Genomic DNA, 113,149 nt, shown 5'->3' with positions numbered 1-113,149 from the left:
CACGGGCAGAAGGTGCGCGGCCACACGCTGGTGTGGCACAGCCAGCTGCCGTCCTGGCTGACGGGCGGATCGTTTCCGCCCGGCGAGCTGCGGACCCTGATGACCGACCACATCGCCGTCGAGGCGGGGCGCTACAAGGGCCGCGTGGATCACTGGGACGTGGTCAACGAGCCGATGAACGAAGACGGTTCGCTGCGCAGATCCCTCTGGTACGAGCAGCTCGGCGAGTCGTACCTCGCCGACGCCTTCCGCGCCGCCCGGGCCGCCGACCCGGACGCGAAGCTGTACGTCAACGACTACAACACCGACGGCCTGGGCGCGAAGAGCGACGGCCTGTACAACCTGGTCAAGCGGCTGCTCGCGCAGGGCGTACCGATCGACGGCGTCGGCTTCCAGGCCCATCTGATCGTGGGCCAGGTGCCTTCGACCCTGGAGGCGAATCTGAAGCGGTTCGCGGACCTCGGCGTGGACGTGGCGATCACCGAGCTGGACATCCGGATGGCGCTGCCCGCCACGGACGCGAAACTCGCCCAGCAGAAGTCCGACTTCACGAAGGTCACCACGGCCTGCCTGGCCGTGGCGCGCTGCGTGGGCGTGACGGTCTGGGGCTTCACCGACTCCGACTCCTGGATCCCGAGCACCTTCCCTGGCCAGGGGGCGGCGACCCCGTACGACGAGAACTTCGTCCCGAAGCCGGCGCACACGGGCATCGCGGAGGCGCTGGGGTGGACAGGGGGCGGCGATCCGCCGCCCGGCTCGTCCTGCTCGGTGACGTACACCGTGCAGAACGAGTGGGGGAACGGCTTCACCGCCGCACTCACCGTCCGCAACACCGGTACGGTGCCGCTCGACGGCTGGACGGCGACGTGGAGCTACGGGGCGGGCCAGCAGGTCACCCAGGCCTGGAACGCCACGGTCACCCAGGCCGCCACCCGGGTCACGGCGGTGAACCTCGCGTACAACGGAACGATCCCCGCGGGCGGTTCGGTGAACTTCGGCCTCAACGGAAGCCGGTCGGGGACGAACCCGCCCCCGACCGGCCTGCTCTGTACTACGGGGTCGTGATCAGCGGCCGCGGCGCGGTCCGCATGCCGCTGCCGATGTGGAAGCTCGGGTGCGGGGGCTGGTTGTAGGCGGTGTTCTGCCAGGCGAGCCCCGTGCGGTACATGGTGTCGTGCAACAGGGTCGTGATCCGCGTCCCCGTCTCGTACGGCGTGGAGTAGATCCGCAGCGCGGTGTTGTCGCTCGTGCGCCACACCACCTCCTCGCGCCAGTCGCCGAGGATGTCCCCGGAGAGCGCGGGCGTGGCCTTCGTCCCGTTGGCGGAGGCCACGCCGGCGCCGGTGAGCAGCCGGGTCTCGCCGGCCGTCCCGTACTTGTCGATGCGGGTGCCGTCGAGGAGTTCGCGCGTGGTGTCGCCGTCCCACCAGCTCAGGAAGTTCGCGGACGAGGGCTCGCGGCCCTTGGCGGCCCCGGCCTCGTCCCGTATCGAGGTGTCGGAGGAGGACCACACCTCGGCGCCGTCGTTGCCGGCGTGGATGTCGCCGGCGACCCCGCGCCCGTTGTCGCAGCAGGCCCCCAGCTGCCAGCGCACGGTGCCCTTCGCGGGGTCGATATAGAGCTCGGCGGGCTGCGAGGCGGACTCGGACACCTTGAAGTACTCGAGTCCCGCCGTGCCCGGGTCGAGGTCGCCGAGGTGCTGGGCGTCGCCGTGCCCGGTCCTCGTCGTCCACAGGCCGTTGCCGTTGTCGTCCACGGCCATCGACCCGTACACGATCTCGTCCCTGCCGTCGGCGTCCACATCACCGACGGACAGACTGTGCGAGCCCTGTCCGTCGTACCCCTTGCCGGCGTTGGTGGAGCTCGACGAGTCGAAGGTCCAGCGGCGGGTGAACTGCCCGCCGCGCCAGTCCCAGGCGGCGATCACGGACCGCGTGTAGTACCCGCGCGCCATGATCAGCGAGGGCCGGGAGCCGTCCAGGTAGGCGGTCCCGGCGAGGAAGCGGTCGACCCGGTTGCCGTAGCCGTCGCCCCAGGAGGAGACCGTGCCGCGCGCCGGGACGTAGCCGGTGGTGCCCAGCGCGGCCCCGGTGCGCCCGTCGAACATGGTCAGGTACTCGGGCCCGGTCAGGATGTATCCGCCGCTGTTGCGGTGGTCCGCGGAGGCGCTGCCGATGACCGTGCCGCGCCCGTCGACGGTCCCGTCGGCGGTCTTCATCGCGACCTCGGCCCGGCCGTCGCCGTCGTAGTCGTACACCTGGAACTGGGTGTAGTGCGCGCCGGAGCGGATGTTGCGGCCGAGGTCGATCCGCCACAGCCGCGTCCCGTCGAGTCTGATGCCGTCGACGATCGTGTTGCCGGTGTATCCGGACTGCGCGTTGTCCTTGGCGTTGGTCGGCTGCCACTTCAGGACGAAGTCCAGCGCGCCGTCCCCGTCGAGGTCGCCGACGGACGCGTCGTTGGCCTCGTACGTGTACGCCACGCCGTCGGGCGTCGTCCCGCCGGCCGGGGCGCTGATCGGCACGTCCTTGTAGCCGGTGCGGAACTGGACGGCGTGCACCGAGTCGGCCTGCTCGACGCCGCCGACGACGGCGCGGACGGTGTAGTCGGCGTGGCTGGGCGCACCGGCGTGGAAGTAGTTGGTGGACGCGGTCAGGGGCGTGGCGTTCACCTTCGTACCGGCCCGGTACACGTTGAAGGCGACGCCGTCCGGATCGGTGCCCAGCCAGCGCCAGCTCACCAGGTTGCCGGTCCCGGTGTGGACGCTGACCACGCCCCGGTCGAGCCGCTCCGCCTGCCGGGCGGTGGCGGCGGACGCGCTCCCGGCGGTGGCGGTGAGCCCGGCGACGGCGACGACCCCGGCGCACAGGGCGGCGAGCAGGGCGCGGGACCGGTACGGGTGGGGGTGCGGGTACTGCACGATTCCTCCTGGGGGGAAGAGAGCGTTGCGTACCTCACAGTGGCCACCGGGCCGGGTTTGGTTGCCCGAAACGAACGAGGCCCCGGTTCGCGTGAACCGGGGCCTCGATCTTCAGGGTGAGTAACGGGACTCGAACCCGCGACATCCTGGACCACAACCAGGTGCTCTACCAGCTGAGCTATACCCACCACGACCGGCGGTTTTCCCGAAGGTTTCCCCGACCGGCCGAGAAGAAGTCTACAGGGTCCGAGCGGATGCTCGCGCCCGCATTGCGCGGGGCGCGAGCCGGAGGTCATTCCCCGGGCAGGACGTGCCGCGCGGCGATCTGCTTCGCGGTGTCCGAGTCCGGTCCGGGCTGCGGGACGAAGATCGCCTCGCGGTAGTAGCGCAGCTCGGCGATGGACTCGCGGATGTCGGCGAGCGCCCGGTGGTTGCCGCTCTTCTCCGGACTGTTGAAGTACGCCCTCGGGTACCAGCGGCGGGCCAGCTCCTTGACCGAGGAGACATCGACGATCCGGTAGTGCAGGTGGTTCTCCAGAGCCGGCATGTCACGGGCGAGGAAGCCGCGGTCGGTGGAGACCGAGTTCCCGCACAGCGGGGCCTTGCGGGGCTCCTTGACGTGTTCGCGTACGTACGCGAGTACCTGGGCTTCGGCGTCGGCGAGGGTCGTCCCGCCGGACAGCGCGTCGAGGAGGCCCGAGGCCGTGTGCATCTGGCGCACGATCTCCGGCATGGTCTCCAGCGCCGCGTCCGGCGGGCGGATCACGATGTCCACCCCTTCGCCGAGCACGTTCAGTTCCGAGTCGGTGACCAGTGCGGCCACCTCGATGAGTGCGTCGTCCGTCAGCGAGAGCCCGGTCATCTCGCAGTCGATCCACACCATGCGATCGTTCATGCGCCCTACCTTAGGGGGTGCCCGGTCGGCCTGGCTCGGGGCGCGAGACGCCGAAGGGCGCCGCGGGGAGGTGTCCCACGGCGCCCGTCGGTTTCCACGGTGCGCGGCTTGTGGCGCGCGGTCCGGCTCAGGGTCCGGCCCTTGGGGCCGGTCCGTCCCTAGGGGGCGCTGCGCTGGCCCGGGAGGGTCGAGCGGCCGGAGGCGTACAGCTCGGACGGCGGTCTGCCCGGCTCCAGCGGTCCACCGGGACGCCGGGGGACCGAGACCTGCGGCGGCACGACCGGGTCGAGCACCGTCGTCGCCGTCTCGGCCTGTGGCCGCCGGGCCCGGTAGGCCGCCCGGTAGGCGGCCGGCGAGGAGCCGAGCTGCCGCCGGAAATGGCCCCGCAGCGCCACCGGGGAGCGGAAGCCGCAACGGCCCGCGACCTCGTCGACCGAGTAGTCGGAGGTCTCGAGCAGCCGCTGCGCCTGCAGCACCCGCTGGGTGATCAGCCACTGGAGCGGGGCGGACCCCGTCAGCGAGCGGAACCGGCGGTCGAACGTCCGGCGTGACATGTACGCGCGGGCGGCGAGCGTCTCCACGTCGAACTGCTCGTGGAGGTGCTCCAGCGCCCAGGCGACGACCTCCGCGAGCGGGTCGGCGCCGATCTCCTCCGGTAAAGACCTGTCGAGATAGCGCTCCTGGCCGCCCGTGCGCCGCGGCGGGACGACCAGCCGGCGCGCCAGGGCGCCCGCGGCCTCCGTGCCGTGGTCGGTCCGCACGATGTGCAGACACAGATCGATGCCGGCAGCGGTGCCGGCCGAGGTCAGCACGTCCCCGTCGTCGACGAAGAGCTCCCGCGGGTCCACGTGGACCGACGGATAGCGCTTGGCGAGCGTCGGCGCGTACATCCAGTGCGTGGTCGCCGGCCGGCCGTCCAGGAGTCCGGCGGCGGCCAGGACGAACGCCCCGGTGCACAGCCCGACGATCCTGGCCCCTTCCTCGTGTGCCCTGCGCAGCGCGTCGAGCGCCTCCGGCGGCGGCGGCGAGGTGATCGACCGCCAGGCCGGTACGACGACGGTGCCGGCCCGGCTGATCGCGTCCAGGCCGTACGGCGCGGTCAGTTCGAGGCCCCCTGTGGTCCGCAGCGGGCCCTCCTCGCCGGCGCACACGAGCAGCCGGTAGCGGGGCACTCCGGCGTCCTGCCGGTCGATTCCGAACACGGAGAGCGGGATGGAGCTCTCGAAGATGGGGCCGCCGCTGAACAGCAGCACCGCGACGACTTCGCGACGGCGGCGCCCGGAAAGCTTCCGTGCGGCCTCCGGTGCGGCGGAGTCCTGGCTCATGACGCTAAGCCCCCCTCGGTGTTCGCGTCTCCCTGGTCCTGTCGCTCCTGCACGTTTCCCCTCGGTTTTGCACGAGACCCCAGTCTTCGATACCCATGATCGAATCTACTGTGTTCCGTGGCGCCGGCGTGACAAGTTCTCCATCCGGCACATTGTCGACAAGGCAACTTGGCGCGAAGCATTCGATCAGGAAGCGTTCCACTCGCGGGCCGCGCAGGGAAGTGCGCCGTGCGCGCATGGCCCGTCCCCGTAGGGTGCGAGCGCTTGCGGCGGGGCTTTCATGCCTGGTGGCACCGGGGTTGGTGGGGCATTTCGCCAAGGACTCGCCGGTGAGTGGAAGTTGGCTGAAAACCTACGGGTGTGGGTGTGCGAACCTGTCAGCTCTACGGGGGGTTCGTCACCTCCGGCGTTGGTTCCGCCCGCCCGGGGAGCGCCGGGATCGGGGCCGCGCGGCTTCGGCGCGCAGACCGCGCTCCGCCCGGCGCAGCAGCACCTGGCAGGCCGCCGTCACCGCGGCGAGCCCGACCGCCGTCCCGGCCGCCCCGCCGAGCGAGGTGCCGTAGACCACGAGGACGACCGGGACCAGGACGCAGCAGAAGACCGCCCAGCGGACGACGTCACTCGCCGACTCCGCCGCCGCGCCTGCCGCGCTCTCTGTGCCTGCCGCGCTCGCCGCGCTCGCCGCGCTCGCCGCGCCCGCCGCGCCCGAGGGGGCCGGCCCGGGGGTGGAGGAGCGAGCGGGGGAGGGGGTGGCGGCGGAGGTGGCGGTGGAGGTGGCGGCGGCCGATGGTGAGGGCACGGGCGGGCTCCCTGCGACGGTGACTGGACCTGTGGCAACGAGGAGCGGAACGTTCCGGTCACTGCGAGGGGCGTCCGTTCGGCCCCCGTACCGACACCTGTAGGGCACAACCGGCATTGCCATATCGGGACGGGCTCGTGCATGCTCCCTGGAACGCCGCGCGATCGCCACGAGCGGTCACGACGGCTCTGGGCAGGAGAGGAGTGTCGCCGTACCCTTGGGGGTATGGGCTTGGGAAGATGATTCCCGGACACAGCTCCACCGCCGACCGTTGTTCCGTACGACGTTCTTCATCGTTCCCTCCCCACCAGGATCCTCTTCGCCGAGACACCGATGGCCGGTCACGAATACTCCGAACCCGCGGACCGCAAGCGCGTCGCCGACTCCACGGTCGACCCCCTTGCGGTGGAACAGCCACGCCACTCCTGCGATCCCGCCTTCCGGCACGGGGTGGTCGTCGGCTTCGACGGCTCGACCTCCAGTGAGCGGGCCCTCGCGTACGCCATCGGCATGGCCCGCCGCTCCGGCTCCGGCCTGATCATCGTGCATGTCGCCAACCGGCTGCCCACGACCGTCTGGGCGGGCTGCGAGCCGCCGGTCTTCGTCGACGTACCGGACCACCGCACCGAGGTGCTCGGTCTGGAGCTCGCCTGCGCGGACTACCTCGCGGAGGTCCCCTGGATCCTCGTCGAGCGCGGCGGCGACATCTGTCACGAGCTGGAGGAGGTCGGCCGGGAGTACTCGGCCGACGCGATCGTGGTCGGCTCCACGCACGGCATCGTCGGCCGGATCTTCGGCTCGGTGGCCGGACGCCTCGCGAAGCGCGCGCAGCGTCCCGTGATCGTCATCCCCTGATCCTCGCGACGGATCGTCAACTCCCTTGGTACGGCGATAATTTCTTTCTCCGACAGGTGATTTGTGCGCTTGTGAAGGGTAGTTAAAGGTTCACCGGAACAAGCAGCTCACGCAGCACAACTGCCCACTTGAAGGGAGCCCGCCGTGGACAACGACGTCGCCGCGGGAAACACCACTTCCACTCTCGGCCACCTCGCGCTCGGACTGACCCTGCTGGCCTTCGGCATCGGTAGCACCGGCGTGATCGACAACGTCGCGGCCTCCGACGCCGCGGCCCTCGCCACCTGGGTCGGCGGCGTGGCGCTCTTCCTCGTCGGACTGCTCGCCCTGCACGCCGGCAACGGCGGTACGGGCACGGCCCATGCGGCGCTCGGCGCCTTCTGGTTCACCTGGGGGACCGGAGCGGGCGGCAGCGCGTCGGCCGAGGCGGCGGGTCTCTTCCTGCTGCTGTGGGCGCTGCTGGCGCTCACGCTGACGATGGCCGCGAAGGGCAGCGGGCTGTTCGGACAGGGCGTGTACGGCATGCTGTTCGTCGCGCTGCTGCTGCTCGGCACAGGCGCCCTCGCCGACAACGGCGGGCTGGCCAAGGCGGGTGGCTGGATCGCGGCGGTCGCCGGCCTCGCGGCCTGGTACGGCGCGACGGCGGCGGTCGCCCACTGGCCGACCTCCCTGAGCCGCGTCAGGCGAGGCGCCCCCGCCGCCGGATAACACTCCGAGGGAGGGCCAGCGCCCGGCGAGTGAGCCGAAGGGGCGCGCGGGCGTCGAAAGGGAGAGCGCGCGGAGGCTGCGAGGAACGAGCAGTCGAGCACGGTCGACCGTCGACGCACGCAACAGGCGCCCCGGAGGCGAACCGAGCCCTAAAAAGGCGGTCCCTGTGCACACGTCGTGTGCGCAGGGACCGCTTCTTTGTCAGGTCGAGGCTTCGGGGGACAGGCCCGAAGGCGGCGGCTCCGGGGGGACAGGCCCCGGAGGCTGCTACTCGACCGTGACGGACTTGGCCAGGTTGCGCGGCTTGTCGATGTCGCGGCCCATGGCGAGCGCGGTGTGGTACGCGAGGAGCTGGAGCGGGATGCCCATCAGGATCGGGTCCAGCTCGTCCTCGTTCTTCGGCACGACGATGGTGTGGTCGGCCTTCGCCTGCGGCTGGTGCGCGACCGCGAGGATGCGGCCGCTGCGGGCCTTGATCTCCTCCAGGGCGGCGCGGTTCTTCTCCAGGAGGTCGTCGTCGGGGACGATCGCGACCGTCGGCAGGGCCGGCTCGATCAGCGCGAGCGGGCCGTGCTTCAGCTCGGAGGCCGGGTACGCCTCGGCGTGGATGTAGGAGATCTCCTTGAGCTTCAGGGAGGCCTCCAGGGCGACCGGGTAGCCCCGCACGCGGCCGATGAACATCATCGACTGGGCGCCCGCGTACTCCGCGGCGATCTTCTTGATCTCGTCCTCGGTCTCGAGGATCTCGCTGATCTGCGCGGGCAGCTTGCGCAGGCCCTCGATGATCCGCTTGCCGTCGGTCACCGACAGGTCGCGGATGCGGCCCAGGTGCAGGGCGAGCAGCGCGAAGGCGGTCACCGTGTTGGTGAAGCACTTGGTGGAGACGACGCAGACCTCGGGGCCGGCGTGCACGTACACGCCGCCGTCGGCCTCGCGGGCGATCGCCGAGCCGACGACGTTGACCACGCCGAGGACGCGGGCGCCCTTGCGCTTGAGCTCCTGGACGGCGGCCAGTACGTCGTACGTCTCACCCGACTGGGAGACGGCGATGTAGAGGGTGTCGGGGTCCACGACCGGGTTGCGGTAGCGGAACTCCGAGGCCGGCTCGGCGTCGGCGGGGATGCGGGCCATGGACTCGATGAGCCCGGCGCCGATGAGGCCGGCGTGGTACGAGGTGCCGCAGCCGAGGATCTTGATCCGGCGGATGGTGCGGGCCTCGCGGGCGTCGAGGTTCAGGCCGCCCAGGTGGACGGTGGAGAAGCGGTCGTCGATCCGGCCGCGCAGCACGCGGTCGACCGCGTCGGGCTGCTCGGAGATCTCCTTGTGCATGTACGTGTCGTGGCCGCCCATGTCGTAGGAGGCGGCCTCCCACTCCACCGTCTCGGGCGTGGCCGTCGTCGAGGCGCCCGAGGTCGTGTACGTGCGGAAGTCGTCGGCCTTGAGGGTGGCCATCTCGCCGTCGTCGAGGGTGACGACCTGGCGGGTGTGGGCGATCAGGGCGGCGACGTCGGAGGCGACGAACATCTCCTTCTCGCCGATGCCGAGGACGACCGGGGAGCCGTTGCGGGCCACCACGATGCGGTCGTTGAAGTCGGCGTGCATGACGGCGATGCCGTAGGTGCCGTCGATGACCTTGAGCGCCTCGCGGACCTTCTCCTCCAGGGAGGTGGCCTGGGAGCGGGCGATGAGGTGGGTGATGACCTCGGTGTCGGTCTCGGAGGCGAAGACGACGCCGTCCGCCTCCAGCTTCGCGCGCAGCTCCTGGGCGTTGTCGACGATGCCGTTGTGGACGACGGCGACCTTGTTCTCGGGGTCCAGGTGCGGGTGCGAGTTGATGTCGCTCGGGGCGCCGTGCGTGGCCCAGCGGGTGTGCGCGATGCCGGTGGTGCCGGTGAAGCGCTTGGGGACGCGGGCCTCCAGGTCACGGACCCGGCCCTTGGCCTTCACCATCTTCAGGCCGGCGGCCTTCGGGCTGGTGATCACGATGCCGGCGGAGTCGTACCCCCGGTACTCCAGCCGCTGCAGACCTTCCAGCAGCAGCGGGGCCACGTCACGCTTTCCGATGTAACCGACGATTCCGCACATAAAGGTGTAACCCCTCCAAGGTAGTGGGTGTGCTCAGCCGCTCAGCCGTAGACAATGCGGCGCAGCTGCCGGAGCGAGAGCTCCGGTGGCGCCACGGCGCGGTGCGGCAGTTCGGCCGCGATGCGCTCGAAGATCTCGGCGTTCACGGCGCCACCGGACTGCAGCTCGCGGTGGCGGCGGCGGACGAAGTCCTCGGTCGACTCGTCGAAGTACGCCAGCACGTCGAGGATCACCCGGGTGGCCTCACCGCGCTGGAGCGCGGTGCTGCGCACCAGGTGGTCGATGAGGTCGTCATGCGACGGGCGGCGTTCGAGCACCCGTGAATACTGAGGGGTACCCGGGGGTCTTCGCAAGAATCCTGCCCGAAATCGGGCAGGCCCCTTCATGATCACCGCACTGGGGAGTGAAATTGGTCTACACCTTGACCGTTCAAGTGGTCCACGGTACGCATGGTGACTGTTCGGATACGCATATCCACAGCCGTGAAGTCCGTCGAAAGGGACCAAGTCTGTGAGACAGCGCAGAACGCTTCCCCGTGTGCTCGGCGCCCTGCTCCTCCTCGCGGCGGCCGGCGTCACGTGTGTCGGAGCCGCCCCCGTCCCCGTGTCCGCCGCCGAACCCGCGCTCCGCCCGCTCGGCCACATCGTCCCCGCCCCCGCGTCCGTGGTGCCCGGCGGACAGCCGTACACCCTCACCGCCGCCACGCCGATCCGCGTCGACGAGGACTCCCGCGAGTCCCGCGCCGTCGCCGACTACCTCGCCGGGATCCTGCGTCCCTCCACCGGCCATCCGCTGCCCGTCGTCGACGAGCACGCGGCGCGCGGGGGCATCCGGCTCCGCCTCTCCGGGGAGATGGCCCTCGGCGAGGAGGGGTACCGGCTGCAGGCCGGCCGCTCCGGCATCACCCTGACGGCCCATCGGCCCACTGGACTGTTCCGGGGCGTGCAGACGCTGCGCCAGCAGCTCCCGGCGGCCGTCGAGAAGGACACCGTCCAGCCGGGGCCCTGGCAGGTCGCCGGCGGCACCATCACCGACACCCCGCGCTACGCCTACCGCGGGGCGATGCTCGACGTCTCGCGTCACTTCCTCACCGTCGAGCAGGTCAAGCGCTACATCGACCAGCTCGCGCTCTACAAGATCAACAAGCTGCACCTGCACCTCTCCGACGACCAGGGCTGGCGCATCGCGATCGACTCCTGGCCCCGGCTCACCACCTACGGCGGCTCCACCCAGGTCGGCGGCGGCCCCGGCGGCTACTACACCAAGGACGACTACAAGGAGATCGTCCGCTATGCCGCCTCCCGCCACCAGGAGGTCGTCCCCGAGATCGACCTGCCCGGACACACCAACGCCGCCCTCGCCTCGTATGCCGAGCTCAACTGCGACGGCGTCGCCCCGCCGCTCTACACCGGCACCAACGTCGGCTTCAGTTCCCTGTGCGTCCCGAAGGAGATCACGTACGACTTCGTGGACGACGTCATCCGGGAGGTCGCCGCGCTGACCCCCGGCAAGTACCTTCACATCGGCGGCGACGAGGCGCACTCCACCCCCCACGCGGACTACGTCGCCTTCATGGACCGGGTCCAGCCGATCGTCGCGAAGTACGGCAAGACCGTCATCGGCTGGCACCAGCTGACCGCCGCGACGCCGGCGCCCGGCGCCCTCGCGCAGTACTGGGGACTCGACCGCACGAACCCCGCGGAGAAGGAGCAGGTCGCCGCGGCGGCGCGGAACGGCACCGGGCTGATCCTCTCGCCCGCGGACCGGATCTACCTCGACATGAAGTACACCAAGGAGACCAAGCTCGGCCTGGCCTGGGCGGGCTACGTCGAGGTGCAGCGCTCCTACGACTGGAACCCGGCCGCCTATCTGCCCGGCGCGCCCGAGTCGGCCGTGCGGGGCGTCGAGGCGCCGCTGTGGACGGAGACCATCTCCACCAACGCCCACATCGACCAGATGGCCTTCCCGCGCCTCCCCGGCGTCGCCGAGCTCGGCTGGTCCCCGGCGGCCACACACGACTGGGAGCGGTACCGCAAGCGCCTCGCGGAGCAGGGCCCGCGGTTCGAGGCGCTCGGGATCGACTACTACCGCTCGCCGCAGGTCCCGTGGCCCGCGGCTGAGTAGAACGGAGCGCGGGCCCGGCGGAGGACCGTACTCCGCCGGGCCCGCGCCGGTCTCTAACGGGCGAACCGCGCGATCGGGTTCACCAGGTCGCCGACGAGCTGGAGCGCCGCCGACGGGTCCGCCAGATCCACCATCTGCTTGTTGTTCCGCAGCTGGAGGCGGTTGAGGGCGGAGAGCGCGAAGGTCTCCGCGAACATGTCGTACCGCTCGAACTTCTCGGCGAGCTCCGGCTTCGACTCCTGGTAGCCGCGCACGCACTCCGCGACCGTCCGCCAGAAGTCGTCCTCGTCGAGCACGCCCTCCGCCGCCAGCGTCGCCGCGAGGAAGCGGAAGAAGCAGTCGAAGACGTCCGTGAAGATCGACAGCAGCTTCATGTCCTCGGGGACCTCGGCGCGGACCCGCTCCACGGCCGGCGGCAGGACCGCGGCCGCGTCCATCACGCAGATCTCCTCCGCGATGTCCTTGAAGATCGCCCGGGCGACCGCGCCCCGCTCGTCGAGGACCAGGATCACGTTCTCGCCGTGCGGCATGTAGACCAGGTCGTACGCGTAGAAGCTGTGCAGCAGCGGCAGCAGGTACGCGTCCAGGTAGCCGCGCAGCCACTCCGTCGGCGCCAGGCCCGAGTCCTTGATCAGGGCGCCGGCGAACGACGCGCCCGCGTGGTCGACATGGAGCAGCGAGGCCATCGTCGCGAGCCGCTCGCCCTTCGCGAGGGACGGGACCGGCGACTCTCGCCAGAGCGCGGCGAGCATCTTGCGGTAGGGGGAGTAGCGGTCGGTGGCCGCCTCGTACTCCAGATGCCGGTAGCCGACCGCCGCCCGCTCGCGGATGATCGAGAAGCGCGCCGCCGCGAAGACGGAGTCGGACTCGATCAGCCGGGCCAGCCAGTCGTTGATCGCCGGGGTCGCCTCCATGTACGCGGCCGAGAGGCCCCGCATGAAGCCCATGTTGATGACGGACAGCGCCGTCTTCACGTAGTGCTTGGACGGGTCCGAGGCGTTGAAGAAGGTACGGATCGACTGCTGGGCCAGGTACGCGTCCTCGCCCTCGCCCAGATAGACCAGGCGCTCCTGGGCGACCTCGGCGGCGAAGGTGACCGACAGCTTGTTCCACCACTGCCAGGGGTGGGCCGGCATCAGCAGGTAGTCGGCCAGGTCCAGGCCCCGCTCGGCGAGGGTCGCGGCGAAACCGTCGACCGCCTTGTCGCCCAGCTCGGCGCGGATGAAGGTCTCGTAGTCGATGCCCGCACCGGCCGTGAAGGTGGTGCGGTCGCGGCGCGCGGCCAGCCAGATCAGATGGATCTCGCTCGCGGCCTCGGGGGCGTACGCGCGGTACTCGTCCACGCCGAAGCCGAGCCGGCCGTTGTTGGCGACGAAGCAGGGGTGGCCCTCGGTCATCCCGGTCTCGATCGCCTGGAAGTCCGCGCGCGCCAGCTCGGCGGAGGTGACCTGCGGCTTGGTCGACTTGTACGCCGTGCCGGCCAGGGTGGAGGAGATCTCCTCCAGGTAGACCGGCAGGATCTCGTCGCTCAGGCCGAGCGAGCCGCGCAGCTCGGTGATGAACCGCAGGGCGTCGAGCGGGAGCTGCTCCTCCCCGCGGTGGCAGCTGATGGACTCGGGGTAGATCTGCCAGTGGTCCAGCGCGAAGCGGTCGGCGGTGAAGCGGTACTCGGTCGCGCCGTCGTCGCTGAGGACCCGGTAGCGGCTCTCCCCCAGCTCCTGCGGGTTCAGCAGCCGCTCGTGGGCGAACTCGGCGAGACCCTTGCGGATCAGCGCGCGGTTGGCGTCGGCCCAGCGGGCCGGGGTCAGGTGCGCCACGGGGTTCATACGGTGGCTCCCACGGCGGTCTCGAACTGCGCGCGGGTGCAGAAGCTCAGCAGGGCCTTCTTCTCCGGCTTCTGGATCTCGCGCTCGGGCACGAAGCCGACGGCCGCGTTGAGCGCGTGGACGGCGGTGTTGCGGACGTCCGGCTCGACGACGACCCGCTCGGTCGCCGGGTCCGTGAACAGCTCGTGCATCACGGCGGTGATGACCTGGCGGGTGAAGCCGTGCACGGGGGTGTCGGTGGGCGCGACGAGGAAGTGCATGCCGACGTCGCCGGGGAGCGGCTCGTAGAGGCCGACCAGTTCGATCTTCGAGGGGTCGTACCGCTCCATCAGGAAGGCGGGCTCGTCGTCGACCAGTCCGATGAAGGCGTCGTGGTGCGGGTTTGCGCATATCGCCATGTACTCGCGCTCGACGTCCTGGAGTTTCGCGTCCTGCATCATCCAGAAGGCGGCCTTGGGGTGCGTCACCCAGGGGTGGATCAGCTCGGCGTCCTTGAGCGGATCGAGGGGACGGATGTGAACGGTCATACCGCGAACTCCTGGAAAGCGATGGTCTTCTCGACGGGGTAGTACTCGGAGCCCAGCATCTGGCCGATGATGTACGCGTTGCGGTACGCACCCATGCCCAGGTCGGGCGAGGTGATGGAGTGCGTGTGCACGCCGGCGTTCTGCAGGAAGACGCCGCGGCCCGTCGTGTCGATCGAGTAGTTGCGGGCCACGTCGAAGCGGCCCTGTCCGTCCCACATGAGGCGGTCCTTGACCGGCTCGAGGAAGGCGGGGACGGCGTACTTGTAGCCGGTGGCGAGGATCAGGCCCTCGGTCTCCAGCGTGAAGTCCTTCTCCTGCTCCTCCTGGTGGAAACCGAGGGTGTACGTGCCGCTGGTGTCGTCGTACGCGGCGGAGTGCAGCGCCGAGTTGGTGAGCAGCCGGGTGGAGACCGGGCCGGCCAGGTTCTTCTGGTAGAGCAGGTCGAAGATGGCGTCGATCAGCTCGCCGTCGATGCCCTTGAACAGGCCCTTCTGCTGGGTCTCCAGGCGGTAGCGGGTCCGCTCGGGCAGCGCGTGGAAGTAGTCCACGTACTCCGGCGAGGTCATCTCCAGCGTGAGCTTGGTGTACTCCAGCGGGAAGAAGCGCGGGGAGCGGGTGACCCAGTTGAGCTGGTAGCCGTGTACGTCGACCTCGGAGAGGAGGTCGTAGTAGATCTCCGCCGCGCTCTGGCCGCTGCCGACCAGGGTGATCGACTTCTTCTTCTGGAGCGCCTCCTTGTTCTGGAGGTAGCGCGAGTTGTGGATCAGGTCGCCGCCGAGGCCCTGGCAGGACTCGGGGACGTACGGCGGGGTGCCGGTGCCGAGCACGATCCGGCGGGCGCGGAACGTCTCTCCGGCCTCGGTCGCGACGACGTACTGCTCGCTGCCCTCGTCGTAGGAGACGGAGGAGACGGTGGTGGAGAAGCGGATGCTGCTCAGTTTGGCGGCGGCCCAGCGGCAGTAGTCGTTGTACTCGGTCCGCAGCGGATAGAAGTTCTCGCGGATGTAGAACGAGTAGAGCCGGCCCTTCTCCTTCAGGTAGTTGAGGAAGGAGTACGGGGAGGTCGGGTCGGCCATCGTGACCAGGTCCGACATGAACGGGGTCTGGAGGTGGGCGCCCTCCAGGAACATCCCCGAGTGCCACTCGAAGTCCGGCTTGGTCTCCAGGAAGAGGCCGTTCAGCTGGTCGATGGGCTCGGTCAGGCAGGCGAGGCCGAGGTTGAAGGGACCGAGCCCGATGCCGATGAAGTCGTACGTGTCGGTCGTATCAGGCGTGGACAAGGTTCTCTCCCAGGTACTGCTCGGCGTGGCCGGCTATCAGATCGAGGACGGCGGCGATGTCGGCCAGGGTCGTCTCGGGGTTGAGCAGGGTGAACTTCAGGTACTGGCGGCCGTCGACCTTCGTCCCGGCGACGACGGCCTCGCCGGAGGCGAAGAGCGCCTTGCGGGCGTAGAGGTTGGCGCGGTCGATGTCCGCGGGCGAGGTGACGGCCTCGGGGATGTAGCGGTAGACGAGCGTGGACAGCTGGGGCTGGACGACCACGTCGTAGCGGGGGTCGGCGGCGAGCAGCTCGAAGCCGGCCGCGGCCAGGTCGCAGACCTCGTCGAAGAGCTCTCCGACACCGTCGGCGCCCATCACGCGCAGCGTCATCCACAGCTTGAGCGCGTCGAAGCGGCGCGTGGTCTGCAGCGACTTGTCGACCTGGTTGGGGATCTGCTCCGCCACGGTCCGGCGCGGGTTGAGGTAGTCCGCGTGGTACGTCGCGTGGCCCAGGGTGGCCCCGTCCCGGACCAGGACGGCGGAGGAACTCACCGGCTGGAAGAAGGACTTGTGGTAGTCGACGGTGACGGAGTCGGCCCGCTCGATGCCGTCCAGGAGGTGGCGGCGGGTACGCGAGGCGAGGAGTCCGCAGCCGTAGGCCGCGTCGACGTGCATCCAGGCGCCGTACTCGGCGGCCAGGGCGGCGATCTCGGGCAGCGGGTCGATCGAGCCGAAGTCGGTGGTGCCGGCGGTGGCGACGATCGCCATCGGGGTCAGACCCTCGGCGCGGCAGGCCTCCAGCTCGGCGGCGAGGACGACGGACTGCATGCGCTTGGTCCGGTCGACCGGGATGGAGATGACGGAGTCGGCGCCGAGGCCGAGGAGGGTGGCCGACTTCTGGACGCTGAAGTGGCTGCACTCGGAGGAGAAGATGCGGAGCTTCGCCAGGTCCTTCGTCTTGGCCTCCTCACGGGCGAGGAGGAGGGCCTGGAGGTTGGACTGCGTACCCCCGCTGGTGAACACGCCGTCGGCGGCCGGGCCGAGGCCGATGCGGCCGGCGGTCCAGTCGATCAGCTTGCGCTCGATGAGGGTGCCGCCCGCGCTCTGGTCCCAGGTGTCGAGCGAGGAGTTGACCGCCGAGAGGACCGCCTCGCCGACGACGGCGGGGATCACGACCGGGCAGTTGAGGTGGCCCAGGTAGCGGGGGTGGTGGAAGTAGACGGCGTCGCGGAGGTACACGCTCTCCAGCTCGTCGAGAGCGGCGGAGGAGTCGCCGAGCGGCTTGTCGAGGTCGACGGCGTCGACGGTGGGAGCCAGCGCGGCGGGAGTGACACCGGTGAACGGACGTCGCGTCATGGCGAGTTTGTCCGCCACCCGCTCGACTCCTTCGGTGACGGAGCGCCGGTAGCTCTCCGCCGTGGCGTCGTTGAGCAGGTGCGAGCGCATGTGGGGGGTCCTCCCGGGGACGGGGACTCGATCGGTTCGTTAGTGAGGTTAGCCTAACCTAATTTTGAAGCACAACGACCCCCCACCCACGAAGGGATGAGGGGTCGTAGACCGGCACGCGTCCGGACGGTTACGCGTCCTCCTGCGTCTCGTCCGGCACCTCGCGCAGGGCGTCCTCGGACAGCCCCTTGCGCCAGTAGCCGACGAACGTGACGCGGCGCCGGTCGAGTTCACGCTCCCGCACGAAGTGCCGGCGCAGCGCCTTGACCGCACCGGACTCGCCCGCGATCCAGACGTACGGGTCCCGGCCCGGCAGCTCGGCGGTGCGCACCGCGTCCACGGCGGAGGGCGCCCCCTCCTCCCGTACGAGCCAGGTGACGGTGGCGTCGGCCTGCGTCGCGAGCTCCTGGCGGTCGCCGGAGTAGGGGACTTCGAGGTAGACGTGGGCCCGGGTCTCGGCCGGCAGCCACTCCAGGATCGCCGAGGCGGCCGGTAGGGCCGTCTCGTCCGCCCAGATCAGTACGGAGTCGGCGCCGTCCGGCAGCTGGAAGCGGACACCGGTGTTCGCGGCGACCGCGGGGCCGAGCACGACGACCCGGTCACCCGATGCGGCGTGCTGGGCCCAGCGGCAGGCGGGGCCGCCGTCCTCGTGCAGCGCGAAGTCGATGTCGACCTCGGGGCGAGGATCGGTGCGCTGCTCGCGGACGGTGTACGAGCGCATCACGGCCCGCTCGTCGTCCGGCATCGCGCGCCAGGCGCCCAGGATCGCGTACATGTCCGGGTTGTCCAGCGGCGGCAGGACGGGCGCCTCCTGGCCGGGGTGCGGCAGGAAGAGGGAGAGCGACTGGTCGCGTCCGCCGGAGGCGAAGGTCTTCAGGTCCTCTCCGGTGAAGGTGACCCGGACCAGGGACGGCCCGAGCCGCCTCGTCCGGTCGACCTGGAGGGAGAAGAACTGGAACGGGGCGGTCTCGGCGCTCGTCATGGGGTCAGGCCACCTTCTTCGCGTTCTCCAGGGCCTTCGCCAGGTCCTCCAGGAGCGGGGCGCACTTGGCGTAGGAGTAGATGGGCTCGGTCACGCGCGGGAAGACCTGGCCGGCCTTGACGGCGGGCAGGGCGTTCCAGGTCGGCTTGGCCTTCAGCTGCTCCGGCTGGAGGGTGCCGGTGCGGTTGTCGAGCAGGATGACGTCGGCCTTGTACTTGTCGACGTTCTCCCAGCTGAGGCCCTCGAACCAGCCGCCCTCGTCCAGCTTGGTGGGGACGACCAGGGTGACGCCCAGCTCCTTGAAGTAGAGCGTGTCCGTCGGCCGGACGGGGGTGGAGACGTAGAAGAGGTCGGGGGAGCCGGAGCCGATCAGGACCTTGATGTCCTTCTTGCCCTTGGCGGCCTGACGGACGCGCTCGGCGGCGGCCTCGAAGCGGGCCTTGTCGTCCAGGATCTTCTTGGTCTTGACGTCGGCGCCGAGCGAGGCGGCGAGGTCGGCGTGGCGCTGGAGCACGGCCGGCATGGACTTGTCGGAGGCCCACAGGGCGACGCTCGGGGCGATCTTGAGGATCTTGTCCTTCTGCTCGGCCGGGACGTACCAGAGGTCGTTCTTCTCCCACATGTCCGTGATGAGGAGCTCGGGGTTGAGCTTGAGGTACTCCTCGATCTTGAACTCGCCCCAGACGTTGCCGATGACCTTGACCTTGGTGATGTCGAGGTCGCCGGCCTGGACGTCCGGCTTCTTCTCCTTGGTCTTCGGGTCCTCGACGTACGTCGGGCCGAAGACGCCCTTGACCTCGATGCCGAAGTCCTTCAGCGCGGCGGCCATACCGGTGAAGGCGACGATGTTCTTCGGGGTGGACTTCGCCTCGACGGCCGTGCCGCGGTCGTCCGTGAACTTCCACGGGCCGGCCTTCTCGGAGGCGCCGGAGGCGGCACCGCCCTTCGTCTCGCTGCCGCAGGCGGCGAGCGCGGCGCCCAGCCCGAGGGCGCCGCCCGCGGCGAGCAGACCGCGACGGGTGAGATGAGTGGCTCGGGCGTTGCTGGGCATGGCGAGTCGCTTTCGTACGTGCCGGGGTCGGCCTGGGCAAGTCGAGGGAAGGTTAGCCTAACCTCAGGTGGATCAGTAGGGGTGGGCGGGGTGGAGGTGCTGGGGTGTGGGTCACATGCCAGGGGCATTCTGTGAGTTGCACTCGAACCACACCGTCTTTCCGTCGGCGGACGGCTCCACCCCCCACCGATCCGTCACGGCCTCGACGAGCGTGAGCCCCCGACCGGTTTCGGCGAGTGGGTCGGCCGCCTTCGCGTACAGGGGCCCGGGGGTCGTGTCGGTGACCTCTACCCGGAGAGCGTGCGGCTCGCGCAGGATCAACACGGTGCAGCGCCGCCCGGGAACGTGCCGTACGACGTTGGCGACGAGCTCCGTGAGCGCGAGCTCGGCGGCGTCGGTGAGGTGGGCGAGGTCCCAGCGTGTGAGGAACATGCGGAGGATGCGGCGCATGTGACCGGCGGAGTGCTCACCGACAGTGAAGCCCATGCGGTAGCTCGCCTGAAGTTCCGCCGGATAGAGGTCAGTTACGTGATTCATGCCACCAGGATGAGGTGGGTTGATTACGCTCGGCTACGGAACGAAACGAACGCAGTCATGCGTGAGCTTGGGGGTGACCTCCTCGTGGTCAACATCCGCAGTCTGGATCCGAGTGCCTCGCCGCTGGACTATTACGGAGCGGAGCTCCGCCGTCTCAGGGAGGAGGCGGGGCTCAACCAGGCGCAGTTGGGCGACATCGTCTTCTGCACGGCGTCCCTGATCGGCCAGATCGAGACGGCGAAGAAGGTCCCGACGCGGCGGTTCTCGGAGCAGCTGGACGCGGCGCTGATGACGGGCGGGGTGTTCTCGCGGCTGGTGGGGTTGGTGCTGAAGAGCCAGTTGCCGAACTGGTTTCAGCCGTACGCGGAGATGGAAGCGAAGGCGACGTACATCTCGACGTACCAGGCGCAGCTGGTGTACGGCCTGCTCCAGACGCCCGAGTATGCGAGGGCGGTGCTGAGCGTCGACCATTCGGACAAGCTCGACGAGATGGTGGCTGCCCGGATGGAGCGCCAGCGCATCCTGGAGCGCGAGCACCCGCCCGTGCTGTGCGTCGTGCTCGACGAGGCCACACTGCATCTGGAGATCGGCGGCGCCGAGGTGATGCGAAAGCAACTCGCCCACCTGTTGAGCTTCCTGAACCACCCGTGGGTCCAGGTTCAGGTGCTCCCGTTCGCTGTGGGGCAGCACGCGGGCCTGATGGGTTCGTTCACGCTTCTGCGCTTCGAGGACGACCCGGACCTCTTCTACGCGCCGGTCTACGGAGGGGGCCACATGACCGCCAATCCACAAGTGATGAGGGAGCGTTCCGTCGGATACGCTCGGCTGCAAGCCACAGCCCTCTCCCGGGAGGACTCGGCAGCGCTGATCGCACGCGTGATGGAGGAACGGTATGGGCACCAGCCAGGACCTGCGGTGGCGTAAGTCGTCATACAGCGGCTCCGACGGCGGGGAGTGCGTCGAGTGCGCCCCGCTCGGCGCCGCCGCCTGGCGCAAGTCGTCCTTCAGCGGCTCCAGCGGCGGCGAGTGCGTCGAGGTCGCCGACCTCACCGCCCATGTCGCCGTCCGGGACTCCAAGAACCCCGACGGCCCCGCCTTCCTGGCCACGCCGGCCGCGTTCTCCGCGTTCGTGACCGCCACGGCCGAAGGTCTCCTCGGCTGACGTGGCGTCGGGCCCTTGTGAGCTTCTGGGTCGGCCGCCCTCGCTCCGAGTGTGGCGCCCGTCCCCGGCCCCTCAAGGGCGCTCCTTCGTCGCGTCGCTGCGCGATGGGCTTCGCCCACCCTTGACCGCCCGGCTCCGGGCGCCTTTTCACACTCGGAGGGCGGCCGGGGGGCGTGGCCACGCGTCCAGGCCGGGGGCGGTGCGGCTCTGTTCGGCGCCTGCGGGCGCGTGGGTGGTCATGCGCGGCAGTGGAATGGGGCGGCCCGGCGGTGCTCAGCGTGTTCCGGCCGGTGGTGAGTTGGGCTTCATGCCCCGCTGGTCACTCCCGGTGGGGGTGAGGGTCCCGGCGCGACCGTAACTGCGCCATCAACGGCGCCCGGCTAGTAGGTTGCCCTAGTTCACCCCCTTTGCTCCATGGGTTACTGGGAGTAGGGAGGGGTTACGGTCGCTGCGGGCGCGCGGCGGAGGCTTTTCGGTTCCCCGGCGGCCAGGGGGCGTGAATGGTCACCACCCACCGGGAGTGACCAGCGGGGCATGAATCCCAGCCGTCCACCGGCCGCAGGACGCCAAGCGCCGCCGTCACCGCCCCATTCAACCGGTGCGCAATCCCACCCACGGGCCGACGGCCGCCCACGGCGCTGAGCGCCGACGGGCGAGATCGCGTGGCCACGCCCCCGGGCCGCCCTCCGAGTGTGAAAAGGCGGGTGGAGGCGGCGGGTCAAGGGTGGAGCGGAGCGGAATCGGCGAAGCCGACGCGACGGAGGAGCGCCCTTGAGGCGACGGTGGAACCCGCCACACTCGGAGAGAGGGCGGCCACCACCAGAAGCTCACGGGTCCGGCCGCCCCGGCCGCCCCGGCCGCCCCGGCTCCGGAGGAGCCGGAACAACCGGGGAGCCCGAAAAGCCGAGGGGCCGGAACCATCGAGGGACCGGTCAGGCGGAGAGGCCCAACTCCCGGGCGATCAGCATGCGCTGGACCTCGCTCGTGCCCTCGCCGATCTCCAGGATCTTGGAGTCGCGCCACATCCGGGCCACCGGATACTCGTTCATGAAGCCGTAGCCGCCGTGGATCTGCGTCGCCTCGCGGGCGTTGTCGACCGCCACGGTGGACGAGTACAGCTTCGCCAGCGCCGCCTCCTTCTTGAACGGCTCGCCAAGGACCAGCCGGGACGCCGCGTCGCGCCAGCCGATCCGGGCCATGTGCGCCCGCATCTCCATGTCCGCGATCTTGAACTGGATCGCCTGGTTGTCGCCGATCGGCCGGCCGAAGGCGTGCCGTTCCTTCGCGTACTTCACCGACTCGTCGACACAGCCCTGCGCGAGCCCGGTCGCCAGCGCCGAGATCGCGATCCGGCCCTCGTCGAGGATCCGGAGGAACTGGGCGTACCCGCGGCCCTCTTCACCGAGCAGGTTCGCGGCCGGCACGCGCACGTCGTCGAAGGACAGCTCCCGGGTGTCCGAGGCGTTCCAGCCGACCTTGGAGTAGGGGGCGGCGACGGTGAAGCCCGGGGTGCCGGAGGGCACGATGATCGAGGAGATCAGGGGACGGCCGTCCGCCTTGCGGCCGGTCACCGCCGTCACGGTGACCAGGCCCGTGATGTCCGTACCGGAGTTGGTGATGAAGCACTTCGAGCCGTTGATGACCCAGTCGTCGCCGTCGCGGACGGCGGTGGTGCGGGTGCCGCCGGCGTCGCTGCCCGCGCCGGGCTCGGTCAGCCCGAAGGCGCCCAGGATCTCGCCCGAGCACATCCGGGGCAGCCACTCCTGCTTCTGCTCCTCGGTGCCGAAGCGGTAGACCGGCATCGCGCCGAGCGAGACACCCGCCTCCAGGGTGATGGCGACGGAGGAGTCGACGCGGGCGAGTTCTTCGAGGGCGATACCGAGGGCGAGGTAGTCGCCGCCCATCCCGCCGTACTCCTCGGGGAAGGGCAGACCGAACAGGCCCATGCGGCCCATCTCGCGCACGATCTCGTACGGGAACTCATGGCGCTCGTAGTAGTCGCCGATCTTCGGCGCGACGACGTCGTGGGCGAACTCCTCGACGGTGCGGCGCAGTTCCTCGTGTTCCGACGAGAGGCGGTGGTCGAGCGACATGATCAGGACTCCTTGTGGGAGAGGGCGCGAACGGTACGGGAAGGGCTCGGTCGGCCCAGCTGTTCGGCCATCCACACGCTGGTGGCGGTGAGGGCGGCCAGGTCGACCCCGGTGTCGATGCCGAGGCCGTCGAGCATCCACACGAGGTCTTCGGTGGCGAGGTTGCCCGTCGCGCTCTTCGCGTACGGGCAGCCGCCGAGGCCGCCGGCGGAGGCGTCGACGGTGGTCACGCCGTGCCGCAGCGCGGCGAGCGTGTTGGACAGGGCCTGGCCGTAGGTGTCGTGGAAGTGCACGGCCAGACGGGAGGTGGGAACCCCCGCCTCGTTGAGCGCCGTCAGCAGGGCCTCGACATGGCCGGGGGTGGCGACGCCGATGGTGTCGCCGAGGCTCAGCTCGTCACACCCCATGTCGGCGAGCGCCTTGGTGACACGGACGACCTGCTCGACGGGGACGGCGCCCTCCCAGGGGTCGCCGAAGCACATCGAGAGATAGCCCCGGACCTTCAGCCCCTGCTCTATGGCGCGGATGACGACGGGCTCGAACATGGCGAGGGCCTCGTCGACGGTCCGGTTCAGGTTGGCCTTGGCGAAGGACTCGGTGGCGGAGGCGAAGACGGCGATCTCGCGGGCGCCGAGGGCCAGGGCCCGGTCGAGCCCGCGCTCGTTCGGGACGAGGACGGGAAGCCGGGCCGGGATGCCTCGCAGGAGCGGGAACAGCTCCTCGGCGTCGGCGAGCTGGGGCACCCACTTGGGGTGGACGAAGCTGGTCGCCTCGACGGTGGAGAGCCCGGCGCCGGCGAGCCGCCGGACGAACTCGGCCTTGACCGCGGTCGGTACGACGGTCTTCTCGTTCTGCAGTCCGTCGCGCGGTCCGACCTCGTGGATCCGCACCCGGGCGGGGAGCCCGGGGGCGGGCACGGTCATGGGCAGGCCCGTGGTCATGATTCCTCCCTGGGGGTCACCACGGCGAGGATCTGGTCCATGGCGACGGTGGAGCCGGGGGTGGCGTCCAGCTCGGTGACGGTGCCGGCGTGCGGGGCGGAGATGACGTGCTCCATCTTCATCGCCTCGACGACGAGCAGACTCTGCCCGGCCTCGACCTCGTCCCCGACCGCCACCTTCACGACGGTGACGGTCCCGGGCATGGGCGCGGCGAGCGTGTCGGCGCCGCCGTGCCGGGCGCCGGTGAGGGCGGCGGTGACGGGGTCGTGGTCGAGGACGTGCCAGGAGTGCCCGTCGCGGCCGAGCCAGATCCCCTCGGGGGAGGGGGTGACGTGGAAGTGGCGGGTGACGCCGTCGAGGTGGATGGTGAGTCCCCCCACCCCGCCCCTTCCCGAAACCCTGCCGGGGGCGAGGGGAGTGCTGCCCAGGGCAGCGGCCAATACCCCGGCGTCGCCGGGTGCGGACGGCAGCTGCGCGCCGCCGGTGGGTGCCGCGCCGTGCGGGGCTTCGTCCAGCGTGCCTGCTGCCGAGCCCGACGCCGTCGCGTCGCCCGTGGGTGCCGCCAGGGCTTCGCCCGGCGGCGCCGGCTCGTTCGGATGGGCGCCGATGTGGAACTCCGCGGCCTTCTCCGTGCCGCGTACCCAGGTCGGTACCGGGTCGTGGCCCGGGACGCGGAAGTGGCGGGTCGTCCAGGCGGGGACGCCGCCCAGGCGCCAGCCCGTGGGGGCGTCGAAGGGGTCGACCCAGCCGTCGGCGGAGCCGCCACGCTCGGCGCCGCCCTCGCCGCCGCGCCCGGGGAAGCGCCGCAGCAGCGCCGCCGCCGCGTAGACCTCCGGCGGGACCGACCCGTCGACCAGGCCCTCCGCGTCGCGCTCCACCAGGCCCGTGTCCAGGTCGCCCGAGACGACGTCCGGGTGGGACAGCAGGCGGCGCAGGAAGCCCGCGTTCGTCGGGACGCCCAGGGTGACCGTGTCCGCGAGGGCCGCGCGGAGCTTGCGCAGAGCCGTCGGCCGGTCCTTCGCGTGCACGATGACCTTCGACAGCATCGGGTCGTACAGGCTGCCGACCTCCGTGCCCTGCGACAGACCGGAGTCCGTGCGGACACCGTCTCCCTCCGGCTCCCGCAGGCCGAGGACCGTGCCACCCGAGGGCAGGAAGCCCCGGGAGGGGTCCTCGGCGCAGATCCGGGCCTCGATCGCCCAGCCGTCGAGCCGGACGTCCGACTGGGCGAACGCCAGCTCCTCACCCGCCGCCACCCGCAGCTGCCACTCCACCAGGTCGATCCCGGTGATCAGCTCCGTCACCGGGTGCTCCACCTGCAGCCGGGTGTTCATCTCCATGAAGTAGTACGAGGAAGGGTCCACGCCCGGCACGATGAACTCGACCGTTCCCGCGCCGACATACCCGCAGGACCGCGCCGCCTCCACCGCCGCCGCGCCCATCTGCGCCCGGATCTCCGGGGTCAGCAGGACGCTCGGCGCCTCCTCGATGATCTTCTGGTGGCGCCGCTGCAACGAGCACTCGCGCTCACCGAGGTGGAGGACGTTCCCGTGGGTGTCGGCCAGGACCTGGATCTCGATGTGGCGCGGGCGGTCGATCCACCGCTCCACGAGCAGGGTGTCGTCGCCGAAGGAGGAGCGGGCCTCACGGCGGGCCGCCGCGATCTCGTCCTCCAGGACCGTCAGGTCCCGCACGAGCCGCATGCCCTTGCCGCCGCCGCCCGCCGAGGGCTTCAGCAGCACGGGTGCGCCCAGCTCGCGGGCGGCCTCGGCCAGTTCGGGGTCGGCGGCGCCCGGCACCACCGGCACGCCCGCCGCCTTCACGGTCTCCTTCGCCCGGATCTTGTCGCCCATCAGAGAGATCGCGGAGGCCGGCGGGCCGATGAACACCAGGCCCGCCTCGGCGCACGCCCGCGCGAACCCCGCGTTCTCCGCGAGGAAGCCGTAGCCGGGGTGGACCGCCTGGGCCCCCGTCCGCCGCGCCGCGTCGAGGAGCGCGTCCACCGACAGGTACGACTCCGAGGCCGGCGGCGGACCGATCCGTACCGCCGTGTCCGCCTCCCGTACGTGCCGGGCCTCGGCGTCCGCGTCGCTGTACACCGCGACCGAGCGGACACCGAGAGCGCGCAGGGTGCGGATGACCCGGACCGCGATCTCGCCCCGGTTGGCCACAAGGACTGTGTCGAACATCTGCCGCATCGTTTGGTCCCTCACATCCGGAAGACGCCGAACTGGGGATCACCCAGGGGCGCGTTGGCGCAGGCCGTCAGTGCGAGACCCACCACCTGTCGGGTCTCCATCGGGTCGATGACCCCGTCGTCCCAGAGCCGGGCCGTCGCGTAGTAGGCGTTGCCCTGGGTCTCGTACTGCGCGCGGATCGGGGCCTTGAAGTCCTCTTCCTCCTCCGCGCTCCACCCGTCGCCGAGCTGGTCCCGCTTGACCGTCGCGAGGACGGACGCGGCCTGCTCGCCGCCCATGACGGAGATCTTGGCGTTGGGCCACATCCACAGGAAGCGGGGGGAGTACGCCCGGCCGCACATCGAGTAGTTGCCCGCGCCGTACGAGCCGCCGACGACCACCGTCAGCTTCGGTACGCGGGTGCAGGCCACGGCCGTCACCATCTTGGCGCCGTGCTTGGCGATGCCGCCCGCCTCGTAGTCACGGCCGACCATGAAGCCGGAGATGTTCTGCAGGAAGAGCAGCGGGATGCCGCGCTGGTCGCACAGCTCGATGAAGTGCGCGCCCTTCTGGGCGGACTCGGAGAACAGGATGCCGTTGTTGGCGACGATCCCGACCGGGTGTCCGTGGATCCGGGCGAAGCCGGTGACCAGCGTCTGCCCGTACTCCGCCTTGAACTCCTGGAAACGGGAGGCGTCCACGATCCGCGCGATGACCTCGCGCGCGTCGTAGGGCGTACGGGAGTCCACCGGCACCGCGCCGTAGAGCCCCGCCGGGTCGACCTTCGGCTCCTCGACCGGCTCGACCGACCAGGGGAGCGGGCCGCGCGCGGGGAGGGTCGCGACGATGTTGCGGACGATACGGAGGGCGTGGGCGTCGTCCTCGGCGAGGTGGTCGGTGACGCCGGACGTACGGGAGTGGACCTCGCCGCCGCCCAGCTCCTCGGCCGTCACGACCTCGCCGGTCGCGGCCTTCACCAGCGGCGGGCCACCCAGGAAGATCGTGCCCTGGTTCCGTACGATCACGGCCTCGTCGCTCATCGCCGGGACGTACGCGCCACCGGCCGTGCAGGAGCCGAGGACCGCCGCGATCTGCGGGATGCCGGCGCCGGACATCCGGGCCTGGTTGTAGAAGATCCGGCCGAAGTGCTCGCGGTCCGGGAAGACCTCGTCCTGCAGGGGCAGGAAGGCGCCGCCGGAGTCGACGAGGTAGAGGCAGGGGAGACGATTCTCCAGCGCCACCTCCTGGGCCCGCAGGTGCTTCTTCACCGTCATCGGGTAGTACGTGCCGCCCTTGACGGTCGCGTCGTTGGCGACGATCACGCACTCGCGGCCCGAGACCCGGCCGATGCCGGCGATCACACCGGCGGCCGGGGCCTGGTCGCCGTACATGCCGTTCGCGGCGAGCGGGGCGAGCTCCAGGAAGGGCGAACCCGGGTCCAGAAGCGTGTCCACGCGGTCCCGCGGCAGCAGTTTGCCGCGCGCGGTGTGCCGGGCGCGGGCCTTCTCCCCACCGCCGAGGGCGGCCGCCGCGAGCTTGGCGCGCAGGGTCGCCGCCAGCTCTTCGTGGGCCGCCTCGTTGGCCTGCCAGGCCGGCGACGCGGGATCCGCCGCGCTCGTCAGCACAGGTGCCTGCTGCATCCCTCGAGCTCCCTTGCTCGGTTAATGAGCGTTAACGTATGTCCTTCAGGTTAACGACCGCTAACCGCATTGTCTAGAATCGATCGCATGACCACCACCGCCAGGACCGACGCCCCCACGCGACGCGAGCAGATCCTCAAGGAGGCCGCCCGCCTCTTCGCCGAGCGCGGCTTCCACGGCGTCGGCGTCGACGAGATAGGAGCGGCCGTCGGCATCAGCGGACCCGGTCTGTACCGACACTTCCCCGGCAAGGACGCGATGCTCGCGGAGCTGCTCGTCGGGATCAGCGAGCGGCTGCTGACCGGCGGCAAACGCTGCGCCATGGAGCGGGAAAAGGACTCGGCCCCGCCCGAGGCGCTGCTCGACGCGCTCATCGAGGGCCATATCGACTTCGCGCTCGACGACCGTCCGCTCATCACCCTCCACGACCGTGAGCTGGACCGCCTCCGGGAGAGCGACCGGAAGCTGGTGCGCCAGCTGCAGCGGCAGTACGTCGAGCTGTGGGTGGAGACCGTACGGGAGGCCTATCCCGCCCTCGCCGAGTCGGACGCGCGAGCCGCCGTCCACGCGGTCTTCGGCCTGCTGAACTCGACCCCGCACCTCGCCCCCGCGGGCTCACTCCCGGGCCGCACCGCGACGGCGGATCTCCTCCACCGCTTGGCGCGGGGCGCTTTCGCGGCGGCGGCCGACGGGGGCTGACCGGCGGGCGTGCGTGGATTCTGTTGTGGGCCCATGCTGGAGGCATGAGCGACGACGTGCGCAGGACGGTCGTCGTCCTGGGAGTGATACCCGGCGATCCACCCTTCCGTCCGGTGCAGGCCGGCGGGGAAACACTGGGCGTCGCCTACGACATGATGGACGTGATCAGGCTGGCGCGTCAGGTGGGCTGGAAGCACGTCGATCTCGAGGACCCCGCGCAAGTGAGATGGGTCGGCGGCGGCAAATACAAGTGGCGCGTGTGAAGCGTCGGTACCCCCGGCGGCCGTCCAGCCTTCGGGATGAACGGACCCCGGCGGCACGTGACGGCACAATGGGGCCATGCCGATACTCAGTCGCCCCGCCCTCGTCGAGCACCTTGTCCGGACCCGGATCGCGGGAGACGTCGCCACCCCGCGCGACAACAACCTCTCCCACTACCGCAAGCTCGCCAACGGCGACCGGCACTACTGGCTCGGCCTGGAGCTCGGCGACCGGTGGACCGACGAGCAGGACGTCCTCGCCGTCATGGCCGAGCGGTGCGGGGTGAACGACGACCCCTCCCACCGCACCGGGCAGGACACCATCGACCCCGAGCTGACCGTCGACGCCCTCGACCGGATGGCCGCGCGGCTGCGCAAGGCCGCCGCGGGCAAGGAGCGGGTGCTGTTCGCGACCGGGCACCCCGGCGCGCTGATCGACGCCCACAGCCGGGTCGCCGCCGCGCTGCGGGCCAAGGGCTGCGACATCGTACGGATCCCGGGCGGGCTCGTCGCGGACGAGGGGTACGTCGTGCAGTTCGCCGACGTCGCCGTCTTCGAGCGGGGCGCCACGCTCTGGCACACCCATTCGCCCGAACCGATGAACGCGATCCTGGACGCCCTCGGCGAGTCCGGCCGGCCGGACCTCGTCGTCGCCGACCACGGCTGGGCGGGCCGCGCGGGGCAGCGGGGGGTCGACTCGGTCGGCTACGCCGACTGCAACGATCCGGCGCTCTTCATCGGCGAGGCGGAGGGCACGATGCAGGTCACGATCCCCCTGGACGACCACGTCATCGACCCCCGCTCCTACGAGCCCCTGACGGACTACCTGCTGGACGCGTCGGGCCTGCTCTGACCCGGGGCCGAACCGGCATCCGTCCGTGTGGTCGAGTCATCCCTCGGTCGGGGGACTTTCCCCGGCTACCGGCGCGTCATACAGTGGGGGATATATAGCTTCCGCTGTATGAATGACCTCTACGTTGTCGAGATCGAGCCGGAAGTCCGCTTGTGGCTGGCAAACCTGTCGGTGCGCGACTACCTCAATGCCGAGGACATCGTCGACCGTCTCGTGTGCTTCCCCACCACTCTCGGGGAGCCCTACTCGCGCCACCTGGGCGGTCCGGTCCGCGAGTTGCGCTTCAGCCTCGGACATGACCGTGATGCCGTGCGGATTCCGTATTGGCTCGGCCCGGGACGGAGGATCATCCTGCTGACCGTTTTCCGCAAGAGCAGGCAACGCGAGGAGGCGGAAGTCGACCGCGCGCTGCGGGCTCAGGCGCTCTGCGCGACCGAGCACGGACCCGCACACGAGGAATTCGCTCGCATCATCGAGGAGGAGCGGCACTGATGGCAGGCCACATGCGATGGAAGCTCGCCCGTGACAAGCAGGTCGCCGAGGAGATCGGTGAAGGTCCCGAGGTGGCGAGGATGCGCGAGGAGATCCGGCTGGCTCACGATCTCGGGCAGGCCGTCCACGACCGGCGGACCGAGCTGGGGCTGTCCCAGACCGAGCTGGCCAAGCGGGCCGGCATGACCCAGCCGCAGATCTCCAAGCTGGAGCTGGGCGGGACCATGCCGACGCTGCCCCTGCTGGCCCGGCTGGCGCGGGCGATGGACGCGGCCCTCGAACTGGAGCTGGTCGGGGACACCTCACGCGTCGCCTTCACCGCGCGGACCACCGCCGCCTGATCCGCTTGGGTCGCGGTCTCAGGGGCGTCGGGGGACGCGTACGACACCCTCCTGGATGACGGAGATCGCCAGCTTCCCGTCCTGCGTGTAGATCCGGGCCTGGCCCAGGCCCCGCCCGCCCGAGGCGGACGGCGACTCCTGGTCGTACAGCAGCCACTCGTCCGCGCGGAACGGCCGGTGGAACCACATCGCGTGGTCCAGCGAGGCCCCGACGACGTCGCCCACCGCCCAGCCGCCCCGCCCGTGGGCGAGGAGCACCGAGTCGAGCAGCGTCATGTCGGAGACGTACGTCGCCAGACAGACGTGCAGCAGGGGATCGTCGGCCAGCTTGCCGTTCGTACGGAACCACACCTGCGAGCGCGGCTCGCGCGGCTCCCCGACGGAGCCCCACGGCGGCACGTCGGCGTACCGCAGGTCCACCGCCGCCCGCGCCTCGACCAGCCGCGCGGCCACGTCCGCCGGGAGGTGCCGGGGCAGCATCTCGGCCGCCGTCGGCAGGGTCTCCGGGTCCGGCGCGGCCGGCATGTCGTCCTGGTGCTCCAGCCCTTCCTCGTACGTCTGGAAGGACGCGGAGAGGTGGAAGATCGGCTGCCCGTGCTGGACGGCGACGACCCGCCGGGTGGTGAAGGAGCGGCCGTCCCGGATCCGGTCGACCTGGTACACGATCGGCGCGCCCGCGTCCCCCGCACGCAGGAAGTACGCGTGCAGGGAGTGGGCGAGCCGGTCCTCGGGGACGGTCCGGCCCGCCGCCACCAGCGCCTGGGCGGCCACCTGGCCGCCGAAGACGCGGGGGACGAGGGCCGAACGGGACTGCCCCCGGAAGAAGTTCTGCTCGATCTGCTCCAGGTCGAGCAGATCGAGCAGTTCGTCGAGCGCGTCGGGCACCTGGACTACAGGCCCATCGACTTGGCGATGATCGACTTCATGATCTCGCTGGTGCCGCCGTAGATGCGGTTGACGCGGTTGTCGGCGTACAGGCGGGCGATCGGGTACTCGTTCATGTAGCCGTAGCCGCCGTGCAGCTGGAGGCAGCGGTCGATGACGCGGTGGGCGACCTCGGTGCAGAAGAGCTTGGCGCTGGCGGCCTCGGCCGGGGTCAGCTCGCCCGCGTCCAGGGCCTCCAGGGCGCGGTCGGCGACGGCCTCGGCCGCGTCCACCTCGGCCTGGCAGGCGGCCAGTTCGAACTTGGTGTTCTGGAAGTGCGCGACCGGCTTGCCGAAGACGGTGCGCTCCTGCACGTACTGCTGGGCGAAGCGGACGGCGGCCTTGGCCTGCGCGTAGGCGCCGAAGGCGATGCCCCAGCGCTCGGAGGCGAGGTTGTGGCCGAGGTAGGAGAAGCCCTTGTTCTCCTCGCCGAGCAGGTCCTCGACGGGCACCTTCACGTCGACGAACGCCAGCTCGGCGGTGTCGGAGGTGCGCAGGCCGAGCTTGTCCAGCTTGCGGCCGATGGAGTAGCCCTCGGACTTGGTGTCCACGGCGAAGAGGGAGATGCCGTGACGGCGGTCCTCGGCCGTCGGGGCGGACGTACGGGCGCAGACGATCACGCGGTCGGCGTGGACGCCGCCGGTGATGAAGGTCTTGGCGCCGTTGAGGACGTAGTGCGTGCCGTCCTCGGAGAGCTTGGCGGTGGTCTTCATGCCCGCGACGTCGGAGCCGGTGCCCGGCTCGGTCATCGCCAGCGCCCACATCTCGTCGCCGGAGACGAAGTTCGGGAGGTAACGCTTCTTCTGCTCGTCGGTGGCGAGCATCTTGATGTACGGCAGGGCGAGCAGCACGTGCACGCCGGAGCCGCCGAACTGGACACCCGCGCGCGAGGTCTCCTCGTAGAGGACGGCCTCGAACTTGTGGGTGTCCAGGCCCGCGCCGCCGAACTCCTCGGGCACGTTGATGCCGAAGATGCCCAGCTCGCCGAGCTTGCCGTAGAACTCGCGCGGCGCCTGGCCCGCGGCGAACCACTCGTCGTAGACGGGGACGACCTCGGCCTCGATGAAGGCGCGGATGGTCTCCCGGAACGCCTCGTGGTCCTCGTTGAATACCGTACGGCGCACGAGCCGCCTCCTTCGGAGTCCTGTCCTGAGTGCCTGACGCAGTATGCCTAAGCGCTTGCTCAGTCAAGTTACCCATCGGTTCGCGCCGCTGTCCAGATCTGGGGCGCCCAGCGTTGCCCAGATCACGTCCGCTCAGGCCCCGGGCTCCTCGCCGGGGACCCAGCGAAGGCCGGCGGAGTCGTACTCCCACACCGGGCGGCCCCGGAGACCGCTCGTGCGGAACGGCCGGCCGTCGTCGGTGATCCGGACCGTGCCCCGGCGCCCCTCCGAGCTCCACTCCAGCTCCAGATACCAGCGGCAGTCGCACTCCGCCGCCCCCGCCGAGACCAGCAGCTCCTCCGGCTCGGCGGCGTTGACCGCGTACGGGAAGGAGACCGCCGGGAGCGTCCGGCCCTCCTCCCCGGAGGCGTCGTACCCGTCCAGCGCCCGCGCCACCGGCCGCGGCCGGTCCAGGTCCACCTCGAAACGGCGCGGCGTCACCGCCCCGCCGCACCCGCCGTCCATCCGGTACGCCGTCCACGGCAGCGGCGCGCCCCGCTCCACCACCCGCACGTGCAGCGCCTGGAGCACCACCGTCGCCGCGCCCTTCCCCTGCACCGACACCCGCACCAGCGTCTCCCCGCCGTCCACGGCCCCCTGCGCCGCCGCCCAGCTCCGCGCGTCGGCCGACTCCGGCGGGGGAGGGGGTGTCCGCTCCACGAGGTAGGTGTGCCCGCACCCGTTCTTGAAGATGTGCGAGGCGACCGTCCACGTCAGCGGCGCCGGTGGTTCGGCGGCCCGCTCCCGGGTCTTCCCGGGCAGGAGTACGGCTCCGAGCGTCACCGTCCCCACGACCGCCAGCGTCCCGCCGACCAAGCCCGCCCAGCCCCACCGGCGCCTCCGTCGCTCGGACGGGAGGCCCGGCACGCGCGCGTGCACGGGTTCCAGCTCGGGCTCGGGCTCGGGCGCCGCGTCCGGGGCCGGCTCCGGGGCCGGCTCGGGCTCCGGCGCCGGCTTCGGTTCCGGGCCGGGCTCGGACGTCGGCTGCGCGTCGGGTTCCGGCACCGGAGGGCGACGGGTGCGGTCCGCGCGGCTCCAGGCCGCCTCCAGGGCCCGCCGCTCCTCCTCGTCCGCCCCGCACAGCAGGGCGAGGCGGTCGACCACGGCGAACTCCTCCGGGACGGTCGCGCCGGAGCAGTAGCGGTGGAGGGTGGACGCACTGACGCTCAGGCGTCGGCCCAGCGCCTCGTAACTGCGCCCGTCCCGCGCCTTCAGCGCGCGCACGAGCCGCGCGAACTCCTCGACGGCGGCGTCCTTCGGCATTCCATCCCCCTCGACCCTGCGTCCCACCCTTCACGTCCTTGCACGTCAGCGGGGGTGGAATGGTTCCGGGACGGATGGTGGGCGCGTCACCGTTGCAGGCGGCGGGCGCCGGCCCGACGCTGATGGAGCACTGACCGAACGACCCGACGGGGGATCCACCACCATGAACAAGCTCCGTACCGCACTCGCCACCGCCGCCGCTGCCGCCCTGGGCCTCGCGGCCCTCGCCACGGCCCCGGCGCAGGCCGCTGCCCAGCCCGCCTTCCTCGCCGCCTCCCAGATGCCGCCGTCGTCGACGCCGTGGACCGCCACCCAGGTCCTCACCGGCGTCCCGGAGAACGGCGGCGCCCTCTGCGCCCCGTACAAGATCCCGGCGCAGAACACCCGCTACCGCGAGTTCACCACCGAGCTCGACACCAACGGCGTCCAGATCACCACCGTCGCCCGCACCGAGGCCGACGCCGTGAAGCTGGTCGACACCCTCCGCAAGGCCCTCGCCGGCTGCGGCCCCCTGCTGGAGCAGCAGAACCCGGGCCTGCACGCCGTCAGCGCCTACCACGGCAAGCTGGCCGTCGAGGAGGGCGCCTGGGTCTACAGCCTGGACACCGCCGACCCGCAGATCGGCATCACCGACATCCACCTCTTCTCCGTCGGCCGCGACGGCCGCACCGTCACCCTCGTCCGCTGGGGTCAGATGGGCGACTTCAAGGACGCCCCGCTGCCGGACTTCCGGACCACCACCCGTACCGCCGTGAACAAGCTCTGGTCCTAGTCGGTCATCTGACCGAGGGCGAACCACAGCTCCATCCGTACGTCCGCGTCGTCCAGGTCCCTGTCCAGGAGCGCGGCGCAGCGGGCGATGCGCTGGCGGACGGTGTTGCGGTGGATGTCCAGGGCGACGGCCGTGCGGTCCCAGTTGCCGTGGAGGGAGAGCCAGGTCCGCAGGGTCTCGGTCAGCGGTTCGGAGAGGGGTGCGAGGAGCGTTCGGGCGTACGCGGCCGCCTCCTCGCGGTCCATCAGCCCGCCGAAACCGGCGGGCCGGTGGCGTACGAGCGGCGCGCGGGTCGCCTCCGCCCGCCGCAGCGCCCGCGCCGCCTGCGCGTCGGCGGCGGCGAGGTCCCGGGCCTCGGCGGGGGAGCTGATCCCGAGGGTCCACCCGGGCTGTGCGTCGGGGGCGGGGGCCGAGGCGGGCAGCAGGAGCCGTACCGCTCCCTCGGCCGGCGCGTCGACCAGTGGGGTGCCCAGGGCGGACGCCAGCGTGGCCGCGGCGAAGGGGGTGCCGTCGCCGCCGTGGGCGTGGACCACCGTCCAGGGGCCCGGGCCCAGGGCGGGGGCCGCGTCGGCCGGGGGTGTGCCGAGCAGCAGGCGGACCAGGGCCGCGTCCCGGGCCGAGACGTCCGCGCCACGGTGCGGTGCGGTCAGCAGGGAGAGCAGGACGACCGCAACCCCGGCGATGGTGTGGTCCCCGGCCTCCCGCCGCTCGGCCGCCGTGCCCAGCGCGAGCCCGTCGCCGCCGCCCAGGGCGTAGGCCGCCAACCGCATCTCCCCGCCGTCCCCGCTCGCGGACGCCGGGCCTCCGGGGCGCGGGCCCACCACCCCCGCCAGGTCCCGCAGCGCCGCCTCCGCCTCCGCCCCGATCGCCCGGCCCGCCGCCGCGTACTCCGTCCCGTCCGCCGCGTAGAGCACCGCCCGCCCGCCGAGCCGGGACGCCAGCGCGCCGAGGACCGCCGGGACCGGGGCGGGCCGGGCGGCCGCCGTGGCCAGCGACTGCTGCGCCTCGGTCACCCGGCGCAGCTCGCGGTGCCGGGCCTCCGCCATCAGCCGCCACACCGCCCGGGCCACCGCCGTGAACGGGGTGTGCGGGGGCACTTCGAGCAGCGGCAGCCCGTGACGTTCGCAGGCCGCGACGAGCTCCGCCGGAACCGTGTCGTACACCGGCGTCACCCCGAAGCCGAGCGCCGCGGCCCCCGCCTCCACCAGCCGCTCGACGTAGTGCGCCGGGTCGGAGAGCTGCACGCCCGCCGTCATCAGCAGCTCGCCGCCGAGCAGGTACGGATAGGGGTCGGCCATCTCGGAGGTGTGCACCCAGTGCACGGAGGCGTCCTCGGACCCGGCGAGCAGCCGCAGCCCGAGATCGCGCCGCCCGAGCAGCGCCGCCAACGAGACCGGCGGGGCGGGGGGAGCGGGGGTGGGCTCCTGCGCGGGCATGGGGGTGGACCCTTCGTACATCGGGAGCGTGACCAGTAGAGGAAACGTACACTTCAGCGCCGCTTTCCGGCCACCTACTGTCGACCCATCCAGCGGCCGCGGGTACGGGCGGATGTCCCCGCGATCAGTCACTGGAGTCACTCCACCCGCACGACACGCCACCGAAGTGAACGAGGGAGGGCCCCATGGCCGTCGACTACGCAGTGATCGTCGTGTACTTGGCCGGCATGCTCGCGATGGGCTGGTGGGGCATGCGCCGCGCCAAGTCCAAGAGCGAGTTCCTGGTCGCGGGCCGCCGGCTCGGGCCCTGGATGTACTCCGGGACCATGGCCGCCATCGTCCTCGGCGGTGCCTCCACCATCGGCGGCGTGGGCCTCGGCTACAAGTACGGCCTCTCCGGCGCCTGGATGGTCTTCACCATCGGCCTCGGCCTGCTCGCCCTCTCCGTCTTCTTCTCCGCCCGCATCGCCCGGCTGAAGGTCTACACCGTCTCCGAGATGCTCGACCTGCGCTACGGCGGCAGGGCCGGCGTCATCTCGGGCGTGGTCATGTGGGCGTACACACTGATGCTCGCGGTCACCTCGACCATCGCGTACGCCACGATCTTCGACGTCCTCTTCGACCTGCCCCGCACGGTCGCGATCGTCCTCGGCGGCGCCATCGTCGTCGCGTACTCGACGCTCGGCGGCATGTGGTCCATCACGCTCACCGACATGGTGCAGTTCGTGGTGAAGACCATCGGCGTGCTGATCCTGCTGCTGCCCATCGCCGTGATCAAGGCCGGCGGCTTCGCCGAGATGAAGGCCCAGCTGCCCACCGAGTACTTCGCGCCGCTCGGCATCGGCGGCGAGACGATCTTCACGTACGTGCTGATCTACACGTTCGGCATGCTCATCGGTCAGGACATCTGGCAGCGGGTCTTCACCGCGCGCACCGACAAGGTCGCGAAGTGGGGCGGCACCGTCGCCGGTACGTACTGCCTGGTGTACGCGCTCGCCGGCGCCGTCATCGGCACGGCCGCCAAGGTGCTGTACCCGAAGCTGCCCAGCGCCGACGACGCCTTCGCGACCATCGTCAAGGACGAGCTGCCCATGGGCGTGCGGGGCCTGGTGCTCGCCGCGGCCCTGGCCGCCGTCATGTCCACCTCCTCCGGCGCGCTGATCGCCTGCGCCACCGTCGCGAACAACGACATCTGGTCGCGGCTGCGCGGCCTGGCCACCGGCAACGGCGGCGAGGAGCACGACGAGGTGAAGGGCAACCGCCTCTTCATCCTGCTCATGGGCGTCGCCACCATCGTCATCGCCATCGCCCTGAACGACGTGGTGCAGGCCCTGACCGTCGCGTACAACCTGCTGGTCGGCGGACTGCTCGTGCCGATCCTCGGCGGCCTGCTGTGGCGCCGCGGGACCGTGCAGGGCGCGCTGGCCGCGGTCACCGTCGGCGGCCTGTCCGTCATTGGCTTGATGTGGGCTTACGGAATCTTGGCAAATGAGCCTGTTTACTATGGTTTGTTGGCCTCGCTCGCCTCGTATGTGATCGTTTCCCTGGCGACCCGCCCGACGGACGCCGCCGTGCTCGTGAACTGGCGGGCCCGGCTGGCGGGCCAGGACCCCGAAGCCGCCCGAGCCGCCGAAGGCGGCGAAGCCGACGAGACGCCGGAGAAGACCGTGCCGGCCGCCACGACCGGCTGACGCACCGCAGACTCCCGGTCGGGGGCCCCGAGACCCGAGGCCCCCGACCGGACACCACCGATACACCCCAGGAGGACCCGACCATGAGCAGCGACCAGAACGCCTTCCGCGGCCCGACCGACTCGTCCCGCATCCCGCGGTACGCCGGCCCCGCGACGTTCGCCCGGCTGCCGCGACTCGACGAGGTCGGCACCGCCGACGTCGCCGTGGTCGGCGTCCCCTTCGACAGCGGCGTCTCCTACCGCCCCGGCGCGCGCTTCGGCGGCAACGCGATCCGCGAGGCCTCCCGCCTGCTCCGTCCGTACAACCCGGCGCAGGACGCCTCGCCGTTCGCCCTCGCGCAGGTCGCCGACGCCGGTGACATCGCCGCCAACCCGTTCAACATCAACGAGGCCGTCGAGACGGTGGAGGCCGCGGCCGACGAGCTGCTCGGCACCGGCGCGCGGATGATGACCCTCGGCGGCGACCACACCATCGCGCTGCCGCTGCTGCGCTCCGTCGCCAAGAAGCACGGCCCCGTCGCCCTGCTCCACTTCGACGCGCACCTCGACACCTGGGACACGTACTTCGGCGCCGAGTACACCCACGGCACCCCGTTCCGCCGCGCCGTCGAGGAGGGCATCCTCGACACCGAGGCGCTCTCGCACGTCGGCACGCGCGGCCCGCTCTACGGCAAGCAGGACCTCACCGACGACGAGAAGATGGGCTTCGGCATCGTCACCTCGGCGGACATCTACCGCCGCGGCGCCGACGAGGTCGCCGACCAGCTGCGCCAGCGCATCGGCAACCGCCCGCTGTACATCTCCATCGACATCGACTGCCTCGACCCGGCCCACGCGCCCGGCACCGGCACGCCGGAGGCGGGCGGCATGACCTCCCGCGAGCTCCTGGAGATCCTGCGGGGCCTGTCCTCCTGCAACCTGGTCTCGGCCGACGTCGTGGAGGTCGCCCCGGCGTACGACCACGCGGAGATCACCGCCGTCGCCGCCTCGCACACGGCGTACGAGCTGACGACGATCATGTCCCGCCAGATCGCGGCGAACCGCGCCGCCGGCGCGGAGCAGACCGCGAAGTAGGACCCCGCCGGGGGCCGGGGCGGCGAGCGTGCACCGCGCGGGCCCGCCGAGACCGGGCGGTGGGCGGTCGCCGGCCCGGCCCGGCCCGGTGAGCGTGCCCGCGCTGCTCGGGCGGCTGGGCCGGGCGGCCGCCAGCCGTCGGCGGCCCGCAGGGCGGGTTGGGCATCCACCCGCCGCCGGGCCGCAGGGCCGGGTGGGGACCACCGGCCGCCGGGCCGCAGGAGCGGGTGGGATACCACCCGCCGTTCCGCCGAGGGCCGGGTGGCGCCCCCGCCGCCGGGCCGCAGGAGCGGGTGGCCGCCGCCCAGGGTCCGTCCGTAGGGCCGGGTGGCGCCTCCGCCGGGCCGCAGCAGCGGGTGGCCGCCCAGGGTCCGGCCCGCAGAACGAGTCGGGTACCACGACTGTCCGGCCTGCAAGTCGGGTGGCCGCACCCTCCGTCCGGCCGCAGGACCGGGTGGAGTGCCACCACCGTCCGGCCGCAGGACCGGGTGGAGCACCACCACCGTCCGGCCACAGGGCCGGGTGGAGCACCACCACCGTCCGGCCCGTAGGTCCGGTGGTCGCCCATCCTCCGTCCGGCCCGCAGGACGGGGGTGGCCGCACCCGTCCGTCCAGCCCGCAAGGCCGGGTGGCTGCCACCCATCGTTCCGGCCGCACGGCCGGGTGGGGCACCATTCGACTGCCGGGCCGCACCGACAGAACACGCCACTCGCGAGGGGATCCCCATGACCCACGACCACGACCTCGTGCTCCGGCCCACCGCCGCGCAGACCGAGGCCGCCCTCAACCCGCCCGCGGGGCGCAACGGCGGCGACCTCGTCGTCGAGACCCTCTCCGGCCTCGGCGCGACCACCGTCTTCGGGCTGCCCGGCCAGCACGCGCTCGGCATGTTCGACGCCCTGCGCCGGTCCTCCCTCAGGTACGTCGGGCTGCGCGTCGAGAACAACGCGGGCTTCGCCGCCGACGCGTACGGCCGGATGACCGGCGAGGCGGCCCCGCTGCTGCTCTCCACCGGCCCCGGCGCGCTGATGTCGCTCGCCGCGCTCCAGGAGGCGGCCGCCGCGTCCGCCCCGGTCCTCGCGATCGGCAGCCAGGTCCCGGTGGCCGGGCTCGGCGGCGGGCGGCACGGCTACCTCCACGAGCTGCGCGACCAGCAGGCGTCCTTCCGGGACATCGTGAAGTCCGTCCACACCGTCCGTACGCAGTCCCAGATCCCGTCCGCCATCGCGGCGGCCTGGGAGTCGGCACTGACGGCCCCGCACGGGCCGGTGTGGGTCGAGATCCCGCAGGACGTGCTCCTGGCCGAGACGACGCTCCCCGTCGTCACGGCGATGGACGCGACGCCCGAGGAGGTCGTCCCGCGACCCGAGCTGACGGCGGTGGCGGCGCATCTCCTCGCGAACGCCGAACGGCCGGCGATCATCGCGGGCGGCGGAGTGGTCCGCTCCGACGCCTCGGGCAAGCTCCGCGCGCTCGCCGAGCGGATCGCAGCCCCCGTGGTCACGACCTTCGGCGGCAAGGGCGCCTTCCCCTGGGAGCACCCGCTCTCGCTCCAGTCCTGGCTGGAGGACCGGCACACCACCGACTTCCTGGAGGACGCGGACGTCCTGCTGGTGGTGGGCTCCGGGCTCGGCGAGCTGTCCTCGAACTATCACACCTTCGCCCCGCGCGGCCGGGTGATCCAGATCGAGGCGGACGCGGGCAAGCTGGAGTCCAACCACCCGGCGCTCGGCATCCACGCGGACGCCCGCCTGGCGCTGTCCGCGCTGCTCGAAACGGTGGCGGTACGGGAGGACCCGACGGCCCCCGAGCGGGTCGCGGCGGTCCTGACGAAGGTCCGGGACCGGATCGCGGCCCAGGACCTCGGCCTGGAGCAGCGGATCGTGGCCTCGGTCCGCGAGGCGCTGCCGGACACGTCACCGAGCTTCTGGGACATGACGATCCTCGCCTACTGGGCCTGGTCGGCCTTCGACGCCCGCCACCCCAACACCATGCACTCCGCGCAGGGCGCCGGCGGCCTCGGCTACGGCTTCCCCGCGGCGCTCGGCGCGGCGGCGGCGGACCCGACGCGACCGGTCCTCGCGGTCTCCGGCGACGGCGGCGCGATGTACTCGATCGCGGAGCTGGCGACGGCGAAGCAGTACGGCTTCGACGTCACCTGGCTGATCGTCGACGACGGCGGCTACGGGATCCTGCGCGAGTACATGACGGACGCCTTCGGCGAGGCGACGGCCACGGAACTCGCCCGCCCGGACTTCGTGGCCCTCGCCGAATCCTTCGGCGTCCCGGCCACCCTCACCACCCCGGACACCCTGACGGCGGACCTCACGAAGGCCCTGTCGACCCCTGGCCCGTCGGTGGTGGTCCTCCCGGCACTCCTGCGGATGTTCGAACCTACACACCTCTGAGTGACCGATATTGCCCGTCTGACCTGCGCGGCATATCCTCCTTGTGTCAACAGCATAGGGAGGATTTGTCATGTCGAACCTGTATGTGGAAGTCGATGACGACGCCCTCGCCGAGGCCGCCGAAATACTGGGCACGAAGACGAAGAAGGACACGGTCAACGCGGCTCTTCTGGAGGTGGCACAGCGTCACAAGCGACTGAGGGCGCTGGAGGCACTGACCGCGATGGCCGGCCGCGGGGACTTCGACATCCTCATGGACAAGAGGAACTACCGCCGATGAGCCCGGTCACCTACCTCGTCGACACCTCAGCCGCCGTCCGGATCCTGGCTCGCCCCCATGTGCAGGAGGAGTGGCGTCAGCACACCACGGAGGGCGTCGTCGGACTCTGCGACATCAGCGAGCTGGAGATCCTCTACTCCGCGCAGTCGGCGAACGATCGGATTCTCAAAGAGGACCTCCTCGCCCAGCTCTTCAACTGGGTGTCCATCCCGGACGGCGTGTACCAGCGGGCCCGTAAGGTCCAGCAGATGCTGACCAACCGCGGCGAGCACCGCAGCGCCGGACCCGTCGATCTCCTCGTCGCGGCCACCGCCGAACTGTCTGGGCTCACGCTCCTCCACTACGACAAGGACTTCGACACCGTCGCCCGGGTCACCGGTCAACCGGCCCAGTGGGTCGCCCCGCCTGGGACGGCCTGACCCGGTCCTAGGACCTCCGACCGGTCTTTGTGACGGCGGGATGAAATCCCACCTCAGCCGCGTTGGGCCTTCCGGTAGTGCAGGACGAACGGGAGGCACCACGTGGCGGCGGCGGATCCGAAGCAACAGGGCTGGGCCCGCAGGCTGGCCGGCTACGCGTGGCGGTACAAGAAGAACGTCGTGCTCGCGCTCGGGTCCTCCCTGGCCGGGATGGCCGTCCTCGCGCTCGTGCCGCTCATCACCAAGGTGATCATCGACGACGTCATCGGGACGCGGACCCGGTCCCTCGCCGTCTGGACCGGTCTCCTGCTCGGCGCCGCCGTCGTCGTCTACGTCCTCACCTACATCCGCCGCTACTACGGCGGACGCCTCGCCCTCGACGTCCAGCACGACCTCCGTACCGACATGTACGGCACCGTCATCCGGCTCGACGGGCGGCGGCAGGACGAGCTGTCCACCGGGCAGGTCGTCGGGCGGGCGACGAGCGACCTCCAGCTCATCCAGGGTCTGCTCTTCATGCTCCCGATGACCATCGGGAACGTCCTGCTCTTCCTGATCTCGCTCGCCGTCATGGCCTGGCTGTCGATCCCCCTCACCCTCGTCGCCCTCGCCGTCGCCCCCGCCCTCTGGTACATCGCCAAGCGCAGCCGCACCCGCCTCCACCCCGCCACCTGGTACGCCCAGCAGCAGGCCGGCACCGTCGCGGGCGTCGTCGACGGGGCCGTGACCGGCGTCCGGGTCGTCAAGGGCTTCGGGCAGGAGGACCAGGAGACCGGCAAGATCCGGGACGCCAGCCGCAAGCTCTTCGCGGGCCGGCTGCGTACCATCCGGCTCAACTCCCGCTACACCCCCGCCCTCCAGGCCGTCCCCGCCCTCGGCCAGGTCGCCGTCCTCGCGCTCGGCGGCTGGCTCGCCGCCCGCGGACAGATCACGCTCGGCACGTTCGTCGCCTTCTCCGCCTACCTCGCCTCGCTCGTCGGCCCCGTCCGTATGCTCGCCATGGTCCTCACCGTCGGCCAGCAGGCCCGCGCCGGCGTCGACCGGGTCCTGGAGCTCATCGACACCGAGCCGGTCATCGAGGACGGCACGAAGGAGCTGCCGGCGGACGCCGAGGCCACCGTCGAGTTCGACGACGTGGGCTTCGCGTACGAGGGCGCCTCCGGCACCCCACGCCCGGTCCTCGACGGCTTCTCCCTGGAGATCCGCTCCGGCGAGACCGTCGCCGTCGTCGGCGCCTCGGGCTCCGGCAAGTCCACCGTCTCGCTCCTCCTGCCGCGCTTCTACGACGTCACCCACGGCGCCGTCCTCGTCGGCGGCCACGACGTCCGCGAGCTGACCCTCGACTCCCTGCGCGCCGCCATCGGACTCGTCCCCGAGGACAGCTTCCTCTTCTCCGACACCGTCCGCGCCAACATCGCGTACGGCCACCCGGACGCCACCCAGGAGCAGATCGAGACCGCCGCGCGCGCCGCCCAGGCGGACCGTTTCATCGCCGAGCTGCCCGACGGCTACGACACCAAGGTCGGCGAGCACGGCCTCACCCTCTCCGGCGGTCAGCGCCAGCGGATCGCGCTCGCCCGCGCCATCCTCACCGACCCCCGGCTGCTCCTCCTCGACGACGCCACCTCCGCCGTCGACGCGCGCGTGGAGCACGAGATCCACGAGGCCCTCGCCTCCGTGATGGCCGGCCGCACCACCCTCCTCATCGCCCACCGCCGCTCCACCCTCAACCTCGCCGACCGGATAGCCGTACTCGACGGCGGCAGGCTCTCCGACATCGGCACCCACGAGGAGCTGCAGGAGCGCTCCGCCCTCTACCGGCAGCTCCTCACCGACCCCGACGAACTCGGCGGAGTCTCGCCCGGCCACATCGTGACCGGCGCCGGCGCCGACGACGAGGTGCCCGAGGACCGCACCCTGCGCGCGGAACTCGACGCCGAGTTCGACGCCGAGCGCGGCATCACCCCCACCCTCTGGGAGCGGGACGAGACCGGCACCGAGGAGTCCTCGGCCCCCGGGGCCACCCCCGAACTCCTCGCCGCCGTCGAGGCGCTCCCGCCCGCCACCGACACCCCGGACGTCGACGAGGCGCAGGCCGTCACCCCTGAGAAGTCCTACGGACTGCGCCGGCTGCTGCGCGGCTTCGGTCTCCCGCTGCTCCTCAGCCTCGGCCTCGTCGCCGTCGACGCCGGAATGGGCCTGCTCCTGCCCGTACTGATCCGGCACGGCATCGACGAGGGCGTCAACCAGCTCGCCGTCGGCGCCGTCTGGGCCGCCTCCGCCCTCGCGCTGCTGACCGTGGTCGTGCAGTGGGTCGCGCAGACCGCCGAGATCCGGATGACCGGCCGCACCGGCGAACGGGTCCTCTACGCGCTCCGGCTGAAGATCTTCGCGCAGCTCCAGCGGCTCGGCCTCGACTACTACGAGCGCGAGCTGACCGGCCGGATCATGACCCGGATGACGACGGACGTGGACGCCCTGTCCACGTTCCTGCAGACCGGCCTGGTCACCGCGTTCGTCTCCGTCGTGACCTTCTTCGGCATCATGGTCGCGCTGCTCGTGCTCGACCTCCAGCTCGCCCTGGTCGTCTTCGCGACCCTGCCGGTCCTCGCCGTCGCCACGTACTTCTTCCGCCGCTCCAGCGTGAAGGCGTACGAGCTGGCACGGGAGCGGATCAGCGTCGTCAACGCCGACCTCCAGGAGTCGGTCTCCGGCCTCCGGATCGTGCAGGCCTTCCGCCGCGAGCGCTCGGGCGCCGCCGCGTTCGCGGCCCGCAGCGACGAGTACCGCGAGGCCCGCGTCCGCGGCCAGTGGCTGATCTCGATCTACTTCCCCTTCGTCACCATGCTCTCCTCCGTGGCCGCCGCGGCCGTGATGATCGTCGGCGCGAACCGCATCGAGGCGGGCACGCTGACCACCGGCGCGCTCGTGGCCTACCTCCTCTACATCGACCTCTTCTTCGCGCCCGTGCAGCAGCTCTCGCAGGTCTTCGACGGCTACCAGCAGGCCGCCGTCTCGCTGAAGCGGATGCAGGAGCTCCTCCAGGAGCCGACGTCGACGGCCGCCGCCGACGAACCCCAGGACGTGCGGTCGCTGCGCGGCGACATCGCCTTCGAGAACGTCTCCTTCGCCTACAACTCCGAGGAGGCCGCCCTCACCGGGATCGATCTGCGCATCCCCGCCGGGCAGACCGTCGCCTTCGTCGGCGAGACCGGCGCCGGGAAGTCCACGCTGGTCAAGCTGGTCGCGCGGTTCTACGACCCGACGACCGGCCGGGTCACGGCCGACGGCACCGACCTCAGGGACCTGGACCTCACCGCGTACCGCCACCGGCTCGGGGTCGTGCCCCAGGAGGCGTACCTCTTCGCGGGGACGGTCCGTGACGCCATCGCGTACGGGCGGCCGGAAGCGACCGACGCCGAGGTGGAGGCGGCGGCCCGCGCGGTCGGCGCCCACGACATGATCGCGACCCTGGAGGGCGGCTACCTCCACGAGGTCGCCGAGCGCGGCCGCAACCTCTCGGCGGGCCAGCGGCAGCTGATCGCGCTGGCCCGCGCGGAGCTCGTCGACCCGGACGTCCTGCTCCTGGACGAGGCCACGGCCGCCCTCGACCTGGCCACCGAGGCCCAGGTCAACCAGGCCACCGACCGCCTCGCGGGCCGCCGTACGACGCTGGTCGTCGCCCACCGCCTCACCACCGCCGCCCGCGCGGACCGCGTGATCCTCATGGCGCACGGCCGCGTCGCCGAGGACGGCACCCACGACGAACTGCTCGCGCGGGGCGGCTTGTACGCGGAGCTGTGGCGGACGTTCATCGGCGAGGAGGAGCCGGCGACGGCGGTCTGAGTACGATCGCGGATTCCGCCGCCCGCCGGGCCCGGGTTGAATCGGTGCCATGAACGACGAGCACCCCACCCGGGCCCGGGCCGCGTCCGACCCCGACGGCCCCGTCCGTCCGGACCCGGCGGCCCACCGCCTGCGCACCCGCGCCCTGTGGTGGGGCCTGGCCCTGGCGCCCGCGACCGTCCTGGTGGTGTTCCTGAGCCTGACCACGCCCGAGGGCTCCGGCTGCGTCATCAACGGTGACTGCGGAACCACCCCCGGCTGGCTGTATCTCGTCTCCCTCGCCGTCGCGGCCGGCGCCTGGATCCACGCCCTCACGACCCCGGACGGCCCGGCCCCCGCACCCTCCCGCAAGGCCGCGTTCTGGACGATGATCGGCGCCGAATGCGGGTTCCTGCTGCTCGTCGGCACCTACTTCGGCGGCTAGATCCTGCCTCGTGGATCAGGCCGGACCAGGCCGGATCAGGCCGGATCAGGCCGGATCAGCGGGACGGCAACCGAATCCGCTCCTCGTGCGTCGTACGCATGTATGACAGGAGTCGTGGGAGGGGTGCGTGTGTTCGGTGGGGTTCGGGCTGCTCGGCGGCCCTTCGCGTCTCTGCTCGCCCTCCTGCTCGGCGTCGGCGTCCTGACGCTCGGCGGGCCCGGGACCGCGTCCGCCGACGCGGCCTCGCTCTGCAGTGGCCGACCCAGCAAGACCGTCACCTTCGCCACCGGTGAGCTGCGCCTCTACCGCAGCCGTCAGTACGTCTGCGCCCTCACCGTCGCCAAGGTCCCCGGCCCGCGCCGCGCGATGTCCGTCGCCCTCCAGCCCCGCGGCGGGCGGCCCGCCGTCGACAGTGGGCGCTTCACCCGCCAGGCCGGGCCCGTCACCGTGCACGCCCTCAACCGCTGCGTCCGCGCCACCGGTACCGTCGCCGGCCGGAGCGGTGCGACGGGCTGGGTCCTGTGCTGACACCGTACGAAACCTGTGCCCTTGTGAAGGTAAGGGCCAACTGGGTCTGGCGGCACCCACGTTACCCCCGCTAGGTTCGCGACACCGTTGTGAATCAAGGGGAGGGTCAATGCGTAAGTCGCTGAGATGGCTGGCGTCGCTCACGGTGCTCATAGGCACCGTCGGTGCGACCGGTGCGGCTACCGCCGCGGAGCCGGCCACCGGCACCTTCGGCGGTACGGCCGCCGAGGCGTCCGCCACCGCGGACATCAAGGACCGCATCCTGGCGATCCCCGGGATGAGTCTCATCGAGGAGAAGCCGTACGCCGGCTACCGCTTCTTCGTGCTCGACTACGTCCAGCCGATCGACCACCAGCGCCCGTGGAAGGGCACGTTCAAGCAGCGGATCTCCGTCCTCCACAAGGACACCGACCGCCCGACCGTCTTCCACACCAGCGGCTACTCACTGAGCACCAACCCCAGCCGCCGCGAGCCCACCCGGATCATCGACGGCAACCAGGTCTCCATGGAGTACCGGTTCTTCACGCCGTCCCGGCCCCAGCCCGCCGACTGGTCCAAGCTCGACATCTGGCAGGCCGCGAGCGACCAGCACCGCATCTTCACCGCCCTGAAGAAGATCTACGGGCAGAAGTGGCTCTCCACCGGCGCCTCCAAGGGCGGTATGACGGCCACGTACTACGAGCGCTTCTACCCGCGCGACATGGACGGTGTCGTCGCGTACGTCGCGCCCAATGACGTGGTGAACAAGGAGGACTCCGCGTACGACCGGTTCTTCGAGACCGTCGGGACCAAGGAGTGCCGCGACCGCCTCAACGCGATGCAGCGCGAGGCGCTCGTCCGCCGCGAGCCGCTCCAGAAGAAGTACAAGGAGTGGGCCGAGACCGAGGGCGCCACCTTCAACACCGTCGGCTCCCTCGACAAGGCGTACGAGGCCGTCGTCCTCGACTTCGTCTGGGGCTTCTGGCAGTACTCGAACGAGGCCGACTGCGCCTCGATCCCTGAGGCCGGCACGGCGAGCGACGACACGGTCTACGAGACCATCGACGCCATCTCCGGCTGGTCCTTCTACACCGACCAGGGCCTCGAGCCGTACACCCCGTACTACTACCAGGCGGCGACCCAGCTCGGCTCGCCCAGCATCAAGCTGCCGCACCTGGACGGCCTGACCCGCTACGGCTACCAGCCGGCGCGTGACTTCGTGCCGCGCGAGATCCCGACGACGTTCCAGCCGTGGGCCATGCGGGACGTCGACAACTGGGTCCGCAAGAACGCGCACCAGATGCTGTTCGTGTACGGCGCCAACGACCCGTGGGGAGCCGAACCGTTCCGCCTCGGCAAGGGCGCCCGTGACAGCTACGTCTACACGGCCCCGGGCGCCAACCACGGTGCCAACGTCGCGGGTCTCGTCGAGGACGAGCGCGCCAAGGCCACCGCGCGCATCCTCGCCTGGGCCGGGGTCGACGCCCCGACGGCCGCCGCCGCGCAGCCGCTGGCCCGCTACGACGCCCGCCTGGACAAGGCGGGCGACGAGGAGCTGAGCCGGGAGCACGGCGTCCGTCCGTAGATCCGGACGTCCGTGAGTAGCTCCGGGCCCCCCGTTCTCCCCGCCAGGGAGAGCGGGGGGCCCGCGCACTCAGTCGTGTTCCGCGTAGGACAGGCCGTGACCGACCGGGTACAGCACCCGCGCCGGATCGTCCGCCCGCTGGACGGGTACGGGCAGACGCCCCCGCGGCCGGGCGTGACCCGCGATCACCCGGACCGCGGCCCGCAGTTCGACATCGGTCCAGGAGTACGCGGCGACGGTCGCCCGCTGCCCGCCGAGCCTGGCGATGTCGTACGGGTTGCGGATCGCGACCGTCACGACCGGCACGCCGGTGGCGACGAGCCGGGAGACCAGCGTGCGCTGCGGGCTGGTCGCCGAGACGTTGTACGTGCCCACGACGACGACGTCCTTGCCGGCCGCCGCGGCCACCGCCTCGTCGATCCTCGCCGCGGTCGGGGTGATCCCCGTGGACAGCGCCGTGGCGGTGAAGCCGAGTTCGGTGAAGGCGGTGGCGAGGGTGGTCGTCGGGGGGCCGGTGGTGCCGGAGGGCGAGGCGGGGTCGGCGCCGACGACCAGTACCTTGCCGTGGCTGAGCCGGCTGATCGGCAGGAACCCTCCCTCGTTGAGGAGCAGGGTGGTGGTCCCCTCGGCGATCCGGTCGGCCTGGGCCAGGTGATCGGCGGTGCCGACCGTACGGTCCACTCCGGCGGCGGTGACGAACGGTGTGCGGAACAGCCCCAGCCTGGCCTTGAGGCGCAGGATCCGCAGGATCGATTCGTCGAGCCGGGCCTCGGTCAGTTCGCCGTTCCGGACGGCCTGGAGGACCGCGTTCCAGGCGATGTCCAGCTTCGGCGGGTTGAGCAGCTGGTCGACGCCGGCCTTCAGCGCCAGGACCGGCACGCGCTCGTCGCCGTACTTCGTCCGGACGCCCTCCATGCCGAGCGAGTCCGTCACGACCACGCCGTCGTAGCCGAGTTCCTCGCGCAGGATGCCGGTCAGGATCGGGCGGGAGAGGGTCGCCGGGTCCTCGCTCGGGTCGAGCGCGGGCACGACGATGTGCGCGGTCATGATCGAGTCGATGCCGGCGGCGATCGCGGACCGGAACGGCGGGGCGTCCAGCTCGGCCCACTGCTCGCGGGTGTGCGTGATGGTCGGCAGGCCGTAGTGGCTGTCGACGGCGGTGTCGCCGTGCCCTGGGAAGTGCTTGGCGGTCGCCGCGACCCCGGCTCGCTGGTAGCCCCTGACCTGGGCGGCGACCAGATCGGCGACGGCCTGCGGGTCGGAGCCGAAGGAGCGGACCCCGATGACCGGGTTGGCGGGGTTGACGTTGACGTCCGCGACCGGCGCGTAGTTCTGCCGTATCCCGACGGCGGCCAGCTCCGCGCCCGCGATCCGCGCGGCCTTGCGGGCGTCGGCGTGCGAGCCTCCGGCGCCGAGCGCCATGGCACCGGGCAGCAGGGTGGCCGGCTCGCCGACCCGGCAGACGATGCCGTGCTCCTGGTCGGTGGAGATGAGCAGGGGGAGCGGAGTCGGCTGGGCAAGTCCGGCCCGCTGGATGCCGTTGGAGAGCTCGGCGATCTGCCGCGGGTCACGGGTGTTGTGCGCCCAGCTGAAGTAGATGATCCCGCCGACGTGGTAGCGCTCGACGAGCTCGGCGGCCGTGCGGACGCCGATCTCCTTGAGGTTGGCGTCGATGTCGGCCTGGTCGGGGGCGGTGGCGGAGTGGCCGTACACCCGCATGACGAAGAGCTGGCCGACCTTCTCCTCCAGCGACATGCGGGAGATGAGCTGCTGGAGGTCCCGGTCGTCGGACTCGGCATGGGCGAGCGGGGCGGTCACACCGGTGACGGCGGCGGCCGCGGCGGCGGCGGTGACGGTGAGGAGGGTGCGTCTGGAGGTGGCGCGGTGGTGCACTGATGCTCCTTCCGGCCGTGCAAGGTTGAAGGAAACTTCCAAGGAGTCACGGATAGCCCGAAAGTAACTGCCAGGTCAAGGATCTGAGCAGGAATCGACCGCTCGGGTCGGCGAGGCGGTCGGGCGGGTGGCCGGTCGCTCGGGTGGGCCGGTCCGTCGCGCGGGTGGCCGGTCGCTCGGGTGGTTCGCTCGCTCCGGGCGGTCGTTCACGTCGCCGATGACGCGACCCGGGGCCACAGCTCCTGGAGCGTGCGGACCGTCTCCCTGATCGCGGGGCGGCGAGCGGCGCCCGTACGCCACAGGGCACGCAGCCGGCGCATCGGCACCGGGTCCAGACGGACGGGTGTCACCTCGGGCGGCAGCGCCCCGCGGCCGAGGCGCGGCACGAGCGCGATGCCGAGACCGGCCGCGACCAGGGCGACCTGGGTGGGGTTCTCCTCCGCCTGATGGACGATGCGCGGCTCGTACCCGGTGGCCCGCAGGGTCCGTATCAGCCAGTCGTGGCACACCGTGCCCGGCGGCTGCGAGATCCACCGTTCGTCCGCCAGCTCCTCCCGCCGTACCGACGACCGCGCCGACAGCGGGTGTTCGCGCGGGACGAGGATGTCGCACAGGTCGTCGCCGATGACCGCCTGCTCGACCCCCGGCGGGGTCGCCATCGGTGCGATGTCCCAGTCGTGGGCCACGGCGAGGTCGATCACGCCCCGGGCGACGAGGTCGATCGAGACATGAGGGTCCACCTCCGTGAGGCGGGCGTCGAGCGAGGGGTGACGGGCCGCCAGCTCGGCGAGCGCCCCCGGCATCAGGCCGCGCGCGGCGCTCGCGAAGCAGCCGATCGCCAAGCGCCCCGTGGGCAGTCCGCGCCGCTCCTCGAGCCGTACCTCCGCCTCCTCCACGATCGACAGCAACGTCTGTGCTGTGGCGGCCAGTTGATGAGCCTCGTCGGTGAGGCGCACCCCGCGTCCCTGGCGTTCGAGCAGGGTGGTGTGGGTCTCCCGCTCCAGTTTGGCGATCTGCTGGGAGACGGCGGACGGGGTGTAGCCGAGGGCGGCGGCCGCGGCGCCCACGGTTCCGTGGACGGCGACGGCGTGGAGGGCGCGCAGGCGGCCGAGATCCAGCACGGGTGGGCCCCTTCCGGGCTGTGGATGAAGCGTTGCTTCATCCAACCATGAAGAAGATTTCGCTGGTGCTACACGGTTCCGTACGGCGATGCTGCCTCTCATGCGTCCCGCACACATCGCCCTGGCCGCGCTCGTCGCCGCCGTCTGGGGAGTCAACTTCGTCGTCATCGAGATCGGCCTCGACCACTTCCCGCCGCTGCTCTTCTCCGCTCTGCGCTTCCTCGCCGCCGCCCTGCCCGCCGTCTTCCTCGTCGGCCGTCCCAAGGTCGCGTGGAAGTGGATTCTCGGCGTCGGTCTCGTGCTGGGCGTGGTCAAGTTCAGCCTGCTCTTCACCGGCATGGACCTGGGCGCGCCGGCCGGGCTCTCCTCCCTGATCCTGCAGGTCCAAGCGGTCTTCACGGCCCTGTTCGCCTTCGTCGCACTGGGCGAACGGCCCGGCGGGCTGAAGATCGCGGGGATGGCGGTCGCGCTCGTCGGCATCGGTGTCGCGGCCGTCGACGAGGGCGCCTCCGGCCCGCTCGCCGGCTTCGCACTGTGCATCGCGGCGGCGGCCTGCTGGGGCGTCTCCAACGTGCTGACCCGCAAGGCGTCCCCGCCCGACGCCCTCAACTTCATGGTCTGGGTCAGCACCGTGCCGATCCTGCCGCTGCTCGCTCTCTCCCTTCTCCTGGAAGGACCCGAGCGCGACCTGGAGGCGCTGCGCGGACTCGACTGGACCGGCGTGGGCGTCATCGTCTACGTCGCCTGGATCACCACCGTCTTCGGCTTCGGCGCCTGGGGCTGGCTCCTGCGCCGCTACCCGGCCTCCTCGGTGGCCCCGTTCTCCCTCCTGGTCCCGGTCTTCGGGATGTCCTCGGCCGCCCTCTTCCTCGGCGAGGGCGTCAGCGCCCTGCGCTGGTGCGCGGCGGCCCTGTTGGTCGGGGGCGTGGCGCTGACCTCGCTCGCGCCGACGCGGAGCGCGGGCGCGGGGGACGGGACGACGAGGGCCTTCGGGGGCGGGAGGGGGAGCGGATCCCCGGCAGGCCCTCCGGGCCCTGTCGAGCGCTCACCCGGAGAACAGTCGGAGGCGACGCTGTCGAGCGGCAGGTAGCGCGGTGCTGACGGTGGCGGGGCCGCGTACGAGCCCCGCGCCCGCGTCAGCGGTCGTCGCGGGGGAACCCGTCCGTCTTGACGACGATCTCCCGCCCTGAGAGGTGCAGGACCAGGTCCTCGCCGAAGGCGATCTGCTCCTGCTCGGCGTAGGTGCCGGTGCGCGTCGGGCGGCTGTGAATGGTGCAGGTGTTGTCCGAGGGGTCGATGATCACGTAGAGCGGGATGGCGCACTCGGCGTACATCCGGAACTTCTTGGTGAAGTCGTTGTCCTGCGTGCTCTTTGAAGCGACCTCAAGGACCGCCTCCAGGCTGTGCCACTCGAAGCGACCGCGGCCGTTGCGTTCAGATCCTGGGGCGACGATGGCCAGGTCGGGGGCGTATCCGTAGAGGCTGGACGGGAAGTCGATCATGACGTCCGAGAGGATGTCGCCATGGCCGGCGAGCTGCTGTTCGATCTGGGGCGCCGCCTTGAGGATGACTTTCCACTGGCTCTCGCCCTGCGGCGTCATGATGATCTTCCCATCGGTGATCTCCACGCGGTAGCCGCCAGGCAGATTGGCGTTCTCCAGCGCGTCCCAGGCGCTCTGAACGTCCATCTCTCTGGTCGTCATGCGGTCCTCCGTATGCCGTTACTTCCTACGATAGCGGTCACTCACTCCCTCGGGCGGGCCGTCGAGTCGCGTACCAGCAGCTCCGCCGGGATCGTCGCCAGGCCGCCCGGTGGGGGCTCCTCCGCGGCCATCGCGAGTCGTCCCGCCCGCGCGCCCGCCTCCTGGAGCGGCAGCCGTACGGTCGTCAGGGCGGGGACCGCGTCGACCGAGAACGGCAGGTCGTCGAAGCCCGCCACCGAGACGTCCTCCGGGATGCGCAGCCCCCGGTCCCGGAGCGCCGCGCACGCGCCCAGCGCGACCGTGTCGTTCGCCGCCACGACGGCCGTCAACGACGGCTCTCGGCGCAGGAGTTCGAGCGTCGCGTCGTAGCCCGAGCCCCGGTCGTACGAGCCGTGGACGGTCGGCCCCTCCGGCACACCCGCCGCGGCCAGCGCCTCCCGGTGGCCTTCCAGCCGGTGCCGGGTCGTCGTCCGGTCCGCCGGCCCCGCCGCGTAACCGATCCGCCGGTGCCCGAGCGCCAGCAGGTGCTCGGTGAGCCGCCGCGCCCCCGCCCGGTTGTCGAAGCTCAGCGCCGCCACGCTCGCGTCCCCCGCCACCGGCGGCCGCCCGCACAGCACGACCCGCGTGCCCGCGTCCGTCAGCCGTGACAGCTTCGCCGCCACCGCCGCCATGTGCTCCGGGTCCTCCAGCGCGCCGCCGGTGAGGATGACCGCGGCGGCGCGCTGGCGCTGGAGGAGTGTGAGGTACGTGAGCTCGCGCACGGGGGAGCCGCCCGTGTTGCAGACGACGGCCAGCTTCTCGCCGCCCGCCCGCCCCGACGCCCCTTCCCCGATGGCGGTCTGCGCCGCACCGGCCATGATCCCGAAGAAGGGGTCGGCGATGTCGTTGACGAGGATGCCGACCAGGTCGGACGTGGCGGCGGCGAGCGAGCTCGCGGGCCCGTTCAGGACGTAGTCCAGATCGTCCACCGCCCGCAGCACCCGCTCCCGGGTCGACGCGGCGACCGGGTAGTTGCCGTTCAGGACGCGGGAGACGGTGGCGGGGGAGACCCGGGCACGCGCGGCCACATCCGCCAGCGTGACGGTCATCGCGTACCTCCGAGGAGAGTCGGGGAGAGTCGGCCGGACCCCTTGTCCGGTGCGTTGTCGGCAGGCTAGCGTCTCTCGTCGTAGAAAGCGCTTTCTTTCCCGTGAGTGTGGAGGGACCTTCGTGACACGCAGGACAGTCCGAATCGCCATGAACGGCGTCACCGGACGCATGGGCTACCGCCAGCACCTCGTCCGCTCGATCCTCGCCCTGCGCGAGCAGGGCGGCCTCGACCTCGGCAACGGCGAGACCCTCTGGCCCGAGCCCGTCCTCGTCGGCCGCCGCGAGCACGCCCTGCGCGCGCTCGCCGAGCGCCACGGCCTCACCGAATGGTCCACCGACCTCGATGCCGTACTGGCCGACGAATCGGTGGAGATCTACTTCGACGCCCAGGTCACCTCCGCCCGCGCCGAGGCGATCCGCAAGGCCGTCGCCGCCGGCAAGCACATCTACACCGAGAAGCCGACGGCGGGAGACCTGGAGGGCGCCCTGGACCTCGCCCGGCTGGCGGCCGAGAAGGGCGTCAAGCACGGCGTCGTCCAGGACAAGATCTTCCTGCCGGGTCTGCTCAAGCTGAAGCGCCTCATCGACGGCGGCTTCTTCGGCCAGATCCTCTCCGTCCGCGGCGAGTTCGGCTACTGGGTCTTCGAGGGCGACTGGCAGGAAGCCCAGCGCCCCAGCTGGAACTACCGCTCCGAGGACGGCGGCGGCATCGTCGTCGACATGTTCCCGCACTGGGAGTACGTGCTCCACGAGCTCTTCGGCCGGGTCACGAGCGTCACCGCGCACGTCGCCACGCACATCCCGCAGCGCTGGGACGAGCACGGCAAGCCGTACGCCGCGACCGCCGACGACGCCGCGTACGGCATCTTCCAGCTGGAGGGCGGCGCGGTCGCCCAGATCAACTCCTCCTGGGCGGTGCGCGTGAACCGCGACGAGCTCGTCGAGTTCCAGGTCGACGGCACCCACGGCTCGGCCGTCGCCGGTCTCCGCGACTGCCGCGTCCAGCACCGCTCGGCCACCCCCAAGCCGGTCTGGAACCCGGACATCCCGGCGACCGAACCCTTCCGCGAGCAGTGGCAGGAGGTCCCGGACAACGCCGTGTTCGACAACGGCTTCAAGGCCCAGTGGGAGCTCTTCCTCAAGCACGTCGTGCTGGACGAGCCGTACCAGTGGGACCTGCTGGCGGGCGCGCGCGGCGTGCAGCTCGCCGAGCTCGGCCTGAGGTCGTCGGCGGAGGGCCGCCGCCTGGAGGTCCCGGAGATCACGCTGTGATCCGGCTTCCCGACGGTTCCGGCGGTGTACGGGAGTACAGCCCCCGCTCCGAGCCCCTCGTGCTCACCACGACCGGCGCCCTGACCTCCCGTACCGTCTTCTCCGCCGCCCATGTCGTCGCCGACCCGTACGCCGACACCACCCCCGACTCCCCGGCCGCCGTCGACTGGGACGCCACCCTCGCCTTCCGCCGACACCTGTGGGCGCAGGGCCTCGGCGTCGCGGAGGCGATGGACACCGCGCAGCGCGGGATGGGCCTGGACTGGGCGGGCGCGGCCGAGCTGATCCGCCGCTCGGCGGCCGAGGCGAAGGCCGTCGGCGGCCGGATCGCCTGCGGCGTCGGCACCGACCAGCTCACCGGCCCCGCCGACCTGGCGACGGTCCGCGCGGCGTACGAGGAGCAGCTGGCCCTCGTCGAGGAGACCGGCTCCCAGGCCATCCTCATGGCGTCCCGCGCCCTCGCGGCCGCCGCCGAGGGCCCCGAGGAGTACCTGGACACGTACGCCCATCTGCTGCGCCAGTCGTCCGAGCCGGTGATCCTGCACTGGCTGGGCCCGATGTTCGACCCGGCGCTGGAGGGTTACTGGGGCTCCACGGACCTGGACGCGGCCACCTCCGTCTTCCTCGACGTGATCGCGGCCCATCCGGACAAGGTCGACGGCATCAAGGTCTCGCTGCTGGACGCCCAGCGGGAGATCGACCTGCGGCGCCGCCTCCCCGAGGGCGTGCGCTGCTACACGGGCGACGACTTCAACTATCCGGAACTGATCGCGGGGGACGACCAGGGGTTCAGCCACGCCCTGCTCGGTATCTTCGACCCGCTGGGCCCGCTGGCGGCGGAGGCGGTCCGCATCCTCGACACCGGTGACGTCAAGGGTTTCCGGGAGCTGCTCGACCCGACCGTGGAGCTGTCCCGCCACCTCTTCCAGGCCCCGACGCGCTTCTACAAGACGGGTGTCGTCCTCCTCGCCTGGCTGGCCGGCCACCAGGACCACTTCACGATGGTCGGCGGCCTCCAGTCGGCGCGCTCGCTGCCGCACCTGGCGCGGGCGTACGAACTGGCGGACGGGCTCGGCCTGTTCCCCGATCCGGAGCTTGCGGAGTCCCGGATGACGTCCCTGCTCACCGTGTACGGAGTCCCCCAGTGACCGACCTCTCCCGCTTCAGCATCAACCAGATGACCGTGAAGCAGCTCTCGCTGCCGGAGCTGGTGGAGCAGTGTGTACGGCTCTCCGTCCCGGGCGTGGGCCTGTGGCGTGAACCGGTCGCGGAGTACGGGCTGGAGGCCACGGCCAAGCTCGTACGCGACGCCGGCCTGACGGTCACGTCCCTGTGCCGGGGCGGCTTCTTCACGACGGACTCCTGGCTCGACTCCAACCGTGCGGCGATCGACGAGGCGGCGACCCTGGGCACGGACACCCTGGTCCTGGTCTCGGGCGGCCTGGCCCCGGGCAGCCGCGATCTGGCGGCGGCCCGCGCCCGGATCACCGACGCGATCGCCGAACTCGCCCCGTACGCGGGGGAACGGGGCGTCCGCCTGGCGATCGAACCCCTCCACCCGATGTACGCGGCGGACCGCTGCGCGGTCTCCACCCTGGACCAGGCCCTGGAGATCGCGGAGCGCTTCCCGTCCTCGCAGGTCGGCGTGGTCGTCGACACGTACCACCTCTGGTGGGACGACCGGGCCCCGGCGGCGGTGGCCCGGGCGGGCGCGGCGGACCGCATCCACGCCTTCCAGCTGGCCGACTGGACCACCCCTCTGCCGGCCGGAGTCCTCACCGGCCGGGGCCAGTTGGGCGACGGCGCGATCGACCTGCGGGCGTGGTGCGACCTGGTGGACGAGGCCGGGTACAGGGGGCCGATCGAGGTGGAGCTCTTCAACGACGAGCTGTGGGCACGGGACGGTGGGGAGGTCCTGGAGGAGACGGTGGGGAGGTTCTCGGACCACGTCGGCCGGCTCGGCTGAGCTGTTGGGCCTGGCGCCTCAGTCGAGCCAGTCCAGTGGGTCCTCCGAACCGGTGTTGCCCTCCAGGAGCGTCGTGAAGGAGACCGGCAGCCCGAGTGAGGCGAGCCGGTCGGCGGACTCGGCCGAGAGCGTCAGCTCCTCGTTCGCCCGCACCGTTCCCGCGATCGAGACCTGGGCGAAGCAGCCGGCGGTGGACAGCGCCTTGATCCGGTCGAGCAGCGGCCCGACCTGAGCGGTCAGCGCCGCGATCTGCTCGCTCAGGTCGTCCGAGAACCGCTCGTCGAGGGCGTACGCCCACCAGCCCGGTCCGTGGTGGACGGAGGCGCCGGTCTGCCGCTCCGCGACCGGGGCGAGCCCGAGGGAGCGGTCGACGGCCGAGGGGTCCAGGCCGCTCCCGGTCAGGGCCAGGGAGGTGGTGATCGAGGTCCACACAGGAGTCACCGTTCGCTCGTGCTGGGGGCGAGGGCCAGGGGAACACCGAGGCGGGCCACTCGGCGCATCTGCTCGGGGGTGAGGGCGATCTGCGAGTCGTTGTCCACGTATCCCCTGATGGTGAGTGTCACGGAGATGCCGTTCGCCAGGAGGCCGCGCACATCCTCGGCATGCGGTTCGACCGCCGTCAGGATGGTGTCGAGCTGTTCCGGGAACACCCGTGTGGAGCGCTCGTCGCATTGGAGTCGCCATTCTCCGTCGACGTCTCCTGGTGGTCCCCACCGGCTGGGCCCGGGTGGCCGGGTCCCCGTCGGTTCGATGTTCAGCTTCTTGCTGACCTCGTCCGGGTCGAGATCGGGCCCCCTGACGACAAGAGACACATCGGTCAGCACCCAAGCCGCGCCCTGCTGATGATCCGCATTCACCGTTCGGTCCGTTCTGGTTTCATCATCACTTGTATTCGCGACAGGCAGCCCAGTGAACGTTTCCCATGTTTTCCTTCATGAGTTCGTTGAGTGCCGTACGCTGCGCTACCGTCTTTGAATTCTCGTACACCGTGAAGCCGCCGCCCCCGCTGCCCTCCGGAGGGGCCAGCGTGTAATTCGGTATGCGATCGCCCTCTTTGAACGTCTCGTACCACCCTCCGCTCGGGTAGGAGCCACCTTCCACCGCGACTCCGCTGAGTCCTGGGAGTTTCTCGCCGTCCGGGATGTAGAAGGTTACTGTGGTGCCTTTGGGCACGACCACCTCTCCCGCGTTCCGTTCAAGATATCCGTGTCCGGCCAGCACCGTCTCGCCGTCAGCGCGACCGCCGACCAGGACCCGGTCGGCGTAATATCGACCGTCGTCGTCGGACCATTTGCGGTCCTTGATGACTTCCGGCCTGCTGTCCATGACGGCCCGTTTGATGTCGTCGGGTGAGGGTATTTCACCGCCCGACCCCCGGCTCGTCAGGCCGTCCAGCCCGGGATGGCCCGTTCCCTTCCTGATGTCCGGGCGCAGGCCCGCCCGGAGGCCGCCGCGTACGACGCCGGCGCCCTTGGTTCCGAGAACTTCGGGGAGCAGGCGGCCGAGGAATTCCGTCGGGTCGCCCTTCGCGGCGTCCCAGGCGTTCTTCAGTGCCCGGTCCGGGTTGGCCACCGTGGACACCAGGCCGGCGAGCGTCGTGTTGACGCCCTTGTAGTACTCCGCCGGGTGGGTCAGGTTGTACGGGTCCATCGGGTTGACCGAGCGGACGAAGTTGACCAGGCCCGCCGTGCCCTTGATGACACCGCCGCCGAAATGGGCCAGTTCGATGCCCTGGGCCAGGCCGTGATCCATCAGCTCGAACTTGGCCCGCTCGCGGCCCGTCGGCTCCTTGGGCGCGTGTGCCAGCGCGGCGCGCACCGCGGCCTTGGCGGTCTCACCGGCCTCGTTCCGCGCCTTCCGGGCGTCGCTCAGGAACTCCCGGGCGCGTTGCCGCTTGGCCTTACCCGGATCGGAGAAGTCCCCGGGATGGGGCAGCGGACTGTCCCCGTCGCGCGCCGCGTTGTAGGCGTCGACCTTCTTGTTGTACGTGTCGACCGCGGCCTTGGAGTCGTTGTCGCCCTCCTTGTACATCGCGATCGCCTCACGCGCCTTGCCCTGCGCGCTCACGATCGCCTGGGAATACGCCTCCAGCGCCTTGGCCGCGTTCTCCATCGCGTCCGAAGCGTGCAGCCAGTCGGTCGGCAGAGTCTGGAAATTCTCCCGAAAGGAGTTGGCCGCCTCACCCTTCCAGTGATCGGCGTCCAGCTTCTTCATCCCACCGCCGACCAGGTCGAACGCGCGTTGGAAGTCCCGCAGGTTCTTCACCGTCTCGGCGATCTTCTCCGGCCTGCCGTGGACGAGCTCGTTCGCCTCCTCGGTCTGCCCGAGCTGCTGCTCCCCGACCTCCGCGCCGAGGGAGGACGCCGTCTCGTCACCCCAGTCCTCGACCCCTTCGGCAAGAGCGTCGTATCCGTAATGACGCAGGCCCTGGCCCGCTTTGTCGGTCGCGTAATCGACGCCCTCACCGACGAGCTCCTTGCCCTTGTCGATGCCGTCGCCGATCTTGTCGATCCCCTTGTCGACCAGACCGCCCCAGTCCACCATCAGCGGTTCTCCCCCCACCGTGGCTGCTCGGCCTGATCGATGGTCTCCTGGTCGGGATCGAGCATGTCCTTGAGCTCCTCGTCCATCCCGTCACGCAGCTTCGGATCCAGCACACCCGAGCGCTCCATGGAGTCGAGCATCGAGTCCTCGACGTCGTACGCGGTGTTCTTCCAGGTCTGCTTGACCTCCTGATGGGCCTCGGTGAACGACTCCGGGCTGTAGTCCGCGTTGTCCCACATGTGCTGGTCACGGATCGTGTCCCAGCGCATCTGCTTGACCTCGTCCTCGGACAGATGCGGGTTCCCGTTCAGGGAGTTCACCCCGATCTTGAACGAGTCCTTGATGTACTGCTCCTGCTCCGCGAACGAGCCCGCCGACAGACCCACCCCCTGCGCAAAAGCGTTTCCCCGCAGCGTCAGAGCGCGTACGCCCCACTCCCACCGGTTGCAGAAGGTCTCGAACTCCGACGTCAGGCCGCCGTGCCCCAACTCCAGCCCCGACAGGGCCAGATCGGAGAAGCCGCGACCCGTCGACGCCTCTCCGATCATGCCGAGCTCCTTCAGCTCGGTATGCGCCAGATCGATACCGTTCGCGATCTCCACCAGCGCCCATGTCGGCGCCGCGAGCATCGGTTCGTCGCCGCTCATCGCATCCCCCTGAGATCCACTGCCACCGCATCGGGCACGGTGCCTTCGTCCAGCAGCCGTTCACCCCGCACCGTTCGGTACTCCCGCTCGAACGGTACGAGTACGGCAGCGCGCCGGAATTCGTCGAGCAAGCGTGCAAACCGCCGCCGCCCGCGCGCCACCTCGTCGGCCTGGCTGGGAGCGGCCGGCTTGGCCAACTCCGCCGGTCGGGAGACCTGCTGAGGCCTCGGTATGTCATCCCCGTTGTCAGTCACCAGCGGAATGCTGCCACGTGTGCGTTCCCGCCAGCAACGAAGTGCGTTGTCCACAGCCCCCGGCGCACACTCCACCCGATGTCCGAGCCCTTCGGTACCTTCGGGCCATGTCCAACCAGGGTCAGGCACAGGCACCGGCTCAAGCACCGGCACAGGCACCGCGCCTGGCAGTCGTCGAAGGGGTGCTCGAGCGGATCACGTATGCCAATGAGGAGACCGGTTACACGGTGGCCCGCGTCGACACCGGTCGGGGTGCCGGGGATCTGCTCACCGTCGTCGGCTCGTTGCTCGGGGCGCAGCCCGGTGGGTCGCTGCGGTTGGAGGGGCGTTGGGGCTCCCATCCGCAGTACGGCAAGCAGTTCACGGTGGAGAACTACACGACCGTCCTGCCCGCCACCATCCAGGGCATACGCCGCTACCTCGGCTCCGGGCTCATCAAGGGCATCGGTCCGAAGATCGCCGAGCGGATCGTCGAGCACTTCGGCACCGACACCCTCGACGTCATCGAGCGCGAGCCGAAGCGGCTCATCGAGGTCCCGGGGCTCGGGCCCAAGCGGACGAAGCTGATCGGGGCCGCCTGGGAGGAGCAGAAGGCGATCAAGGAGGTGATGGTCTTCCTCCAGGGAGTCGGCGTCTCCACCTCCATCGCCGTGCGCATCTACAAGAAGTACGGCGACGCCTCGATCTCCGTCGTGAAGAACCAGCCCTACCGGCTGGCCGCCGACGTCTGGGGCATCGGCTTCCTCACCGCCGACCGGATCGCCCAGGCCGTCGGCATCCCGCACGACAGCCCCGACCGGGTCATGGCGGGCCTGCAGTACGCCCTGTCGCAGTCCACCGACCAGGGCCACTGCTTCCTGCCCGAGGAGCGGCTGATCGCCGACGCCGTGAAGCTGCTCCAGGTCGACACCGGCCTGGTCATCGAGTGCCTCGCCGAGCTGGCGGGAGATCCGGAAGGGGTCGTACGGGAGTCGGTGCCCGGCCCCGAGGGGCAGCCGGTCACGGCCGTATACCTGGTGCCGTTCCACCGCGCCGAGCTCTCCCTCGCCGGGCAGACGAAGCGCCTGCTGCACGCACCCGAGGACCGCATGGCGGGCTTCCAGGACGTCGCCTGGGACAAGGCCCTGGCCTGGCTCGCCGAGCGGACCGGGGCCTCCCTCGCGCCCGAGCAGGAGGAGGCCGTGCGGCTCGCCCTGACCCGTAAGGTCGCCGTGCTGACCGGCGGGCCGGGGTGCGGGAAGTCGTTCACCGTGCGCTCGATCGTGGAGCTGGCCCGGGCCAAGCGCGCCAAGGTCGTCCTGGCCGCCCCCACAGGCCGCGCCGCCAAGCGCCTCGCCGAGCTGACCGGCGCCGAGGCGTCGACCGTCCACCGGCTCCTGGAGCTCAAGCCGGGCGGCGACGCGGCCTACGACCGGGACCGGCCGCTCGACGCCGATCTCGTCGTGGTGGACGAGGCCTCGATGCTCGATCTGCTCCTCGCCAACAAGCTGGTGAAGGCGGTGGCACCCGGTGCCCACCTCCTGCTCGTCGGTGACGTGGACCAGCTGCCCTCGGTCGGCGCGGGCGAGGTGCTCGGGGACCTGCTCGCGCCCGGCAGCCCGGTGCCGGCCGTGCGGCTGACCCGGATCTTCCGTCAGGCGCAGCAGTCGGGGGTGGTCACCAACGCCCACCGCATCAACGCGGGGCTCCCGCCCGTCACCACCGGCCTGCCGGACTTCTTCCTCTTCGTGGAGGAGGAGACGGAGGACGCCGCCCGGGTCGCCGTCGAGGTCGCGGCACGACGCATTCCCGCCAAGTTCGGTCTCGACCCGCGCCGGGACGTACAGGTCCTGGCGCCCATGCACCGCGGTCCCGCGGGCGCCGGAGCGCTCAACGGGCTGCTCCAGCAGGCCGTCACCCCGGCCCGCCCCGACCTGCCCGAGAAGCGGTTCGGCGGCCGGGTCTTCCGCGTCGGCGACAAGGTCACCCAGATCCGCAACAACTACGAGAAGGGGGCCAACGGCGTCTTCAACGGCACGGTCGGCGTCGTGACCTCGCTCGACACCGTCGAGCAGCGGCTGACCGTGCGGACCGACGAGGACGAGGAGGTGCCGTACGACTTCGACGAACTGGACGAGCTGGCCCACGCCTATGCCGTCACCATCCACCGCTCGCAGGGCAGCGAGTACCCGGCGGTCGTGATCCCCGTCACCACCAGCGCCTGGATGATGCTCCAGCGGAATCTGCTCTACACGGCCGTCACCCGGGCGAAGAAGCTGGTCGTCCTGGTCGGTTCGCGAAGGGCGATCGGCCAGGCCGTCCGTACGGTTTCCGCAGGCAGACGCTTCACCGCGCTGGCCCACCGGCTGTCGGCAGCCGTGTGAAAGACCACCCCCGACTTCCCCAAGCGGGGCGAAGGGGGCAAGATGAGCAGGTTGGCGGCACTGAGTGCCGCCGAATGGCCCAATGGTCGACCCCGAGTGCACTCTCCTGAGCCAAATGGGGGATGGTAGAGACAGTCAGGGCACCTCGAAGAAGAGGCACTACGTCGGTGAGGGATGACGTGAGCGACAACTCTGTAGTACTGCGGTACGCGGACGGTGAATACACCTACCCGGTGGTCGAGAGCACCGTCGGCGACAAGGGCTTCGACATCGGGAAGCTCCGAGCCCAGACCGGTCTGGTCACCCTGGACAGCGGATACGGCAACACCGCCGCCTATAAATCCGCCATCACCTACCTCGATGGCGAGCAGGGCATTCTGCGGTACCGCGGTTACCCCATCGAGCAGCTGGCGGAGCGCTCCACCTTCCTCGAGGTGGCGTACCTGCTGATCAACGGTGAGCTTCCCAAGGTCGATGAGCTCGCGACCTTCAAGAACGAGATCACCCAGCACACGCTGCTGCACGAAGACGTCAAGCGCTTCTTCGACGGCTTCCCGCGGGACGCCCACCCGATGGCGATGCTCTCCTCGGTGGTCTCCGCGCTGTCGACGTTCTACCAGGACAGCCACAACCCGTTCGACGAGACGCAGCGTCACCTCTCCACGATCCGGCTGCTCGCCAAGCTGCCGACGATCGCGGCGTACGCCTACAAGAAGTCGATCGGCCACCCCTTCGTCTACCCGCGCAACGACCTCGGGTACGTCGAGAACTTCCTGCGCATGACCTTCTCGGTCCCGGCCCAGGAGTACGAGCTGGACCCGGTCGTGGTCTCCGCGCTCGACAAGCTGCTGATCCTGCACGCGGACCACGAGCAGAACTGTTCGACGTCCACCGTCCGTCTGGTGGGTTCGAGCCAGGCGAACATGTTCGCGTCGATCTCCGCCGGCATCTCGGCCCTGTGGGGTCCTCTGCACGGCGGCGCCAACCAGTCGGTCCTGGAGATGCTCGAGGGCATCCAGGCAAACGGCGGCGATGTCGACTCCTTCATCAACAAGGTGAAGAACAAGGAGGACGGCGTCCGCCTGATGGGCTTCGGCCACCGGGTGTACAAGTCCTTCGACCCGCGAGCCAAGATCATCAAGGCCGCGGCGCACGATGTGCTCTCCGCCCTCGGTAAGTCCGACGAGCTGCTGGACATCGCGCTCAAGCTGGAGGAGCACGCGCTCTCCGACGACTACTTCGTCTCGCGCAACCTCTACCCGAACGTGGACTTCTACACGGGCCTCATCTACCGCGCGATGGGCTTCCCGACCGAGATGTTCACCGTGCTCTTCGCGCTCGGCCGTCTTCCGGGCTGGATCGCCCAGTGGCACGAGATGATCAAGGAGCCGGGTTCCCGCATCGGCCGCCCGCGCCAGATCTACACCGGCGAGGTCCTGCGCGACTTCGTCCCGGTCGAGGGCCGCTGATCCTCGGGCCGTCCGCTCCGGTCGAGGGTCGCTGACGCCACCGTCACCACCTCGCCTCACGGCGCGCGCTCAACGAAAAGCGCCCCGCCGCCGATCCCCCCACGGGTCGGCGAGCGGGGCGCTTTCCATATCCCCGGTGCGGATTCCCCCCACGGGATCCGGGCCGGGCGTCTGCCGGGTTCAGCAGAAGCTGTGCGGGTCTGCGCGGTCTGCCGGGGTACGTACGGGAGGGCCGCTCAAAGCTCCCCGGTGCACGTGCCCCGGCCAACGCTTGCCTGGGACGTCCCCCAAGACATCCCATGAACGTCCCCCAAGACGTTCTTGGCATCGCCCACTTAGACTCGCGAACGGCCCGAATGGTTACCCCTAAATATCTGTGATCTAGGTCTCTTTGTGAAGGTCTTGTGCGTCACGTGTAGGTGAATTCACTTGAACCTCCGAAGTCGCAGGCTGTTTGTCACGACAAAGACGGACGAAAAGGCCATGGCCAGGCCCGCGATCATCGGGTTGAGCAGCCCGAGCGCCGCCAGCGGCAGAGCGGCGCAGTTGTAGCCGAAGGCCCAGCCCAGGTTCCCCTTGATCGTCGCCAGGGTTCGGCGGGAGAGCCGGATCGCGTCCGCCGCCACCCGCAGGTCGCCCCGGACCAGCGTCAGATCGCTCGCCTCGATGGCCGCGTCCGTGCCCGTGCCCATGGCCAGACCCAGGTCCGCCGTGGCGAGCGCGGCCGCGTCGTTCACGCCGTCGCCCACCATCGCCACCGTCCGGCCCTCCGCCTGGAGGCGCCGGACCGTCGCCACCTTCTCCTCCGGCAGGACCTCGGCGAAGACCAGGTCCGCGTCGATCCCCACCTCGGCCGCGACCGTCTCCGCGACGGCCCGCCCGTCGCCGGTCAGCAGGACCGGCGTCAGACCGAGGGCACGCAGCCGGGCGACGGCCTCGGCGCTGGACTCCTTGACCGCGTCGGCGACCATGAGGGCTCCGCGGGCCCGGCCGTCCCAGGCGACCTGGACGGCGCCGGGCTCCGGCACTCCCGGTACGTCGACGCCCTCGGCCTCCAGCAGCGCCGCGCGGCCGGCCAGGACCCGGTGGCCGTCGACCGTGCCGCGCACACCGAGGCCGGGCACGTTCTCGAAGGACGTCGGCACCGGGAGCTCGCCCACGGTCAGCCCGAGCCGCTCCGCCGCGCCCGCCGCCACCGCCCGGGCGACCGGGTGCTCGGAGGCGTGCTCCAGGGCGCCCGCGAGGCGCAGCAGCTCGGTCTCGTCCTCACCCTCGTACGCGTACGCCTTCCGGAGCCCCATCCGGCCGGTCGTGACGGTCCCCGTCTTGTCGAGGACCACGGTGTCGACGCGGCGGGTGGACTCCAGGACCTCCGGACCCTTGATCAGGATGCCGAGCTGGGCGCCCCGGCCGGTGCCGACCATGAGCGCCGTCGGGGTCGCGAGGCCCAGGGCGCAGGGGCAGGCGATGATCAGGACGGCCACGGCGGCGGTGAACGCGGCCGTGGCGTCCTCCGCCACCAACAGCCAGGTGAGCAGGGTGCCGAGCGCGATGAGGAGCACGACCGGCACGAAGACGGCGGAGACCCTGTCGGCGAGGCGCTGGGCGGCGGCCTTGCCGTTCTGGGCGTCCTCGACCAGCTTCGCCATACGGGCCAGCCGGGTGTCCGCGCCGACCCGGGTCGCCTCGACGACCAGCCGGCCGGAGGTGTTCACGAGTCCGCCGCTCACCGCGTCGCCGGCCGTGACGTCGGCCGGGACGGACTCGCCGGTGAGCAGGGACGCGTCGACGGCGGAGGCGCCCTCGGTCACGGTGCCGTCGGTGGCGATCTTCCCCCCGGGACGTACGACGAACCGGTCGCCGACCCGGAGGGCGGCCACCGGAATCCGTACCTCCGTGCCTGCCCGCAGGACGGACACGTCCTTGGCGCCCAGCTCCATCAGCGTGCGGAGCGCGGCGCCGGCCTTCCGCTTGGCGCGGGCCTCCAGATAGCGGCCGAGCAGGATGAAGGTGATGACGCCGGCCGCGACCTCCAGGTAGATGCTGGAGGCGCCGTCGGTGCGACCGGCGGTCAGGTCGAAGCCGTGGCGCATCCCGGTCATGCCGGCGTGGCCGAAGAACAGGGCCCACAGCGACCAGCCGAAGGCGGCCAGCGTGCCGACCGAGACGAGGGTGTCCATGGTCGCGGCGCCGTGCCGCAGGTTCGTCCAGGCCGCGCGGTGGAACGGCAGTCCGCCCCAGACGACGACCGGGGCGGCGAGGGTCAGGGAGAGCCACTGCCAGTTGTCGAACTGGAGGGCCGGGACCATGGCGAGCAGGACGACGGGCGCGGAGAGGACGGCGGAGACGGTGAGCCGCTGACGGAGCGAGGCGAGCTCCGGATCCGCCGCGTGCGCCGCGGCTTCCGGCGCCTCATGGACTGACTCCGGCTCCGGCTCCGGCTCGGGTGCCGGTGGCGGGGGTTCCTCGGCCGTGTACCCCGTCCTGACGACCGTCGCGATCAGATCGGCGACCTCGACCCCGGGCAGGTGCTCGATCCGCGCCTTCTCCGTCGCGTAGTTGACGGTCGCCGTGACGCCGTCCATGCGGTTGAGCTTCTTCTCGACGCGGGCCGCGCAGGAGGCGCAGGTCATCCCGCCGATGGTCAGCTCGGTGGTGAGGACGGACGCGGGGCTGGAGATCATGTGCGTTCGGATTCCGAGAGGGAGCAGGGCCGTACCGTCGTAACGGTACGGCCCTGCCGGGTTATGCCGTGGAGCGGCTCGGGCCTCAGGCCTGGCCGACGAGCTCGTAGCCGGCCTCGTCGACGGCGGCGCGGACGGCGGCCTCGTCGAGCGGGGCCTCGGAGACCACGGTGACCTGGCCGGTGGCGGCCACGGCCGTGACGGAGGAGACCCCGGCGATCTCGGAGATCTCGCTGGAGACCGCGCCCTCGCAGTGCCCGCAGGTCATCCCCTTGACCTGGTAGACGGTGGTGAGTCCGGTCTTCGTCTCGGCGGTCATGACGGTCTCCTCTTCGAGGACGGTGCTGGTTCGGGATTCGTACGCTGGTTCAGGTTCGTACTCAAGCACAGGCTATACCCCCTGGGGGTATAAAGTCCACTCTCCTGTCGCCCGCGCCGTGCCGACTCTTATGGTAGATACCCGATATGTCGCATTCGGGGATCACGCTGATCCTGATCATGTCGATCGCCGTTCTGGCACCGCTGCTGGCCTACGGCGCGACGCGCCGGCTGCCCGTACCGCTCGTGATCTTCGAGATCCTGCTCGGCATCCTGATCGGCCCCGACGCCCTCGGCTGGGCCCATGTGGACGCTCTGATCGACGGCCTCTCGGAACTCGGCCTCGCGATGCTGATCTTCCTCGCGGGGTACGAGATCGAGTTCGGCACGGTCCGCGGCGACACCCTCAGGCGCTCGCTGGGGGCCTGGGTGATCGCCCTGGCACTCGGTCTGGGCGTCGGGATGCTGCTGGGCGGCGGATTCCACAAGGGCGTCTTCATCGGCGTGGCGCTGACCAGTACCGCCCTCGGCACCGTCCTGCCGGTCTTGCGCGACGCGGGCCATCTGCACGGCAGGTTCGGCTCGGTGGTGATGGCCTTCGGGGCGGTGGGGGAGTTCGGGCCGATCATCGCCATGGCGCTGCTCCTGAGCGGACGCAATCCGGCCCGGTCGACGGCGCTGCTCGCGGTCTTCGCGGCCCTGACGGCGGGGGCGGTGTACTGGGCGCTGCGCCCTCGGCCGCCGTGGTTCTCCCGGGTCATCGCCAAGACGCTGCACAGCAGCGGCCAGTTCGCGGTCCGCTTCGTCTTCCTGCTGCTCGCCCTGATGCTGGGGGCCTCGCAGGCCCTCGGCCTCGATGTCCTGCTCGGCGCCTTCGCCGCCGGTCTGATCACCCGGCTCGTCCTGACCGGCGCCGCGCCGCGGTCGGGGCCGGCGATCCTGGAGAAGGTCGAGGCCGTCGGCTTCGGCTTCCTGGTGCCCATCTTCTTCGTCGTGACCGGCATCGAGTTCGATCTGGACTCGCTGCTCCAGAGCGGGCGGACCCTGCTGCTCCTGCCGGTCTTCCTGCTGCTCTTCCTGGTGGTGCGCGGCGGGCCGGTCTGGTTCCTGGCCCCGGACGACCTGGGACGCAGGGGCCGCGGCGCGCTGGTGCTCTACAGCTCCACGGCCCTGCCGCTCGTCGTCGCGATCACCACCATCGGCCTCGACGACAAGGCGCTGACGGCCGGTGAGGCGGCGGCGCTGGTGGGGGCCGCGATGGTGTCCGTCCTCGTCTTCCCGCTCCTCGCGCTGAAGATCGGCGCGGGAGCGGGGGAGAGGACGCGACCGACGGAGTCGGTCACGGGGTCGGAGTCGTGGTGACGCGCGAGGTCAGTCGCGTCGGCTCCGGTTGCCCGGGCGGTTGGCCACCCAGGCGCGGATCGTCTCCGCGTACCAGTAGGGCTTGCCCGACTCGACATGATCGGGCGGGGGCAGGAGACCGTGCTTCCGGTAGGAGCGGACGGTGTCCGGCTGCACCCTGATGTGCGCGGCAATGTCCTTGTACGACCAGAGCCTTCTGTCCGTCATATGGGGCACCTCCCTGCGCGCCTCGCAGCGGCGGCGGGGGTGCCGTTCGGGGGAGCTGCGGGCGGGCGCTGGTGATCACTGAGCCTGTGCCCGTTGAACGACGCTCCGTGACGGGAGGAGAGCGGCTGTCGAACGGCTGTGACGGAAAGCCCGCGTAACGGAGATATGTGTGACGAGGGAGGGACGGATGTGACATAAGTGACGCACGATCAGGGGGGTTCCGATCGGCGGGTCCCGACGCCTACGGGGAATGCTCAGGCCCCGCAGGAGCGCAGGAAGCGGCGGGTGCGGACGGCGATCGGATAGGGCTTGTCGGGATCGCACGGGTACATGTCCTGCTCGACGATGGCGAACAGCTCCACGTCCAGGGCCTGAGCCGCCGTCAGGACCGGCTCCAGGGCGGGCACCCCGGACGGCGGCTCGCACATCACGCCCCGCGCCACGGCCGGACCGAAGGGCACCTCGTCCGCGACCACCCCGGCCAGGACCTCCGGATCGACCTGCTTGAGATGCAGATAGCCGATCCGTTCGCCGTACGTCTCGATCAGCTTGACGCTGTCGCCGCCGCAGTACGCGTAGTGCCCGGTGTCCAGACAGAGCGAGACCAGGTCGGGATCGGTGGCGTCCAGGAAGCGGGCCACGTTCTCCTCGCTGTCGACATGGGTGTCCGCGTGCGGATGGACGACGATCCGCAGGCCGTAGCGCTCCCGGACCTCACGGCCCAACCGCTCGGTCAGACCGGTCAGATCACGCCACTGTGCGGGGCTGAGCGTGCGGTCCTCCAGGACCTCACCGGTCTTGTCGTCCCGCCAGAAGGAGGGGATGACGACCAGGTGTTCCGCGCCCATCGCCTGGGCCAGGGCCGCGTTGTCGGCGACATGGGCCCAGGTCCTGTCCCACACGGCGGGGCCGTGGTGCAGTCCGGTGAAGACCGTCCCGGCCGAGACGCGCAGGCCCCGGCGGCCGGTCTCCTCGGCCAGGACCGCGGGGTCGGTGGGCAGATAGCCGTACGGGCCGAGTTCGATCCACGCGTACCCGGCGCCGGCGACCTCGTCGAGGAAGCGCTGCCAGGGGACCTGCCGGGGATCGTCGGCGAACCAGACGCCCCAGGAGTCCGGGGCGGAGCCGATGCGGATACGGGACAGAGGCGACGGCTGCGTCATGAAGGCCACCTTGGCCGCGCCCCGAAGGACACGTCAAGACGCTCGTCCGAATGTAAGGACATAGCGTTGACAGGGTTCGGCGCCGACGGATAGACCTGGGTGCGGGGCCGAGGTGTGCCGAGGCGAGAGGTGACGCGTATGGAGTCGGAGCCGTACGAGCTGATCACGATGGGGCGTCTCGGCGTGGACCTGTACCCCCTTCAGATCGGCGTCCCGCTCGCCCGGGTGGAGACCTTCGGGAAGTTCCTGGGCGGCTCGCCCGCGAACGTGGCGGTGGCGGCGGCCCGGCTCGGCCGGCGGACGGCGCTCCTGAGCCGCACCGGAGCGGACCCTTTCGGCGCGTATCTGCACGAGGAGCTCCGGGGGTTCGGCGTCGACGACCGGTGGGTGACGCCCGTCGAGGAGTACCCGACACCGGTCACGTTCTGCGAGATCTTTCCGCCGGACGACTTCCCGATCCACTTCTACCGCCGGCCCAAGGCCCCCGACCTGGAGATCCACCCGCACGAGCTGGACCTCGCGGCGATCCGGTCGGCGCGGGCGTTCTGGGTGACGGGGACGGGGCTGAGCGTCGAGCCCAGCCGGACGTCGACGCTGGACGCGCTGCGGGAACGGAGCGAGCGGGAGGAGCGGGGCGGGGGCGGCGTGACCGTCCTGGACCTGGACTGGCGGCCCGCGCTCTGGCCCGCACCGGACGAGGCCGGGCCGCTGTACCGGGAGGCCCTGAGCCGGGTGACGGTCGCCGTCGGCAACCTCGACGAGTGCGAGATCGCGACCGGTGAGCGCGAGCCGTACGCCGCCGCACGCGCCCTGCTCGCCGCCGGGGTCCGGCTCGCGGTCGTCAAGCAGGGGCCCAAGGGCGTCCTCGCGATGACCGCCGACGGCGAGAGCGCGGAGGCGCCGCCGCTGCCCGTCGAGGTGGTCAACGGCCTCGGGGCGGGCGACGCGTTCGGCGGGGCGCTGTGCCACGGGCTGCTCGCCGGCTGGGACCTCGACCGTACGATCCGCTGGGCCAACGCGGCGGGCGCCATCGTCGCGGGCCGCCTCGCCTGCTCCCCGGCGATGCCGTACGCGGACGAGATCGAGCGGGCCCTCATGACCGGCACCGGCTCGATCCCGGAGCGCACCCCATGACCCCCCGCCCCGCCGACACCTGGCGCACCCGCGCGGCCCACCGCCGGGCAGGCGGCCCGCGCCCGCCGGCGCGGCACCTCGCCCCGGAGCCGACTCCGCCGCCATCGGGCGCCGCCACCGAGCCGGCACCCGGCGCCCCGCCCCCGCTCGGGCCGGAACGCTCGGCACCGCCCGCGCGGCCGGGGGGCTCGGCACCGTCCGATCCGGAGCGCCCCACACCGCCCCCCGACCCCGACCCCGACCCGATGCGTCGCGCCGCGCACCCCGCGCCGCCGTGGCCGGGCCGACGGACCGTGGGCGGTGCGGGCGCCAGGGGGGTCGAGGGCGTCGACGTCGAGCGGATCGTCGCTCTTCGGGCGCATCATCCCGAGGCCGTCGCCGAGGCCGCGGCGCGGCGGCGGACGCGGGCGCTGTTCCAGGAGCGGGACCGGCTGCTGATCGTCGCCGCCGACCACCCGGCCCGTGGGGCGCTGGGCGTCGGAGACCGGCCGTACGCCATGGCCGACCGGGGCGATCTGCTCGGGCGGCTCCGTCTCGCGCTCTCGCGGCCCGGGGTCGACGGGGTCCTCGCCTCCGCCGACATCCTCGACGACCTGCTCCTCCTCGGCGCCCTCGACGACCGGCTCGCCGTCGGCTCCATGAACCGCGGCGGGCTCGCCGGCGCGTCGTTCGAGCTCGACGACCGGTTCACCGGCCACCGCCCCCAGGACCTCGCCCGGCTCGGTTTCGACGCCGGCAAGCTCCTCCTGCGGATCGACCCCGACGACCCCGGCTCCCTCTCCACCCTCCACTCCGCCGCCCGCGCCGTCGACGAGATGGGCGGCCTGCGGCTGCCCCTCTTCGTCGAACCCTTCCTCTGCCGCCGCGACCGCGAGGGACGCCTGCACCACGACCTCTCCGCCGAGGCCGTGATCACCTCCCTCGCCGTCGCCTCCGGCCTCGGCGGCACCTCCGCCTACACCTGGCTCAAGGTCCCGGTCACCGACCGCCCCGAGGACATGGCCCGCGTCATGGAGACCACGACCCTCCCCGCCGTCCTGCTCGGCGGCGACCCCGGCCCCGGCCCGGACGCCCAGGAGATCGCGTACGAGAAGTGGCGCGGCGCCCTGCGCCTGCCCACCGTCCGCGGCCTCGTCGTCGGGCGTTCGCTGCTCTATCCGCCCGACGGGGATGTGGCCGGAGCGGTCGATACCGCTGCGAGCCTGCTGCGGGACGCGGTAGGAAGGGGTACGCACCTCCCATGAGCTCTCTCCATCTGCCCGCCGGGACCGCGGCCCGTGGGCCGTACGCCCTCCACATCGACCCCGACCGGGCCGGCTGGAGGTACTCCGCCCTGCGCGTCCTCGCACTCGGCCCGGGAGACACCCACCTCCTGGACACCGGGGACAGCGAGTGGATCGTGCTTCCGCTCACCGGCGGCTGTACGGTGCACGTCGACGGACGGGATCTCCAACTCCTGGGTCGCGAAAGCGTGTTCGGCGGAGTGACCGACTTCGCGTACGTGCCCCGCGACGCCCGGGTCCAGATCGCCTCCGGTGCGGGAGGCCGCTTCGCTTTGGCAGGAGCGAAGTGCGAGCGACGACTCCCCGCTCGCTACGGCCCCGCGCCGGAGGTACCCGTCGAGGCCCGCGGCAGCGGCAACCAGGCCCGGCAGGTGCGCAACTTCGCCTCCGCCGACGCCTTCGACTGCGACCGGCTGATCGCCGTCGAGGTGATCACCCCGGGCGGCAACTGGTCCTCCTACCCGCCCCACAAGCACGACGAGCACCGCCCCGGCGCCGAGTCCGTGCTGGAGGAGATCTACTACTACGAGATCCAGCGGGCCGGTCTCGGCTACCAGCGGATCTCGCCCTCCCGGCCCGGCGGCGCCGATCTCCTCGCGGAGGTCCGCACCGGTGACGCCGTCCTCGTGCCCGACGGCTGGCACGGACCGTCCATCGCCCAGCCGTCCCACGCCATGTACTACCTGAACGTGATGGCGGGACCAGGACCGGAGCGAGAGTGGAAGATCTGCTTCCACCCCGACCACACGGAGGGATACCGATGACCCGGCTGACGGTCGCCCAGGCGCTCGTACGCTTCCTCGCCGTCCAGTACACCGAACGCGACGGCATGCGGCAGCGGCTGGTCTCCGCGACCTGGGGCATCTTCGGCCACGGGAACGTGGCCGGTATCGGCCAGGCGCTCGTCGAGTACGCCGACGACGCCACGCACGCCATGCCGTACCACCAGGGACGCAACGAACAGGCCATGGTGCACGCGGCCGTCGGCTACGCGCGCCAGTCGAACCGGCTCTCCGCCCACGCCGTCACCACCTCCATCGGCCCCGGCGCCACCAACCTGGTCACCGGCGCCGCCCTCGCCACGATCAACCACCTGCCCGTCCTCCTCCTGCCCGGGGACACCTTCGCGACCCGCCCGGCCGACCCCGTGCTCCAGCAGCTCGAAGTCCCGTACGCGGGCGACGTGTCCGTCAACGACTGCCTGCGGCCCGTCTCGCGGTACTTCGACCGGATCACTCGCCCCGAGGCGCTGATCCCCGCCGCCCTCGCCGCCATGCGGGTCCTTGCCGATCCCGTCGAGACCGGGGCGGTCACCCTCGCCCTGCCCCAGGACGTGCAGGCGGAGGCGTACGACTGGCCGGAGGAGTTCTTCGCCGAGCGGACCTGGACGGTCAGACGGCAGCGACCCGACACCGGCGAACTCGACGCGGCGGTCCGGGCGATCAGGGCCTCCGTCCGCCCCCTGATCGTCGCGGGCGGAGGCGTGAAGTACAGCGGGGCCGAGGACGCGCTCCGCACGCTCGCCGAACGGGCCCGCATCCCCGTCGCCTCCACCCAGGCCGGCAAGGGAGTCCTTCCGTACGACCACTCCTGCGACGTCGGCGGCATCGGCCACACGGGCACGGCCACCGCCGACGCGCTCGCCGCCGCCAGCGATCTGGTCATCGGCGTCGGCACCCGCTACACCGACTTCACCACCGCCTCGGGCACCCTCTTCCCCGAGGGCGTCCGGTTCGTGAACCTGAACATCGCCGGGTTCGACGCCCACAAACTGGGCGCGCTTCCGCTCGTCGCCGACGCCCGCGAGGGCCTCACGGCGCTGACGGAGGCGCTGGACGGACACCGCACGGACAACCTGTCCTGGACGTTCTCCAAGGACGCCTGGCAGGAACGGGTCGACGCCGCCTATGCCGTACGCGACGAGGACGCCCGCCCCACCCAGTCGCAACTCCTCGGCGTACTCGACACTCTGGTCGACGAGGACGACATCCTGATCAACGCGGCCGGATCCCTCCCCGGCGACCTCCACAAGCTCTGGCGGCCCCGCTCCTCGGACCAGTACCACGTCGAATACGGGTACTCCTGCATGGGCTACGAGATCCCGGCGGCGATCGGGGTCGCGCTCGCCGCACCCGGGCGGCCGGTCTGGGCGCTCGTCGGAGACGGTACGTATCTGATGAATCCCACCGAGATCGTCACGGCCGTGCAGGAGGGACTGCCCCTGAAGGTGGTCATCCTGCAGAACCACGGATACGCCTCCATCGGCGGGCTCTCCGAGTCCGTGGGAGCGGAGCGCTACGGCACCGCCTACCGCTTCCGGGCCGCCGACGGCAGCTTCACCGGAGCGCCGCTCCCCGTCGACCTGGCCGCCAACGCGGCCTCGCTCGGGATGCGGGTGCTGACCGCCCGTACCGTACGTGACCTGCGAGAAGCCCTCGCCGAGGCGCGCACGTCGACCGTCCCCACATGTGTCTATGTCGAGACCGAAACGGCAGACACAGTGTCGGGCGCGCCCCCCGCGCAGGCGTGGTGGGATGTGCCTGTGGCCGAGACCTCGACCCGCGCGTCGGCGGTCAAGGCCCGGGAGGAGTACGACCGGCACGTCACCGCCCGACGCCGCCATCTCTGAAGGAGCATTTCGGCATGACGAACACCGAGAAGACTGTCCACCACTGGATCGGTGGCAAGACCGTCGAGGGCACGTCGGGCAACTGGGGCCCGGTCACCGACCCGGCCACCGGTGCCGTGACCACGCGGGTGGCCCTGGCCTCGGTCGAGGAGGTCGACGCGGCCGTCGCCGCGGCGAAGACCGCGTTCGAAACGTGGGGGACGGCGTCGCTCGCCCAGCGCACCACGATCATGTTCAAGTTCCGCGCGCTGCTCGACGCCAACCGCGACGCGATCGCCGAGCTGATCACCGCCGAGCACGGCAAGGTCCACTCGGACGCGCTGGGCGAGGTCGCCCGCGGTCTGGAGATCGTCGACCTGGCCTGCGGCATCACCACCCAGCTCAAGGGCGAGCTGTCGACCCAGGTGTCGAACCGGGTGGACGTGGCCGCGATCCGCCAGCCGGTGGGCGTCGTCGCCGGCATCACGCCGTTCAACTTCCCGGCCATGGTGCCGATGTGGATGTTCCCGATCGCCCTCGCGTGCGGCAACACCTTCATCCTCAAGCCGAGCGAGAAGGACCCCTCCGCCTCGTTGAAGATCGCCGAGCTGCTCGCCGAGGCGGGGCTGCCGGACGGTGTCTTCAACGTCCTGCACGGCGACAAGGTGGCCGTCGACCGGCTCCTGGAGCACCCGGACGTCTCGGCGATCTCCTTCGTCGGCTCGACCCCGATCGCCCGCCACATCCACGCCACCGCCTCCGCCAAGGGCAAGCGGGTGCAGGCGCTCGGCGGTGCCAAGAACCACATGCTGGTGCTGCCGGACGCGGACCTGGACGCGGCGGCGGACGCGGCGGTCTCGGCGGCGTACGGTTCGGCCGGCGAGCGCTGCATGGCGATCTCGGCGGTCGTCGCGGTCGGCTCCATCGCGGACGAGCTGGTGGAGAAGATCCGCGAGCGCGCCGAGAAGATCAAGATCGGCCCCGGCAACGACCCGGCCTCCGAGATGGGCCCGCTCATCACGGCCGTCCACCGCGACAAGGTCGCCTCGTACGTGAAGGGCGCGGCCGACGAGGGCTGCGAGGTCGTGCTCGACGGCACCGGCTACACCGTCGAGGGGTACGAGAACGGCCACTGGATCGGGCTCTCGCTCCTGGACCGGGTGCCGACCACGGCGAAGGCGTACCAGGACGAGATCTTCGGCCCGGTGCTGTGCGTGCTGCGCACGGAGACGTACGAGGAGGGCGTCGCCCTCATCAACGCCTCGCCGTTCGGCAACGGCACCGCGATCTTCACCCGCGACGGCGGCGCGGCCCGCCGCTTCCAGCTGGAGGTCCAGGCGGGCATGGTCGGCGTGAACGTCCCGATCCCGGTGCCGGTGGGCTACCACTCGTTCGGTGGCTGGAAGGACTCGCTCTTCGGCGACCACCACGTCTACGGCAACGACGGCATCCACTTCTACACCCGCGGCAAGGTCGTCACCACCCGCTGGCCGGACCCGTCCGAGACCCCGGCGGGCGTGGACCTGGGCTTCCCCCGTAACCACTGACGCGCCCCCCCGTGGCGCAGCCCCCGGCCAACCCTCACCGGCCGGGGGTTCGTGCTGTCCGCCCGATTTCCTGTTCCCTCAACCGTGATCCCTTGACCCTCCTGCCGCGGCCTCGGGAGCATCGAACGTGGCACGGAGGCTCGAGCACCGCCAGGGAGAGGGGACTTGATCACCATGCAGGTGACCAAGCTGGTCAGCACGTGCGATCTCAAGGACTGCCCAACGCTCTACGCAACCGACCGGGGGACGTTCCTTGTGCAGGGGGAGACGCCGACGGATCACGGTCTCGACATTCCGCTCACGAAACGCTCGTAGAGATCCCCATGGACCTGATCAAGAGGGCTATCGCCGATGGCCTCGTCTAGGACCCTCGGAGACCTCTTCGACTCGTTTCAGCGTGAGGCGTTCCGTCTGGAGACGCTGGACGACTACAGCCGGTCCGGGAACGTGGATGCCTTTCGAGCATTCCAGGAGGGCCGGCCGCAGCCGGACGACTACAACGCCGAGTGGGTGGCGGAGTTGCGATCCCACACCAGCCGGGGCAAGCGTGTGTACCGCGTTCATGTCCTCGCCCGGCCACTCACGGAATACCTCCGCTTCGAACTCGGCTGGGGCTACCGGAAGAACATGACCGGCGGGGAGGAGTTCTTCGTCCTCGATACGACCGACGCCCCCAACCCGCTCGAAGACGTACCGGATTTCTGGCTCTTCGACGGGACGGACACAGCCGTCATGGCCTACGACGAGCGGGGCGCATTCCAAGGGGCGAAGCTGTTGCAGGCCGCCGAGGCGGAGCGATTCGTCAGCTACCGGGAAACGGCACTCGCTCACGCCGAGCCGTTCACGGACTGGTGGGCGAAGTACGGAGAGTGAAGACGTCATCTCATTTGGCGAGTCGGTAATCTGTCGGTCGTGGTGGGGATTGTTGAGCGGCTGGTGCCGGACGAGTTGTGGGAGCTGTTTCAGCAAGTGGTGCCTGAGGCTCCTTCCCGGCCTCAGGGTGGCGGCCCACGTCGGCATGGTGACCGGGAAGTGCTGGCCGCGATCGTGTTCGTGGCCACGTCGGGCTGCACGTGGCAGCAGTTGCCGTCCGCGTCGTTCGGGCCGTCGGGAGCGACGGCCCACCGGCGTTTCTCGGAGTGGACGAAGGCCCGGGTGTGGGCCAAGCTCTACCGCCTGGTCCTCGACGAGCTCGGCTCCCGGGGCGAGCTGGACTGGTCCCGCTGCGCGATCGACTCGGTGAACATGCGGGCGACGAAAAGGGGGACCTGACGGGTCCGAATCCTGTCGACCGAGGCAAGTACGGCTCAAAGATCCACCTGATCACCGAGCGGACCGGTCTGCCCATCTCTGTCGGGATCTCGGCGGCGAACCTGCACGACAGCCAGGCACTCATCCCACTGGTGAAGGGCATACCGCCGATCCGGTCCCGCCGCGGGCGCAGGCGGCGCAAGCCGGAAAAACTCCACGGCGACAAGGGCTACGACTACTCCCACCCGCGACGCTGGTTACGCGAGCGCAGCATCACCCACCGCATCGCCCGCAAGGGCGCGAGTCCTCCCAGCGGCTGGGCCGTCACCGCTGGACCATCGAACGCACCATGGCCTGGCTCGCCGGCTGCCGACGACTCCACCGCCGCTATGAGCGCAAAGCCGACCACTTCCTCGCCTGCACCAGCAACGCCTGCACCCTCATCTGCTACCGCAGACTCGCCACATGAGATGACTTCTTCATACTCCTGCGCATCGGTGAGGGAGACGGCGATTGCTCCTCGGTGCCTCCTTGAACGCGAGCCGGCCGGTCCCGTGGGTGCGGAACCGGCCGTTCTCACGCCAGCGCGTGGGGTTTTTTCAGAAGTCCGTCCACATGGCGCGCATGTAGGCGCCGTGGTCATCCAGGAGTCCGTACTCCTCCTCTGGGATCCGCGTGATCGATCCGCCGCCGTTCTCCAGCATCACGATGGAGGACAGCAACAGGCCGTGGAGGAGTCCGTGCAGGACGAAGTTGTTGGTGTTGAAGTACCGGTCGTACAGCTTCTGAGTGAACCGCTGGAAAAGGGCCAGGTCCACCTCGCTGCCGCCCAGGCGCTCGGAGTAGGTCAACCCTGTGGGCACCTCCAGCAGGGCGCCGGTCTCGGCGGCGAGAGCGGCGTAGGTCTGCCCCACCCCCATCCCCGGATCCCAGATGATCTTCGATCCTTCGATGCTCCGGAACGGGTAACTCATCAGCTCCACCTCGTCTGGATCGGGATCTCCGGATACTTTCACAACAGTCAGGCCCTGATCCCGCTGGTGAAGGGAATACCCCCGATCCGTTCACGCCGCGGTCGACCCCGACGCAAGCCCGGCAAGCTCCATGCCGACAAGGGCTACGACTATCGCCACCTGCGGCAATGGCTCTCCGGCCGAGGCATCCGCCACCGCATCGCCCGCAAAGGCATCGAATCCTCGCAGCGACTCCGACGACACCGGTGGACCATCGAACGCACCATGGCCTGGCTCGCCGGGTGGCGCCGGCTCCACCGACGCTACGAACGCAAAGCCGACCACTTCCTCGCCTTCACCAGCATCGCCTGCACCCTCATCTGCTACCGCAGACTCACCAAATGAGATGACTTCTAAGGAGCCCCGGCCGGAAGGACCGGGGCTCCGACGACGGTTGTCAGGCGGACAGTTCGGCCCAGACGAACTTGCCAGGGCCCGACCGCTCGGAGACGCCCCACCGCTCCGAAAGCGTGTCCACGAGCGGAAGCCCCCAGCCTCCGCAGGCGTCGGAATCAGGCAGTGCCATCAACGGCCGTCGCTCCGAGGCGTCGTGGACCTCTACGCGCAGTCCATCGGGGGTGTGGAGGAAGCGCGTCTCGATCACCCTGCCCGGCACACGTCCGTGCCGGACCGCGTTGGTGAGCAGCTCCGAGAGCACGAGCGACGCCGCGTCTTCGATGTGGCTCAGCCCCCAGTCCTTCAGGGCCTTGCGCAATTCCCCTCGGGCCAGCGGGACGCTCCTCGCTCCCCGCTCCCAGCGCCGTACGATCAGGCTGGCCTCTTCCATCAGGCCACCTCCACGCCGTGGATCAGACGCGGGCCCACATCCACGCCGTGCACGGCCAGCCACAGTGCCCGCCGCCTCTGGCGCTGCAACCGGGCCTGTTCCCGCTCCTCATGAGCCAGCAGGTACGGGCGCACGAGCCGACTGTCCTCACCCCGCAGCAGCGGCGAAGTGGGGCGTGTGGTGATGGTCAGCGGCGTGGGCCGCGGAGAGCGGGCACACCGCCGACGACGTCCCGACGGCGGCAGTAACAGCCGCAACAACAGTCCGGTAAGGCGGACGATAGGGTTACTCATGTTGACGCTCCTCTGAAGCGTTGGCCACGCCCCCGGACCGGTCGCACGGTCGCGGGGGCACTTGCTTTCTGGCCTGACTGGACATCAAGGTGCCGCCGCTACACACGGGATGGTGAGCGGCGCGTCACGCAATCACGCTAAGGGTGATCGACTGGCTACCGCAAGTAGCTCTTTCGCAAATTTGCGAACGGGCGAACTGGCTCGCGCTCGCCTGAAGGCGGCACACTGGAGGCCGCGTTGAGAGGAGACAGCATGCCCGCAGGTGGGAGGCCGACCGTACGCAGTCGGCGGCTCGGCTCCGCACTGAAGCGCCTTCGTGAGGCTGCTGGTGTCGATCAATCTGTAGCCGCCGACGCCATCATGAAGTCGGTGACCAAGGTGAGTCGGCTTGAGAGCGGGCAAGTCTCCGCCTCTGCTCTTGAGGTGAGGACTCTCCTGGATTGCTACGGGGTCCGGGATGAGGGAGAGCGGAGCCGGCTGGAGGATCTGGCCCGCGCGAGCACCCGGCGAGGTTGGTGGCTCGACTACCAGGACACCCTGAGGCCGGACTACGCGGATCACATCACGCTGGAGAGCGACTCGACGTACATCCGTTCCTGGGAACCCTCTCTCATTCCAGGACTGTTGCAGACGCCGGAGTATGCCGAGTCGGTGATTTCCGCAGGGCCCATGTTCATCGCCCCCGAGCGCATCACCGAGTTGGTCAAGGTTCGCCAGGAACGTCAGCGGAGGCTCGAAGAGGGTGGGGTGCACTTCACGGCTGTCATCTGGGAGCCCGCGATTGTCTCACTCGTCCATGACCCGGCCGTCAGTGCCGGTCAGCTCCATCGACTGCTCGACGCCGGTCGGCGCCAGAACGTGACCGTGCAGATCCTCCCGGCGGCGGCGAGCAGAACTGCAGGGATGTCGGGCGCGTTCGTGGCGTTCTCCTTCGGGGTGGAGCCCCGCGTGGAGGCCGTGACCGTGCGGACGGTCGCCCGTGCCACGGTCGTGGAGGACCCCGAGGATCTCGCCGTCTACGTCAACGTATTCGATCAACTACGCTCAGCGGCGCTGTCCCCCGACGAGAGCGCGGAGCGTATTCGGCAGCTCCTCGGTGATGTGTCGCATCGCATGGAAGAGGCAAAGTGATACCTGAGATCGTCACCGCATTTCGCAAGTCGTCCTTCTCCGACCAGCAGGGCGACTGTCTCGAAGTGGCGCGGACAGCCCACGACGGAAGCGCCGTGCGTGACAGCAAGGCGCGGGACGGGCTGTGCCTCTTCTTCGAGCGCGACGCCTGGCTGTCGTTCGTCGGGGCCGTGAAGGACGGGGCTCCGCGACGGTAGGGCGACCACTGTTCCGCCGCGTAAAAACGACTGGCCCGTACGGCGCACGGAGGCGCAGGCTGGGGGCATGTCCGCCGTTCCGCCGAAGTATCAGATCCGCGCCCTGCACACCGAGTCGACGGTGACCGTGTACCAGGCGTACGACCCGTCCATCGGCCTTCCCGCCGCCCGCGACGGGCGTTTTCCGGCCGCGTGGAAGCGGGATCGGATGACCTGGATCTTCTCTGCACCGCCGCCACCGGGCAGCCGAGTTCAAAGGTTCCTCACCGCTGCCGATGAATCTCCGACTCAGGTCACTGGGGCCTGACCCTCACTCCGCAGTCAGGAGCTCTTCGATTGTGCCGCGCTCTGGATGGTGCGGGTCGCGGCCCGCCAGCCGCCGGTACAGCCGCTGCCAGGCCCCTTCGTCCGTCGCCGGCAGGTGCCTACGGACCAAGGCCGTGAGCTTCTCCACCGCTTCCCCGATCTGCGCAGGAGCGTCCGATCGGCACCGGGCGTCGCCGAGGTGGCGCAGCACGCACGGGCCCTGACCCACGCGCCGCAGAAGGTCCTCGGGGGTTATGAGGCCCTCCGTGAGCAGATCATCGAGTTGCCCGGTCGCTTTCTCCTGATCGGCGCTGTAGCCCAGCCCGGCCCGCAGCGTACTCTCGTCCCGGATCCAGTTCCCCGAGTAGGAGCGGTGCCTGCGGTAGTCGCGGCGTATCGCGTCGATGTGACGGGCCGCGACGTCGGGCGGTGTGCCGGGACGGTTGACCATCTGTGGCCAGTACCGGAACGGCTCACGGGTGTGCTCTGCTTCCAGGTGGTTCCAGTCGGTGTTCGGAAAAAGCTCCATCAACCGGTCGGCGGCATCCGCGCCGGCCTGTGGGCCGAGGCGGCGCAGGCGCGAGGCGAGCTTCTGTGTGGTCAGCTCCTTGTCCACCCGGGTGCGCAGCGCCGCAAGCGGGTCGGCGGCGGTCAGCGCCTTCTCGCAGATGCGGGTGACCGCCGGGCTCACGAGCCCGGTGGCAAGCAATGCCGACAACCGGTCCGGTCCCCCGTGCCGCAGCAGGTTGAGGCAGCCTGTCAGTTGCTCCGGCATTTTGAACTTCGACCGGTGGGTGCTGGCGAACGCCGCTTCGATGAGTTCCGGCTCGACGGCGTGGAGGCAGTCGGGGAGCGCACTCCACGGGATGCGGTCGACGAGCGGTGCGAGCGGCACCGACGGGTCGGTGAGGGCTTCGCGGCGTTCCTCGGCACAGACGTAGAAGTGAAGGCCCAGGACGGCGAGGTGGATCTCTGGATCGCCGCATGCCAGGAGCCGCAGCGCGGTGCCCCGGGTCAGGTCGATACCGCGGGCGATCACCAGCAGGGCTTCACGGTTCCGGCTGCGCAGGAGATGCTCTAGGACTGCTCTGGGTGTGCCGCGGCGTATTGCAACGACGTACTGCGCCAGCAGAGTGCCCGTGCCGGGCGACAGTTCAGGCATCAGGGCGTCCAAGACATCGGCGTCGCACCGCAGCAGCAGCTCGCCCGTCGGCCACCACCACCGAGCGTGGAACAGCTGGTCCTCGATTTTCCGGCCCGTCGGTTTGCGGTCCGGCAGCAGACGGGCGGGGGCGACCGCCACTGTGTCCTGGGACCGTTGCACCAGCGCAGGCCAGCTGAGCAGTGTGTCCGGGCCTTCGCCGCCGGGCCGGCAGAGGGAGTCAACCGTGGTGAGCAGCTTGAGCCAGGCCGTCGGGTTTGTTCCCAGTGAGGTCGTGAGGTGCGTCCGAAGATGCCGTTCGAAGGCGCGGCATGCCCGGCTGTGGTCGGAATGCATGCGCATCGGCATCGTCCAACGTGCCGGGTACGCTTCGATGACGTCCGATGCCGTGAGCGTCCCGGCCTCGTAGGCCGCCGACAGTCGGCGGACGTGGGCCGAGCGGCGGTAAGGGGCGAGTTGGCCGGCCGCCACGTCGCGCCGCAACTGCTCGAGTGCCTCGACCCCGTCGGCCGGAGGAGTCGGGTGGGGCGCTTGGGCGTCCGTCGGCAGGTCGCAGCGGCGCCATGCCTCGGCCAGCCACTCGGGGCGGCCGACGGACCGGGGGTACCGGTCCGGATGCGTACGCCCCAGAAAGCGCACGACCTCGGCATCGGTGGGCAGCGGAGGGGCGCCCTCGTTCTGTTCAGCCGCCAGGCGACGCAGGAGGTCGACTGCGGCCACCGCCGCCCTGTGGACCTCCTCGTACGGTGCGTCGTACGAACGGGCTCCCATGACGTGCCTCCCCCAATGGTTGTTCTCCGGATCAAGAACAGTGCACCACGGAGGTCTGACAGCGAGGTGGCCGGACCGTACGAGACGTGCGCCGAACTGCTCACCAAGCGGCAGTTCGGGACCCAAGCCACCGTCAGAGATACCGGCCGAGGCTTCCCATGTCACCACGGCTCCCGGTGACGTGGTCATCAATGGTCACGGCCCCTGCGCCGGACACAGTCATTCATTGGCGGCTGTGTTGAGCACGTCGCTTGGCAGCGGACGGCGACCCCGTCTACCTCGTCTGACGTGCCCGGCGGCTGGCCGGTACGCCACCGGATCCACTTCGTCAGTCCGCACACCCCGAACGACGAGGCCCCCGCTGGCGGCCTTGAGCGACGATACGGCCGCATTCCGCGGACACCGTGCTGCCGGCTTCCGCGCTCCTGATCACCCGCCTTCGAGCTGTGGCCTGCGAGGTAGCCGCGGGTGGTGCGGATGCCGAGATGTCCGAACCCAGCCGTGCCGCGCCCGTCCATCAGATCTTGATGAATCGAAGAGCCTCATGCACAGCCGAACGCTCTTCAACCACGGCCTGCAGGTCGGGCCATGGCCCTCGTCGGTGCAGTCAACTGACCAAGCCCTCGTTCCTGTGGATGATGTACCGCTGCGGGTGGGGGCTGAAGGAGGGGCAGCAGACCGTCCTCGCCGTCGAGATCACCCGCGAGGGGTTCGAATGGGCGCTGCGGAACGCCTGCCTCTCGCACTACGTGCGCGGATGTCATGCCGATCAGGCCGCCTGGAAGCGGGAGTTGCGGCAGGCACAGGCGCGGGTGCAGTGGGATCCCGAGCGGGATCTGCGGCTCGGTGCGCTGCCGTACCGGTCGCTTCAGCTCGGTCTCGCGGGGGAGGCGGCCCGGCGGTACGCGGACGAATGGACCGTCGGGGTACGGGATGTCACGCCGCTCGCCCACGAGATCCACGCGCTGGTGCGGGCCGGCCGACTGGACGAGGCCGAGGCGCGGCTGCCCGAGGAGCGGCCGTACCCGGCCGGTGCCGAGGTCCTCGGGCAGTTGGTGGCATAGGCGTGGTCAGATCCCGGGTCCGTAACCCGGGTCCGGGTGCTGGCGGGGTGTCCACCACTCGGTGAGTCCCCACGTCCCGAGTGCGATCGCGGCCAAGGCCGCGAGTGCCGCAGCCCAGGGGCGGCGCACCTGTCTCATGGCCGTGGACCAGGCGACGAGCGGGATCAGCGCACCGCCGAGCAGGATGAGTGGCAGGTCGACGAAGATCACGCTCAGGTCGCGGGCGTGGCCTTCGAATCCTCCGTCGATACTGAACACCGCCCGTGGCGCCCAGACGACCAGCCCGGTCGCCGTACCGAGGCCGGTGAGGAGATACCTGGCGCCCGTGGTCCGTCCTGGAGTGTTTTCGCTCATGCCCTCGATGGACGTGGTGGCGGGGCACACGGTTGCCGGGCGGGACCGCCATGTCGACGACCGGCGCCTACGCGCCGTCGACGACATGGCGGACGTTGCCCGATCCGGCCTAGAAGAGCGAGTACAGCAGCTTGTTCGGGGAGCCCGTCCGGGCGTCCTGGACCTTGCCGCTCGTGGCGTTGTTCACCAGCGCGTCGCGGACCTGGGCCGGGGTGGCCGTCGGGTTCGCCGCGAGGTAGAGGGCGGCCACGCCCGCCGTGTGCGGGGTCGCCATCGAGGTGCCCGAGATGGTGTTGGTCGCCGCGTCGTTGTCCTTCCACGCCGAGGTCACCGAGACGCCCGGCGCGAAGAGGTCGAGGCAGGTGCCGTAGTTGGAGAAGGACGCCCGCTTGTCGGCGGAGTCCGTCGCGCCGACGGTGATCGCCTCGGGGACGCGCGCCGGCGAGTAGTTGCACGCGTTCACGGGGATGCCGATGAGGATGCCGTTGCCCGCCGCGACCGAGTAGCTCACGCCCGAGGCGATCGAGCGCTTCACCGCGTCGTCCAGGGACTGGTTCGCGCTGCCGCCCAGGCTCATGTTCGCGACGGCCGGCTTGACCGCGTTGGTCGTCACCCAGTCCACGCCGGCGATGACCCCGGCGGTCGTCCCCGAGCCGTCACAGCCCAGGACCCGTACCGCCACCAGCTTCGCGCCCTTGGCGACCCCGTACTTGGTGCCGCCGACCGTGCCCGCCACGTGCGTGCCGTGGCCCTGGCAGTCCTGGCCGTTCTGGCCGTCGCCGATCGTGTCCGTGCCGACCCTCGCCCGGCCGCCGAACTCGCTGTGCGAGGTGCGGATGCCGGTGTCGATGATGTACGCGGTGACGTTCGTCGCGGTCGTGTTGTACGTGTACGTGGTCGACAGTGGCAGATTCCGCTGGTCGATCCGGTCGAGGCCCCACGTCGCGCCGGGCTGCGTCTCGGCCATGCGGACGGTCGTGTTCTGCTCGACGTACGCCACCCGCGGGTCGGCGGCCAGCGCCGCGGCCTTCGCCTGGGACATCGAGGTCGAGAAGCCCTTGAGGACCGAACGGTAGACGTGCTGCGGGGTGACGCCCAGGTCGGCGGCGTCGGCCGAGCCGTCCTTGAGGACGACGATCCAGCTGTTCTCGACGGCGAGGGAGGCCGGGGCGAGGCGGAGGTCCCCGACGGGGGCGCTCTGGGCGGCGGGGGAGACGGCGAACTGCAGGCCGGCGGCGAGCGCGAGGACGGGGACGAGCGCTCCGACGCGGCGGGATATTCGGGTCATGTGGTGGGGCACCTGAACCTTTCGTTGTCCGGGTTACCGGCAGGTACGGGCGGTTGGTGCCACAGGGTCTCGCGCTGACATGTGTCGTACAAGAGTGCGTCGGGTCCCCTCACCGGTCCTTCACGTCGAACTCCCACGTCAGCATGGTGAACACACCGTCGTCCCCTGCCCCCGCCGACCGGTAGGTCGCGAGCGCCGGCTCGTTGTCCGTGTCCACGCCGACCCACGCGTCGTAGCAACCGCGCTCCCGCGCCTCGGCCAGCAACGCCTCCGTCAGCGCCCGCCCGACGCCCCGCCGCCGGTACCCCTCGTCCACCGACAGCTCGTACAGGCACATCTCCACGCCCTTGTCCGGGTGGAGCATCTCGATCCCGGACACCAGGCCCGCCGGGAACCCGTCCTCCGCGTACGCGATCAGCATCAGATGCCCGGGAGCGGCCAGGAACCGCTCCGCCCAGGCGGCGCGCGGCCGGCTGTCGTAGAGATGCTCCGCGGCCATCAGCTCGGCCACCGTCGTCGCTCGCCTGATCCTCATCCCCGGCCCCTCGCCTCGCGTCGCGCGTACCGCGCCTGGTGTACGGGACGGTACGGCGTACGACTCCAGGAGGCCCGCGATTTCCGCCCCCAGGCAGCCGTGCCTCACAGGTCTCCCGCCTAGGCTCGGGGACATGCAGCTCCGACTTCCCCGGTGGGCCGCGGTCACCGCCGCCCTCGCCGTGCTCGCGGGCGCCGGCACCTGGACCGCCGTCGCCACGGACGAACCGCCGCCCGTACACCGCGCGGACCGGGTGCTCGACATGCCCGGGGCGCGGATCGACACCTCCTACTACACCGCGGGGAGCGACGGCCGACGGCCGGCCGTCCTGCTCGGGCACGGCTTCGGCGGCTCCAAGGACGACGTCCGCGCCCAGGCCGAGCGGCTCGCCCGGGACGGATACGCCGTCCTGACCTGGTCGGCCCGCGGCTTCGGCGCCTCCACCGGGCAGATCGGACTCAACGACCCCGACCACGAGGTCAAGGACGTCCAGCGGCTCATCGACTGGCTCGCCCAGCGCCCCGAGGTCCGGCTCGACAAGGACGGCGACCCGCGCGTCGGCGTCACCGGCGTCTCCTACGGCGGCGCGGCCTCGCTGCTCGCCGCCGGGTACGACACCAGGGTCGACGCGATCGCCCCGCAGATCACCTACTGGAACCTCGCCGACGCCCTCTTCCCGAACGGCGTCTTCAAGAAGCTCTGGGCCGGCCTCTTCTTCTCCGCCGGCGCCCAGCCCGGCGCGACCGGCAACCAGCCCGGCGCGACCGGCGACCGACCCGGGGCGACTGCCCCGCAGCCCGGCGCCACCGGTTCCTGCGGTCGCTTCACGCCCGAGCTCTGCTCCCTCTACCAGCGCGTCGCCGTCTCCGGACAGCCCGACGCCGCGGCCCGCGCACTCCTCGAAGCGCGCAGCCCCTCCGCGGTCGGAGACCGGATCAAGGTCCCGGCCCTGATCGTCCAGGGACAGACCGACTCCCTCTTCCCGCTCGCCCACGCCGACGCCATGGCGAAGGCGATCGGTGCCAACGGCGCGCCCGTCGCCGTCGACTGGATAGCGGGCGGACACGACGGCGGCAACCGCGAGACCGAACGCGTCGAGGCCCGGATCAGCGCCTGGTTCGACCGCCACCTCAAGCAGGACACGAGCGCCGACACCGGACCCGCGTTCCGCGTCAGCCGCGCCGGGGGAGTCGACTCCACCGACGGGCAGGCACAGCTGCGCGGCGCGAGCTCCGACCGATACCCGGGGCTCTCCGCGGGCGACACGACCGTGAGCCTCGGCGCCGGGGTGCCGCAGACCTTCGCCAACCCCGCCGGAGCGAGCCCGCCCGCCATCTCCGCGGTCCCCGGCGTCGGCGGCGGGCTCTCCCAGCTCTCCTCCCTCGGCGTCGGCCTCTCCGTCGACTTCCCCGGCCAGCACGCCCGGTTCGAGGCCGAGCCGCAGACAGAGCCGGTACGGATCACCGGCTCGCCGACCGTCCGCGTCAAGGTCACCTCCGACAGCCCGGACGGCTCCGCCGTCCTCTTCGCCAAGGTCTACGACGTCGGCCCCGACGGACGTCAGCAGGTGCTGCCCGCCCAGCTGGTCGCCCCCGTCCGCGTCGAGGGCGCGCGGAAGGGCAGGAGCGTCGAGCTCGTACTGCCCGCGATCGACCATGAGGTCGAAGCCGGTCACCGGCTGCGGCTCGTGCTCTCCGCCACCGACCTCGGTTACGCCTCCCCGCCCGCACCGGCCACCTACACCGTCGCCGTGGAGAGCCCGCTGACCCTCCCCACCGCACCCGCCGTGAACACCCAGGCGACCGCGCTGCCCTGGTGGGTCTGGGGCCTGCCGCTCGCCGGAGCGCTGATCGCCGCCGCGCTGCTCCTCAGCTCCCGGCGCCGGACCGCGGCGCCCGCCCCGGACCCCGCACTCGCCGCCGTACCGCTGCAGATCACCGGGCTGACGAAGAAGTACGCCACGTCCTCCGATCGGTATGCCGTACGGGACCTCTCCTTCCGGGTCGAACAGGGGCAGGTCCTCGGGCTGCTCGGGCCCAACGGCGCGGGGAAGACCACCACGCTGCGGATGCTCATGGGCCTGATCACGCCCGACGACGGGGAGATCCGGGTCTTCGGCCAGGCCGTCCGGCCGGGCGCCCCGGTCCTCTCCCGGGTCGGCGCCTTCGTCGAGGGCGCGGGCTTCCTGCCTCACCTGTCCGGCCGGGACAACCTGGAGCTGTACTGGAAGGCCACCGGCCGCCCCGCCGAGGACGCGCACGTCGCCACGGCCCTGGAGATCGCCGGCCTCGGCGACGCCCTCGCCCGCGCCGTACGGACGTACTCGCAGGGCATGCGGCAGCGGCTCGCCATCGCCCAGGCCATGCTCGGGCTGCCGGACCTGCTGATCCTCGACGAACCGACCAACGGACTCGACCCGCCACAGATCCGCGAGATGCGGGACGTGATGATCCGGTACGCCGCCGAGGGCCGGACCGTCATCGTCTCCAGCCACCTCCTCTCGGAGGTCGAGCAGTCCTGCACCCATCTCGTGGTCATGGACCGCGGCCGGCTCGTACAGGCCGGTCCCGTCGGTGAGATCACCGGCGCGGGGGACGCCCTGCTCGTGACGCTCGGAGACACCGTCCCGGACCCGCTCGTGGACAAGATCGGCGCGCTGCCCGGGATCGGCTCGGTCGTCCGGACCGAGGGCGGACTCCTCGTCCGCCTCGACGGGGCCGACGCGACCGCGTTGATCGGCGAACTCGTGCGCCTGGACGTGCCCGTGACCGGTGTGGGTCCGCACCGGCGCCTGGAGGACGCGTTCCTGACCCTGATCGGAGGAGGATCCGCATGAGCAGGACCGCGGAACTGGTGGAGACCGCACCCGGCTACCGGGCGCGGCACACCCTGCCGCTGCGCGTCGAGGCCGTACGGCAGCTCAAGCGGCGCCGCACCCTGGTCATGGGAGCGGTCCTCGCCGCCCTGCCGTTCGTCCTGATCATCGCCTTCGCGATCGGCGGGTCCCCGGACGGCAGCGAGCGCGGCCGGATCACGCTGATGGACACGGCGACGGCGTCGGCGGCGAACTTCGCCGCGACCTGTCTCTTCGTCTCCGCCGGATTCCTCCTCGTGGTCCCGGTCGCCCTGTTCTGCGGGGACACCGTGGCCTCCGAGGCGAGCTGGTCCTCGCTGCGCTACCTGCTGGCCGCGCCCGTCCCCCGGGCCCGGCTGCTCTGGTCCAAGCTGGCCGTGGCGCTCGGGTTCAGCGCGGCGGCGATGGTGCTGCTGCCGCTGGTGGCGCTCGCCGCGGGCACGGTCGCCTACGGCTGGGGGCCCTTGCGGCTCCCCACCGGCGGGGCCCTGCCCGCCGCCGACACCGTGCCCCGGCTGGCCCTGGCGGTCGTGTTCATCTTCGTCTCCCAACTGGTCACCGCCGGACTGGCCTTCTGGCTCTCCACCCGGACCGACGCGCCGCTGGGCGCCGTCGGCGGGGCGGTCGGCCTGACGATCATCGGCAACGTCCTGGACGCGGTCACGGCGCTGGGATCCTGGCGCGACTTCCTGCCCGCGCACTGGCAGTTCGCCTGGGCGGACGCGCTCCAGCCACAGTTGGAGTGGGGCGGGATGGCCAAGGGCGCGGCGGTCTCGGTGACGTACGCGCTGATCCTCTTCGCGCTGGCCTTCCGGGGCTTCGCCCGCAAGGACATCGTGTCCTGAGGCCTGCTCCCGTGGCCCGTCCCTGAGGCGGGTCACAACCACCCCTTCCGAGCCGCTTCCGCGCCCGCGCGGAAGCGGCTCGTCGTGCCCAGCGCGTGCATCAGCTCCCCGACCCGGCGGCTGTAGGTCCGGCTCGACATGCCGAGACGGGCGGCGGCCGCCTCGTCCGTGAGACCGGAGAGGAGCGCGTCGAGCACCGGGCGGAGCTGGGCAGGAAGCTCACGCGGCGGAGCCGTGGCACCGGCCAGCTCCTCGCCCGCGTCCCAACTGGTGTGATGGGCGCGGACCAGGGCGTGCACGACGACCGGATCGCGGATCAGCAGCAGCCCGTTGTACAGCAGCTCCAGATCGAGCGGGACCGCCGCCACCGTACGGTCCACGACGATCATCTTGAAGGGGATCGAGTCCGTGAGGCGGGCCAGCCCCGGGCCCCGGACCGCGTCGGCCACCTGGGGCAGGGCATGACGCGGCACGATCCGTCTGACCTCGGGCGCCCGCTCCGTCGCGGCCCGCATGCACGCTCCTGCCAACTCCAGGAACGGCTCGGGGATCGCACGGCCGACCGAGGCGGCCGGGTCGTCGAAGGTCAGCAACTCGTGCCGCGTCGAGGCGGCAAGTCCGGCCAGCACCGCGCTGATCCGCCGCATCCCGCGGACGGGGCGGCCCGGCGGCCGCTGCGCCTCGAGTGCCGCCCGGTTCATCGCCGATCGCGCGAGCATCACGGAGCCCGCAGTCTCTGCCACCGCTGACCACCCCCGCCCGATCGGTGTGCCACTCCATGTACGCATGCGACTGCACACGGTGACAACCCCTGTTGAAAAGGATGGCGAGTCCATGCCATGGGGCACCGCTCGGGCCGCCGTTGCCGCATCGAGATCGATCCGCAACCCCTTCGTCTGCTCCTTCCGGCCTCCTCGGACGTCACATTCCACAAGTGCTCGACCACGAGGGGGATGACGTGAAGCGACGACACAGGGCGCGGCTCGCCGCCGGGATCCTGGCCGCCGGGCTGGTCCTGACGGGGTGTGGGGGCGACTCGAACGTCGAGCACGCCTCGGACCGGGGCGGTGGCGGCAACCACGCTCCGGACGCGCGCGGGCCGCGCACGGACCAGGACGGCGCCGCCGAGGGCGAGCAGCGGTCGCGGCCGCCCGCGGCCGACTGGCTCTCCACCTTCGCCCTGGACGTGGACACCGCCTCGTACGGCTACGCCCGCCGCACGCTCGCCGAGGGCCGGTTGCCCGACCCGACGTCCGTACGGCCCGAGGAGTTCGTCAACAGCTTCCGGCCGGACTACCCGCGGCCGAAGGGCGACGGGTTCAGTGTGACGATCGACGGGGCGCGGACCGGGGACGACGGCTGGTCGCTCGTCCGGGTCGGGCTCGCCACCGCCGCCGCGGAGCGCACGGGCGACCGTCCGCCCGCCGCCCTCACCTTCGTCGTGGACATCTCCGGATCCATGGCCGAGACCGGCCGGCTCGACCTGGTCAAGGAGTCCCTCGGCATGCTCACCGACGAGCTCCGCGACGACGACTCCGTCGCCCTGGTCACCTTCAGCGACGAGGCCGAGACCCGGCTCCCCATGACCAAGGTCAAGGGGCAGCGCGAGCGGATCCACGGCATCGTCGACGAGTTGGCGACGACCTCCTCCACCAACGTGGAGGCCGGCGTGCGCACCGGCTACGACGTCGCCGTCGAGGGACACCGCGAGGGCGCCACGAACCGGGTCGTCCTGCTCTCCGACGCCCTCGCCAACACCGGAGACACCGACGCCCGGTCGATTCTCGACCGGATCGACAAGGAGCGCAGGGCGTACGGGATCACCCTCTTCGGCGTCGGCGTCGGAAGCGACTACGGCGACGCGTTCATGGAGCGGCTCGCCGACAAGGGCGACGGGCACACCACGTACGTCTCCACCACCGAGCAGGCCCGCAAGGTCTTCGTCGAGCAGCTCCCCACCCACATCGAGCTGCGCGCCCGCGACGCCAAGGCACAGGTCGCCTTCGACCCGAAGACCGTCGAGCGGTTCCGGCTGATCGGCTACGAGAACCGGGAGGTCGCCGACGAGGACTTCCGCGACGACCGGGTCGACGGCGGCGAGGTGGGAGCCGGGCACACCGTGACCGCGCTGTACGCGGTGAAGACCCGGCCCGGACGCACCGGGCAGCTGGCGACCGCCACGGTCCGCTGGCTCGACCCGAAGAGCCGTGCCCCGCACGAGAACACGGGCAGCGTCGGTACGGGCGCGCTGACCTCCTCGCTCTGGGCGTCCGGCCATGACAGCCTGCAACTGACGGCCATCACCGCCTACTTCGCCGACCGGCTGCGGGGCGGTGACCTGCCGGGCGCGCCGGGGCTTCCGGAACTCGCGGAGCGCTCCGGGGCGATCGCGGAGCGCTCGGGTTCCCAGGTGGTCCGGGAGCTGACCGAGGCGATCCGGCAGGCGGACAGGCTGCTGCCCCGGGGCGGCGCGGAATCGGGCGATCCGTACGCCGGCTGATCCACAACCGCTGCGGGGTGGCCGTGGATCCCGTCATGATGGGGTCCATGGCCACCCTGCTGCTCGCCCTCGCCGTCGGTTCCACCGGCCTCTACGCCGGGTTCATGCTGATCTTCCTGACCGGGATCATGCCCGCCCTGGCCCGGCTCGGGGACGCGGAGTTCGTCGGCGCCATGCGGCGGATCAACGAGTACGTGCCCAAGCCGGTGTTCCTGATCGTGTTCCTGGGCGTCGCGGCCTTCCCGCTCGCCGCGTTCCTCGTGCCGGTCGACGGACGGTCGGACACCCAGACGTGGCTGGTCCTGGCCGGTCTCGTGTGCGCGGTGCTCAACCACCTGGTCACGATCGGCGGCAACATCCCGCTGAACAACGCGCTGGCCGCCTCGGAGCGGACGGGAGAGGCACCGTCCGCCGTCCGGGCGGCCTTCGAGCGGCGCTGGAACGGCTTCCACGCGGTCCGTACGGCGCTGATCACCGCCGCGTTCGGGCTGCTGATCGCCGCGACCCTGAACTGACGGTCCCTGGACAGGTCCTACGACGTCAGTTCCGCGACCGTCGTGATCGCGGAGAACAGGATCTCGTCGTCCTGCCGGCCGGTCACCCGGATCAGCCGCTCCGGGCTGCCGGGGTAGTCCACGGCCGGCTCCGTCTCGATCCAGCAGGGGCTGCCGAACTCGGCGTACCGGTGGAAGGTGGAGTCCATCGCCACCGGCAGCACCGGCCGGCCCGCGGGCGCGAGGGTGTGCACGGCCTGGCGGGCCGCCTCCAGCAGGACCATGCCGGGTATGTGGTCGCCGGGGTGGTCGAAGAGGACGGGGTGGCGGGTGTCGACCCGCAGCTGCCAGCGGTCGGCGCGCTCGGTCGGGGTGAGCACGACGTCGAACTCGCTGTGCCGGCCGACGGATCGCGGCTCCACGGGAGCGGTGAGCCGCTCCTGAGCGCTCGCGGTCGCGGCCGAGGCCTCGGCGAGGCGGTCGGCGCGCAGCCGGCGGTAGACCTCGGGGCTGGTGCAGGTGTAGCGGGCGTTGCCGGTGGCGAGCGTCCGGCCGTTCTCGCTGATCACGACCTCGTAGCTCAGTCCGGCCAGCCGGCCGGCGCGGCGGCGGATGTCGGTGCAGGTGACGTCGAGGCGCAGATCGGCGGGCGCGCCGCCGACGGGCAGCAGGGCGGGCATGACGCGGTAGTTGAGCTCCCACATCAGGAACTGGTGGCCCAGGGGGACGTCGAAGCCCGCGTGGGCGAGCAGCGCACCCACCTGACGGATCGTTTCGGCGGCCAGCATCGGGTCGTAGTGCGTGCCGCCGACCGGGCCGAAGAAGGAGTGTCCGCGCGGCCACTGGGCCCGGAGCGTGAAGTGGGCCTCGTCCGTACGGGACCAATCGGCGGTCAGGAAGACCTCGGCGAGCGCGGCCCGGTGAACGTACTCACGGGGAGCCGTCGTGGTGAGCCCGCCGAGGGCCTGGGTGTCCACGATGTCGGTCGGAGCGGGCGTCTGCAGCATGAGATCCCTCGACTAGGGGCCTACTAAGGAGATTCGGGCAACCAGCTCCGCGGAAGTTACGAACTCCCCGGTACGTTTCGCAAGACCCCGGTGGAGGTTCTGTCAGGTTCGCTCGGAGCGAAGAAGAGCGTATGCGAGTCTGTCCCCGCCGAACGACGCCTGGCAGAACGGCAGATGTCCGACTCGTGAGACCCCAGGGTTCACGAGTGAGGTGGCTTCGGGTATCTTCCAGCTGCCGGAAATCTGTACCGCCAGGTTTGTTTCTCGGGCATCCGAGACGCCGGTTCGGGTGGTCGCGTCATGATCTGAGCGATTCGCTCTGATATGCCCGGCTCATCGATCGGCTGCCTCTGGGAGACTCCGTGGAACCCCTGCGCCAGATAACACTCGCCGCCGTCAACATCGACGGCGTCCTGCTGAACGACACGTTCAGCCCCGCCATCCACCGGTTCATCACCAGCCGGGGCGGTCACTACGACGCCGAGGTGGAACGGGAGATCTTCTCCCAGACCCAGCTCACCGCGGCCAGGGCCCTCGGTGCCGCGGCCGGACTCTCCTGGAGTCCCGAGGACGTGCTGGCGGCCTACTTCGAGGAGCGCGCCGCCTACCTGGCCGAGCATCCGCTGCGGCTGCTCGACGGCGCCACCGATCTGCTGCTGCGGCTGCGCGGACTGGGGCTGCGGACGGTCTGCTACGGCGGACTCGACGCGTCCCACTTCGAGCTGCACCTGCGGGAGCAGGCGCATCTCTTCGACGCACCCGGCTATGTGTGCACCAACGACTTCCGCCCCGGCGTCCGTGAGGTGACGCGGGACCTCGGCCTCCGGTCCGACCAGATCCTGTTCATCGACGACGTCGCTCGTGTCGGGGAGGCCGCCAAGGAGCTCGGCGTGCCCTTCATCGGACACCCCAGCGACTTCGCGCACGGGTTCCAGGGCGAGCTGATGCGCAGGGCGGGCGTGCGGCACGTGGTGCGGTCCCTCGACGAGATCGACGAGTCCCTGCTGCGGACCCTCGACGCCGAGGCCGCCGCCGGTACGGTCTGGAACCGCTGAGACCGGCGTGGCGTACCAGATGTCACACATCCGACTGCCGAGGGAGACGACCGTTCCATGACTGCCGACCACCGCCTGCTGCCCCGCAAGGTCGCCCTGATCACCGGAGCGAGCAGTGGAATCGGGGCGGCCGCCGCCCGGGTCTTCGCCCGCGAGGGCGCCCGCGTGGTGGTGGCCGCCCGCCGCGAGGACCGGCTCAAGGCCCTGGTGGCCGAGCTGCGCGAGCAGGGCGCCGAGGCCGAGTACGTGGTGGCGGACATGACCCGCCGCGAGGACACCCGGGCCGCCGTGGCGCACGCGGTCGAGACGTACGGACGGCTCGACGTCGCCTTCAACAACGCCGGTTGGGGTGCCGGCCGCGAGCCCCTGCACGAGATGGACGACGAGCTCTACGACCGGATACTGGACGTCAATCTGCGCGGGGTCTGGAACTGCCTGCGGGACGAGATAGCCGCCATGCTCACCACCGGCGGTGGCGCGATCGTGAACACCAGCAGTGTCGGCGGACTGCTCGCGACCCCGGTCGCGGCGCCGTACGTCGCCGCCAAGCACGCCGTGGTCGGACTGACGAAGGCCGCCGCCGCCGAGTACGCGGCCCAGGGGATCCGGGTCAACTCGGTGGCGCCGGGGACGACCCGTACCGAAGTGGTCGCCGAGTGGTTCGCCGCCGTGCCCGGGATCCAGGAGGCGCTGCACGCCGCCACGCCGCAGCCGCGGACCGCCGAGCCCGAGGAGATCGCCGAGGCGGCGGCCTGGCTCTGCAGCGACCGGTCGTCGTTCGTCACCGGTGCGATCATGCCGGTGGACGGCGGCTTCACGATGGTGTGAGCCGGGTGCCGTCCGGCCGAACGGCCTGCGTGCGATGTCTTGTGTCCTCTGCACGTATCCGTCCATACTTGCTGTTTTCGACCGTGAAGTGCGAGCAGGCACGGAGCGAGCGCGAGCGCCCTGTGGGGCATCGGGCTATGAGAGGGACGTGACCGCCAATGGCGAAGCAGGATCGCGCGATTCGGACGCGCCAGGCGATCTTGGAAGCCGCTGCCACCGTCTTCGACGAGCGTGGTTACGAGGCCGCGAAACTCACCGACATCCTCCAGCTGGCCCAGGTCACCAAGGGCGCGCTCTACTTCCACTTCGACTCCAAGGAAGACCTCGCGCACGCGGTCATCGACGCCCAGGTCTCGACCGCGCCGATGCCCATGCCGCAGGTCTCCAAGATGCAGGAGTTCGTCGACATCGGCATGGTGTTCGCGCACCGGCTGACCCATGACGGGCTGCTGCGCGGCAGCGTCCGGCTCACCCTCGACCAGGGCGGCCACGAGCTCAACCGCAGCGGTCCGTACCGGGAGTGGACCGACCTCAACCTGCGGGTGCTCGACGAGGCCAAGGAGCGCGGCGAACTGCTGCCGCACGCCGACCCGGAGGAGGTGGCGCCGCTCGTGGTGGGCGCCTACGCCGGGCTGAACCTCATGACCCAGGCCCTGGGCAGCAATCGCACGGACATGGACCGGTGGGCCTCCGCGCTCTACCGCCACGTGCTGCCCAGCATCGCCGTGCCCGCCGTGCTGGCGATGCTCGACATGGAGCCCGGCCGGGGCGCTCGCGCCCTGCGGGCCGCGGAGGCGGCCGCGGGCTGACCCGGCCGTCCCTGGCCGCCTCCGTCGTGTTCCAGCCGTTGTGCGGGCTCCCTGGAGGCGTCTTCCACGATGCAAAACCATACCCGGCTGCCGGTTTTTGAGGACGCCATGAGGCGGCCATCTTCCCGTCGCCTGCCGTAGACCTGCGAAAGCGTACCCACGAGTCCAGATCTTGGACCCGTGGGTACGCTTCGTTGCGCACTTTGCGGATTCTTGATGGCGGCATCTCCCCATCAACGGGACATACTTCCGCGTTCTCGGGGTGTGAATTTCCATACCCCGCGGTTTCTTATTGACATGCCTGCGGGTCTCTTTTCTAATCGTCCAGGGCCAAGCCGTTCACCGACACTGAGGGGGCAAAGTGGACGTCCGGATCCTGGGGGGACTGTCGGTACGCGAGAACGGGGTGTCGATCACTCCGACCGCCGCGGCGCCGCGGCAGCTGCTGGCACTGCTCGCCGCCAACGCGGACCAGGTCGTACCGGTGACCGTCCTCATGGAGGAGCTCTGGCCGTCCGGGCCGCCGCGCGGTGCCCGGGTCGAACTCCAGTCCCACATCGTCGATCTGCGGGCCCTCATCACCACGGCCCTGCGCGGGACCGCGCCGACGGCACCCGGATCCGCCTGGCTGGAGCGCCACACCGCCGAGGCCGTGCTCGTCTCGCTCCCCGGCGGCTACCGGCTCGACACCGGCGGGGGCTCCAACGACGCCTGGCAGTTCGAGCGGGCCGCCGGCGCGGGCTACCGGGCCATGGAAGCGGGCGACCTGCAGCGCGCGGCACGCCGGCTCTCCGACGCCCTGGCCCTGTGGCGCGGCGAACCGTACGCGGGGGTCGCGGCCGGCCCTCATCTGCGCATGGAGATCGAACGCCTGGAGGCCTCCCGGCTGAGCGCCCTCGACCAGTGGGTCGAGGCCCAGCTGCGACTCGGCCGGCACTTCGAGATGATCTCCGACCTCTCCGAACTCGTCGCCCAGTACCGCACCAACGAGCCGCTGCACGGCCAGTTCATGGTCGCGCTGCTGCGCTGCGGACGGCAGGACGAGGCCCTGGAGGTCTACCAGCGGCTCCGCAACGGCCTGAAGAAGGAGACGGGCATGGAACCCTCCGCGCGGCTGCGCAGGCTCCAGCGCTCGATCCTGACCGTACGGGACGTGGCGCGGCCCGCGTTCGGCCGCCAGACGTCCACGCTGCCCCGTCTCGTACCCGCCGGATCGCTCGGTTGACGGGCCGCAGGGCCGAGGGGCCGCACGGCGGCAGGCACCGAGGACGACGAGAGGAGGGGCGGGGCGCCCGAAGCGCCCCGCCCCTCCTCTCGTGTCCCCTGGTTCACCGTCAGGCGGCGGCGAAACCCTTCTTCAGCGCCGTGGCGATCTCGACGGCGCGCCGGGTCTGGAACTCGATCGCGGCGAGGTTCTCGCCGGCCACGTTGTTCGCCTCGTTCGCCGAGACGCTGCTGGCGCCGTACGGGTTGCCGTTGGCCGCGGCGAACTGGACCGGGTCCGCGTAGCCGGGCGCCACGATGACCGCACCCCAGTGGTAGAAGGTGTTGTTCAGGGCGAGCAGCGTCGACTCCTGGCCACCGTGCGTGGTCGAGGTCGAGGTGAACGCCGAGGCGACCTTGTTGACCAGCTTGCCCTGCGCCCACAGTCCACCGGTGGTGTCGATGAACTGCTTGATCTGCGCGGCCGGCAGACCGAAGCGGGTCGGCGTGCCGATCAGCACGACGTCGGCCCACTCGAGGTCGTCGAGCGAGGCGACCTCCACGTCACGGGTGGCCTGGACGTGCTCGGCCCACTCCGCCTTGGTGTCGATCACCTGCTGCGGGGCCAGCTCCGCCACCTTCCGCAGCCGCACCTCCGCACCGGCCTTCTCCGCCGCGACCGCCGCGGCGTTCGCCAGCGTGTGCACGTTGCCGGTCGACGAGTAGTAGATGACTGCGACGTTGGTCATGACAGACCTGCTCCTTGGTGAGGGACGAAGGGCCGGTTACGGAACGGGTAGGCCCGGTCGCGACCTTCTCCGAACGGGAGGGCGGCCTTCCACGCCACCGGGGGAAGTCCGTCAAGTCCCGCGCCTGGATGTCACTTCCCGGCGAAGAAGTGCAGCAGAGCACGCTCGTCGTCGTCGTCCAGCACGATCGAGAACAGCTCGCCGAGCGCGCACACCGTGTCCGCCGCGCTCAGCTCACGCCGCTCGACGCGCCCGTCCGCGTACCGGATCTCCAGCGACGTGTCCCGCAGCAGCCGGCGCTCCTTCTCGGTCTCCTTCTGGGCGACCAGCTGACCCACGAACGGCGAGCCGGGCCGGGTGGAGGAGAGGTAGTGCGCGGCCTCGAAGTCGATCCGGAACTGCGGCTCCTGACGGAAGGAGTACATGTCGAACCAGCAGCCCCCGTCCGGGATCTCCACCACCCAGTCGGCGCCCTGGGCCACCAGGCGCCAGGTCCAGTCGGCGACCGAGGAGGTCGCGCCGTCCTCCAGCGGCAGCGCCTCCATCAGCCCGCTGTAGCCGTATCCGGCGTCGGCCAGCCACACCTGCTCGTCCGCGCGGACCAGCAGCACCGTGTGCGTACGGAAGCGGCGCCTGCTCTCCCCCTGCCGGATCCGGGCGAGGAGCCGGGTCACCGGGAAGCCGAGCCGGTCCAGGGCGGCGGCCAGCAGCAGGTTGTTCTCGTAGCAGTAGCCGCCGCGCCCCGCCCGGACGAGCTTGTCCTGGATCCGGTCCAGGTCGAGCGAGACCGGGCGGCCCAGCGCGATGTCGATGTTCTCGAAGGCGATGGCGTCCATGTGGCCGCGCTGGACCCGGTGCAGGGTGTCCGCGGTGGGGGTGCGGGGCCCGGTGAAGCCGATCCGGGCGAGGTACGCGTCGAGGTCGAGGAGCTCGCTCTGCCACTCCGGGTCGGTCTCGACGGCGACGGGCAGTCCGTAGGTTCCCAACATGGGTGTCTCCAGGATCAGATGGGGAAGGGATAGTCGTTCCGCAGCAGCTCGGGCGGGATCGTGTCCGGACAGACCGTCCCCTCGGCGGCCGGTGGCGTGGAGGGGTCCAGCGATACGGGTGGGGTCGGCGCCCTCAGGGCCGCGGCCAGGCCCGCCGCCAGCGCCGCGCCGAGGACCGGGCCGATCAGATACGCGGCGAGGAACCCGAAGTTCCCCGCCCACAGCGCGGGCCCGAACTGCCGCGCCGGATTGACCGAGCCGCCCGAGAGCGGCCCGAGGATCATGATGAAGCCGCTGATGCACAGCCCGACGACCCCCGGGATCAGCCACTCCCAGCGCGGCCGGATCAACAGCGCGGCCACCAGCGTCATGCAGATCAGCTGCCCCACCGTCTCGGCCGTCAGCACCCCCCAGAAACCCCAGCCGGGCTGCGGCGCCACCGCGGCCCAGCCGACCTGGGGCAGTCCCACCTCCGCGCCCCACACCAGCCGGGCCAGACCCACGCCCGCCACCGCCCCGGTCATCTGGGCCACGCAGAACGGCAGGACGTCCCGGCCCGGGAAGACCCGCAGCAGCCACAGCCCGATGCTCACCGAGGGGTTCATGTGCCCAGCGGTCTTCCGGGACATCGAGTAGTGGATGATCACCGTGTTCACGACGCCGAAGAAGATCCCGAGCGCGACGAACGCCGCCCGCCCCTTCAGGACCGACCCGAGCGGCGCGTCCGGAGCGAAGAGCCAGCGGGACGTGGTGACGATCAGGAAGAGGATCCCCGCCGTGATCAGGAACTCCAGGACGACGGTGCGGGCGCGCGGCGACAGGTACGTCGGCCGACGGGCGGCGCGGTGACGACTGCTGTGGGTCACGGTGACCAACTCCCAGCTGTGATGCGGTCGGTACAGGCGGTGCGGGTGGTACGGGTCGTCCACATGCGTCCGCGGCGCCGCGGACGGCCGGAAGGCCGCCCACGACGCCGCAGAAGGGCGAACGTGCAGGTCAGAGCTCGATACGGACCTCGTACTCGAGCGCCCAGGCGTTGAACTCGACGAGCCGCTCCATCACCGCCCGGGTCCCCCAGAGCCCGCCGAGCGCCGCGTACTCCTCCAGCGGCTTGTCGAGGAGCCTGGCGATCCCCTCGCGCGGGACGAGCCGCAGCACGGGGGAGTCCTCGGCGAGCAGCGCCTCGACCTTGGCGCGCAGCGCGGTGACGTACGCGATGTCCTGGGTGGAGGGGTACGGGCTCTTCTTGCGGTCAAGGACCGACTGCGGAAGCACGTGTGCGGCGGCCGCGCGCAGCAGGCTCTTCTCCCGGCCGTCGAAGTTCTTCATCTCCCACGGCACGTTGTAGACGTACTCGACGAGCCGGTGGTCGGTGAACGGGACGCGGACCTCCAGACTGGTCGACATCGAGATCCGGTCCTTGCGGTCCAGCAGGAACTTCTCCCAGTGCTGGATGTTGAGCCAGGTCAGCTCCTTCATCCGCTCCTCGTGCCGTGAGTCGCCGGCGAGCCGCGGGACCGCCTCCAGGGACTCGGCGTACCGGCGCTTGACGTACTCCTCCATGCCCAGCCGGTCCCAGAGCCCGATCTCCTTGATCGTGTCCAGGCCGCCGAGCCGGCGCCAGGCGTCGTACCAGGGGAAGGTGTCCCCGTTCACGGCCTCCTCGTCGAAGAACCAGTTGTAGCCGCCGAAGATCTCGTCGGCCGCCTCGCCGGAGAGCGCCACCGTGACCCGCTCCTTGAGCGCCTTGCACAGGTGGTAGAGGGAGTGCTCCATGTCGCCGGTGGAGACCGGCAGGTCCTGGGCGCGCAGCACGGCCGCGCGGACGTCCTCGTCGAGGATGTCGTGGTTCTCCAGCTCCACGATGACGTGATCGGCACCGGAGTGCGCGGCGACGTCGACCGCGTACGGAGTGTCCGGGTCCATCCAGATGCCGTTGTCCCGGAACGTCTCGCCGTGGTCCTTGAAGTCGACCGAGAAGGCGGTGATCCGCTCGTCCGAGCCCTGGTCGCGCAGCACCTTCGCGGCGAGCGCGGTCACGGCGCTGGAGTCCAGACCGCCGGAGAGCAGGGTGCCGACCTTCACGTCGGCGATCAGCTGCCGCTCGATGATGTCCTCGAGCAGTTCGCGGACGGTGGCGATGGTGGTGTCGAGGTCGTCCGTGTGCGGGCGGGCCTGGAGCGTCCAGTACGTCCGGGTCTCCATGCCCGCGCGGGAGAAGCGGACGGACGTGCCGGGGACGACCTCGCGCATGCCCTTGAAGACCGCGTGGCCGGGGGTGTTGATGATGGCGAAGATCTCGGCCAGGCCCTCGGCGTCGACCACGGCCTCCGCCTCCGGGTGGGCGAGGATCGACTTGGGCTCGGAGCCGAAGAGGACGCCGTCGGCGGTGGGGTAGTAGTAGAGCGGCTTGACGCCCATCCGGTCGCGGACCAGGAGGAGTTCCTCGGTGGCCGGGTCCCAGATCGCCAGCGCGTACATGCCGTTGAGCCGCTCGGCGAACTCCTCGCCCCACTCCAGATAGGCGTGCAGCACCACCTCGGTGTCGGAGGCGGTACGGAACGCGTGCCCGAGGGCGGTGAGTTCGTCCCTCAGCTCGCGGAAGTTGTAGACCTCGCCCGTGTAGACGAGGACGGGCTGCCCGTCGTCGCCGGGGACGGCGTGCATGGGCTGGCGGCCGTTCTCCAGGTCGATGATGGAGAGGCGGCGGTGGCCCAGGGCGGCGTGCCGGGTGAGCCAGATGCCGCCGTCGTCCGGGCCCCGGCACTCCAGGGTCCGGGTCATGGCCTCGGCGGTGTCGCCGCCGAGCGTCAGGTCGCGGTCGTAGGCGACCCAGCCGGTGAGTCCGCACATGGCGCCTCAGGTCCTTTCTCGAATGATCAGCGGGATGTACGGAGTCAGGGGCGGGTGGCGCCGGCCGCGGAGGGCCTCGGGACCGGTACCCAGCCGGCGGTGTCCCAGTGGGCGAGCTGGCGCAGGGCCGAGCGCTCGCCGATCTCGGCGACCCGCTCCCCGCCGAGGATCAGCGTGGAGGGCCGGTCCGGGGAGAACACCGGGACCGTCGGCGCGTTCGGGCTGCTCGGCGCGCGGCCGTGGGCGAAGGAGGCCACCAGGTCGATGAAGGTGTCCGAGACGAGCTTCTCCAGCGGGCCGTCGCCGTAGTGCGGGGCGTTGACAGCGGATCCGTAGGTGCCGAACAGGAACTTGGACGTGGCCTCGTGCGGGGTGCCGGTCAGCGGCGGGGCGACCGGGTGCGCGAACTCCACCAGATAGCTGGGGACGTCGGGCCGTTCCGTGGCCTGCCGCTCGGCGAGCCGGGTGATCTGGTAGCGGAAGAGGCTGTCGCCCCAGATCGCGCCCCAGACGGACACCGGGTCCTGCGGTAGCCCGTCGATCGCCGCCGCCCGGCGGTACGCGGAGATCGCGGCGTCCACCTCGGTGTCCGACACGTGCACGGCGCCCTTGTGCAGCACGGCGCGGATCGCGGTGCGCAGGCTCTCGTCGTCGGTGGGGTGGGGGCCGGGGAAGGGGTAGCCGGGCCCGGTGGTGAAGAAGGTGCCCTCGGTCCGGCCGTAGATCGTCAGGGTGGGCAGCGCGGGGGTGGGCAGCTCGTGGTCGTGGCCGAGCATCCAGCGGTCGTCGACGACCGGGCCCTGGTACTCGCGCCAGGTGGATATCTCGCGGTCGACGGGGCTGCCGGAGAAGATCTTCTCCCAGGTGTCCTTCAGCCGGTCGGCCGGCACGGAACGCAGGCCCCGCACGGTGGTGCCCAGCTTGCGCGCGACCAGCTCGAAGACCCGGTGCGAGTCCTCCCGGCTCATCGAACTGGCCGGCTCCCAGACGTGCTTGACGCTGATAGGGACGATCCGGCGGACCGTGCCCCGCAGTTCGGGGAGCAGCCCGAGCTGCCAGGTCGAGGAGCCGCCGGCGGAGGTGCCGGCCAGCGTGATGTTGCCGGGGTCGCCGCCGAAGGCGGCCGCGTTGCGGCGCACCCAGTGCAGCAGTGCCACCTGGTCCTGCAGACCCCAGTTGGAGTACCCGCCGGTACGCTCGTCGACCAGGTCCTCGTGCAGCCCCCAGCCGAGGGCGCCGAGGCGGTAGTTGAACGTGATGACGACCATGTCGCCGTGGGCGGCGGGCCGGGCGCCGTCGAAGTCCGGCTCGCTCCCGGCGCCGAGGAACCAGCCCCCGCCGTGGATGTAGACCATCACCGGCCGGGCGCCGCCGGTGTCCGGCGTCCAGACGTTCGCGTACAGGCTGTCCTCGCTGGAGCCCGGCAGGTACGACTGGTACGAGACGGGCGCGAACGCCGTCGCGTCCCGTACCCCGCTCCACGGGGTGACCGGGCGCGGCGAGCGGTAGCGCAGCTCGCCGACCGGGGGAGCGGCGTAGGGCACCCCGCGGAAGACGGCCAGGCCGCCGGCCCGTTCGCCCCTGATCAGACCGCCGCTGACGCGGGTGACGACACTCGTCGTCTCCGTGCCGCCGTCGGTCACCGCGCCGCCGCGCGTCTGCGTGGCCGAGGCCACGCCGCCGGGGACGGTCACCGCCGTCGCCATCGCTGCGGCGGCCGCGACGACCGTACGTCTCCGTGGCATGGCTGGCGGTTCATGTCCAACTCCCGACCGGTCCATAAAGAAAACTCCCGGGGTATGCGAATGCCGAAAGACGGCGCGTCGAAGAGTGACGACGATGCGAGGGTGCCGGACGCTCCTGGCCTCGCCAATGTGCTTCGGCGTACTCAGTCAGGTCAGTCGGCGCGGCATCGGAAGGCGTGTCACGGTGACCTGACGGATTCACACCGGACCCTTTGAGCACACCCGCCGTGGATCGGCAGGATCCAGGCATGACAACGTCGATTCTGGACTCCCGCCCCCTTTTCGAGCTGGGCGCCGAGATTCATATCGCGGCCTCCGCCGACAAGATCTACTCGATCGTCAGCGACATGCAGCGGCATTCCGAATGGAGCTCGGAACTCCAGGGTGGCCGATGGCTGTCCGGAGAGCCCGGGAAGGTCGGTTCGATCTTCGAGGGAGAGAACTTCCGCAGCGACGACATCGTGTCCTGGGCTCCGCTCATCCGCGGAATCTGGCACACGAAGTCGGAGGTCGCGGAGACCATCCCCGGTCGCGCGTTCCGCTGGAAGATCCACTCCAAGACCGGTGAACCGCAGGAACTCACCTGGTCCTTCCTGATCGAGCCCGCGGAGAACGGTGCCACGCTCTCCCAGACCTTCCGCATGGGATACGCGTCGCCCGGAATCAACGAGATCACCAAGGACATGGACGAGGCCGACAAGCGGAAGTTCATCGCCGACTGGACGGCGAAGATGACCCGCGACATCACCGAGACCCTGGGCAGGATCAAGGTCGTCGTCGAGAAGGACTGACGCCCACCCCCACCAGGAACGACGCACCGACGGGCCGGCCCCCACAAGGGCCGGCCCGACGCACACCCGGCCCTGCCGCGTGACCGGCGGCGGTGGCCCCACGAGCTCCCCCCCACACCCCCACACCCCCCCCACGTCCCCCCCACAGAGCACGGAGATGCGGGCGCGCACAGGGCGCGCCCACGACGAGGGGAATCCCCATGCTTTCCAGACGACGGTTCATCGGTGCCGCCCTGGCGACAGGCGGCACGGTGGCCACCGGTGCGGCCCTGACCCCGCTGCTCGGTTCCGCGTCGGCCTCCGCGGCCGACGCGACCGCCGTCCCGTTCTTCACCCAGCCGATGCCGCTGCCGCAGGTCATCGCGCCCAGCTCCACCGCCAACGGCGTGGACACCTACAACATCTCGATCAGACGGACGAGCAAGGAGATCCTGCCCGGCACGTTCACCGAGGTCTTCACCTTCAACGGCGGCTTCCCCGGGCTCATCCGGGCCACGTCCGGCCGCCCGGTCGTCATCAACCAGTACAACAAGCTGACCATGCCGGCCTCGATCCACCTGCACGGCGGTCACGTGGCCCCGGAGCACGACGGCGACCCGATGGCGACCATCGCACCCGGTGGTGTCCGCACGTACCACTACCCCAACCGGCAGGCCCACGCCCCGCTCTGGCTGCACGACCACGCCCACCACATGGAGTCCGAGCACGTCTACCGCGGCCTGTCCGCGTTCTACCTGCTCACGGATGCCGAGGAGAAGGCGCTCCCGCTGCCCTCCGGCGTGTACGACGTGCCGATCATGCTCCGCGAAGGCCACTTCGACGACAAGGGGCAGCTCGTCTACACCATGGACGACTTCCGCAGCCGGTCCACCATCATGGCCAACGGCAAGGCCTGGCCCCACTTCCAGGTCGCGGCCCGCAAGTACCGCTTCCGGCTGCTCAACTCCACCAACCTGCGGTTCTTCACCCTGAGGCTCGCCGACGGCTCCCCGTTCGTCCAGATCGGCTCCGACGGCGGCCTCCTGGAGAGACCTTTCTCCACCGACACCGTCGCCCTCTCGCCGGGCGAACGCGCGGAGGTCGTCATCGACTTCTCCCGCTACCCCGTCGGCACCCAGCTCGTCCTGGAGAACACCGAGGGCCCGGGACCGGCCGAACTGACCGGCAAGGTGCTCCGCTTCGACGTGGTGAAGACCGCGGACGACCCCAGCGCCGTACCCGCCACGCTGCGCACCCTGCCCGCGCTGCCGGCCGTCACCGGCCGGCGGACCGTCGTCATGAGCATGGACGAGGACGGGCGGCCCGGTCCGCAGGGATACATGGACGGAAAGGTCTACGACCACCACCGCATCGACAACACCGTCCCCTGGGGCGGCTCCGAGATCTGGACGGTGACCAACAGCAATCAAGCCATTCCGCACAATTTTCATATTCACCTGGTGCAGTTCCGAGTGCTGGAACGCAACGGAAATCCGCCGGGCCCGGCCGAGGCAGGGCTCAAGGACACGATCCGTGTCATGCCCGGCGAGACGGTGAAGTTCCAGGCAACATTCGACAGCTATCGCGGAAAGTACCTCTACCACTGCCACATGCTCGACCACGCGGCCATGGGAATGATGGCCCAGATGGAAGTGGTGTGAACGGCGGGCGAATCAACCTGATGGATTCTTCGCCCACTTGACGGAGTGCGGCCGCCCGTATTGGCCGCGTCCCCGCCGACAGCGGATGATTCGAACGAATTCCGGGCCGGCCGGCCCTGTGCCCGGCCGGCCCTTTTCGGTCTCCGCCTCGAAGAATGCCGCCCGCACGGTCGCACCGTCGTCCTGTCGTCTTAGGAGAGACTCCCCGTGGACAACACTCTGCTCGACATCCGGCAAAGGCCGGCTCTGCAACAGCCCGTGTGGGACGACGCGTCGCAGGTGGAGCGCGTACGGGAGGAGCTGAGCGTCCGCCCCGCCCTGGTCAGCCCCCAGGACGTGCACACCCTGCGTACCCTCCTCGCCCGGGCCGCCGCCGGCGAGGCCGTGATCGTCCAGTCCGGCGACTGCTCCGAGGACCCCGACGAGTCCACCGTCCAGCACGTCGCCCGCAAGACGGCCGTCCTCGACCTCCTCGCCGGCGCCATGAAGATGATCACGCACAAGCCGGTGATCCGCGTGGGCCGCATGGCCGGCCAGTTCGGCAAGCCCCGGTCCAACGACACCGAGAAGGTCGGCGACCTCGAACTCCCGGTCTACCGAGGCCACATGGTCAACGGACCCGAGCCCGACCCGGAGTCGCGCCGCCCCGACCCGCTGCGTCTGCTCACCGGCTACATGGCCGCCAACGACATCATGGGCCACCTCGGCTGGCGCAAGCCCGTCGGCCGCCCGGTCATCGACCCGCCCGTGTGGACCAGCCACGAGGCCCTGCTCCTCGACTACGAGGTGCCGATGCTCCGCCGCGACGACGAGGGCCGGCTGCTGCTCGCCTCCACCCACTTCCCGTGGATCGGCGAACGCACCCGCCAGACCGACGGCGCCCACGTCGCCCTGCTCGCCGAGGTCGTCAACCCGGTCGCGTGCAAGGTCGGCCCGAGCATGACCCCCGACGAGCTCCTCACCCTCTGCGAGATCCTCGACCCGGCCCGCGAGCCCGGCCGGCTCACCCTCATCGCCCGCATGGGCGCCGAGAAGGTCGCCCAGAAGCTGCCGCCGCTCGTCGAGGCCGTCCGCGCCGCGGGCCACCCGGTCATCTGGCTCACCGACCCCATGCACGGCAACACCGTCACCGCCCCCGGCGGGCTCAAGACCCGCTACACCACCACCGTCGAGCGGGAGATCTCCGAGTTCCAGCTCGCCGTGTGCTCCTCCGGCGGCATCGCCGGCGGCGTCCATCTGGAGACCACGCCCGACGACGTCACCGAGTGCGTGCTCGGCGAGCAGTGGGTCGGCCGGTGCGGCGACTACTACACCAGCTTCTGCGACCCGCGGCTCAACCCCGGACAGGCCGTCACCGTCATCTCGGCCTGGCGCGGCTGAGCCCGTCCGCCCGTCCCACGTCCACGTCCCCAGGGAGGAACTGTCATGCAGGACAAGATCGCCCTCGTCACCGGCGCCGCGGGCGGCATCGGCGCAGCCGTGGTCCGCGCCCTCGCCGAGCGCGGCGCGACCGTCGCCGCCGTCGACCGGGACGAGGCCGCGCTCAAGCAGCGCGTCGCCGCCTTCGTCGCCGAGGGCCTGCCCGTCGAGGCGTTCCCCGCCGACGTCACCGACAGCGCCCAGGTCACCGCCCTGGTCGAGGAGGCCGAGCGGCGCCTCGGCCCGATCGACTACCTCGTCAACGCGGCCGGCGTCCTGCGCCTCGGCCCCGTCCGCACCTTCTCCGACGAGGACTGGGCGGCCACCTTCGCGGTCAACGCCACCGGGGTCTTCCAGGTCTCCCGCGCGGTCGTCGACCGGATGATCCCGCGTGGCTCCGGCGCGCTCGTCACGGTCGCCTCCAACGCCGCCAACACCCCGCGCAGCGAGATGGCCGCGTACGCCGCCTCCAAGGCCGCCGCGTCCCTCTTCACCAAGTCGCTGGGTCTGGAGGTGGCGCCGTACGGCATCCGCTGCAACCTGGTCGCGCCCGGCTCCACGGACACCCCGATGCTCTCCTCGATGTGGCAGGACGAGTCCGGGCCCAGGGGAACGATCGAGGGCCGCCCGGAGGCGTTCCGTGTCGGCATCCCGCTGAAGAAGCTGGCCCTGCCCACCGACGTCGCCGAGGCCGTCGTCTTCCTCCTGTCGGACCAGGCGTCCCACATCACCCTGCACGACCTCACGGTCGACGGCGGCGCGTCCCTCGGCGCGTAGGGCGCCTCCGGCGCCGGAGGCGGAAGAGGCCGGGGCCACCCGTGGCCCCGGCACGCGGGCGTCCCGCCCCGCGCCCCCGTGGCCGGAGACCAGCGGTCCGAATCCCGTGCCCGGCGGGCCTCAGCGGTCCGAATCCCGTGCCCTGAGGGCCCCAGCGGCCCTCAGTCATGGGGCTGGAGGGCCCAGCGGTCCGGATCCCGTGCCCTGAGGGCCCCAGCGGCCCTCAGTCATGGGGCTGGAGGGCCCAGCGGTCCGGATCCCGTGCCCTGAGGGCCCCAGCGGCCCGCAGCCGCGGGGCTGGAGGGCCCAGCGGTCCGGAACCCGTGCCCTGAGGGCCCCAGCGGCCCGCAGCCGCCGGGCTGGAGGGCCCAGCGGTCCGGATCCCGTGGTCGGAGGGACCAGCGGCCCCGGGGCCCGTGCCCCGTGCCCTCTGGCCGGAGTGCGGCGGCGCTATGCCCCGTAGCCGGTTCGCCGCGTCGCCCGGCCCCGTGGCCGAGTGGCCCCGACGCCCCGACGCCCCGACGCCCCCAGCAACCCCTCATCCCCACCCGTACCCGAGAGGACCGTCATGGCCGGGATACCACCCATCGAGGCCTATCCGTTGCCGACGGCCGGCGCGCTGCCGCCGGTCATTCCGCACTGGTCCGTGGACCCGGACCGCGCCGTGCTGCTCGTCCACGACATGCAGCGCTACTTCCTGGCGCCGTTCGCCCCGCCGCTGCGCGAGGAGATCATCGCCAACGCGGCCCTGCTCCGCGACCGCTGCGCCGGTCACGGCATCCCCGTCGCGTACACCGCGCAGCCCGGCGGCATGACGCCCGAACAGCGCGGTCTGCTCGCCGACTTCTGGGGGCCGGGGATGCGCCTCGACCCGGCCGACCGCGAGGTCGTCGAGCCGCTCGCGCCCGCCTCGGGCGACTGGCTGCTCACCAAGTGGCGCTACAGCGCCTTCTTCAAGACCGACCTCCTGGAGCGGATGCGGTTCCACGGCCGCGACCAGCTCGTCATCTGCGGGGTCTACGCCCACATCGGCGTCCTCGCCAGCGCCGTCGAGGCGTTCACCCACGACATCGAGACCTTCCTGGTCGCCGACGCCGTCGGCGACTTCACCGAGGCCGATCACCGCTCGGCCGTCACGTACGCGGCCAAGCGCTGCGCCGTCGTCACCACCGCCAAGGAGGTGCTGGGGTGAGCACAGTGACCCCGACCGACCTGCTGAGCCGGATCCTCGGCCCGAACCCGCCCGCCTTCGCCGTGCTGCACCGGCCCGAGACCACCGGCCCCGGCGCGCTCGACCTGCTGACCGGCGAGATCTCGCTGCCCGCGACCCTCGCCGACCTTCCCGTACGGGAGGACGCGGGCGCCGGGGGCGCCGGGCGGCACGAGGTCCTCGCCGTCGTCCCGTACCGCCAGATCGGCGAGCGCGGCTACGACCGGACCGACGACGGCGCCCCCCTCATCGCGATGAGCGTCACCGAGCAGACCACCGTCCCGCTCGACACCGTCCTGGCCGCGATCCCCGACGTCCCGATCACCCTCGCCGACGGCGGCGGCTTCGACGTCGACGACGACGCGTACGCCGAAATCGTGCGCCGTGTCGTCGCCGACGAGATCGGCACGGGCGAGGGCGCCAACTTCGTCATCCGCCGCTCCTTCACCACCGAGATCACCGACTTCGGCCCCGGCAGCGCGCTGACCTTCTTCCGCCGGCTCCTGGAGCGCGAGTCGGGCGCGTACTGGACCTTCCTCATCCACACCGGGGAGCGCACCTTCGTCGGAGCGTCCCCCGAGCGGCACGTCAGCCTCGCCGACGGCACCGCCGTGATGAACCCCATCAGCGGTACGTACCGCTATCCGGCCTCCGGCCCCACCCTCCCCGGCGTCCTCGACTTCCTCGCCGACCGCAAGGAGGCCGACGAGCTGTACATGGTCGTCGACGAGGAGCTGAAGATGATGGCCCGGATCTGCGAGGGCGGCGGCCGGGTCGTCGGGCCGTACCTCAAGGAGATGGCCCGGCTCGCCCACACCGAGTACTTCATCGAGGGCCAGACCGACCGCGACCCGCGCGAGATCCTGCGCGAGACCCTGTTCGCCCCGACGGTGACGGGCTCGCCGCTGGAGAGCGCCTGCAAGGTGATCGCCAAGTACGAGCCGCGGGGCCGGGGTTACTACAGCGGGATCGTCGCCCTCATCGGCCGGGACGCGCTCGGTGGCCGGTCCATGGACTCCGCCATCCTCATCCGTACCGCCGACATCGACGCGGACGGACGGGTCTCCATCGGCGTGGGCGCGACCCTGGTGCGCCACTCCGACCCCGCGTCGGAGGTCGCCGAGACCCGCGCCAAGGCCGCCGGGCTGCTCTCCGCCCTCCAGGACGACGGAGGCTCCCGCTTCCGCGCCCATCCGCGCGTGCGGGAGGCGCTGGAGCGGCGCAACGCCACCATCGCCGACTTCTGGCTGGCGGAGGGCTCGGGCCGCGGCCGGCCCGACCCGGTCCTCGCCGGGCAGCACGTCCTGATCGTCGACGCCGAGGACACCTTCACCTCGATGATCGGCCAGCAGGTGCGGGCGCTGGGCCCCGAGGTGACGGTCCGCCGCTTCGACGAGGAGTACGCCTTCGAGGGCTACGACCTCGTCATCATGGGCCCCGGGCCGGGCGATCCGCGCGAGGCCGGGCACCCCAAGATCGCGCACCTGCGGGAGGCCGTCGCGGACCTGCTGCGCGAACGCCGGCCGTTCCTCGCGGTCTGCCTCAGCCACCAGGTCCTCAGCCTGCGCCTCGGCCTGGACCTCACCCGCCGGGACGTGCCCAACCAGGGCGTCCAGAAGGAGATCGACCTCTTCGGCGCGCGGGAGCGGGTCGGGTTCTACAACACCTTCGCCGCGCGTAGCGAGGCCGACCGTCTGCTGCACCCGGAGTTCGGCGCGGTGGAGATCAGCCGGGACCCGGAGACCGGCGAGGTGCACGCACTGCGCGGCGCGCACTTCGCGTCGATGCAGTTCCACGCCGAGTCCGTCCTGACCCAGAGCGGCCCGCGGATCGTGGCGTCGATGCTCGGCGGTCTGGTCAAGGGCGGCGCGGTGCAGACGGTGGGATGAGGTGAGGGTCGCGACCCTCGTTACGACCAGTGGCGCCGCCCAGTACCGGGCGGCGCCGCTGTCTGTGTGGCTCGGAATGTGTCAGGGGCCCGCCGCGCCGACCTCCACCCGGCCGAGCACAGTCCGTCCGTCCGGCGCCAGGACCAGCTTCCGGTAGCGGCGGCCGGCGCGGTCGGCCTCGCGGAACTCGATGGCGCCCTCGGTGCGGGCATGGATGTCGCCGAAGCCCGAGACCCCGATGCCCAGCAGCTTGAGCCGCGTCGGCCCGCCGCTGTCCGTGAACGGCGTCCGCTCGAGGCCGAGGAGCTGTCGGGCCACGGAGGCGGCCATCCGCAGGCCGGGGGCGACGAGCCCGTGGCAGCGGCCCTCGACGGCGGCGCACTCGCCGACCGCCCAGATCCGCTCGTCCGCCGTCCGCAGCCGGTCGTCGACGAGGAACCCGCCGCGTTCGCCGGTCGCCAGCCCCGCGCCCGCCGCGAGCTCGTCGCGGGGCCGTATCCCGGCGGAGAAGACGACGAGGTCGGCCTCGATCTCCGTACCGTCCGCGAGCCGCACCCGATCCGCCTCCACGGACACGGTCGTCGCCCCGCAGTGCACCTCGACACCGAGGTCCCGCACCAGCGAGGCGAGCAGCCGGCCACCACCCGCGTCCACCTGGAGCGGCATCAGGCGGGGGGCGGCCTCCACCACGTGCGGGCGCATCCCGAGGTGCCGCAGCGCGCCGGCGGCCTCCAGGCCGAGCAGCCCGCCGCCGATGACCACACCGGGGCGGCCGGGACGCCCGGCGCGGGCGGCGGCACGGATCGCGTCGACGTCCTCGACGGTGCGGTACGTGAAGCAGTGCGGCCGGTCGTGGCCGGGCACGGGCGGGACGAACGGCCGGGAGCCGGTGGCCAGGACCAGCGCGTCGTAGCCGAGGCG

Annotated in this window: 100 protein-coding genes, 1 tRNA gene and 4 pseudogenes (2 of these 105 cut by a window edge); 55 read left to right on the top strand and 50 right to left on the bottom strand. The window is 71.0% G+C overall.

Annotated features, from left to right (window positions below; genetic code table 11):
- Positions 1-1,065, top strand: partial view of an endo-1,4-beta-xylanase gene (locus tag ACFYV5_RS21510; RefSeq protein WP_389171100.1) — the 3' portion only. It extends 237 nt beyond the left edge of the window; only the last 1,065 of its 1,302 coding nucleotides appear in the window; its start codon lies beyond the left edge, outside the window; it ends in the stop codon at positions 1,063-1,065.
- Here the strand turns inward: ACFYV5_RS21510 and ACFYV5_RS21505 are convergent.
- The 5 genes from ACFYV5_RS21505 to ACFYV5_RS21485 form a co-directional block, all read right to left on the bottom strand.
- Positions 1,052-2,920: a rhamnogalacturonan lyase gene (locus ACFYV5_RS21505; RefSeq protein ID WP_389170694.1), complete on the bottom strand. Its 1,869-nt coding sequence runs from the start codon at positions 2,918-2,920 to the stop codon at positions 1,052-1,054. The two genes, ACFYV5_RS21510 and ACFYV5_RS21505, sit on opposite strands and share 14 nt — an antisense overlap.
- A 115-nt stretch (positions 2,921-3,035) precedes the next feature.
- A tRNA-His gene (locus ACFYV5_RS21500) sits at positions 3,036-3,108 on the bottom strand.
- A 104-nt stretch (positions 3,109-3,212) separates the two neighbouring features.
- Complete coding sequence (gene orn, locus ACFYV5_RS21495) at positions 3,213-3,815, bottom strand: oligoribonuclease (protein ID WP_355112247.1); 603 nt, start codon at positions 3,813-3,815, stop codon at positions 3,213-3,215.
- 158 nt (positions 3,816-3,973) lie between these two features.
- Positions 3,974-5,140, bottom strand: coding sequence for a helix-turn-helix domain-containing protein (locus ACFYV5_RS21490; protein WP_389170691.1), 1,167 nt, complete (start codon positions 5,138-5,140; stop codon positions 3,974-3,976).
- Between the two features lie 397 nt (positions 5,141-5,537).
- Entirely contained in the window at positions 5,538-5,939 is a 402-nt protein-coding gene (locus ACFYV5_RS21485) for a hypothetical protein (protein WP_389170688.1), read from the bottom strand.
- A 333-nt stretch (positions 5,940-6,272) separates the two neighbouring features.
- Here ACFYV5_RS21485 and ACFYV5_RS21480 point away from each other — a divergent pair, with 333 nt between their 5' ends.
- The gene (locus tag ACFYV5_RS21480) at positions 6,273-6,794 is read left to right on the top strand and encodes a universal stress protein (protein WP_355112242.1); all 522 of its coding nucleotides are present in this window, start codon (positions 6,273-6,275) and stop codon (positions 6,792-6,794) included.
- Positions 6,795-6,938: 144 nt separating this feature from the next.
- Complete coding sequence (locus ACFYV5_RS21475; RefSeq protein ID WP_389170684.1) at positions 6,939-7,502, top strand: GPR1/FUN34/YaaH family transporter; 564 nt, start codon at positions 6,939-6,941, stop codon at positions 7,500-7,502.
- Between the two features lie 267 nt (positions 7,503-7,769).
- On the opposite strand, the gene glmS is transcribed toward ACFYV5_RS21475, so the two are convergent.
- Complete coding sequence (gene glmS, locus ACFYV5_RS21470) at positions 7,770-9,587, bottom strand: glutamine--fructose-6-phosphate transaminase (isomerizing) (RefSeq protein WP_355112238.1); 1,818 nt, start codon at positions 9,585-9,587, stop codon at positions 7,770-7,772.
- A 41-nt stretch (positions 9,588-9,628) separates the two neighbouring features.
- Positions 9,629-9,904 carry a hypothetical protein gene (locus ACFYV5_RS21465; protein WP_355112236.1) on the bottom strand — a complete coding sequence of 92 codons (276 nt, stop codon included), beginning with the start codon at positions 9,902-9,904 and terminating at the stop codon, positions 9,629-9,631.
- A 193-nt stretch (positions 9,905-10,097) separates the two neighbouring features.
- Between ACFYV5_RS21465 and ACFYV5_RS21460 the strand changes: the two genes are divergently transcribed.
- Positions 10,098-11,711, top strand: a complete 1,614-nt coding sequence (locus ACFYV5_RS21460; protein ID WP_389170681.1) for a beta-N-acetylhexosaminidase — start codon at positions 10,098-10,100, stop codon at positions 11,709-11,711.
- 53 nt (positions 11,712-11,764) lie between these two features.
- On the opposite strand, the gene ACFYV5_RS21455 is transcribed toward ACFYV5_RS21460, so the two are convergent.
- From ACFYV5_RS21455 to ACFYV5_RS21425, 7 genes are all read right to left on the bottom strand, one after another.
- The gene (locus tag ACFYV5_RS21455) at positions 11,765-13,537 is read right to left on the bottom strand and encodes an IucA/IucC family protein (protein ID WP_389170678.1); all 1,773 of its coding nucleotides are present in this window, start codon (positions 13,535-13,537) and stop codon (positions 11,765-11,767) included.
- Positions 13,534-14,064, bottom strand: coding sequence for a GNAT family N-acetyltransferase (locus ACFYV5_RS21450; RefSeq protein ID WP_355112230.1), 531 nt, complete (start codon positions 14,062-14,064; stop codon positions 13,534-13,536). The genes ACFYV5_RS21455 and ACFYV5_RS21450 overlap by 4 nt, the downstream gene beginning before the upstream one ends.
- On the bottom strand, positions 14,061-15,344 hold the full coding sequence (locus ACFYV5_RS21445; protein ID WP_389170673.1) for a lysine N(6)-hydroxylase/L-ornithine N(5)-oxygenase family protein: 1,284 nt from the start codon (positions 15,342-15,344) through the stop codon (positions 14,061-14,063). Before ACFYV5_RS21445 ends, ACFYV5_RS21450 begins: the two co-directional genes overlap by 4 nt.
- Positions 15,331-16,770 carry a pyridoxal phosphate-dependent decarboxylase family protein gene (locus tag ACFYV5_RS21440; protein WP_389170669.1) on the bottom strand — a complete coding sequence of 480 codons (1,440 nt, stop codon included), beginning with the start codon at positions 16,768-16,770 and terminating at the stop codon, positions 15,331-15,333. Before ACFYV5_RS21440 ends, ACFYV5_RS21445 begins: the two co-directional genes overlap by 14 nt.
- 130 nt (positions 16,771-16,900) lie before the next feature.
- Positions 16,901-17,752 carry a siderophore-interacting protein gene (locus ACFYV5_RS21435; protein ID WP_389170666.1) on the bottom strand — a complete coding sequence of 284 codons (852 nt, stop codon included), beginning with the start codon at positions 17,750-17,752 and terminating at the stop codon, positions 16,901-16,903.
- 4 nt (positions 17,753-17,756) lie between these two features.
- On the bottom strand, positions 17,757-18,803 hold the full coding sequence (locus tag ACFYV5_RS21430; RefSeq protein ID WP_355112223.1) for an ABC transporter substrate-binding protein: 1,047 nt from the start codon (positions 18,801-18,803) through the stop codon (positions 17,757-17,759).
- A gap of 111 nt (positions 18,804-18,914) precedes the next feature.
- Positions 18,915-19,340 (bottom strand): ATP-binding protein, encoded by a 426-nt coding sequence (locus ACFYV5_RS21425; RefSeq protein WP_355112221.1) that lies wholly within the window; start codon positions 19,338-19,340, stop codon positions 18,915-18,917.
- 84 nt (positions 19,341-19,424) lie between these two features.
- Between ACFYV5_RS21425 and ACFYV5_RS21420 the strand changes: the two genes are divergently transcribed.
- Entirely contained in the window at positions 19,425-20,264 is an 840-nt protein-coding gene (locus tag ACFYV5_RS21420; protein ID WP_389171097.1) for a Scr1 family TA system antitoxin-like transcriptional regulator, read from the top strand.
- Positions 20,233-20,502 carry a DUF397 domain-containing protein gene (locus ACFYV5_RS21415; RefSeq protein ID WP_389170662.1) on the top strand — a complete coding sequence of 90 codons (270 nt, stop codon included), beginning with the start codon at positions 20,233-20,235 and terminating at the stop codon, positions 20,500-20,502. The genes ACFYV5_RS21420 and ACFYV5_RS21415 overlap by 32 nt, the downstream gene beginning before the upstream one ends.
- Before the next feature lie 932 nt (positions 20,503-21,434).
- On the opposite strand, the gene ACFYV5_RS21410 is transcribed toward ACFYV5_RS21415, so the two are convergent.
- Genes ACFYV5_RS21410 through ACFYV5_RS21395 form a run of 4 tightly spaced genes read right to left on the bottom strand, consistent with a single transcriptional unit; the run spans position 21,435 to position 27,353 of the window.
- A complete protein-coding gene (locus tag ACFYV5_RS21410) occupies positions 21,435-22,595 on the bottom strand; it encodes an acyl-CoA dehydrogenase family protein (protein ID WP_355112215.1) in 1,161 nt (386 codons plus the stop codon).
- A 2-nt stretch (positions 22,596-22,597) separates the two neighbouring features.
- Positions 22,598-23,536, bottom strand: coding sequence for a hydroxymethylglutaryl-CoA lyase (locus ACFYV5_RS21405; RefSeq protein ID WP_389170657.1), 939 nt, complete (start codon positions 23,534-23,536; stop codon positions 22,598-22,600).
- Entirely contained in the window at positions 23,533-25,725 is a 2,193-nt protein-coding gene (locus ACFYV5_RS21400) for an acetyl/propionyl/methylcrotonyl-CoA carboxylase subunit alpha (RefSeq protein WP_389170654.1), read from the bottom strand. The genes ACFYV5_RS21405 and ACFYV5_RS21400 overlap by 4 nt, the downstream gene beginning before the upstream one ends.
- 20 nt (positions 25,726-25,745) lie before the next feature.
- Positions 25,746-27,353 (bottom strand): carboxyl transferase domain-containing protein, encoded by a 1,608-nt coding sequence (locus tag ACFYV5_RS21395; protein ID WP_389170651.1) that lies wholly within the window; start codon positions 27,351-27,353, stop codon positions 25,746-25,748.
- A gap of 87 nt (positions 27,354-27,440) precedes the next feature.
- Here ACFYV5_RS21395 and ACFYV5_RS21390 point away from each other — a divergent pair, with 87 nt between their 5' ends.
- From ACFYV5_RS21390 to ACFYV5_RS21370, 5 genes are all read left to right on the top strand, one after another.
- Complete coding sequence (locus ACFYV5_RS21390) at positions 27,441-28,052, top strand: TetR/AcrR family transcriptional regulator (protein WP_389170648.1); 612 nt, start codon at positions 27,441-27,443, stop codon at positions 28,050-28,052.
- 44 nt (positions 28,053-28,096) lie between these two features.
- Positions 28,097-28,315, top strand: a complete 219-nt coding sequence (locus ACFYV5_RS21385; RefSeq protein ID WP_355112205.1) for a hypothetical protein — start codon at positions 28,097-28,099, stop codon at positions 28,313-28,315.
- Between the two features lie 76 nt (positions 28,316-28,391).
- The gene (locus tag ACFYV5_RS21380) at positions 28,392-29,165 is read left to right on the top strand and encodes a phosphatase (RefSeq protein WP_389170645.1); all 774 of its coding nucleotides are present in this window, start codon (positions 28,392-28,394) and stop codon (positions 29,163-29,165) included.
- A gap of 108 nt (positions 29,166-29,273) precedes the next feature.
- Positions 29,274-29,657: a type II toxin-antitoxin system RelE/ParE family toxin gene (locus ACFYV5_RS21375; protein WP_389170642.1), complete on the top strand. Its 384-nt coding sequence runs from the start codon at positions 29,274-29,276 to the stop codon at positions 29,655-29,657.
- Positions 29,657-29,998, top strand: a complete 342-nt coding sequence (locus ACFYV5_RS21370; RefSeq protein WP_355112200.1) for a helix-turn-helix transcriptional regulator — start codon at positions 29,657-29,659, stop codon at positions 29,996-29,998. The genes ACFYV5_RS21375 and ACFYV5_RS21370 overlap by 1 nt, the downstream gene beginning before the upstream one ends.
- An 18-nt stretch (positions 29,999-30,016) precedes the next feature.
- On the opposite strand, the gene tesB is transcribed toward ACFYV5_RS21370, so the two are convergent.
- From tesB to ACFYV5_RS21355, 3 genes are all read right to left on the bottom strand, one after another.
- Positions 30,017-30,883 carry an acyl-CoA thioesterase II gene (tesB, locus tag ACFYV5_RS21365; RefSeq protein ID WP_389170639.1) on the bottom strand — a complete coding sequence of 289 codons (867 nt, stop codon included), beginning with the start codon at positions 30,881-30,883 and terminating at the stop codon, positions 30,017-30,019.
- Positions 30,884-30,888: 5 nt separating this feature from the next.
- The gene (locus ACFYV5_RS21360) at positions 30,889-32,046 is read right to left on the bottom strand and encodes an acyl-CoA dehydrogenase family protein (protein WP_389170636.1); all 1,158 of its coding nucleotides are present in this window, start codon (positions 32,044-32,046) and stop codon (positions 30,889-30,891) included.
- A 132-nt stretch (positions 32,047-32,178) separates the two neighbouring features.
- Positions 32,179-33,348, bottom strand: a complete 1,170-nt coding sequence (locus ACFYV5_RS21355; protein ID WP_389170633.1) for a helix-turn-helix domain-containing protein — start codon at positions 33,346-33,348, stop codon at positions 32,179-32,181.
- 163 nt (positions 33,349-33,511) lie between these two features.
- Here ACFYV5_RS21355 and ACFYV5_RS21350 point away from each other — a divergent pair, with 163 nt between their 5' ends.
- Positions 33,512-34,120 carry a hypothetical protein gene (locus tag ACFYV5_RS21350; protein ID WP_389170631.1) on the top strand — a complete coding sequence of 203 codons (609 nt, stop codon included), beginning with the start codon at positions 33,512-33,514 and terminating at the stop codon, positions 34,118-34,120.
- On the opposite strand, the gene ACFYV5_RS21345 is transcribed toward ACFYV5_RS21350, so the two are convergent.
- Positions 34,117-35,577 (bottom strand): PucR family transcriptional regulator ligand-binding domain-containing protein, encoded by a 1,461-nt coding sequence (locus tag ACFYV5_RS21345; RefSeq protein WP_389170628.1) that lies wholly within the window; start codon positions 35,575-35,577, stop codon positions 34,117-34,119. The genes ACFYV5_RS21350 and ACFYV5_RS21345 overlap by 4 nt on opposite strands.
- 164 nt (positions 35,578-35,741) lie before the next feature.
- On the opposite strand from ACFYV5_RS21345, the gene ACFYV5_RS21340 reads away from it, so the two are divergent.
- The 9 genes from ACFYV5_RS21340 (at position 35,742) to ACFYV5_RS21300 (ending at position 47,792) form a co-directional block, all read left to right on the top strand.
- A complete protein-coding gene (locus ACFYV5_RS21340) occupies positions 35,742-37,247 on the top strand; it encodes a sodium:solute symporter (RefSeq protein ID WP_389170625.1) in 1,506 nt (501 codons plus the stop codon).
- 83 nt (positions 37,248-37,330) lie between these two features.
- Entirely contained in the window at positions 37,331-38,323 is a 993-nt protein-coding gene (gene speB, locus ACFYV5_RS21335; RefSeq protein WP_355112189.1) for an agmatinase, read from the top strand.
- 725 nt (positions 38,324-39,048) lie between these two features.
- Positions 39,049-40,731 (top strand): thiamine pyrophosphate-binding protein, encoded by a 1,683-nt coding sequence (locus ACFYV5_RS21330; protein ID WP_389170622.1) that lies wholly within the window; start codon positions 39,049-39,051, stop codon positions 40,729-40,731.
- A gap of 70 nt (positions 40,732-40,801) precedes the next feature.
- The gene (locus tag ACFYV5_RS21325) at positions 40,802-41,011 is read left to right on the top strand and encodes a type II toxin-antitoxin system VapB family antitoxin (protein ID WP_355112186.1); all 210 of its coding nucleotides are present in this window, start codon (positions 40,802-40,804) and stop codon (positions 41,009-41,011) included.
- On the top strand, positions 41,008-41,430 hold the full coding sequence (locus tag ACFYV5_RS21320) for a PIN domain nuclease (protein ID WP_389170618.1): 423 nt from the start codon (positions 41,008-41,010) through the stop codon (positions 41,428-41,430). The genes ACFYV5_RS21325 and ACFYV5_RS21320 overlap by 4 nt, the downstream gene beginning before the upstream one ends.
- A 102-nt stretch (positions 41,431-41,532) precedes the next feature.
- On the top strand, positions 41,533-45,276 hold the full coding sequence (locus tag ACFYV5_RS21315) for an ABC transporter ATP-binding protein (protein WP_355112182.1): 3,744 nt from the start codon (positions 41,533-41,535) through the stop codon (positions 45,274-45,276).
- Positions 45,277-45,325: 49 nt separating this feature from the next.
- Positions 45,326-45,700 (top strand): hypothetical protein, encoded by a 375-nt coding sequence (locus tag ACFYV5_RS21310; RefSeq protein ID WP_389170615.1) that lies wholly within the window; start codon positions 45,326-45,328, stop codon positions 45,698-45,700.
- Positions 45,701-45,802: 102 nt separating this feature from the next.
- Complete coding sequence (locus ACFYV5_RS21305) at positions 45,803-46,228, top strand: hypothetical protein (RefSeq protein WP_389170612.1); 426 nt, start codon at positions 45,803-45,805, stop codon at positions 46,226-46,228.
- Positions 46,229-46,337: 109 nt separating this feature from the next.
- Positions 46,338-47,792, top strand: a complete 1,455-nt coding sequence (locus ACFYV5_RS21300; RefSeq protein ID WP_389170609.1) for an aminopeptidase — start codon at positions 46,338-46,340, stop codon at positions 47,790-47,792.
- A 69-nt stretch (positions 47,793-47,861) separates the two neighbouring features.
- Here ACFYV5_RS21300 and ACFYV5_RS21295 read toward each other — a convergent pair whose 3' ends face one another.
- Together ACFYV5_RS21295 and ACFYV5_RS21290 are read right to left on the bottom strand one after the other, a co-directional pair.
- Entirely contained in the window at positions 47,862-49,685 is a 1,824-nt protein-coding gene (locus tag ACFYV5_RS21295; RefSeq protein ID WP_389170606.1) for a glycoside hydrolase family 3 protein, read from the bottom strand.
- 206 nt (positions 49,686-49,891) lie between these two features.
- Positions 49,892-50,806, bottom strand: coding sequence for a LysR family transcriptional regulator (locus ACFYV5_RS21290; RefSeq protein ID WP_389170603.1), 915 nt, complete (start codon positions 50,804-50,806; stop codon positions 49,892-49,894).
- Between the two features lie 100 nt (positions 50,807-50,906).
- On the opposite strand from ACFYV5_RS21290, the gene ACFYV5_RS21285 reads away from it, so the two are divergent.
- Entirely contained in the window at positions 50,907-51,896 is a 990-nt protein-coding gene (locus ACFYV5_RS21285; protein ID WP_389170600.1) for an EamA family transporter, read from the top strand.
- A gap of 46 nt (positions 51,897-51,942) precedes the next feature.
- On the opposite strand, the gene ACFYV5_RS21280 is transcribed toward ACFYV5_RS21285, so the two are convergent.
- Together ACFYV5_RS21280 and ACFYV5_RS21275 are read right to left on the bottom strand one after the other, a co-directional pair.
- Positions 51,943-52,509 carry a Uma2 family endonuclease gene (locus tag ACFYV5_RS21280; RefSeq protein ID WP_389170597.1) on the bottom strand — a complete coding sequence of 189 codons (567 nt, stop codon included), beginning with the start codon at positions 52,507-52,509 and terminating at the stop codon, positions 51,943-51,945.
- Between the two features lie 41 nt (positions 52,510-52,550).
- On the bottom strand, positions 52,551-53,597 hold the full coding sequence (locus ACFYV5_RS21275; RefSeq protein WP_389170593.1) for a LacI family DNA-binding transcriptional regulator: 1,047 nt from the start codon (positions 53,595-53,597) through the stop codon (positions 52,551-52,553).
- A 121-nt stretch (positions 53,598-53,718) separates the two neighbouring features.
- On the opposite strand from ACFYV5_RS21275, the gene ACFYV5_RS21270 reads away from it, so the two are divergent.
- The 3 genes from ACFYV5_RS21270 to ACFYV5_RS21260 are packed head-to-tail and all read left to right on the top strand — an operon-like array spanning position 53,719 to position 56,836.
- Positions 53,719-54,870, top strand: a complete 1,152-nt coding sequence (locus ACFYV5_RS21270) for a Gfo/Idh/MocA family protein (protein ID WP_389170590.1) — start codon at positions 53,719-53,721, stop codon at positions 54,868-54,870.
- Entirely contained in the window at positions 54,867-56,018 is a 1,152-nt protein-coding gene (locus tag ACFYV5_RS21265) for a dihydrodipicolinate synthase family protein (RefSeq protein WP_389170587.1), read from the top strand. The genes ACFYV5_RS21270 and ACFYV5_RS21265 overlap by 4 nt, the downstream gene beginning before the upstream one ends.
- On the top strand, positions 56,015-56,836 hold the full coding sequence (locus ACFYV5_RS21260; RefSeq protein WP_389170584.1) for a sugar phosphate isomerase/epimerase family protein: 822 nt from the start codon (positions 56,015-56,017) through the stop codon (positions 56,834-56,836). The genes ACFYV5_RS21265 and ACFYV5_RS21260 overlap by 4 nt, the downstream gene beginning before the upstream one ends.
- An 18-nt stretch (positions 56,837-56,854) precedes the next feature.
- Here ACFYV5_RS21260 and ACFYV5_RS21255 read toward each other — a convergent pair whose 3' ends face one another.
- From ACFYV5_RS21255 to ACFYV5_RS21235, 5 genes are read right to left on the bottom strand one after another with little or no spacing between them, the layout of a single operon-like run.
- Positions 56,855-57,277, bottom strand: a complete 423-nt coding sequence (locus tag ACFYV5_RS21255; RefSeq protein ID WP_355112164.1) for a DUF4279 domain-containing protein — start codon at positions 57,275-57,277, stop codon at positions 56,855-56,857.
- Entirely contained in the window at positions 57,274-57,693 is a 420-nt protein-coding gene (locus tag ACFYV5_RS21250) for a DUF4279 domain-containing protein (protein ID WP_355112162.1), read from the bottom strand. Before ACFYV5_RS21250 ends, ACFYV5_RS21255 begins: the two co-directional genes overlap by 4 nt.
- 25 nt (positions 57,694-57,718) lie before the next feature.
- Positions 57,719-59,380, bottom strand: coding sequence for a putative T7SS-secreted protein (locus ACFYV5_RS21245; protein WP_389170580.1), 1,662 nt, complete (start codon positions 59,378-59,380; stop codon positions 57,719-57,721).
- Positions 59,380-60,027: a hypothetical protein gene (locus tag ACFYV5_RS21240; protein ID WP_389170577.1), complete on the bottom strand. Its 648-nt coding sequence runs from the start codon at positions 60,025-60,027 to the stop codon at positions 59,380-59,382. Before ACFYV5_RS21240 ends, ACFYV5_RS21245 begins: the two co-directional genes overlap by 1 nt.
- The gene (locus tag ACFYV5_RS21235; protein ID WP_389170574.1) at positions 60,024-60,281 is read right to left on the bottom strand and encodes a hypothetical protein; all 258 of its coding nucleotides are present in this window, start codon (positions 60,279-60,281) and stop codon (positions 60,024-60,026) included. Before ACFYV5_RS21235 ends, ACFYV5_RS21240 begins: the two co-directional genes overlap by 4 nt.
- Positions 60,282-60,388: 107 nt before the next feature.
- On the opposite strand from ACFYV5_RS21235, the gene ACFYV5_RS21230 reads away from it, so the two are divergent.
- Entirely contained in the window at positions 60,389-62,644 is a 2,256-nt protein-coding gene (locus ACFYV5_RS21230) for an ATP-dependent RecD-like DNA helicase (RefSeq protein WP_389170571.1), read from the top strand.
- Between the two features lie 179 nt (positions 62,645-62,823).
- Complete coding sequence (locus ACFYV5_RS21225; protein WP_355112154.1) at positions 62,824-64,113, top strand: citrate synthase; 1,290 nt, start codon at positions 62,824-62,826, stop codon at positions 64,111-64,113.
- Between the two features lie 425 nt (positions 64,114-64,538).
- On the opposite strand, the gene ACFYV5_RS21220 is transcribed toward ACFYV5_RS21225, so the two are convergent.
- Positions 64,539-66,797, bottom strand: coding sequence for a heavy metal translocating P-type ATPase (locus ACFYV5_RS21220; RefSeq protein ID WP_389170568.1), 2,259 nt, complete (start codon positions 66,795-66,797; stop codon positions 64,539-64,541).
- Between the two features lie 85 nt (positions 66,798-66,882).
- Positions 66,883-67,116 (bottom strand): heavy-metal-associated domain-containing protein, encoded by a 234-nt coding sequence (locus tag ACFYV5_RS21215; RefSeq protein WP_389170565.1) that lies wholly within the window; start codon positions 67,114-67,116, stop codon positions 66,883-66,885.
- Positions 67,117-67,262: 146 nt separating this feature from the next.
- On the opposite strand from ACFYV5_RS21215, the gene ACFYV5_RS21210 reads away from it, so the two are divergent.
- On the top strand, positions 67,263-68,477 hold the full coding sequence (locus ACFYV5_RS21210; protein WP_389170562.1) for a cation:proton antiporter: 1,215 nt from the start codon (positions 67,263-67,265) through the stop codon (positions 68,475-68,477).
- 9 nt (positions 68,478-68,486) lie between these two features.
- Here the strand turns inward: ACFYV5_RS21210 and ACFYV5_RS21205 are convergent, their stop codons facing one another.
- Positions 68,487-68,684, bottom strand: coding sequence for a MerR family transcriptional regulator (locus ACFYV5_RS21205; protein ID WP_355112147.1), 198 nt, complete (start codon positions 68,682-68,684; stop codon positions 68,487-68,489).
- Positions 68,685-68,938: 254 nt separating this feature from the next.
- Positions 68,939-69,847 carry a sugar phosphate isomerase/epimerase gene (locus ACFYV5_RS21200; RefSeq protein WP_355112145.1) on the bottom strand — a complete coding sequence of 303 codons (909 nt, stop codon included), beginning with the start codon at positions 69,845-69,847 and terminating at the stop codon, positions 68,939-68,941.
- A 138-nt stretch (positions 69,848-69,985) separates the two neighbouring features.
- Between ACFYV5_RS21200 and iolC the strand changes: the two genes are divergently transcribed.
- The 8 genes and pseudogenes from iolC to ACFYV5_RS21160 all read left to right on the top strand — a co-directional run bounded on the left by iolC (position 69,986) and on the right by ACFYV5_RS21160 (position 78,139).
- Positions 69,986-70,981 carry a 5-dehydro-2-deoxygluconokinase gene (iolC, locus tag ACFYV5_RS21195; RefSeq protein WP_355112143.1) on the top strand — a complete coding sequence of 332 codons (996 nt, stop codon included), beginning with the start codon at positions 69,986-69,988 and terminating at the stop codon, positions 70,979-70,981.
- Between the two features lie 245 nt (positions 70,982-71,226).
- Positions 71,227-72,225 carry a deoxyribose-phosphate aldolase gene (locus tag ACFYV5_RS21190; RefSeq protein ID WP_389171095.1) on the top strand — a complete coding sequence of 333 codons (999 nt, stop codon included), beginning with the start codon at positions 71,227-71,229 and terminating at the stop codon, positions 72,223-72,225.
- A complete protein-coding gene (gene iolB, locus ACFYV5_RS21185; RefSeq protein WP_355112141.1) occupies positions 72,222-73,028 on the top strand; it encodes a 5-deoxy-glucuronate isomerase in 807 nt (268 codons plus the stop codon). The genes ACFYV5_RS21190 and iolB overlap by 4 nt, the downstream gene beginning before the upstream one ends.
- A complete protein-coding gene (iolD, locus tag ACFYV5_RS21180; RefSeq protein ID WP_389170557.1) occupies positions 73,025-74,893 on the top strand; it encodes a 3D-(3,5/4)-trihydroxycyclohexane-1,2-dione acylhydrolase (decyclizing) in 1,869 nt (622 codons plus the stop codon). The genes iolB and iolD overlap by 4 nt, the downstream gene beginning before the upstream one ends.
- 14 nt (positions 74,894-74,907) lie before the next feature.
- The gene (mmsA, locus tag ACFYV5_RS21175) at positions 74,908-76,419 is read left to right on the top strand and encodes a CoA-acylating methylmalonate-semialdehyde dehydrogenase (RefSeq protein ID WP_355112137.1); all 1,512 of its coding nucleotides are present in this window, start codon (positions 74,908-74,910) and stop codon (positions 76,417-76,419) included.
- 174 nt (positions 76,420-76,593) lie between these two features.
- A pseudogene (locus ACFYV5_RS21170) lies at positions 76,594-76,784 on the top strand (hypothetical protein).
- Complete coding sequence (locus tag ACFYV5_RS21165; RefSeq protein WP_389170553.1) at positions 76,771-77,292, top strand: DUF6879 family protein; 522 nt, start codon at positions 76,771-76,773, stop codon at positions 77,290-77,292. Before ACFYV5_RS21170 ends, ACFYV5_RS21165 begins: the two are co-directional and overlap by 14 nt.
- A gap of 48 nt (positions 77,293-77,340) precedes the next feature.
- Positions 77,341-78,139 (top strand): annotated as a pseudogene (locus tag ACFYV5_RS21160) (IS5 family transposase).
- Positions 78,140-78,269: 130 nt separating this feature from the next.
- Here the strand turns inward: ACFYV5_RS21160 and ACFYV5_RS21155 are convergent.
- Positions 78,270-78,644: a DUF6086 family protein gene (locus ACFYV5_RS21155; RefSeq protein WP_355110812.1), complete on the bottom strand. Its 375-nt coding sequence runs from the start codon at positions 78,642-78,644 to the stop codon at positions 78,270-78,272.
- 18 nt (positions 78,645-78,662) lie between these two features.
- Here ACFYV5_RS21155 and ACFYV5_RS21150 point away from each other — a divergent pair.
- A pseudogene (locus ACFYV5_RS21150) lies at positions 78,663-79,028 on the top strand (transposase); the annotation flags it as partial.
- Between the two features lie 52 nt (positions 79,029-79,080).
- Here the strand turns inward: ACFYV5_RS21150 and ACFYV5_RS21145 are convergent.
- Complete coding sequence (locus tag ACFYV5_RS21145; RefSeq protein WP_389170550.1) at positions 79,081-79,470, bottom strand: ATP-binding protein; 390 nt, start codon at positions 79,468-79,470, stop codon at positions 79,081-79,083.
- Positions 79,470-79,763 (bottom strand): hypothetical protein, encoded by a 294-nt coding sequence (locus tag ACFYV5_RS21140; protein WP_389170547.1) that lies wholly within the window; start codon positions 79,761-79,763, stop codon positions 79,470-79,472. The genes ACFYV5_RS21145 and ACFYV5_RS21140 overlap by 1 nt, the downstream gene beginning before the upstream one ends.
- A gap of 252 nt (positions 79,764-80,015) precedes the next feature.
- On the opposite strand from ACFYV5_RS21140, the gene ACFYV5_RS21135 reads away from it, so the two are divergent.
- The 3 genes and pseudogenes from ACFYV5_RS21135 to ACFYV5_RS21125 form a co-directional block, all read left to right on the top strand.
- A complete protein-coding gene (locus tag ACFYV5_RS21135; protein WP_389170544.1) occupies positions 80,016-80,894 on the top strand; it encodes a helix-turn-helix transcriptional regulator in 879 nt (292 codons plus the stop codon).
- Entirely contained in the window at positions 80,891-81,091 is a 201-nt protein-coding gene (locus tag ACFYV5_RS21130; RefSeq protein ID WP_389170541.1) for a DUF397 domain-containing protein, read from the top strand. Before ACFYV5_RS21135 ends, ACFYV5_RS21130 begins: the two co-directional genes overlap by 4 nt.
- 67 nt (positions 81,092-81,158) lie before the next feature.
- Positions 81,159-81,311, top strand: a pseudogene (locus tag ACFYV5_RS21125) (DUF4291 family protein); the annotation flags it as partial.
- A gap of 90 nt (positions 81,312-81,401) precedes the next feature.
- Here the strand turns inward: ACFYV5_RS21125 and ACFYV5_RS21120 are convergent.
- Positions 81,402-83,279 (bottom strand): hypothetical protein, encoded by a 1,878-nt coding sequence (locus ACFYV5_RS21120; protein WP_389170538.1) that lies wholly within the window; start codon positions 83,277-83,279, stop codon positions 81,402-81,404.
- Between the two features lie 578 nt (positions 83,280-83,857).
- Between ACFYV5_RS21120 and ACFYV5_RS21115 the strand changes: the two genes are divergently transcribed.
- On the top strand, positions 83,858-84,394 hold the full coding sequence (locus ACFYV5_RS21115) for a DUF4291 domain-containing protein (protein WP_389171092.1): 537 nt from the start codon (positions 83,858-83,860) through the stop codon (positions 84,392-84,394).
- A gap of 6 nt (positions 84,395-84,400) precedes the next feature.
- On the opposite strand, the gene ACFYV5_RS21110 is transcribed toward ACFYV5_RS21115, so the two are convergent.
- The 3 genes from ACFYV5_RS21110 to ACFYV5_RS21100 form a co-directional block, all read right to left on the bottom strand.
- Positions 84,401-84,748 (bottom strand): hypothetical protein, encoded by a 348-nt coding sequence (locus ACFYV5_RS21110; protein ID WP_389170536.1) that lies wholly within the window; start codon positions 84,746-84,748, stop codon positions 84,401-84,403.
- Between the two features lie 109 nt (positions 84,749-84,857).
- Complete coding sequence (locus ACFYV5_RS21105; protein WP_389170533.1) at positions 84,858-86,036, bottom strand: S8 family serine peptidase; 1,179 nt, start codon at positions 86,034-86,036, stop codon at positions 84,858-84,860.
- Positions 86,037-86,145: 109 nt separating this feature from the next.
- Positions 86,146-86,571, bottom strand: a complete 426-nt coding sequence (locus ACFYV5_RS21100) for a GNAT family N-acetyltransferase (protein ID WP_355112129.1) — start codon at positions 86,569-86,571, stop codon at positions 86,146-86,148.
- Positions 86,572-86,704: 133 nt separating this feature from the next.
- Here ACFYV5_RS21100 and ACFYV5_RS21095 point away from each other — a divergent pair, with 133 nt between their 5' ends.
- Entirely contained in the window at positions 86,705-89,407 is a 2,703-nt protein-coding gene (locus tag ACFYV5_RS21095; protein WP_389170529.1) for an alpha/beta fold hydrolase, read from the top strand.
- Positions 89,404-90,270: an ABC transporter permease gene (locus ACFYV5_RS21090; protein ID WP_389170526.1), complete on the top strand. Its 867-nt coding sequence runs from the start codon at positions 89,404-89,406 to the stop codon at positions 90,268-90,270. Before ACFYV5_RS21095 ends, ACFYV5_RS21090 begins: the two co-directional genes overlap by 4 nt.
- Before the next feature lie 32 nt (positions 90,271-90,302).
- Here ACFYV5_RS21090 and ACFYV5_RS21085 read toward each other — a convergent pair whose 3' ends face one another.
- Positions 90,303-91,013, bottom strand: coding sequence for a DNA-binding response regulator (locus ACFYV5_RS21085; protein ID WP_389170523.1), 711 nt, complete (start codon positions 91,011-91,013; stop codon positions 90,303-90,305).
- Between the two features lie 80 nt (positions 91,014-91,093).
- Here ACFYV5_RS21085 and ACFYV5_RS21080 point away from each other — a divergent pair, with 80 nt between their 5' ends.
- Positions 91,094-92,770: a von Willebrand factor type A domain-containing protein gene (locus ACFYV5_RS21080; protein ID WP_389170520.1), complete on the top strand. Its 1,677-nt coding sequence runs from the start codon at positions 91,094-91,096 to the stop codon at positions 92,768-92,770.
- A gap of 47 nt (positions 92,771-92,817) precedes the next feature.
- On the top strand, positions 92,818-93,285 hold the full coding sequence (locus tag ACFYV5_RS21075) for an anthrone oxygenase family protein (RefSeq protein WP_355112120.1): 468 nt from the start codon (positions 92,818-92,820) through the stop codon (positions 93,283-93,285).
- Positions 93,286-93,302: 17 nt separating this feature from the next.
- On the opposite strand, the gene ACFYV5_RS21070 is transcribed toward ACFYV5_RS21075, so the two are convergent.
- On the bottom strand, positions 93,303-94,271 hold the full coding sequence (locus tag ACFYV5_RS21070; RefSeq protein WP_355112118.1) for a ScbA/BarX family gamma-butyrolactone biosynthesis protein: 969 nt from the start codon (positions 94,269-94,271) through the stop codon (positions 93,303-93,305).
- Between the two features lie 362 nt (positions 94,272-94,633).
- On the opposite strand from ACFYV5_RS21070, the gene ACFYV5_RS21065 reads away from it, so the two are divergent.
- The 4 genes from ACFYV5_RS21065 (at position 94,634) to ACFYV5_RS21050 (ending at position 98,188) form a co-directional block, all read left to right on the top strand.
- A complete protein-coding gene (locus ACFYV5_RS21065) occupies positions 94,634-95,326 on the top strand; it encodes an HAD family phosphatase (protein WP_389170516.1) in 693 nt (230 codons plus the stop codon).
- A 57-nt stretch (positions 95,327-95,383) separates the two neighbouring features.
- Positions 95,384-96,154, top strand: a complete 771-nt coding sequence (locus ACFYV5_RS21060) for a glucose 1-dehydrogenase (protein ID WP_389170513.1) — start codon at positions 95,384-95,386, stop codon at positions 96,152-96,154.
- Positions 96,155-96,312: 158 nt separating this feature from the next.
- Positions 96,313-96,963, top strand: a complete 651-nt coding sequence (locus tag ACFYV5_RS21055) for a ScbR family autoregulator-binding transcription factor (RefSeq protein ID WP_355112113.1) — start codon at positions 96,313-96,315, stop codon at positions 96,961-96,963.
- A gap of 361 nt (positions 96,964-97,324) precedes the next feature.
- Positions 97,325-98,188, top strand: coding sequence for an AfsR/SARP family transcriptional regulator (locus ACFYV5_RS21050; RefSeq protein WP_355112111.1), 864 nt, complete (start codon positions 97,325-97,327; stop codon positions 98,186-98,188).
- 109 nt (positions 98,189-98,297) lie between these two features.
- On the opposite strand, the gene wrbA is transcribed toward ACFYV5_RS21050, so the two are convergent.
- The 5 genes from wrbA to ACFYV5_RS21025 all read right to left on the bottom strand — a co-directional run bounded on the left by wrbA (position 98,298) and on the right by ACFYV5_RS21025 (position 104,502).
- A complete protein-coding gene (wrbA, locus tag ACFYV5_RS21045) occupies positions 98,298-98,915 on the bottom strand; it encodes an NAD(P)H:quinone oxidoreductase (RefSeq protein ID WP_389170508.1) in 618 nt (205 codons plus the stop codon).
- 131 nt (positions 98,916-99,046) lie between these two features.
- Entirely contained in the window at positions 99,047-99,904 is an 858-nt protein-coding gene (locus ACFYV5_RS21040) for an arylamine N-acetyltransferase (protein ID WP_389170505.1), read from the bottom strand.
- Between the two features lie 14 nt (positions 99,905-99,918).
- A complete protein-coding gene (locus ACFYV5_RS21035; RefSeq protein ID WP_389170502.1) occupies positions 99,919-100,770 on the bottom strand; it encodes an MIP/aquaporin family protein in 852 nt (283 codons plus the stop codon).
- Positions 100,771-100,900: 130 nt separating this feature from the next.
- Positions 100,901-102,757, bottom strand: coding sequence for an asparagine synthase (glutamine-hydrolyzing) (asnB, locus tag ACFYV5_RS21030; protein ID WP_389170499.1), 1,857 nt, complete (start codon positions 102,755-102,757; stop codon positions 100,901-100,903).
- A gap of 44 nt (positions 102,758-102,801) precedes the next feature.
- Complete coding sequence (locus ACFYV5_RS21025) at positions 102,802-104,502, bottom strand: carboxylesterase family protein (RefSeq protein WP_389170496.1); 1,701 nt, start codon at positions 104,500-104,502, stop codon at positions 102,802-102,804.
- A gap of 248 nt (positions 104,503-104,750) precedes the next feature.
- Between ACFYV5_RS21025 and ACFYV5_RS21020 the strand changes: the two genes are divergently transcribed.
- The 6 genes from ACFYV5_RS21020 to ACFYV5_RS20995 all read left to right on the top strand — a co-directional run bounded on the left by ACFYV5_RS21020 (position 104,751) and on the right by ACFYV5_RS20995 (position 112,228).
- On the top strand, positions 104,751-105,293 hold the full coding sequence (locus ACFYV5_RS21020) for an SRPBCC family protein (protein WP_355112101.1): 543 nt from the start codon (positions 104,751-104,753) through the stop codon (positions 105,291-105,293).
- 200 nt (positions 105,294-105,493) lie between these two features.
- On the top strand, positions 105,494-106,933 hold the full coding sequence (locus ACFYV5_RS21015; RefSeq protein ID WP_355112099.1) for a multicopper oxidase domain-containing protein: 1,440 nt from the start codon (positions 105,494-105,496) through the stop codon (positions 106,931-106,933).
- Between the two features lie 207 nt (positions 106,934-107,140).
- Entirely contained in the window at positions 107,141-108,313 is a 1,173-nt protein-coding gene (locus ACFYV5_RS21010; protein WP_355112098.1) for a 3-deoxy-7-phosphoheptulonate synthase, read from the top strand.
- Between the two features lie 45 nt (positions 108,314-108,358).
- The gene (locus ACFYV5_RS21005; RefSeq protein WP_355112096.1) at positions 108,359-109,129 is read left to right on the top strand and encodes a 2,3-dihydro-2,3-dihydroxybenzoate dehydrogenase; all 771 of its coding nucleotides are present in this window, start codon (positions 108,359-108,361) and stop codon (positions 109,127-109,129) included.
- Between the two features lie 568 nt (positions 109,130-109,697).
- Positions 109,698-110,321, top strand: a complete 624-nt coding sequence (locus tag ACFYV5_RS21000) for an isochorismatase family protein (RefSeq protein WP_389170490.1) — start codon at positions 109,698-109,700, stop codon at positions 110,319-110,321.
- Between the two features lie 5 nt (positions 110,322-110,326).
- Positions 110,327-112,228 carry an anthranilate synthase family protein gene (locus tag ACFYV5_RS20995; RefSeq protein WP_389171090.1) on the top strand — a complete coding sequence of 634 codons (1,902 nt, stop codon included), beginning with the start codon at positions 110,327-110,329 and terminating at the stop codon, positions 112,226-112,228.
- A gap of 81 nt (positions 112,229-112,309) precedes the next feature.
- Here ACFYV5_RS20995 and ACFYV5_RS20990 read toward each other — a convergent pair whose 3' ends face one another.
- On the bottom strand, positions 112,310-113,149 hold the 3' portion of the coding sequence (locus ACFYV5_RS20990; protein ID WP_389170487.1) for an NAD(P)/FAD-dependent oxidoreductase. Its footprint extends 282 nt past the window's final position; 840 of the gene's 1,122 nt are visible here — the last part of the coding sequence; its start codon lies off the right edge, out of view; its stop codon occupies positions 112,310-112,312.

It is taken from the genome of Streptomyces sp. NPDC003035, from assembly GCF_042888285.1.
Classification (GTDB): Bacteria; Actinomycetota; Actinomycetes; order Streptomycetales; family Streptomycetaceae; genus Streptomyces.
This window is presented reverse-complemented; position numbering and strand designations above follow the sequence as displayed.

What these genes read in the sequence shown, in the direction of transcription:
- ACFYV5_RS21350 (WP_389170631.1), top strand. Translation starts at nt 33,512, where the DNA reads ATGAACAAGCTCCGTACCGCACTCGCCACCGCCGCCGCTGCCGCCCTG.
- ACFYV5_RS21370 (WP_355112200.1), top strand. Translation starts at nt 29,657, where the DNA reads ATGGCAGGCCACATGCGATGGAAGCTCGCCCGTGACAAGCAGGTCGCC.
- iolB (WP_355112141.1), top strand. Translation starts at nt 72,222, where the DNA reads ATGAGCTCTCTCCATCTGCCCGCCGGGACCGCGGCCCGTGGGCCGTAC.
- ACFYV5_RS21415 (WP_389170662.1), top strand. Translation starts at nt 20,233, where the DNA reads ATGGGCACCAGCCAGGACCTGCGGTGGCGTAAGTCGTCATACAGCGGC.
- ACFYV5_RS21145 (WP_389170550.1), bottom strand. Translation starts at nt 79,470, where the DNA reads ATGGAAGAGGCCAGCCTGATCGTACGGCGCTGGGAGCGGGGAGCGAGG.
- ACFYV5_RS21060 (WP_389170513.1), top strand. Translation starts at nt 95,384, where the DNA reads ATGACTGCCGACCACCGCCTGCTGCCCCGCAAGGTCGCCCTGATCACC.
- ACFYV5_RS21430 (WP_355112223.1), bottom strand. Translation starts at nt 18,803, where the DNA reads ATGCCCAGCAACGCCCGAGCCACTCATCTCACCCGTCGCGGTCTGCTC.
- ACFYV5_RS21110 (WP_389170536.1), bottom strand. Translation starts at nt 84,748, where the DNA reads ATGAGCGAAAACACTCCAGGACGGACCACGGGCGCCAGGTATCTCCTC.
- asnB (WP_389170499.1), bottom strand. Translation starts at nt 102,757, where the DNA reads ATGTGCGGACTCACCGGCTGGGTCGCCTACGACCGCGACCTGACGCTC.
- ACFYV5_RS21490 (WP_389170691.1), bottom strand. Translation starts at nt 5,140, where the DNA reads ATGAGCCAGGACTCCGCCGCACCGGAGGCCGCACGGAAGCTTTCCGGG.
- ACFYV5_RS21300 (WP_389170609.1), top strand. Translation starts at nt 46,338, where the DNA reads ATGCGTAAGTCGCTGAGATGGCTGGCGTCGCTCACGGTGCTCATAGGC.
- ACFYV5_RS21070 (WP_355112118.1), bottom strand. Translation starts at nt 94,271, where the DNA reads ATGCTGCAGACGCCCGCTCCGACCGACATCGTGGACACCCAGGCCCTC.
- wrbA (WP_389170508.1), bottom strand. Translation starts at nt 98,915, where the DNA reads ATGACCAACGTCGCAGTCATCTACTACTCGTCGACCGGCAACGTGCAC.
- ACFYV5_RS21450 (WP_355112230.1), bottom strand. Translation starts at nt 14,064, where the DNA reads ATGACCGTTCACATCCGTCCCCTCGATCCGCTCAAGGACGCCGAGCTG.
- ACFYV5_RS21005 (WP_355112096.1), top strand. Translation starts at nt 108,359, where the DNA reads ATGCAGGACAAGATCGCCCTCGTCACCGGCGCCGCGGGCGGCATCGGC.
- ACFYV5_RS21080 (WP_389170520.1), top strand. Translation starts at nt 91,094, where the DNA reads ATGGCGAGTCCATGCCATGGGGCACCGCTCGGGCCGCCGTTGCCGCAT.
- ACFYV5_RS21155 (WP_355110812.1), bottom strand. Translation starts at nt 78,644, where the DNA reads ATGAGTTACCCGTTCCGGAGCATCGAAGGATCGAAGATCATCTGGGAT.
- ACFYV5_RS21395 (WP_389170651.1), bottom strand. Translation starts at nt 27,353, where the DNA reads ATGCAGCAGGCACCTGTGCTGACGAGCGCGGCGGATCCCGCGTCGCCG.
- ACFYV5_RS21015 (WP_355112099.1), top strand. Translation starts at nt 105,494, where the DNA reads ATGCTTTCCAGACGACGGTTCATCGGTGCCGCCCTGGCGACAGGCGGC.
- ACFYV5_RS21440 (WP_389170669.1), bottom strand. Translation starts at nt 16,770, where the DNA reads ATGCGCTCGCACCTGCTCAACGACGCCACGGCGGAGAGCTACCGGCGC.
- ACFYV5_RS21480 (WP_355112242.1), top strand. Translation starts at nt 6,273, where the DNA reads ATGGCCGGTCACGAATACTCCGAACCCGCGGACCGCAAGCGCGTCGCC.
- ACFYV5_RS21275 (WP_389170593.1), bottom strand. Translation starts at nt 53,597, where the DNA reads ATGACCGTCACGCTGGCGGATGTGGCCGCGCGTGCCCGGGTCTCCCCC.
- speB (WP_355112189.1), top strand. Translation starts at nt 37,331, where the DNA reads ATGAGCAGCGACCAGAACGCCTTCCGCGGCCCGACCGACTCGTCCCGC.
- ACFYV5_RS21210 (WP_389170562.1), top strand. Translation starts at nt 67,263, where the DNA reads ATGTCGCATTCGGGGATCACGCTGATCCTGATCATGTCGATCGCCGTT.
- ACFYV5_RS21000 (WP_389170490.1), top strand. Translation starts at nt 109,698, where the DNA reads ATGGCCGGGATACCACCCATCGAGGCCTATCCGTTGCCGACGGCCGGC.
- ACFYV5_RS21455 (WP_389170678.1), bottom strand. Translation starts at nt 13,537, where the DNA reads ATGAACCCCGTGGCGCACCTGACCCCGGCCCGCTGGGCCGACGCCAAC.
- ACFYV5_RS21200 (WP_355112145.1), bottom strand. Translation starts at nt 69,847, where the DNA reads ATGACGCAGCCGTCGCCTCTGTCCCGTATCCGCATCGGCTCCGCCCCG.
- ACFYV5_RS21435 (WP_389170666.1), bottom strand. Translation starts at nt 17,752, where the DNA reads ATGACGAGCGCCGAGACCGCCCCGTTCCAGTTCTTCTCCCTCCAGGTC.
- ACFYV5_RS21240 (WP_389170577.1), bottom strand. Translation starts at nt 60,027, where the DNA reads ATGAGCGGCGACGAACCGATGCTCGCGGCGCCGACATGGGCGCTGGTG.
- ACFYV5_RS21330 (WP_389170622.1), top strand. Translation starts at nt 39,049, where the DNA reads ATGACCCACGACCACGACCTCGTGCTCCGGCCCACCGCCGCGCAGACC.
- ACFYV5_RS21025 (WP_389170496.1), bottom strand. Translation starts at nt 104,502, where the DNA reads ATGCCACGGAGACGTACGGTCGTCGCGGCCGCCGCAGCGATGGCGACG.
- ACFYV5_RS21405 (WP_389170657.1), bottom strand. Translation starts at nt 23,536, where the DNA reads ATGACCACGGGCCTGCCCATGACCGTGCCCGCCCCCGGGCTCCCCGCC.
- iolD (WP_389170557.1), top strand. Translation starts at nt 73,025, where the DNA reads ATGACCCGGCTGACGGTCGCCCAGGCGCTCGTACGCTTCCTCGCCGTC.
- orn (WP_355112247.1), bottom strand. Translation starts at nt 3,815, where the DNA reads ATGAACGATCGCATGGTGTGGATCGACTGCGAGATGACCGGGCTCTCG.
- ACFYV5_RS21165 (WP_389170553.1), top strand. Translation starts at nt 76,771, where the DNA reads ATGGCCTCGTCTAGGACCCTCGGAGACCTCTTCGACTCGTTTCAGCGT.
- ACFYV5_RS21215 (WP_389170565.1), bottom strand. Translation starts at nt 67,116, where the DNA reads ATGACCGCCGAGACGAAGACCGGACTCACCACCGTCTACCAGGTCAAG.
- ACFYV5_RS21285 (WP_389170600.1), top strand. Translation starts at nt 50,907, where the DNA reads ATGCGTCCCGCACACATCGCCCTGGCCGCGCTCGTCGCCGCCGTCTGG.
- ACFYV5_RS21115 (WP_389171092.1), top strand. Translation starts at nt 83,858, where the DNA reads ATGAATCGAAGAGCCTCATGCACAGCCGAACGCTCTTCAACCACGGCC.
- ACFYV5_RS21400 (WP_389170654.1), bottom strand. Translation starts at nt 25,725, where the DNA reads ATGTTCGACACAGTCCTTGTGGCCAACCGGGGCGAGATCGCGGTCCGG.
- ACFYV5_RS21320 (WP_389170618.1), top strand. Translation starts at nt 41,008, where the DNA reads ATGAGCCCGGTCACCTACCTCGTCGACACCTCAGCCGCCGTCCGGATC.
- ACFYV5_RS21055 (WP_355112113.1), top strand. Translation starts at nt 96,313, where the DNA reads ATGGCGAAGCAGGATCGCGCGATTCGGACGCGCCAGGCGATCTTGGAA.
- ACFYV5_RS21220 (WP_389170568.1), bottom strand. Translation starts at nt 66,797, where the DNA reads ATGATCTCCAGCCCCGCGTCCGTCCTCACCACCGAGCTGACCATCGGC.
- ACFYV5_RS21310 (WP_389170615.1), top strand. Translation starts at nt 45,326, where the DNA reads ATGAACGACGAGCACCCCACCCGGGCCCGGGCCGCGTCCGACCCCGAC.
- ACFYV5_RS21410 (WP_355112215.1), bottom strand. Translation starts at nt 22,595, where the DNA reads ATGTCGCTCGACCACCGCCTCTCGTCGGAACACGAGGAACTGCGCCGC.
- ACFYV5_RS21090 (WP_389170526.1), top strand. Translation starts at nt 89,404, where the DNA reads ATGAGCAGGACCGCGGAACTGGTGGAGACCGCACCCGGCTACCGGGCG.
- mmsA (WP_355112137.1), top strand. Translation starts at nt 74,908, where the DNA reads ATGACGAACACCGAGAAGACTGTCCACCACTGGATCGGTGGCAAGACC.
- ACFYV5_RS21100 (WP_355112129.1), bottom strand. Translation starts at nt 86,571, where the DNA reads ATGAGGATCAGGCGAGCGACGACGGTGGCCGAGCTGATGGCCGCGGAG.
- ACFYV5_RS21075 (WP_355112120.1), top strand. Translation starts at nt 92,818, where the DNA reads ATGGCCACCCTGCTGCTCGCCCTCGCCGTCGGTTCCACCGGCCTCTAC.
- ACFYV5_RS21340 (WP_389170625.1), top strand. Translation starts at nt 35,742, where the DNA reads ATGGCCGTCGACTACGCAGTGATCGTCGTGTACTTGGCCGGCATGCTC.
- iolC (WP_355112143.1), top strand. Translation starts at nt 69,986, where the DNA reads ATGGAGTCGGAGCCGTACGAGCTGATCACGATGGGGCGTCTCGGCGTG.
- ACFYV5_RS21230 (WP_389170571.1), top strand. Translation starts at nt 60,389, where the DNA reads ATGTCCAACCAGGGTCAGGCACAGGCACCGGCTCAAGCACCGGCACAG.
- ACFYV5_RS21095 (WP_389170529.1), top strand. Translation starts at nt 86,705, where the DNA reads ATGCAGCTCCGACTTCCCCGGTGGGCCGCGGTCACCGCCGCCCTCGCC.
- ACFYV5_RS21355 (WP_389170633.1), bottom strand. Translation starts at nt 33,348, where the DNA reads ATGCCGAAGGACGCCGCCGTCGAGGAGTTCGCGCGGCTCGTGCGCGCG.
- ACFYV5_RS21205 (WP_355112147.1), bottom strand. Translation starts at nt 68,684, where the DNA reads ATGACGGACAGAAGGCTCTGGTCGTACAAGGACATTGCCGCGCACATC.
- ACFYV5_RS21375 (WP_389170642.1), top strand. Translation starts at nt 29,274, where the DNA reads ATGAATGACCTCTACGTTGTCGAGATCGAGCCGGAAGTCCGCTTGTGG.
- ACFYV5_RS21105 (WP_389170533.1), bottom strand. Translation starts at nt 86,036, where the DNA reads ATGACCCGAATATCCCGCCGCGTCGGAGCGCTCGTCCCCGTCCTCGCG.
- ACFYV5_RS21040 (WP_389170505.1), bottom strand. Translation starts at nt 99,904, where the DNA reads ATGTTGGGAACCTACGGACTGCCCGTCGCCGTCGAGACCGACCCGGAG.
- ACFYV5_RS21385 (WP_355112205.1), top strand. Translation starts at nt 28,097, where the DNA reads ATGAGCGACGACGTGCGCAGGACGGTCGTCGTCCTGGGAGTGATACCC.
- ACFYV5_RS21020 (WP_355112101.1), top strand. Translation starts at nt 104,751, where the DNA reads ATGACAACGTCGATTCTGGACTCCCGCCCCCTTTTCGAGCTGGGCGCC.
- ACFYV5_RS21345 (WP_389170628.1), bottom strand. Translation starts at nt 35,577, where the DNA reads ATGTACGAAGGGTCCACCCCCATGCCCGCGCAGGAGCCCACCCCCGCT.
- ACFYV5_RS21190 (WP_389171095.1), top strand. Translation starts at nt 71,227, where the DNA reads ATGCGTCGCGCCGCGCACCCCGCGCCGCCGTGGCCGGGCCGACGGACC.
- ACFYV5_RS21280 (WP_389170597.1), bottom strand. Translation starts at nt 52,509, where the DNA reads ATGACGACCAGAGAGATGGACGTTCAGAGCGCCTGGGACGCGCTGGAG.
- ACFYV5_RS21380 (WP_389170645.1), top strand. Translation starts at nt 28,392, where the DNA reads ATGCCGATACTCAGTCGCCCCGCCCTCGTCGAGCACCTTGTCCGGACC.
- ACFYV5_RS21390 (WP_389170648.1), top strand. Translation starts at nt 27,441, where the DNA reads ATGACCACCACCGCCAGGACCGACGCCCCCACGCGACGCGAGCAGATC.
- ACFYV5_RS21425 (WP_355112221.1), bottom strand. Translation starts at nt 19,340, where the DNA reads ATGAATCACGTAACTGACCTCTATCCGGCGGAACTTCAGGCGAGCTAC.
- ACFYV5_RS21140 (WP_389170547.1), bottom strand. Translation starts at nt 79,763, where the DNA reads ATGAGTAACCCTATCGTCCGCCTTACCGGACTGTTGTTGCGGCTGTTA.
- ACFYV5_RS21305 (WP_389170612.1), top strand. Translation starts at nt 45,803, where the DNA reads ATGACAGGAGTCGTGGGAGGGGTGCGTGTGTTCGGTGGGGTTCGGGCT.
- ACFYV5_RS21245 (WP_389170580.1), bottom strand. Translation starts at nt 59,380, where the DNA reads ATGGTGGACTGGGGCGGTCTGGTCGACAAGGGGATCGACAAGATCGGC.
- ACFYV5_RS21135 (WP_389170544.1), top strand. Translation starts at nt 80,016, where the DNA reads ATGCCCGCAGGTGGGAGGCCGACCGTACGCAGTCGGCGGCTCGGCTCC.
- ACFYV5_RS21325 (WP_355112186.1), top strand. Translation starts at nt 40,802, where the DNA reads ATGTCGAACCTGTATGTGGAAGTCGATGACGACGCCCTCGCCGAGGCC.
- glmS (WP_355112238.1), bottom strand. Translation starts at nt 9,587, where the DNA reads ATGTGCGGAATCGTCGGTTACATCGGAAAGCGTGACGTGGCCCCGCTG.